Origin of the sequence: Legionella birminghamensis (assembly GCF_900452515.1) — a bacterium.
Taxonomy (GTDB): Bacteria; Pseudomonadota; Gammaproteobacteria; order Legionellales; family Legionellaceae; genus Legionella_C; species Legionella_C birminghamensis.
This window is the reverse complement of the sequence record NZ_UGNW01000001.1, coordinates 2,364,526-2,479,868: the sequence shown is the minus strand read 5'-3', so window position 1 is coordinate 2,479,868 and position 115,343 is coordinate 2,364,526. Positions and strand designations below refer to the sequence as shown.

The following is a 115,343-nucleotide window of genomic DNA, read 5'->3' as shown; positions in this document are numbered from 1 at the left end:
TAATCCGTTTCCCCAAAACTTCCAACTGCTTAACTGTGGCAACTGTCTCCTTGTCATCTGCATTGACCAAAGCGCGCAATTCCTGCACCAGCAAACTAATCTGCCGATGTGTCTGCAAGCAATCATAGCGAGTTTGTAATTTCAGCAAGGCACTGGCTGAGAAAAGATTGCGGATTTTTTCTTTAATTTCATTGGCTGCTTTGGCCGCTTCAGCATCACTTATAGCAATATCATTAAGCGTTTTGTTGAAAAACTGGACCAGCGCTTTTTCTTTAAAATAACTAGCCTGTTTTTTAAAAAGTTTTTCAAATGCAATGATTTCTTTTAATGTTGCCTCGTCTCTTTTATTTTCATTTTTTGATTTTTGGATGAGATCATCAATAAATTCAGATGCTGGTTTATCCTTGGTTTTTTCAGATTTAATGCGTGTTTCAAATAAGCGTGACCCCGACCATAATTTTGGATAATTCAATATGCTGTATTGAGCGGTTTTAAGCGTATCGGTATTTGCAATGCTTTGAGGCACATGAGTCTTGATCCAATTTTCAAATTCTTTTTGAATGGATTGGTCAATCAGATCAAGATTTTTGAGAGTAATTGCCATTGCCCCTCAGCAGCTCATTTCATAAGGCCTTTACTCATTATAAGCCTGTAATGCTTAATATATGCTTAAGTGGCCTTATAAAGCTGCTGAAAGACAATTAGTAAATGTCAGAAATGCCGCGCACAGACAACCCGATAGAGGCTTGATTTATCATCGCCGCGCTGGCCCCCAACGACATTGGCATTTTCAGTCCAGGCAAACCCTGCTTCACCTGCAGAAACTTCCGTAGAACTCCAGGCGATAAATGGAATGCCGATATTCCCATAAATATTCTGCATTAATGGTAATACTGCTGAACCACAGCCGCTGCCCTGGTTAATTCCGTCGTAACCTACCTCGCAAATTGCGGGTAAAAACCAGTCGGTGAAACCGTTAATATTCACGTTATAACATTGTGCTGCAGCAACTGGCGGTGTTAAATTAGCAGCAATAATACGAGCGGTATTACACTGGCCATCCTTATTACCATCGCAGGAATTGATTCCCGCAGTAGAAGTCTCGCTAATACCAGTAACTGCTACGCCAAAGGGACCCCATTGAGTAAGGGGGGGAAATGCCAGGATTTGCTGCGACACTTTCCCGGCGACGCTCATTGTGGCAGGCGGCGTATCATCTAGGGCAAACACAAGGCCACCTTGATAGAGGCATCTGTAATTTAATATCACTACATCGGTAGAGACGGCAGCGGCATTATCCGCGCTGACCTGGATAGTGCCAGGAATAGGGGCGCCCCCAGAAGAACAGGGAGTGATGCCGTTAGAAGTGGCGGTATTTCCTGGAGTAATCGTAATCGTACAACTACTGCCGATGCTTAAAGTACTACCGCAGGTTGTGGAATCTGTGGTTCCTGCAGGCCAGTTTGGCAGTGACAGGGATAAATTAGCTGCGGGGCTATTTCCGGTATTTCTGATAGTAATTATGCGCGGAAGCCCGGAAGAAGGGTTGCCAGGGACTCCAAATTCTGTAAGCCCGGTCACGCTTAATGCCAATGTACTGACGCTTGTTTCTAAAGTAGTAACACCTGTAGTAGTGCAATTGACAAGGATGTTGCTGACATCAGCGTTTCCTATAGTGCCAATCCCATTGGAGACAAGACAGGTTTGACCCGAAGGCTGTGTCTTTACGGTGACAGAGTAAGAACTGCCAGAGGTCAATGCTTTCGAAAAAACAAATGTCCCATCTCCACTGATTGTCAATGCGTCGCCGCCATTATTTTGTAATACCAGGGTTTCTAACAGACCCGTAACAGACCCTCCCACGGAATAATCCGCTGCGGACTCTTTCGTAATTCTCAAGATATCAGCAATGCCAGGCTGATAGCATTGATTGGGGTTATATTGACTGCATACCTGTGGACCCCCAATGACATTGGCGCTTAAAGCACTCCCGCTAATCGCCAGATTTAAAATACAGGATTGTTGATAACCCAGGCTAAAAAGCCTCGGGCAATCGCTTGCCGAAGTGATTACTTGCGTAATACCTGGAACAGGCTTCATTGTTAGGGTATGGGTTCTTCTGGATTGATTGGTAATCTGGTATTTAACAATAGCCGAGCTATTTGGAGAAACTGTCAGAGAGGTTGCCGTTAGCGGAGTGAATGTCCATAAAGGTATTCCCGCGAAAGCCAAAGAAAATGAAAAATAGTTTATTATTAAAATAAAAGCTTTGATAGCAGTTTTCCTCACTGGAAGATCTCCTGTTCTTTATAGCTATTAAAAAGCTGGGAATTACTTTACTAGCAAATGGATTACTCTTCAATACTGTGCATCCGGGGCTGCACATGCCAGTAATATACTCTGTAACCAGAAATTTTCATTTGTTTTCATAGCTCTTTTTTGTGATACTGGGTCGAAAGCCAGCTGAGTTAGGGATGACAGTGTATGGAAAAAGAGTTTGAACCTTTCCATGAAAACACAAAACAAAATGAGTTCCACCCCTGGGATTTAACCTCTCCTGTGCCGGAACCAGTATTAGCACCCCCAGACTCTCAGGAGCTATTCCAGGCCGAGTGTCAACGTCTGCGGGAAGAGGCTAAATTGGCGGGGTATCAAGAGGGTTTAGCGAAGGCAGCTTCCGAAGTCGAATTGCTTAAATCGAATCTGTCGGAGTGGATAGACTTTTTTAGAAACCCTATCCGCCTGCTGGATAAAAAGGTTTCTGATGAGATTGTTCAAACCATATTCTGGATTTGTGAGGCTTGTATTGGACTTGAGCTGAGCTGTGATCCGCAAAAACTGTTACTTTTAGTTGAGGATATCAAAAAAGAATTGCCTTCTATTAAAGGAAGCAAGCAGTTGGCAATGAATCCTCTGGATGTAGAATGGTTAAAAAATCATCTTGATAAACAAAAAGTTGGAGCGATCACGGATATTCTGTTTGAAGATGCTGGATTAATGCGCGGGGATTTTTATCTTAAAGGTGAACATACTGAGCTCGATGGCCGTCTTAAAGCCCGTTTTACGCAATTGTTTTCCGAACAATTCAGTATGGAAATGACTATTTCGTCCGACGCGGATAATTCCATGGATGATTTTTATGATTCATTATGAATCCCGCTTGATACCCCTTTTAAAACAATTAAGAGCACACCCCGCAAACGGTTTGCTCCGTCGCGGCAGGATTAGCCGAGCTGTTGGGCTGACATTGGAGGCACGCGGTTTTCAACAGCCTGTGGGCGCTCTCTGCTGGGTTAAACTCTCTGCATCCGAGCGCGTTGAGGCTGAAATAGTAGGCTTTGATGATGATGCCTCGTACTTAATGTCTATCAGCCATACTCAGGGTATTGGGCCGGGAATGCTGATTACACCAAGCGGACGAATAGCCCAGGTCAGAATAGGGACGCAGCTACTGGGCCGAATTTTAAATGGCGTGGGTGAGGCGATTGACGGTGGGGAAAGTCTGGAAATACTTGAGAATTATCCGCTGATCAGCCAGCCCATTAATCCTTTGAAAAGAGCGGCAATTGATACCGTTCTCGATGTAGGCATCCGCGCAATCAATGGCTTGCTGACGATTGGCCGCGGTCAGCGGATAGGCCTTTTTGCCGGCAGCGGCGTGGGTAAATCCGTTTTACTCGGTATGATGAGCCGGTTCACCGGCGCAGATTTGGTTGTGGTGGGTTTGATTGGCGAGCGAGGGCGCGAAGTCAAAGAATTCATTGAAAGCAATCTGGGTGAAGCGGGCTTAAAACGGGCAGTTGTAGTGGCAGCCCCTGCAGATGAAAGTCCCTTGATGCGATTGCATGGGGCGATGGTGGCAACCAGTATTGCCGAATATTATCGCGATCAGGGGAAACATGTCTTGCTATTGATGGATTCCTTAACCCGTTTTGCCCAGGCGCAAAGAGAAATAGCTTTGTCGATTGGGGAACCACCCGCTACGAAAGGTTATCCTCCCTCTGTATTTGCGAAAATTCCCCAGTTGATAGAAAGGGCTGGCAATGGCATGCCCGGAGGGGGCTCGATTACTGCCTTTTATACGGTGCTGACAGAAGGGGATGATCAACAGGATCCGATTGCCGATGCAGCAAGGGCTATATTGGACGGCCATATTGTCCTTAATCGAAGTCTGGCGGAATCAGGCCAATACCCGGCAATTGATTTGGAGGCATCTATTAGTCGGGTTATGCCCAGTATTGTGGCGCAAAGCCAAATGAAAGCTATGCTGACTTTAAAAAAATACCTGTCCATTTATGAAAAAAATAAAGATATGGTTCTGCTTGGGGCTTATACGAAAGGCACCGACAAACAATTGGATAAAGCCATACTGTGCCGTGAGCAAATCAGGGATTATATTTCCCAGGACATGAATCACTGTGTGAAACAAGAGGAAAGTCTATCAAAGCTAAGGGAGTTAGCAGCAATTTTGGAAGCATAATATGAGTCAGGCACAGATCGATCAACTCCTGCAAATTCTTAAAATCAGAGAGCAAGCTGTTCTCGATACGCTTAAAAACTGGCAATTAGCCCAGGATCAGTTTCACGCTGGAAAGGCAAAACATGATCAGCTGCTGATTTATCGCCAGGATTATGTCGAACAACTGCAGCACTTAGGCAGTGCCGGCTGTGAGCTGGGGCGTATGCGTAATCGCATCGATTTTATTACACAACTTGATCAGGCATTGGGGCAGATGAGCCAGCATCTGGCTTCTCTTGCGAAACAGCGCTCTCATCTTGAAAAAATGTATTTACAATCCAAAGCAGAGCAGGATGTTGTGCTGGCGCTGCTTAAAAAGCTTTACAATGAGCAAAAAATCGCAGAAGAAAAGCTGAATCAGAAAGAAAGTGATGAGTACGCGCTCAAGCAATGGTATAGTAGAGGTTCAATAACCAATTCCAAAAAACCTGGTGATTAAACTTTTAAAACGCTGCCGTATACCTCTGGCAATACTGATTATTGTCGCGGCAGTGATATCCAGCCTCTTTCGTGCCCTGACGCCCTGGGCTTCTCAGTATAAAGCGGAAGTCGAAGCGCATCTGTCTACTCTGATCGGCGAACCAGTTCATATCCAGACTATGGAAACTGGATGGTATTGGTTTGAGCCAGTTATCAAATTAAAACAGGTAAGCGTTTCAGACGGCAAAGACGCTGGAATTCATTTAAAAAAACTGTTAGTGGGAATTAATGTCCTTGGATCTTTGTGGCACTGGCAAATACAGCCTGGCGTGCTTTATGTTGATGATCTCAATCTGGATATTCGCCAAAAAGATAATCAATGGCAGATAGAGGGCTTGAATCTGGGTAATGGCGAATTCAAGCTTGATCCGGCAGTTTATACCCCGGTGTTAGCCTGGGTGCTCAATCAGCAGAAAATTATTATTAAGCATCTCTCAACCCAGATTCATTTGCAAAATGGCACTGTGATTCCGGTCAAGCGTTTTAATCTGGTGGTTTCACGAAAAGCGGATCGATACCGCATACAGGGTGAGGCTGCACTGGAGCAGCACATACCGACGGCGTTTCAGTTAGTAGCAGACCTCGCAATTGATCCCTATCAGCTTTCCAAAACTGAAGGGGAGGTTTATTTTTCGTCGGATGATTTGAATTTTGAACAATGGAGTAGTTTGCTGCCGCAGAATTTCCAACAAAACCTGAAGGGGCATGGCGATTTTAAATCCTGGATTGATATTAAAAAGGGCCAGCTCCAGACATTGCAGTCCCAGTTCAATTTGCAGCAGATTCAATGGCAGGAAATGCTGGATAAAAAAATAAATACCATTCAAAAACTGAAAGCAAATGTTGCCTGGTCGCTGACGGAAGCCGGATGGAAGTTAACAGCCGATGATCTGGTGCTTCGTTTAAATGGGACTAAATGGCCAAAGAACAGTTTTGAACTCGATTATAATCGGCAAAATAATGCTTATCATGCTTACATTAAGAACCTGAATATTGCTTCAGTTTTTGAAAGCTTCCCTCATCAATTTGCAGCCCGGCTTTCAAGTCTGAGACCCTACAATCCGATTGGTTTCCTGACGAATACCCAGCTGGAAATAAAAGAGGGTCAAGCTCAATCTTTACTGACCCGCTTCAGTAAATTGGGCTGGCAAAATACGGAAACGGTACCTGGTGTTGATAATTTCTCCGGTGTTATCCAGTGGAGGCCAACAGAGGGCCGTCTTGAACTGGATAGTGAAGATGCGATAATCCGGGTGGAGGATAAACCGCCTGTTAAATTATTATTAGCCAATGCCGCGATGAGCTGGAAGACAGCTAATCAGTCGACCAGCTTTGATATCGAGCGGCTGGTTTTACAAAGTCCTGACTTACTGCTGAAAGCCAAAGGGCAATTGTCTGGTCTAAGTAAGGAGTCCAAAGGACAACTTGATTTTACCGGTGAGTTTGAAGGCAGCAAGGCGGAGCAATGGATTAAGTATATTCCTTCAGGAAAATTAAAGCCTAAACTGGAGTCGTGGCTAAAACAGAATATCAAACAAATTGATCATCTGATGGGGGAGGTTCACATTCATGGCCCGCTCTCCGAGTTCCCTTTTGACAATAATAATGGCGAGTTTTTAATTAAAAGCCATTTGCAGGGAATTGATTTGTATTATGCCAGGCATTGGCCGATAACCCGCAACATTGAAGCCTATCTGACAGTGGACAGGCGTTCGCTTAATGCTGATATTGTGCATGCCAATCTGCGCGGTATCATATTAGACAAGGCTAACCTGCGCGTGGATGATATCGGCCATGATCGGGAAACCTTACTTCTGCACGCCAAAGTAAATTCAAATTCTAAGAAGGGATTGGCGTATGTACTCGAATCCCCCCTGAAAAATAAACTTTCCGCCCTCAAAATGCTGAAGATGAGCGGCGATCTGAGTATGGATTTTCGCCTGGAAGCGCCCTTGTATCCTGACAATGATGAGATTCTTGTTTTGGGAGATATGGATCTCGAAAATAATGAGGTAACCGTACACCATAGCCTGGACGATTTGCAGTTAACCGGGGTGACTGGTAGTTTGCAATTTGATCAGGAAGGTGTTCTTGACAGCAATTTAAAGGCTTCGCTTTTACACAATCCGGTAAGTATTCTGATCAAGTCAGTTCGCCAGGAGAAACCTTATACAGAAGTTAAAGTGAAAGGAAAAACCAGCATTGATCTTTTGAAAGACAAGCTTGATCTACCCCTGTTTTCCCTTATGCAGGGTGAGCTTTGGATTGAAAGCACCCTGATTTTGACGGCGGAGCCAAGTGATTTGGACCATTTGCAGATTAAAACCAATCTCCAGGGTGTGAATGTCAATTTGCCAGCGCCTTTTGGCAAAACGTCAATGAGCAAAGCACCGTTATCACTGGATATTCAATTCAATCCGGACAAAGCCGTAAAATTAAAAATGGATTATGACAAACGTTTATCGGCTAATCTGATTTTTGCAGGTAAGAAAAAAGAGTTTCAGCTTGAGAAGGGCAGTATCCTGTTTGGAAATGGACGGGCTGACGACAAAGTGAAGGGATTGCAGATTGCAGGCTCACTTCCTGCTTTTAATTTACAGGAATGGCAGCAGATATTCTCGCAGTCCACTTCCAATAATAAGGGGATTTCAGGTCTCATCAGTTTTATTAATATCAATCTGAAAAAAGCCATTGCCGGCAGTTATGAATATGATAATTTGACTATCAAAGCCAGGAAAACACCCGAAGAAACCTGGGCTATTCGTATCAATCAAAAAACGATGGATGCCAATTTAAATTATGATCCCAAGTTCAATCTGCTAAAAGGGCATTTTGATCGATTGATACTTGGTCAAAATAAAAGAGTCAATGCTGCCAAGGCCACTCATTTGAACATCGCGGATATGCCCAATCTGGAGCTGGATATTAAGGATTTACGGTTTATTGACTGGCGCTTGGGTAAGATGTCGTTGAAAGCAATCTCCACGCGCGCTGGATGGAAGATTGATTCCTGCTCCCTGAAATCCCCCGCGTATCAGATAAACGCAAAAGGATTATGGGCCTCTGATCAAAACGGAAGTAAAACGGATATTCAGAGCCGGATTGAAATCACTGATATAGCTAAAGGCCTTGAGCAATTTAATATAAGCCCCGCCGTCGAGGGACATGAGGGATTGATTCGGCTTTCTGGAAGTTGGCCAGGCGGTTTTCAGGATTTCTCGCTGGACAATTTGACCGGTAACATGTCAATTGAGCTTAAAAACGGGCGTATCACGCATTTGAGTTCTGACACCGAAGAAAAACTGGGGCTAGGTAAATTATTAAGCATATTAAGTCTGCAGACTATTCCCCGGCGCCTTAAGCTTGATTTTAGCGATTTATCTAACGATGGATACAGTTTTGATATCTTTGAAGGAAATTTCGCTATCGCCCAGGGAATGATGACCACGCAGGACAGTTATATAGACGGTCCGATTGCCTATGCCAGTATGAAAGGAAATCTCGATATTTCCCGTCAGCTTTATAATCTGAATCTCAGAGTGACCCCTCATATCACTGCCAGCCTGCCGATTGTGGCAACTATTGCCGGAGGCCCTGTTGTCGGCCTCGCTACCTGGGTAGCCAGCAAGATTATCAATCAGGGAATGCAGAAAGTAAGCGGCTACACTTACAAGATATCAGGACCATGGAAGCAACCCGAGGTTGCACAGGATAAAATTTTCAGGAAAAAGAAGAAGCAGGCGTAGGATTTTCAAAACCCGCCACGGGGAGCCTTGGATTACCCGTCTTTGCGAGCCTTGGCGAAGCAATCCAGATCAGAGCTTGAATGAGGCACCGGACTGGATTGCTTCACTTTGTTCGCAAAGACAGGTGGCTTCCTTCGTAAATACGGGTTGTTAATGGCAAATTAAAAAACTAAATGGATGACTATGTGGAAACATATTTTGAAGCATTACTGGAAGGTAACCACTTTAAAGGAATCTCCCGCAGATACCCCTTATTCTATTCATTTATTGCTTACCATCTCCTTTCTTTTTTTTATTGTAGTCAGCGTGCAGTGGTCGCTGGTTGCTCCTAAAAAACAAAGTTTTCAAGTACCATTCGTGGCGGCGGCAGTCCTTCTGGCAACCTATTTTATTTACAGTTGGCTGCTTCTACATCTTGCCGGAAAATCAGAGCGATTAATCCAGACCGTTAGTTCGCTCTATGCAAGCTATCTGATTATACATCTGCTGGCATTTCCCCTTATTTTTTTCTCGCAGATAATGCTGAGTGAGCAGATTGAAGGCTTGCTGATGCTGCTTTTGTTATTAATCTATCTCGTAGCAGCTCTTTTTTTGACAGGTTGGCAGTTTCTGGTGACTGCTAATATCTTCAGGCATGCTTTGGATTTGCGCTTTGTTAATGGTATTCTTGCCTGCCTGGGCTTAATGGCATTTAGCCTTTTAACTCTTTCTTTTATCCGGTGAAAAAATGCATCTACACATATTAGGCGTTAGCGGTACTTTTATGAGTGCTTTGGCGTTATTGGCCAGAGAGTCAGGATTTACAGTGACAGGAAGTGATGCCAATTGCTATCCTCCTATTAGTGATTTATTGCAAGCCAAAGGCATCGAATGGGTTGAAGGCTATGACGATGCAACTTTAGCATTGAAAGCGGATTTGATTATTGTCGGTAATGCGATTAAACGAGGTATGCCGGTGCTTGAGGCAATTCTAAATGCAGGTAAACCCTATACCTCCGGGCCACAATGGCTGGCGGAAAATATTCTACCGCGGTATCGGGTTATGGCTGTCGCTGGTACGCATGGTAAAACCACAACAACATCGATGTTAGCCCATATTCTGCATCAGGCGGGTATGGAGCCAGGTTTTTTAATTGGCGGTGTAGCGCCCAATTTCAATACCAGCAACTGCCTCGGCAAGGGTAAATGGTTCGTTATTGAAGCGGATGAATATGATAGTGCCTATTTCGATAAACGCCCTAAACTGATGCATTATCGTCCCGAAGTGGCTATTCTGAATAATCTCGAATTCGACCACGCGGACATCTATGCCAATCTTGAAGCGATTCAACAGCAATTCCATTATTACCTTAAAACAATCCCCGGCAAGGGGGTAGTGCTTAAGCCCCGGGATGACGCCGCTTTGAATACCGTTGTCGCGAAGGGGGTATTTTCGCAACTGGAAGAGCTGGCTTTACAGGGTGAAGCAAGCTGGCGAGCAGAAATATTAGATCCCACTGGACGCGCATTTCGTGTCTGGCATTATGGAAAAACCGTGGCAGAGGTTAACTGGCCATTGATTGGCCGCTTTAATGTGGAAAATGGTTTGGCAGCTATTGCTGCAAGTTCTCATGCGGGTGTCAGTCCTGCGGATGCAGCTAAGGCGCTTGGGTCATTCCGTCCAGTGAAAAGGCGTCTGGAGGTTAAATCAGAACAGCATGGAATAACCGTCTATGATGATTTTGCCCACCATCCGACCGCAATCAGTAAAACGATTCAGGCGTTGAAACAAAGCCAACGTCATCAGCGCATCACTGTAGTGTTGGAGTTCGCATCCTATACCATGAAAATGGGTGTGCATGGCGATAAGATGCGCGATGCATTAAAAGAAGCAAATAATGTAATCATTTTAAAACCGGAACATTTTAGTCTGGACGACTTGGTAAAAAACTGGGATTTTTCCTACAAAATCCTTCCATCCAGCCTGGATATTGTCCATGAAGTGGCTGAAAACAGCCAGCCTGGCGACGCTATTCTGGTTATGAGTAACCGAGGCTTTGACAATATTCATCAGCAATTAACCACTGCGATTGAAAAACATCACCAGTCGGCTACTGTTTAAAGCGTAGGCTGGGCTGTAAAGCCCAGCAAATACAAATGCTGAACTCTACAGCCCAGCTGGCGAAAAAATTTTACCTGGCTTATTTTTTGCAGCTATAAAAGCTTTTTATAGCGTTCATTTATATTGCAAAATCTTTATCAGATTGTTATAAAAAAAGAAGGTTCCCAAGGAAGAGGTTGATTGGGATTAGCAACGTCGCTGATTTTTAGCTGCGAGTGGATGCTTGTGGAGGATGCCATGTCAGATTTTAAAGTTCTGCAGCAGAAAGCAATTGATCTCCCTGCAAATTTAACTCAAAGCAAGACCAGTTTATTCGGCACTTTTTTTTGCTCCTGTCTACCCTTAAATCAAATCAATACCCAACTCCTGCGTGATGCAAGGCTAATTAAAATGGTGGCCGAAAGTTTGAATTTCTATAAAAAAGAGAAAGCCGATAGCGATAAATTCAAATCTGATGTATTGGTTGGAATGTATATATTTATTTGGGGACGCCATGATACGCCTATTCAATGGATATGGGATAAGCCATTGCTTGATTCGATTCGCAGCCACCTGCAGGTGCAGGATATTCATGATTTAGACAATGAATCTTATCGGCGCTCGCTGCTAGCCTTGCAAGAATACTATGCCTGGCTTATGGATAACCAATATACTGCAGAATTAAATTATACCTGGCATTCATTCCCGCTTGAAACGCAAAACATTATCCACGATCTCTTGTGGCCTGATGAGCCGGAAACCGAATATGACCCTGAAATTAACACCGAGTATGACCCCGATGTGGAGAACAGCTGGAGTTGCGGCATTTTTAATTATTGCTGAATTGAATTAATTCAAAAGGAGCTACCATGGGATATACACCGCCAAGCCTAGAATATTTGATAGAAAATACAGCTTCTTTAATGAAAGAATTTGTACAGAAAGCCGGAAAATATATTTCGCCTTCCTACAAGGTTTTATACGAGAATCTGGAAAAATTAGAAAATGCCTATTCTCTTGCAGCAGCAAGTGACAAAAAAAACAGAAGCCACACCGCTATGGTCCAAGCGCTTGCCAAATTACGCGGATTATTGCATGAACCCGCTAAAATTGAAGAGGTCGCCAAAAAGCGGGGGGTTTCACCTGCGGTTCTGGAAACACAATGCCGGGATATTCTGCTTGGCGCTATGTTCGATCGTTTTTTTCGTTTGTGCTCAGAATTTGATAACTGGAATCGGCTCTATGTGTTCTGGAAGCCTGATAACAGTATTTTATACAGCAGCCTGCGTCAATATTTGTTGATCGGTGCGGAAGAGATTACCCCCAACACAGTGAAGGATTATTTTACCAGGCATTCCTATGTGATTGAGTCCTATTTAAAGGCATATCGTCAATATTTAGATCAGCCCCATGAAGAGGGATTTGTGTGGCAATCCATACCCCATATCGCCACACAAAAAACAGAATATTTTGCCAAGCTTAATAAATATATTGCTGATGCTGAAGGATTGAATGCCCGCTTCAAAAGGCAAGAACCTTTCATTTATTTTATTTTATCAATGAATGATTTTCTTTCTGAATCCAGGGAAAAATTTTTTAAGCAACTGGCGGAGTTAGATAAAGACTATAAAGCGCTTGGCGATAACCCGATCAATGAACTTACAGCCAAACTGGCGTGGGCTAAAGCCAGGTTACCACAAGAGTGGAGCAGCATATTTGCATACTGTGCGGAGCGGTTTGAACAAGACTGTGAAAGAAACCAGTACAAATTTAATAATGACGCAGAGTGCTGGTCCACTTTTCTGGGTTATCTCCGATACCGTTATAAAGGCCTCCAGACTCACTCCCTGCTAGGTACTTATATTTTTTGTCTCGAGGAGTCAAAACAATGCGGGGAACAATATAAAGACCAGAAGAGAATGAAAGAGAATGTCCTGGAATATTACCTCCATAAGGCTATTCATCCGGGAACCGAATTAATAGATGCCAAATCAGCCTGTGATATTATTGAAATATTTTTAAATTTTAAAAATAAACTGGGTGCGGCATTTACTCCCGATTTGAAAAATACACCCTGGGAAAAACTGGGGATGGAGGCACTCAGTACCAAACTAAACGAATTGCTGGAGACATACAAAAGACAACTTCAGGGAGAAAGGATGCCTGATCAGCGTTTCGTTATGGTGTAGGGAGGGTAATGGCCCAGTTATAACCTAATAACCGGGCCTTAGGCTTATTCGGTATTTCCCAGGTGAAATTGCAAACCACCATCTTCCCAACTTGCCTTAATTGTATCGCCTGATTTGAATTCTCCGGTCAATAATGCCTGTGCCAGAGGATTTTCCAGCTTTTGCTGTATTACTCTTTTCAGCGGCCTTGCACCATACACCGGGTCAAAGCCTGCTGCAGCAAGATGGGCAAGGGCATCAGGGCTTACTGAAAGCTGAATGTCCTGCTGTTGCAAACGTTGCTGGAGATAGCTGATCTGAATGGCAGCAATGGTGGCAATCTGCTCTTTACTTAAAGGATGAAAGACAACCGTATCATCAATTCGGTTAATGAATTCAGGGCGGAAATGCTGAGTGACGATTTCCATCACCGCTGCTTTTAATTGCTCATAGGTTAATTTTTTAGCCATGTCCTGGATGAGATGGGAGCCCAGGTTCGAAGTCATAACGATTACCGCATTGCGAAAATCAACAGTCCGTCCCTGGCCATCGGTTAAGCGCCCATCATCCATAACCTGCAGAAGGATATTAAACACATCGGCATGTGCCTTTTCTATTTCATCCAGAAGAATAACAGAATAGGGGCGTCGCCGAATCGCTTCGGTTAAATAACCGCCTTCTTCATAACCGACATAGCCGGGAGGGGCTCCAATAAGTCTGGCGACAGAGTGTTTTTCCATGAACTCAGACATATCAATACGCACCATCGCATCGCTGGTATCGAAAAGAAAAGTCGCAAGCGCTTTGCATAATTCAGTTTTACCCACTCCGGTTGGTCCCAAAAAGAGAAAGGAACCAATAGGTCGGTTTGGATCGGACAGGCCGGCGCGTGAGCGGCGAATCGCATTGGCTACAGCATCAACGGCCTCATTTTGCCCAATGAGTCGTTTGTGGAGAGCATCTTCCATATGCAGTAATTTTTCGCGCTCACCTTCGAGCATTTTGGCCACAGGGATGCCAGTCCATTTGGAAACAACATCGGCAATCTCTTCTTCAGTCACCTTATTGCGAACCAAACGGTTTTCTGTTTTTTCAGCCTCATTGACCTTGCTTAATTGTTTTTCCAGTTCCGGGATACGGCCATATTGAAGTTCAGACATCCGGGTTAAATCGCCTGCCCTTCGAGCGGTTTCCAATTCGACTTTCGCCTGCTCCAGAGATTCCTTAATATGCGTAGCGCCTTGCAGTGAGGCTTTTTCTGATTTCCAGACCTCTTCCAGATCAGCATAGTTTTTTTCCAGCTCATCAATATTGGTTTGCAGGTCCTGCAGGCGTTTTTTAGATGCTTCATCATGTTCTTTTTTCAAAGCTTCGCGTTCAATTTTAAACTGAATCAGGCGGCGCTCGAGTTTATCCAGACTTTCTGGTTTGGAATCAATTTCCATGCGGATTTGGCTGGCAGCCTCATCGATTAAATCAATTGCTTTATCAGGGAGTTGGCGATCTGTAATGTAACGATAGGATAGGGTAGCTGCTGCGACAATAGCCGGATCAGTAATTTCGACGCCATGATGCACTTCATAGCGCTCTTTTAAACCGCGTAAAATGGCAATGGTATCCTCTACTGAGGGTTCATCGACCAGCACTTTCTGGAAGCGCCGTTCAAGCGCTGCGTCTTTTTCAATGTACTGGCGATACTCATCAAGGGTTGTGGCGCCAATGCAATGCAGTTCGCCGCGCGCGAGAGCCGGTTTTAGCATATTACCGGCATCCATTGCACCTTCTGCCTTCCCTGCGCCGACCATGGTATGTAGTTCATCTATAAAGAGGATGATTTGTCCTTCCTGCTTCGAAAGATCATTCAATACGGCCTTTAAACGTTCTTCAAACTCCCCCCGGTATTTTGCGCCGGCAATCAAAGCGCCCATATCGAGCGATAAAAGCCGTTTGCTTTTTAAGCCTTCAGGTACTTCGCCATTGACAATACGCTGAGCCAGGCCTTCCACGATCGCTGTTTTACCCACACCAGGCTCGCCGATTAACACGGGATTGTTTTTTGTACGCCGTTGCAGAACCTGGATGGTGCGTCGTATCTCATCGTCGCGTCCAATGACTGGATCAAGTTTACCCTGTTCTGCCCTGGTGGTTAAATCAATCGTGTATTTTTCTAAAGCTTGTCGTTGTTCTTCTGCGTTGGGATCATTCACCGCTTCTCCTCCTCGGAGTTCATTTATCGCTTTTTCAATCGATTGAATTGTTGCACCGGTCTGTTTCAGCATTTTACTTAAGTTAGTTTCATCGCTGATTGCAGCCAGAATAAATAGTTCACTGGAGATATAGCTGTCTTTTTTTTGTTGTGCCAGTTTGTCAGTCAGATTGAGCAGGCGATTCAGTGCATTGGAAATATGAATTTCGCCCCCGGTTCCGCTGACTTTGGGCAAGCGATCAAGTGCCTGATCCAACAGGTTTTTAAATTCAGAAATATTGACCCCGGCTTTAGCCAATAACGCACGGCAACTGCCTCCCTGTTGATCGAGCAAGGCTTTCATCACGTGCTCGGGCTCGATGAAGCCATTATCCTTTCCCAAGGCCAAAGATTGTGCATCAGCGAGTGCCATTTGAAACTTGGATGTTAATTTATCCATGCGCATAGAGGAACCTCTTCGTTGGTTATTTAATTTACCTTCTATCTGCCGTAAAATGTGGGTTCATTTTATAAAATCAAGTAGCTGCAACAATGAATAATCCTTCAGTAGAGAACTCTGCGGATTCTCAAGTCCTGCTTAATCAGATTGTAATTGAATTTATGAAAGAACAAAAACGCAAACGGCGCTGGCGTTGGGTCTGGCGTATTTTGTTTTTACTGTTCATTGCCTGGATTGTTTATGAAGCCGCCTGGGATACGGACGAGAAGGGGGCTGGCAGCAAACCTCATGTGGGTTTGATCGATATTAATGGAAGTATTTTTGATACACAGAACAACAATGCAGAAAATTTTGTTAAAGGCCTGGATGCTGCTTATAAAAACAAGGGATTGCAGGCATTGATACTGCGGATTAATAGTCCCGGCGGCAGCCCTGTGCAGGCCAGTTATATGTATAATTCCCTGAAATACTATCGGGCAAAATATCCACAGATTAAGATATATGCGGTTTGCGTTGATATTTGTGCATCTGCTGCCTACTATGTGGCAGTTGGTGCTGATGAAATCTATGCAGATGAATCCAGTCTGGTTGGCTCGATTGGGGTTTTATATAACGGCTTTGGTTTTGTTGATGCGATGCAAAAACTCGGTATTACCAGACGCCTGCAAACTGCCGGCAACAACAAGGGAATAATGGATCCGTTTTCACCAGTAACGCCTGAGCAGACACAATTTTTGCAAGTCATGCTGAATGATATCCATCAGCAATTTATCAGCAGGGTCAAAGAGGGCAGAGGCGCCCGGCTCAAAATTGATGATCAAACCTTCTCTGGTCTCTTCTGGACAGGAGGCCAGGCCAAGGATCGCGGTTTGATTGACGGTTTTGCCAGCAGCGGTCAGTTAGCAAGAGAAATCATTAAAATTGACACGGTAACGGATTATACCTACAAGCAAAGTGTGTTTGAAAAAGTCAGCAAGAATATTGGAACTGCAATGGCTGATCAATTGCCCCTGGCATTGGGAATCAATCCAGGCGTTCAATAACCCGAAGTATAAACCCGGTTGATATACAACCGGGTTTATATGGCTCGGCTGATAAGCGATTTCAGATTCAGCAGAAAGTTTCTTTTCATACTGCCGATAGCCGCTACCATGGCAAATTTAACTGCCTCTTTAAGAAAAGAAAAAATCCCGGATGCTCGAACCATTTTGAATCCCAGAAAAACCAGAGGCAGGGCTGCTACGGCGACCATTCGTTTATCGCCCATGCTATTGTCAAGATTCCGCTTATAATAACGAACCTTACTCAACTCGAGCTTTAATTGTCTGTCGGTCTGCATCAGCTCGTTGTAGATTTGTTGTCTCTGCTTCATCATGGATGTCTTCCGGATGGTGAGAAAAGTATTCTCGGGTTTTTTCAAAACTCATCTTTTTGAGATTGGAAACCGCCAGTCGATAGATGGTGTACATTATTCCAAGGTTTAGAACGACAGTCAGCAATAACGATAAAGCAATGCTGCCGAGGATATAAAATAGACCATAGCCAATCAGTGACATAATGAGCAGCCATACCGTCATGCTCATTATTAACAGCATGACGGTATGAATAATGAGGGGTAAAACCCCCATTGCTGCCAGTTTTGTTTCCAGCTGAACTATTTTTGTAAACAGTTTATAGCTTTCCAGCTTACTGGAAACAAGACCGCTTATCGATTCGAACAGGTTACTCATTTGGATGACATCATTTTAGCCAGTACAAATCCAATACCGCCAGCGATTAATAAAGCACTCAGTGGATTGGTTTTAACTTTTTCGGTCAATTCATCAGAATATTGTTTCACCGTTTCCTGTGCTTCAGTAACTTTCTGGGCAATATTTTCCTGATACAATTCATTCGCCAGTTTTTTACCTTCTTCAAGAAGCTGGCTAGCTGCCTCACCGACGTGAGATTGGGACTTAATCCCAGATTGATTGCTCATTTGTGGTCCATTTGATCGTGGTTGATTAAAGTTTGAATTTTCCATTTCCTATTTCCTTAATTAGTAGTCAGTTCTTAATTAAAGTATCTTGACTAATTAAGTATAGTATATAGATAAAATAATTGAGGAATTTTTGCTGTAGGAAATATGGTACTACGGGATTCAGTGGCTCGAACTCCCGCATCTTCAGTTTCTCGAACTCCCGCGTCTTGGGCTTCTCGAGTTCCCGCGTCTTGAGCTTCTCGAACTCCCGCGGCTTGAGCTTCTCGAACTCCCGCGTCTTGGGCTTCTCGAATTCCCGCGGCTTTGACCGCGGGATCCATGTCTGGTGGCCAAGCGTGCTCTTTGAATTTGCAAATGTGCCAAAAAAGTAGAAAGGGCACAAGACTGATACCCAGGATAGGCCTCATGTGGGCCCCGCGGTCTGACTGATCCCCACAAAATTACCATTTTCTAGCCAACTCCTGTTCAATAAGATTTGGTAAGTTTTCATGGTCAATAACGAGCTCATGTATCTTGTCAAATTCAACCATCAATTGTCCTAAATAGAAGTAAGAGAATACCTTTTTATCCCTGACGGTATTAGCCTGAAAAACCCTTTGATAATTTTGGCTATGGGCAATCACGCCTATTATCCAAAACATCAGCTGAACAATAGCAGCCAATAACATTTTGACCCCCCAGCGATAAATGCTTTTAGTGCTTGCATAGCGAGCTGACAAACCAAATTGATGGCTTTTAACGTCACGAAATGATTGTTCTATTTGCATTCTTTTAGAATAATAGTTCACTACTTTGGTGGCGTTAAAAGTCTCTTTAGGTAAATTCGTTGCCAATATCCATGGCTCTCGTGCCAAACGTCGGTAATGATTAGAGCCGGCTTTATCATTCCTTGGAACTCGACTCAGACTTCTTTTTTCCCCAGGACTACGTTGTGTGGTAATAACGCGACATGCACGATTATGGTCTTTCATGATAAAGGCTTGATTGTAACTTTTCGTTTTCTCCGATATTTGGGGGACGAAGTCTTTTACTGTAGTCCATTCTTCATCAGCGCCAAGTTTTAGCATTTTTCCTTGTCTAATCCGAGTTAACCAGAACCAGCCCAATGACTCTATTGCTTTAAGCCAGTCTTCACCAAATCCTGCGTCCATAATAAAAATGACGGTTTTGTTCTTTGGAATACAGGGCATTAATCCCTGTAAAAAAGAGTGCGCTCGTCCAGATAATCCCCCGGAGCGAAACACTTCTCGATACAGGGGAATGCTTCTGCCTTTAAGCGCAATTTCTGCACTTAACATTTGAATATCATGATCATCTTTTAAATAACAAAGATCGATTAACACAGGAACATCTTCTTGAAAAGCAAGGTATTGAAATAGAAAGCTGGAAAGACCTGTATAAATTGCGCCGATTTCTTCATAAAGGTGCTTGTTCCCCTCAAGGCGATCCACTTTTTTAATTTTATGCTTTAATGAAACGTCGCCAGATAATCCTTTTCCTATCGCTGTTAGAGATAGGTTTTGCTTCTTCTGAAGAGAGCAAGCCACATCCATGACCGCCTGTAAACGTTTACCATGGATAAAAGGGCACTCTTCCATCAAATGAGTATGTAAAATATCAATAGCTTCCATCATTCATCCCAATCTGTTTTATTGGGAGGAATTAGATCATTACTCGAATTTAACTGCAATTATTTTTATCAAATTTGTGGGGATATATCAGCCCGCGGTCGTTGCCGCGGGGATTCGAAAAAAGGAGCCGGGGGGATTTGATGGTAATAACAGCAGGGAATTCCATGCGGAAATCGATCATGGAACTCCGCGGTGTTAAGTTTATATTTTTAAAGATTCCCTGGTGCTGCAGTCTGGCAAATCAATGGCATCATCCCTTTTGCCCGTTTTCGGCGAAGAAAATTTACCCATACGCGATAAAAGTGCGGCTATCCCGGGTTTCATCGGAGGTGATGTCTCAACAGCATGCTCTTCTACGGGCTTAAGCACAAAGGCTTTAGTGGATATTAAATCAGGTGTATAGATTTTAGTGCTGAATTCCCGGACTTTTAGATAATGAATGCCCAAAGACTGATTAAATACAATGTCAATACGTCCATTAATCTCGCAAATTGGAACGATATTGCCCTCGGTTTTTCGATTAACTTCATCCGATGCGCGGGGAATTACCTTTTCAATATCCTTCATATCAAGGGTGATAAGTGAAGAGCCGTCACTGCCGATGGAGAAAAACGTTTGCGGCACATCTTTATTAACCGGATCTGCACTGGTACAAGTGAAGATTTTCAAATTGATGTTGCCGGAAATTACCTGGTTAACGGGATTTCTTACCCAGTCAATATGGCCTTTAACCATTCCTCTCTCCAGAATAAAATCCGGACGACTGGCCAGCTGCATGCTATGGCTGAATTCCTGCAGCAAAATGGCTTCGAGAAATTGTCCTCCAAAGTGAAAGAGTCTATTCGCACGTGAGTGGGATGCATCGAGTCTATCCCGGGTAAACGCTTCAATAGCCTGATGCTCATCAGAACTGATTACCCTTCCGTTCAAAGTAACACCCTTACGTTTAAGGTCGTTAATTATTGTGGAGGAGTCCGGTAGTTTTTCCGCCATACTCGTCGTTTCCAAATCAAAAAACGACTGCGTTGCCTGCAATTGTTCCTCGCTGTATTTGACTTCACTGATTGGAATCTGGCCTGCTGCATGAGCTCGAGATAACTCATAGTAATTAAGAAGCGTTTGATGCAGTTTCACCAGAAGCCCGCTTAACTGCAAATCGCTTTCAGGTATCATAATTGACATCTTTTTTTCAGGGAGACTAAGGTCGGACTGAATATCATCAAAGGTTCTGTAATGCTTATTTTCCAGAAACTCCCTGAAGTTGATGGGTTTGCTAGCCTCTAGCGGCCTGATCTGCAAATCTTCAATGGTAGATATTGCAGAAGCAAGCTCTCTGATACTCATTGTATTGTTAAGGGACAAAGCCCCATTCAATTCTTCCAAAAATGTTGCCTTATTATTTTTTGTGAAAAATCCATGCTTTTCTTGCTGAACGAGTTGCTTAAATTGTTCCAGGATGTCGCATTCTAGGGTGACGACTGTTTGCTTGGTTTTCATATAATATTAAAGCTTAATGTACACACTGGGTATATTATGGTATAAATATTAAGGCCGTATTAAGTACAGAAAGAGAATTAAAGTGACAGGTTTTTTTAGCAGCAGAGTACAACCATCACCGGAAAATCAGCAGGAAGTCCAGAACTGGTACTTTATTCCAGTGTTCGAGCAGTTTACCAATCCAAGTGCGGAAAATCAGCGGATGTGGCATTTTGCCAGTCAGGGCAATATTGTACGTCAGTTTTTTACCTCCACTGAGGCTTTGAAAAAAGCAATGTCTCCGCGCCTCAGAGCGCATCAGGCTGTGAGCTGCTATAAAGTGCTACTCTCCAGTGAGCAAGAAGCCGCACTGACAAAAGCAAATAATAATACAGCACTTTTTACTGGTCCGGTAAATATCGGTGCTGCCAATATCCGATCCCTAATCATTTTGCGCGAACAGATAAGTGAGATATTAAACCCTTATTTTTTAGAGCCCATTTCGGCTGCAGCGACTTGCGCTGCTTAAATGAATAACCAAGAGAATCACATGCCTAAAAAGACATACAGCATCAGCGAATTACAGCAATATAACACTATTGAAACCTGCCTCAATTCTCCGCCAGATATCCCCAAAGAAATACAAGTGGCGCCAGAAGCCCACATTAGCCGTATATTTAGCGAAAGAAAAATATCCTGCGCCCCATTTTTCAGTAATCACTGTTTACCGAAAAAACCGGATGATTCCGATGCGCCCACCGCTGTTTTAGTCTGCTAAACCCGACTTGGCGGGTTAAGCTACTGCATTTGCTTCCAGGATTGGCGGCCATAAATTTGCGGGCCGGGATTTTCACCTACTTTTTGGATACCCCCGCTGGTTCCTGGCAGGTATTTGTATTCCTTACTGCCGGCATTCAGTATCGAAGGGCTGGCAATTAAGCCAACCTCGGATTTGAGGCCGCTTGGGGGAACTGTCACAGTATTGCCGCCATCGCTGGATGTTACCGAATCAGCGGTGGTGAAGGCGCCGTCATTATTCAAATCGAATACATTATAATTCAACCGGCTGCCGGTTAGGGCATTCAATTCCATTAACCAGCTTTCGCCGCCAAAATCGCAGGGATCCGAAGTAGGGATGACTGTGGCGAATATGATTTTTCCATTCAAATAAGTTAAGTTGGATATAACCCGCTCACCGCGCGCCTGCCCGTTGACAGTTAAATCGATATACCAGCCGCGATCATTATTAGCCAGAAGATTGGAGCTGGTCACACGCGTATTATTCTGCTCGGATAATATAGTTTGTTGGCGAAGCTGCGTGCGCCCATTAATAATAGACGTATTATCATCCCTTAATGCATACACTGTCTGGACGCTTAAATCTGTTTTATCGCCTGGCTCAAGGTATTTTCCGGTACCAATGTATACCTGCAGGGCAGATGCGCTAAAACGGACTCTCGACACTTCAGGCCGGGTGGTAATAGGCTGTCGCTTACCGGTACTGTCCTGGGCTACAAACAGCGGTAAGGGCTTGTTTCCCTGTTTATACCAGAAATCCCACTGGGATGGGTTGGGATCGGAAATGTCAATTTTCCACAGGTTACCGAACAAGTCTCCCGCATAGATAATATTTGCAATCGAATTACCATCAGTATCAACGACGGCAGGGGATGCCATGCCATTGGGACGGCCAAGGGCTAAGGGATCCTGGCTCATGCCTACGCCCGTGTCGAGTTTTTTGATGAGTTCGCCCGTATCAATATTAACAATATAAATGACGGCATTCCCGGTAGCACTGGCAAAGCCATCACTCAAGGTATTATTGTATCCATTGCCAAAAATCGCTGCCCACTGGCCATTAGCCAGTCTGACAATAGAGGCCTGACCATAAGTAAATCCCAGATCGGCATCATCACTGTCATTAAATTCCCATTTCACAATATTGGCCGCGTTATTTTCATTAAATTGCGTGGGATTAGTGACATCAAGCGCATACACACCCTGGCCGCCGCCGCTCAATGTGCCCACGAGGACCGTTCGCCATTGTGAATTAATGAAAACATCAATCACTGTGGGGGAACCGTCTACATAGTATTGATGGGTGTAGTTCGGATCGGTCAATAAATTTAATTTGGGAAACACTTTGGATGGCACATAAGCAAAAATCTCAGTACCCACTTTTGCATCAAAGGCATGCAGCATGCCGTCATTGGCGCCAACATAAATAATGCTTTGCCGATTGATATTATTTTGACGAAAGCTGCTGTAAGACACATTATTTTCAGGGGCATTGTCAGACCAGAAAGAAGGATAGGCCTGGTTGGGGGCGCCAACCACAATGGGGGCGGAATTAATTATATCGCCAAGCAAGGTAGAGCGGTTACGAAATGTGCCGCCATTTTTCTGTTCCAGGGACTGATCACCGCGTAAATAATTCAAACGGCTGCCGCCCAGATTATCAATGCTGGCATTTTGAGGGTTGGTATTCAGGGCAGTGACTTGCGCCAGATCCAGATCATTAAGACCCGGTGAAGCAGGAAGGGATGGCCATCTGAATTTTATCCCTTTCTGAGTTGAAGGTTTATAAGTGAGTATCTTTCTGCTGCTATTGAAATTCTGTAGAGACAATTGTTGAGCAGCATCCCAGAGAGAACCGCGCGGGCCGCTGCCCGTGGTCACTATATTGCCTGTATTCTGATCGATTGGAAATGCCAGTAATTGCCCGCTCCAGTCCTTGGTTTGAAATATCGCCTGATAAATAAAGGTATCAGATGAAAGAAAGCCGCTGCTTAACGCTGCTGAAGAAAAGGAGCCCGCCCGGTCAACTATAAGCGAAAAGGCTTTTGCCAGTTGTGTGCGCAAAGTATTGGCATTCGTAACCAGAAAATAGTTATCCGGATCGCCGCTACTGGAGGTAATCGATTCCTGTGGGATGTCAGGAATATCATTGTTATTGGAATCATTAAAACCACCCCATTTGCCTGCATACCAAAGGGGCGAATTAAAAATAATCGCCGAAGGCGTATTGCTGGGGGTGAATGTGCGGGTTGCAGAGGTTGGCAATGCGGCTTTATCTTCCCAGGCTTGGCCGGGAAGTTTACCCGGGGGGGTATCCAGGAAGTAATCTTTATCATTAATTGCTGGTGTATCACTGTCTCTGACTTCCAGAAAAACCCCGTCGGTCGTGGTGCCCGAAATCACGTATCCAAGATGCTGGTTAATACCACCTGCTGCATAGATTGTTTCAGTTTTAATAGTCAGGGTGTTATTAGGATTCACTGTGATCGTATACTTCACTATGGCATCCATATCAAAATCAGCCCCTTGCTGCAAATCGGCAAAGTTAACCCGAAAGACACCGCCGGTACTTGAAAGAGATTCAATATAGAAATCAACGATTTCATTTGTTGGCTGGTATTGACCTTGCGTGGCATCAATATTCAATCCCGCAACCGATTTTGCGAAGGGAACGATGGTAACAAGGTTATTTCCCACCTTGAATTTTATTTCAGGCTGCGGAGACGAAAGGGCAATAATGTATGATTTTACATTTTGCTCCCCTTTGGCAGCATTTAAATCATTTATCCAGCCGTAATAGGCCACACTTGCTGCATAATAACTGCCTTCCGAATTGGTTTCCTGAGGGGCCAGACCACGGATATTGCCAAAACTGGTGACTGTTTTCGGTGTGGGGGCGCCGTTTGCGATGCCGGCGGATTGACCAATAAAAGCAGACACGCTGCTGTAGCCTTCGGTATTGAAAATAGTCTGGCCAATTGAGGAGGCATTCAGAGGCGGGTTCAAATCGCTGCTTGCGGTGTTGAAATAACTGCCTGGTACCTGATCGCTATCGTAGGAAGGGTAAAGATCGCTGATGACCAGTAAATTAGCTTGTGCGCAGTAGGGATTACTGCTGTATGGATTTTGCCAGCCCGGTTTTGGCAAACCCAGATTAACATCCGGGCCGCTCGAATAGTCAAAGCTTGGTGTCGGCGAGCCTTTACCGCCAAGATAGCGGAGGGCTTCATACATAATTTCAGCAATTGGATTCCCCCCACATTTCACATTCGCCATTGACAATATTACGAGTGCTGATAAAGCCGCAGCTGTAATTATAATTACTGTCAAAACCAGTTACTGTTAATTTGTTAAGTGTGGAGATAATGCCGTTAAATGCGGTAAACTGGCCGGTATTTAAATTGATTTCATTAGTAATACTGGAAATATTCTTCCGCAGTACACCGCCGGCAAGATTGTTTTTATAAGAACCGGTCATCAGGCCGAATAACATCGAGTTATTTTCACCAAATTCCTGCAGAAGCCCAATTGGTTTATATTGGCCATTGGGGTAGGCGCGGCAATTGGCTTCGAGGCCAATACTCGAGTCACAGACTTTTACCCTGACTGTATAATCGCTAATACCCAGTATAAGCGGGCCGGTGCTGCCATTCACTGCGCGGCTACCTGCGACGGGCACCTCAATGCTTACCCATTCCCATATGCGATAGGGCTGATTGACTGCCACGCGCAGTAAAGGCGCGCTGCTCCCATTTCGAAGAGTGGTGTTAACAAATAAATGGCGCGTACCCAATATCGGGGGGAGCAAAGGGGTGTAGTCGCTGATGTTGTATCCATCCACTGCAAAGCTGGTGTATTCTTTCCCCCAGCTATGCCCATCCTGGGGAATATAGGTCCGTTCAAGTATAGTCTGGTTGGTTGCATCATTGGAACGATAACCGCCATAAAGGACTTTCCGTATCGCATCGAGCCTTGCCGTAGTGACGTAATTTAAAAAATTACCACTCCAGGCGCCAAAACATTTCTTTGTGGGAGTGACCGAAATGGGGTAATAATATTGCAGAAAACTGCTATATCCATAGCATTTGTAGCTGTCAAAATAGCCATAATAATCAATCGCCGGATTAAAGCGTATATCAATAATATCATCGCCATTAACATCCGAAGCATCATTGTAGGCTTCAAAATAGAGCTTATGATCGCGCTCCACAATTAACATGGTCAAGGGGGCAACTGCGGATGAAATAAATAAAGGAAGCTGCGAGAGATTGAGCGTGCCTGCAAGGCTCACTGAGCCTGTGCAGAGAAAAAAGCAGATCATAAGCAGGAGACGTTTCATTAAAATCGCCTCCCTACGGTTGTTTGGAGCACGGTAACGGCCTCATCGGAAAATCCATAGCCTTTAGCTGTAACCTGATAATAGAAAACACCAGTACTTTTGGATGAAGAGCTGCCAATCACGGGGGAGTCCGGCACAAATTGCAGGAACTCAATGATATAACGGGGTTTTGAGCTCACTTGCTTGAGGTTGGAGTTGTATTGCGCCGAATTGGTTTTCCACCAGCTATCCGGTTGACTGGCAAAGTCAATGTTTTCATAAAGTTCCTGAGCACAGGGAAAGTTGGTGCACAATGTGTATACCTGAGGCTGCCGGCTTTGGGTAAGCACCCAGTTTTCTCCGGCGATTAACGCGGTTTCCGCTGCTAAAAACGATAATTCTTTATTTTGCAGGTTAGCTGACATTTTTTCCTGCATTTGGGTCACCTGAACCGCGCTGATTGCCAGTAATGTGATTATCAAAAGTAAAAGCAGGCTCACTGCGAGGACTGCCCCCCTCTGTCCTTTTCTCCAATCTTGATTCATATCGGCAACCCCCGGTTACGCAGCGTAACGAAAATATTCCATTCGCGCCGTAGTTTGCGATCGGTCGGAGTAAGCGATGTACCATTAAACAGGTAGGAGGTTGCTTTATCAGCTACATTTTCAACGGTAGACATCAGCAGATTTATCTGTACTGCAATGACATTATTCCAGTTATTACTGTTTTCCACCTGAGTTGCGGTCTGATAGGTGTCAGCAGCATTATCGCCATTGGTATCAATGCCGTAAGTAATACGCATCTGTTCGACGCCATCGGCAATTTCCTCTTCATTTCCATTTCTATCCATCCTGACCAAGGCCAGGATCGGTTGATTTTGGGCATTGACTCGTCCTGTGTTTTTTATATAAAAGGCATAATAATCGAGGACCGCCAATTGCGCATTATGCAAATAGGCAATGCTCAAATCATTGGAGATGTTTTGATTCGAGGAGTGGGTGATGGCGGTGGCATTGCTGTTAGCACCCGCTATGAAAAGATCGCCAACGGAGCAGTTAGTAATCATCAGAGGTGTTCCTGCCTCGATTCCCATGCGATCATAGACCAGGATGGGATTGTTGGGACGATTCATATCATCGCGAAGTCGTATGCCCAGACTGGAAGCCTTTCTTATCTCAATGATATCACTGCCAGCAACCGACTTACCTTGTAAATTCGCGGGTAAACTGGGGCTGAAGCTCGAGCCATTACCGTCAAAACCACGCAGGGGTTTGTCATAATCTAACATGGTTGAGACATTTTTGATTAAGTTGGTCACCTGCATTTGCTTTTGGTTCGCACAACCCTGATAGCCTGCCATCCGTAAATCATAACTCATCATGTAATTGGCATAGCGTCCGTTTTCCTGCAGGCGCGCCAGTGCATCCTGAATAACAAAGGTGGTTTTGTTACTAAGATAGACAACAGAGATGGCTGCTACAAGAAATGTACCCAGACTGATAGCAATCATAAATTCAATTATTGAAAATCCATTTTCTTTTCTCTGTAAAGCGTTCATAGCTCAACATCCATGGTGAGACAGGCTAAATCAACCTGATAATTCCCGCTGCAATTCATGCCGGTAGCGCCGCTGCGATCATTATCCCAGCGGATAGTGAGAGTAAAAACATTTCCGTTACGGCTGATGCTGCCTTGGCCGCTTGGGAGAAGCTGGCTATTGGTCTGATTCCACTGATATAAATCACGCTGGGCGATTTGTGAGATGCTGCAGGTGGAGCAGTTCGGATTGGATGAAAGGCCGGACATATTATTATAGGAACCTGCTTGAACGCCCGCTGGATTAGCCAGCATCCGGTCAAACATGTTGCCCATTTGAGCAATAGCGATAGAACGAAGATACGCGGAGTGATTATAACGAACAGCATTCGCCTGCAGGGAAGCAATTCCCAGTAAGCCAATCGCGAGGACCAGGGTGCTGATAAGAATCTCAAGCAAACTGAATCCTTCCTGTTTGCTTTTAAGCGCATGCATAAGAGTACGCGGTGGTAAGTGATTAATTAATCATGCAAAAAGCGTACCAGCGGTTATGAAAATCCGGGGCTTCGACCGTCCGAATCCCCGCGGCTGCGACCGCGGGGCCCACACGAAGCCAATTTAATGTTAAGAAGCCTTGTTTATGACTAGCTGTTAAATCCTATTTTTTGGCAACATTGAAACTTGTCTGAGGCCCATGCTACTCCAACAGGCATGGGCCCCGCGGTCGGAGCCGCGGGGATTCGGTGTCGGAGCCGCGGGGATTCGGTGTCGGTGCCGCGGGGATTCGAAAATTAATTCCCTTTAATAACAGGCATCAAAGTTTGTAACAATGCCTTGAATATCTTGGGATTCCCTGCGGATATGTCCCCTTTTTTAAGATAGTCCTCGCCGCCATGCAAATCACCCACGAGGCCGCCTGCTTCCTTAATAATCAAGGCTGCAGCTGCCATATCCCAGGGTCTTAATCCCATTTCCCAGAAACCATCCAGCCGACCGCAAGCAACATAGGATAAATCCAGTGCCGCAGATCCAGTTCGTCGAATACCTGAACATTTACCAATCAAGGCTTCAAAGGTAGGTAGATAACGTTGCGCCAGCGCCACATCACGGAAAGGGAAACCTGTTCCCAGCAAGGAAGAGTCTAATTGAGTTTGCTTGGAAACCCGGATACGGCGATCGTTCATTTGAGCCCCGCAGCCTCTGCTTGCGGTGAAAAACTCATGGCGAATGGGATCGTAAACTACTGCATGCTCTATGCGATTTTTGATTTTACAAGCAATTGAAACGGAGAAAAAAGGAAAACCATGGAGATAATTGGTTGTGCCATCCAATGGATCAATCAGCCAAGTCACTTCTGAGTCAATATTATGTGTACCGCTTTCTTCAGCCAGAAAACCATGATCAGGATAGGCTTTATGGATGGTATGCATAATGGCCTGTTCCGCTTTAATATCCACTTCGCTGAAATAATCGTGAGTACTTTTGGCGGTGACTTTGATCCGGTCAATTTGTTCCAGATGACGCACAATAATATCACCCGCATGCTTTGCGGCGGTCACTGCAATATTTAATAAAGGCTGCATATTTACGCTCATGAAAAAACAAAGGGGCGATTCTATCACATTTTTTTTGTACAGAGAGAAGACATTGCTGGTATAGTTACTTTTTTTTGAATTGAATTGGTTAAGATGAATTTTTCTGCAATACGAATAGTGCTCGTTGGGACTACTCACCCTGGGAATATTGGCTCTGCTGCACGCGCCATGAAAACGATGGGGCTAAGCCGTCTTTATCTGGTCAATCCCAAGTCTTTTCCCGATTTAAAAGCCTGTGAAATGGCAGCCGGTGCTGATGATATTCTCGACAATGCCATTGTCTGCCAGGATTTGGAGGACGCTTTGCGGGGCTGTCAGTTGGTTTTAGCAACCAGCGCGAGGCCGCGCGGAATCGCATTACCGGGTTTAATTCCGGGAGAAGCTGCTGAATTGGTGGCTGGTAAACCCGACGAAACAGAGGTGGCCATCTTATTTGGCCGCGAACATGCAGGATTAACTAATGAGGAGCTCTTGCGCAGCCAGTTTCACATTAATATCCCCAGCAACTCCGAATACAGCTCCTTGAATCTCGCCCAGGCTGTGCAGATTATTGCCTATGAACTGCGAATGAAATTACTGTCTTCTCCTAAAGCAGAAGTGGCACTACGTGAAGATCGTGAGGCAACAGTGGAGGAGGTCGAGCAGTTCTATGGACATTTGACTGAGGTAATGCTTGCTATTGATTTTCTAAGACCTGATAATCCTGGCCGCCTGCAGCAACGCCTTCGCCGTCTTTTTAATCGCGTAGGTCTGGAACACATGGAAGTCAATATTTTACGGGGCATATTAAGTCACATGCAGAATGCTTTGAAATGGGCGAAAATCAATAGAGGGAGTTAATGATGAATAAAATGCCTCTTTATTTTGATTATATGGCGACTACGCCTGTCGATCCGCGCGTGATAGAAAAGATGCTGCATTACCTGGGAAAAGACGGGATTTTTGGCAATCCAGCCTCAACTACGCATATTTACGGCCAGCAGGCACAGTTAGCGGTGGAAACAGCCCGGGCTCAAATTGCCGAGTCAGTCCACGCAGAGCCAAGAGAAATTGTTTTTACCTCAGGGGCAACAGAAGCTGACAACCTGGCCATTATAGGCGCGGCAAGGTTTTATCAGCGAAAGGGGAAGCATTTAATCACCTCCGTTACCGAACACAAAGCAGTGCTCGACAGTTTCCATCAGTTGGAGCAGGAGGGCTTTCAGGTAACTTATCTTACTCCCCAGCCGGATGGTTTGCTTTCCTTGCAGGATTTGGAGCAGGCGATTACAGGCCAAACCATTCTTGTATCTATCATGCATGTCAACAACGAAATCGGCGTAGTGCAGGATATTGCTGCAATTGGGGCATTATTAAAGAACAGAGGCATTATTTTTCACGTCGATGCTGCGCAAAGCGCAGGCAAAATTGCGATTAATCTCAGCGAGCTCCCGATTGATCTCATGTCGTTTTCCGCCCATAAGAATTATGGTCCCAAAGGAATCGGGGCATTATTCGTGCGTCAGAAACCCAGAGTACGGCTTCAGCCGCAAAGTTTTGGCGGCGGACATGAGGGTGGTTTACGTTCAGGGACATTGGCGACGCATCAGATTGTCGGCATGGGTGAAGCATTTGCCCTGGCTGAAGCCAGCCGCCAGTGGGAACAGGAACGAATACTTATGTTGCGCGAGCAATTATGGGACAATATAAAAATGTTGCCTGGTATACGTCTTAATGGCCATTCCACACAAAGAGTCGCTGGTAATTTAAATATAAGCTTTCCCGGGATTGAGGGTGACTCCTTACTTTATGCCTTGAAGGACTTGGCTATTTCCAGTACATCTGCCTGTGCATCCTCCAGCATGCAACCTTCCTACGTATTGAAAGCGATTGGCTTGGATAATGAAAGCGCATTCAGCTCGATTCGCTTATCGATAGGGCGATTTACAACAGAGACTGAAATTGCTGAAGCTTCGCAGATCATCTATCAACAAATTTCGCGCTTACATGAAATATCGCCATGATCATTTATAATGAATTAGTAGAACGTTGTTTTTTTCAGCCGCAGCATGCGGGTATCCTGGATTGTAATGAAGCCTATACCGTACACGCCCGGGCTGGTTATCCGGGGCGGCAAGGCTATTTTGATGTTTATCTGCAATGTGATAATGCTGGTTTAGTTAAAAAGGCAAGGTTTAGGGCATTTGGCAATCCTTATCTGATTGCGGGTCTTGAACTGCTCTGCGGGCAATTGGAAAATAGTTACCTGAACGAGCATCCCTGCTTTAATCACCGCGAATTGGCAGACAGGCTGGAGCTGCCAAAAAAACAGCAGCAGCTTGTCTTTTTGATTGAAACAGGTTATCTCAATGTCATAGTTCAAATGAAAGAGAAATTAGGGGTAGAAAAATGAGTGTGGTACAACAACAGGTTAACGATTCAATAGATATAGCCCTGAGTGAGGCAGCCATTAATCATTTATTAATGTATTTAAAGGGGCAAACGGAAAGCAAAGGGGTGCGTTTCTCTGTAAAAAAAACGGGTTGCTCTGGTTTATCTTATGTTGTGGATTACGTCAGGGACGCTTCCGCAGATGACATCTGTTTTCCCCTTAACACTGATTATCAGGTTTATATTGATCGAAAAAGTTATCCCTTTTTAAAAGGCATGCGAATTGATTATGTGAAGCAGGGGCTCAACGCCAGGTTTGTTTTTGATAATCCGAATCAAACTGGTCAGTGTGGTTGCGGTGAAAGTTTTACGGTTGACTAAAAATTTATCCCGGTTGCTACAGCCCATAACTATCTACACAAATGCATCGAATCCCCGCGGCTGCGACCCATAACTATCTACACAAACGCGTCGAATCCCCGCGGCTGCGACCCATAACTATTTACACAAATGCGTCGAATCCCCGCGGCTGCGACCGCGGGGCCCATGTCTGGTGCCGAAAATGCTCTCAGAGGAATCCAATATTGCCGAAAATAGCAATTAAAAGCAGTTTGGAATAAGTCTTTCAAACATTATCCTTAAGTAGCCAACCGATATTCTAAATAAGCTTCGTGTAGGCCCCGCGGTCGTTGCCGCGGGGATTCGAAGTGGGAAAATATTTTGTAGCTAGCTATCTGCTACAGCCGGGAATACCTCCTTGTTTTATCTTCTAGCTGCTAAAGTCTTCCTTTAACCCAATTTTACACTCAATGACAATAAATAATTATTAATGTCTAAATATTGATGATTATTATTCTTAAGCTTTTTCTAACTAAATTATGCAAAATTTGCTCCAAATAAAAATAATTAGAATAAATTTGCATCAAAATATGCAAAAATACTTGATTAAAACTTAATTTTTTCTTAATATTTCCTTAATAAATGAGTATCTATAAAACAATGTTTACATAGTTTGTAATATTTGGTAGTATTGCGATCATGATGCTCAAAATGGGTTAACTTTTTTATAATGATTCTAGTGAATCTTTGGAGAGATAGATGAGTGCAGTAATGCAAGATGTGACACAAATTAATGATGCGTTGATTCAGCAAGTCATCGGAACCGTCAAAGGTTATTTGAATGCTGTCAGCAATAAAGATAATAATCTCAACCTTTATCAATTAATCGTTGAAGAAGTAGAAGCCCCCTTATTCCGTACAGTGATGGAACTGACTCGTTACAATCAATCTAAAGCTGCCCGTGTATTAGGTGTTAGCCGCGGCACACTGCGTACCAAACTGAAGCGTTATTTTGATGATGAGTTCATTGGTACTCGTGGTTAATCACTACCTGTAAGTCAATCTGTGCTTCTGCGATATCTGCAGATCTGTAGGCCTGGTCAATGATCAGGCGCATAAACAGCATAGTATCTACACAAATGTTTTCTTGCCCCTAATCCCCTGCTGCGTAGCCCCTTCGAATCCCCGCTGCGTAGCCCCTTCGAATCCCCTGCTGCATAGCCCCCTTCGAATCCCCGCGGCTGCGACCGCGGGGCCCATGCCTGAGTGATCCTCACCAATTTAGACAGCTAAACTTCAGCTTACGGTGCTAATACAATTTAGGTTAGACTGTTTCTATTCGATAGCTAATGTATTTGTGTAGATACCCATGGCATTAAACATGCTGGGTAGCCCACCCTTCGCTAAAGATGAAATATACTCTCGAAACTTGTGGTTTTCTAAAATTCAGTTTGCTATGATCATAGTCAAAGTCGGTTAGACAATCGCTCTTTGCCATGCAAGGGGAGGAAAGTCCGGGCTCCATAGGATAAAGTGCCAGGTAACGCCTGGGAGACGTGAGTTTACGGAAAGTGCCACAGAAAATATACCGCCATAGATTTCATCTATGGTAAGGGTGAAATGGTGCGGTAAGAGCGCACCGCGCAACTGGCAACAGTTGTGGCAGGGTAAACCCCACTTGGAGCAAGACCAAATAGGAATCCAGCCGGTGAATGCCGGAACGTATGATCCGTACGGGATTCGGGTAGGTCGCTTGAGGCATTCGGTGACGAATGTCCCAGATGAATGATTGTCCTTGACAGAACCCGGCTTATCGACCGACTTTTTCTTAATCCATCCGTCATTGCGAACGAATGTGAAGCAATCCAGATCCTGCATCTGAGCTTCTTCTTGATTATGTCCCACCTAAGCTTTACTATCGCATAACTAATTTTCTGAAGAATGGAAGATAATGATCCTCTGTCTCGATGTGGGCAACTCCCATATATATGGTGGTGTATTTGAAGGGGAAGAAATCCTTTTACGTTTTCGGCATACCTCTAAAGCATCAACCTCTGATGAGTTTGGCATTTTTTTAAAAACCGTTTTACGCGAAAATCAATGCTCGCCAGAAGCGATTAAGCATATTGCGATTTGCTCTGTTGTGCCGCAACTGGATTATTCTTTACGCTCAGCCTGTTTGAAATATTTTTCGGTCGATCCTTTTTTTCTACAGGCAGGTGTAAAAACTGGTCTGAATATCAAGTATAGAAATCCGCTGGAGGTAGGTGCTGATCGGATTGCTAATGCAATTTCTGCAGCGCAGATGTATCCCGGTAAAAATATCATTGTAATTGATTTTGGTACAGCGACCACATTCTGTGTAATCACTGCTAACAAATTCTATTTAGGCGGGGCTATTCTTCCGGGAATGCGTTTATCAGTCGATGCGCTTTCGAACAATACGGCTAAACTTCCTGCAGTCGAAATTGTCAAAATGAACCAGACTGTCGGTCGTTCAACCATTGAGAGTATACAATCAGGGGTTTATTTTGGCGCAATCGGAGCCTGTCGTGAGTTAATAACCCGAATAAAGGCTGAATCTTTTCAGGATGAGGATGCAATCGTGCTTGCTACCGGCGGCTTTGCTTCCTTATTTGAAAAGCAAGGTCTCTATGATTATCTGGTACCCGACCTGGTGTTACAAGGAATCCGCCTTGCTTCATTGATGAATCAATAATTCCCTATTATTACACAGCCCCGCTTTTGATGGTACAATTCGCGTCCACTAAGTGCAGTATAAAAGCATTATCTGAGGAGTGAATTGACAATGAAAAGTCTGGGCTTGCGTATCAAAGAAAGTCTCCGTTCTCTAGTGGCATGGCGAAAAAGTGAGTCGGACAACGACTATGATCTCGATGATGATATCGAAAATAATCTCGATAAATCAGGTTCGGAAGCCTTGGAACAAGCCGGAGAAGTCAATCCTATCCTCGATGATGCGAAAGCGAAAACTGGATTAGCCCCGGAAGACAGAGTAAGGGGATGGAGCGCATTTGTTTATTTCGTCTCATTTATCTGTATTAGAAAAAATATACCTGCCATAAGCACAGCGCAAGTGCTGAACCTCGCCCAGGTCAGCGCCAATGCCTTAAGCTCCCTTCTTTTTGCAAAAACAGCAGAGGCTGCTTTTAATGAGGAAAAATCAGCCTTGATATTGGGAGAACAGTTGTCGCTGGAGTTCCTGCTGGTGTTGTTAACAGCCAGTTATTCTTTTGGGAGCCTTGCTAAAACCCAGGCGCAGAAAGTGCTTAGCCATACCAGGGCAGATACCTACACTCGGGCTGTTTCTGAAGCCACCAGAATGCAATTATTGCTTACACAGGAGGCGAGCATCCGCTTAGGGTCTTACGGACTGATCCAACCCATTCAAAAAAGTATGGGCATAGAGGATTTGGCTGATTCTTTGTTCTCGGATACGTCAAGCGGTTTGTACGCTACGGTGGTAGGCAGCGGAATTATGACTGCTCTGACTTATTCTCCTGTTTTGGGAGTGAGTTCCTTTCTGATTTTGGCTACATGTGCTGCTTTTGCTGCTTTAAATGTCGAAGATGTCGTCAGAATCAAATACGAACTGATCGAAAAAAATAATGAAGTATGGAAAACATTCATGGCTTTACTGGCTAACAAGGAAAACATAGACAATTTCGGCAAGTCAAAAGAAGCGATGGATATGGCGACTGAAGTCGATAGAATCTACGGCGAGGCGCTGATCGAAGCGGAGCGTGTAAAACTCAATACAAGCCAGGGACATATTTTAATCTCGCGTATTGGAATGTTGCTTAGCTCCATGTATGCAGTTTACCAACTAAGGCAAGGAAAGCTGAGTGCACAAAGCTGTATCATTATGGCAGGCTATTTAAACCAGTTGTGTCAATTGGCGCCTGATTTTGGTGCAGCGTTTGTCCGTGTTTTATCGGTTGTTTCTGACCTTAAATATGTTTACAGCCGGCTAATTGATAAAAGTAATCAGATCATCGACAGACATCCGGATGTTCCATTGGATCTCAGTGAGAGAGGGCAGCCGGCTATCGAATTTAAGGATGTGAGCTTCAAATACCCTGCCATACCCGGCCAGACAAGGGAACGTGTAACCCTCCCGTAAAATAGCACCATTCAAAAATAGAGTTTCTCCGGCATAATAGGCAAGAGGAGGAGAAACGATGAAACGCAGCCGATTTACAGAGCATCAAATATTAAATATTTTAAAATATGTAGAGAATGGCCGTCTGGTAAAGGATGTCTGCCGTGAGCATGGAATATCCGATGCCACGTATTACAACTGGAAAGCTAAATATGGCGGGATGGAGGCCTCAGATATTAAACGAATGAAGCAACTTGAGGAAGAAAATGCAAAGCTGAAACGGATGTTCGCTGATTTGTCGCTGGAAAACCGTGCGTTGAAGGATGTGATAGAAAAAAAGCTTTAAAGCCGGCAGAGAAAAGGGAAATGGCTGATTATCTGGTAAATGAATACGGCATGAGTCTTAGACAGAGCTGTGCCGCCTTAAGCCTGAGTCGCACAGGTTACTATTATCAGCCGGCAGTAAATAAGGATGAGACGGTGATTAAAGAGCTGATGGAAGTTACCGAACGCTATCCGCGTTATGGCTTCAGGAAAGTGTTTGTCAAACTGAGGCAGGCGGGGTTTACATGGAATCACAAAAGGGTTTACCGGGTTTACTGTGAATTGCAGTTGAATATCCGCCGTAAAGGAAAGCGGAGATTGCCTACACGCAACCCAGAGCCTCTTGCGGTTCCCGCTACAGTTAACCATACTTGGTCTGCTGATTTTATGAGCGACGCATTGAACTGTGGCAGACGATTCAGGACATTTAATGTGGTTGATGATTTCAACCGGGAAGCACTGGCCATTGAAGTGGATCTGAGCCTGCCTGCCCGACGGGTTACCCGGGTGCTTGACAGCATTGCTGCCAGTCGAGGATATCCGGCAAAACTGCGTCTTGATAATGGGCCTGAGTTTATCTCTCTGGTATTGGCTGACTGGGCTGAAAAACACGGAGTTACTCTTGAGTTTATTCAACCCGGAAAACCTACTCAAAATTCATTTATTGAACGGTTTAATCGAACTTATCGCAATGAAATACTGGATTTTTATTTGTTCAGAAATCTCAATGAAGTTCGGGAAATAACCGGGAAATGGATGAAAGAATATAACGAAGAAAGACCGCATGAATCACTGGGAGATCTGTCACCATTTGATTATAGATTGATTAAAAATAAGTCGGAAAACTCTAGTTTCGGTTGGCACTAATAAGGGGAGGTTTACAAACGCACAATATTAAGAGGCTTGTCCGGTAAAATTGAAAAAGGGAAATGCTACGCTTTGGTCAGCGCGAGCGGCGGAGGTAAAAGTACTATTTTCAATTTGCTGTTTGGCCATACCTCGCCCAATAGCGGAACTATTTTGATCAATGGTCAGGATGTCGACAAAGTGAGTCTGCATTCCCGTCAGGCGCATATTACCCTGTTTACGCAAAGGCCAGGTTTATTCAAGGGCTCGGTCAGGGATAATATCCTGTTTGGTGTGCAGGGTATTGTTGAGGATGGCGATACGAAAATATTAAAAAAGGCAGAGTGTTTTGGTATTGATGAATTATTAAACCGCTTGTCCGATAAATTGGATACTGATGTGGGCGATCAGGGCCATGCTTTATCTGGCGGTGAGCAACAGAAAGTCGCAATTCTCCGGGCATTAATGAAAAATGAGGATAGTATTTTCCTGCTGGATGAGATCACCTCAGCACTCGATGCCTCCTCAGCAAGAAGGGTTATGGAAGGATTTAAACAGTTCACCAACCCTTATGCAACACTGATGATTACCCATGAATTAAGTGAAGCAAAGGAGTTTGCGGATCAAATCCTCGTTATAGACGGCGGTCAGATCATTGCCCAGGGAACACACGATGAGCTAATGGAAACCTGCGGCTATTACAGGCAGTTATGGCATGCGGCCAAAAAAGAAAAAGCATTGGAGTTATCAGTTTCTTCAAGTTCTTATAGCACTATGTCGGCTATGATGGGTACAGGTGCTCCAGATACATCCGATGATGAGGATATCGAGATGGTAAATTTTGAGACGAGCTCAGAAACGCTTTTACCAGCCATAGCGGAAAATGGTTTTCCAGATCAGCAGTTGGAGCATACCTACTCAAAATTCGAGCCCTGATATTCCAGCTTGCGCCTCCTTTATCCATAACCTGAGAGCTGGGTGCAGAGAAGCGTATTTTCCTGCACATCTCGCTCATTTCCTGGTCATAAATCAAACACGCTAATAAAAATTACTCAGAAATGGTTGACGAAGGGGAATTTGTGTTTCTATAGTGTAAGAAAGTGGTGTAAAATAATAAAAAAGTGGAGAATTGTGGGATAGCCTGCAAAACTAATCATGTTCCGTGGCATAACGTCTTTAACCATCGATGCAAAAGGCCGTATAGCGGTTCCAACCCGCTACCGTGAAGCATTGGAAGACGCCGGTAAAGCTTCGTTGGTCATTACAATCGATACGGAAGAAACCTGTCTTTTGCTGTACCCAGCTGTTCAGTGGCAAGTTATTGAAGACAAGTTGCAGAGTTTGCCAAGCTTTAATGCAGCAGCAAGACGTATTCAGCGTTTGCTTATTGGCCATGCAACCGATGTTGAAGTAGATAGCAATGGACGATTATTGCTCCCCCCTTTGCTAAGGGAGTACGCAGGGCTTGACAAGCATGCGGTAATGATTGGCCAGGGGAATAAGTTTGAGATTTGGAATGATAAGACCTGGGAAGAAAAACGTGAAAGCTGGTTAGCTGAAGAAGCCTCTCAACAGGGCGCTTTACCAGATGAAATGAAAACATTTTCATTATAGTGAAAAAAATGCATCAGTCAGTCTTATTACAAGAATCGATAGAGGGTTTGGCAATTGATCCAGAGGGGATTTATATCGATGCGACCTTTGGCCGTGGCGGCCATAGCCGGGCGATCCTTGAGCGCCTGTCGGAACGTGGCCGATTAATCGCTATTGATAAGGATCCAGAGGCGATAGCCTTTGCAAACCAGGTATTTAGCCAGGAAAAACGCTTTGAAATTTTTCATGGCTCATTTGCTGATATCGGTGTTTATACCGAGAAGGCAGGCGTTAGCGGGGCAGTAAGCGGTGTTTTAATGGATTTAGGGGTATCGTCTCCGCAGTTAGACGATGCTGAAAGAGGGTTCAGCTTTCTAAAAGAGGGTCCTCTGGATATGCGTATGAATCTGCTTCAGAAACTGGATGCAGCAACATTTGTAAATCGTACCGACGAGCAGGAAATGGTGGAGGTATTCAGGAAGTACGGTGAAGAGCGTTTTGCAGGAAGGATTGCGCGGGCAATAGTGGCGGCCCGCCAGCAATCTCCGATTCTGACTACGCAGGCACTCGCCGAGATTGTCAAGGCAGCAAATCCTAAATGGGAAAAACACAAGCATCCCGCAACCCGAGTGTTCCAGGCGATTCGTATTTACATTAATGAGGAACTAAGTGATTTGGAGAAGGCGCTTAAATCCGCAGTTGATATCTTGAAGATTGGGGGGCGTTTAGTAGTGATTAGCTTCCATTCCCTGGAAGATCGAATAGTAAAACAATTTATGAAATCGATGGAGGAGGGGAACAAACCGCCTCCCGGTGTTCCAGTTAAATACAATGATATTGCAAAAAAATTCAAACGTGTAGGTAAGGCGATAAAGCCTGATGAAAGTGAAATTAAAGAAAATATCAGATCCCGTAGTGCGGTCCTGAGAATAGGAGAAAAGTTGTCATGAATGCCGCAGCCAGAGCAATAAATCAAAGCAATTTATTTACTGGACAATTATCTGAAATGCGCCTATCCAAGCAGATGAGTTTAATTATGACACTGCTAATCACTGTACTTCTCAGTGCACTTGCAGTGGTCTATATTACCAATGAACATCGATTACGCTTTGATTATTTGCAGCAATTAGAGCAAAATAACCACCAATTGCAATTACAGTGGGGACAATTACTTTTGGAACAGGCAAGCTTGGCTACTCCGGCACGCGTTGAGCAATTGGCAATTGAGAAATTACATATGCGCTTACCGGCAGACAAACAAACATTCGTCCTTAAGCCGCGATGAAAAAAAACGGACACCGTTTGCGGTTGATCACCGTTTCAGGTTTTTTTGTTCTTATACTCAGTATTCTCGTCTGGCGCATGCTGGATTTAACAGTTTTGCACAGGCAATTTCTTAAAGGTCAGGGGGATGCAAGGAGTTTAAGAGTCCAGGATATACCGGCTTACCGCGGAATGATTACCGATCGAAACGGTACCCCGCTTGCCGTTAGCACCCCTGTCCAATCCGTTTGGGTAAATCCCAAAGAGTTTTCGCCTAGCAGCCAACAGTTGAGCGCTTTATCCAAATTAATCGGGATGCCAGTCAAAACTTTACAGGCAAGAGTTAATGCAGCCAAAAACAGAGAGTTTCTATACCTTCAGCGTCAGTTGCCGCCCATGCTCGCCAAGGAAATTGAGGTTCTCAAAATTCCCGGCGTCAATTTTCAGCAGGAATTCAAGCGCTATTATCCAGAAGGGGATAGTACAGCCCAGTTGATTGGTTTTACCAATATTGATGATGCCGGAATTGAAGGCATGGAGCTGGCCTATCAGGATTGGCTCATGGGTGTCCCAGGGAAAAAACGCGTAGTGAAGGATCGGAGAGGCCATATCATAGAGGAGCTGGGTATTATTAAAGATCCGAAGCCCGGGCATGATCTGGTTTTAAGTATTGATCGGCGTATTCAATATCTGGCACACCACGAATTAAAAAACACAATGGAAAAATTTGCTGCCCGCAATGGTTCTGTGGTAGTGCTTGATACGCAGACGGGAGAAATTTTGGCCACTGCTAATTATCCTTCCTTTAATCCCAACGCCAGAGGCAATTATTCTCGCGACAGCTACCGTAATAAAGCAATTACCGATACTTTCGAACCGGGATCGGTCATAAAACCTTTCAGTATCGCCAGCGCACTGGGCAGCGGCCTCATAACTCCCTCAACCATTATTGATACGCGCCCAAGCTGGATGATCGTTCACGGGCATACTATTCGCGATGTCCATAATTATGGGGTGCTTGATGTAACCGGGGTTCTGGAACATTCCAGTAATGTCGGTGTCACCAAGATGGTGCTTTTAAGCCCGCCGGAGCAGTTGCTTGGACTGCTGCAGCGCAGTGGCTTTGGGCAGAGAACCGAAAGCGGATATCCTGGCGAGAGCGATGGTGCAATCGTCAAACCTAAAGATGCCAACCCCTTTGTGCTAGCCACCGTCAGTTTTGGCTACGGCCTTTCAGTTACTCCTTTGCAACTCGCCAAAGCCTATCTCATATTCGCGAACCATGGCAATTTGCTGCCTGTTACCTTACTTCATAATCCCGATTATCACCCTGCTATGGAAAAAGTGATTGACGAGAAAACTGCCAATGACGTGCTGGCTATGATGGAAGCAGTAATGGTCGAAGGAACAGGCAAAGCAGCGCAGATCCCCGGTTATCGCGTGGCTGGAAAAACGGGAACGGCCAGAATAGCGGGAAAAAACGGTTATGAAGCGAATCGCCACATCGCCAGTTTCATTGGTATTGCGCCAGCGTCACGGCCTCGGCTGATTGTAGTAGTAGTCATTCATGAGCCAACAAAAAACGGCTATTATGGTGCTGCAGTTGCAGCTCCCTTATTTGCAAAAGTAATGTCAGGCGCCTTGCGTACACTGGATATTCCGCCCGATATAACCACAGGCTGATATATTATGAAATTAAACGAACTGCTTCATCCCTGGATTAATTCTGGCGTGGCTGATCTCGAAATAAATGATATTAGCAATGACAGCAGGGCTATACAGAAGGGCAACTTATTTATTGCCTACCCAGGCCATGCATCGGATGGCAGGCAATTTATTCCGTTGGCCGTAGAGAAGGGGGCAGCAGCAGTTCTTTATGATCCGCAAAATTGGTTAATTTCAGAGCCTGAGAAATCAGTAGTGTATGTCCCTTTTCCTAATCTTTCTGCCAGACTGGCTGAATTATCTGCCCGGTTTTATCAACACCCCTCCGAAAATCTTTATATAACCGGTGTGACAGGTACAAATGGTAAAACAACCATTGCTTACCAATTGGCACAGGCACATGAGGCGCTTGCCTCAAAGTCGGCTTATATCGGCACCCTGGGCTTTGGAAAAGCAGACCAGCTTCAGGCCTTGGCTAATACGACTCCTGATGCGCTTTGTTTACAAAAAATAATAAATCAGTTTCAAAAAGCGCAGACGACTCAAATCTGTATGGAAGTCTCCTCGCATGCACTTGATCAGGGACGTGTTGAATGTATTAAATTTTCACAGGGTATTTTCACTAATTTAACCCATGATCATTTGGATTATCATCATTCAATGGATGAATATGCCAACGCCAAAGCCAGGCTTTTTGCCTTCCCGGATTTGGAATGGGCAATTGTTAATCAGGATGATGCTTATACGCCGCATATGCTGCGGTTCAAATCTGCAGCGTGCCAGGTTTTAAGCTACGGAATTCATGAGCATTCCGATGTAAAATCAATCGAACATGCGATAAGCCTCGAGGGAACCCGCATCAAGTTGACTTCTCCCTGGGGAACTCATGAATTACGCATTAAAGCCTTAGGTTATTTTAATATTTACAATGCACTGGCTGTTTTCTCCAGTCTTGTTGCAGCAGGTTATCCAGTGGGAAAAGTGGTTGAAAAAATGGCAGATCTGCGTGCTGCCCCAGGCCGTATGGAGATTGTAACTCAGGAACCCTATACAATTGTCGATTATGCGCACACACCTGACGCGCTAAAAAATGTACTTGAAACCTTAAAGGGCGTTAAAAAAGGGAAAATTATTGCAGTTTTCGGTTGTGGAGGTGACAGGGATAAAACTAAACGCCCCATTATGGGACGGATCGCCAGCGCAAATGCAGACGTCCTTATCATGACCAGCGACAACCCCCGCACAGAAGATCCTGAGCAAATCCTTAATGATATTGAGCAGGGAGTTGGCGAAAGACCAAATTTATACAAGATTGCCAACAGGGAAGAGGCGATTGCCAAGGCAGTTAGCCTGGCTTCATCCGAAGATATTATATTGGTAGCCGGTAAAGGGCATGAGTCTTACCAGCAAATCGGCACTGCACGTCATCATTTTTCTGATCAGGAAGTTTTAGAACGCTACGTGCTCAAATAAAACGAATGCCCGGGTCGCAGACATCCGAATCCCCGCGGAATGACCATCCGAATCCCCGCGGCACCGACCGCGGGGCCCATACCTGTTGAAGGAACGTGCTCCCAAAATGAATTTTCAATTTTCGAAAGAATAGCGATGGAAGCAGTAAAAATAGTTCGTTTTAAAATCATTCTTTAATTAGCAAGACTGATACTCTAAAAATAGCTTCGGTGGGCCCCGCGGTCATGCCGCGGGGATTCGGATGGTCGTGCCGCGGGGATTCGGATGGTCGTGCCGCGGGGATTCGGATGATTATGCCGAGGGGGGGCGGATGGTCATGCCTCGGGGGTTCGGATGGTCATGCCGCGGGGATTCGGATGGTCATGCCCCAGGGATTCGGATGGTCCTGCCCCGGGGATTCAGATGCGATAACAGCTATTGGAAAAGTCTTTTATTTCTCATGATACTAAATGATTTAGCGTCCATTTCTGCTGTATCAGCGTCAAGGAAATAAGCAATATCATCTCGTGCGCCAGTTTTTTCAAAGTCACCGCCCCATTCGAGCACTGCCCATTTGATTAAGGGATTAAAGATATTATGATCCCATTCAAATGCTGCATGCCGTTTTGCATCTGATAGGTTTATCTTTACAAACTGTTCTTGTTCAGTCGAATCGGCTTTATTTTTGTATTCCGCAAAACTCTTGGCATCCATTTCGGCAGTTTCGGGATTCACAAAATAAGCAATATCTTTTCGTGGTGGTAAAGCTTGTGGGCCGCCAAATTTTTGTCCGACACTGGCGCATTTGACTACTAGCCAGCCAATTGCAAATTTGCCAATTTTGTGGTCCCATTCCAAGGCTACATAAGTCATATCATTTTTCCTTATCTAATTTTCCTGATCAGTTTGAAAAAGAGACATCCTGCTTTCTCTTGATCAAACTATTATAAATGTAGTCAAGGAGTTATGAGTTGTCGACTTTTACATCACCCATCAATACCAGCGAGTTGCAGCAGTTCTTTGTGACTGTTATCAGGAAATTGATAGTAGTTGAAATCATGGCGCGCAGGATGTGATTTGCGCAGCTCAAGAAAAGCTGTCTGCTTATTGAATGCTTTTTTAAAAGCAGAAGTTTCAAGCTCAGGATTGTACAAAGATAAAACCAGTTGCTCCCAGGTTTCTGCGTGGAGGTTATTAAGCGGTATATGACTTTCAGGGTTGGGTTGGAAGGGGAGCGCATAAAGAGCGTGCAATTTTTGGCTAATGATCTGTACTGCCCTTTGCTTGGCTTCAATACTATGGCCTGCAATGTGCGGGGTACAAATGGCTGCCAGTTCGATAATTTTTGAATTTATTTCCGGTTCATTGCTATAAACATCGGTGCAATAGCAAATTTCCGGGTGGTTTAAAAGCGTTTGCTCATTAACAATATGGCCCCTGGCCGCGTTAATAATAACCCCTTTGCTATTGAATGAACTGAAAAACTGCCTGTCCAGCAAATGAAAACTTGGATAAGGATCAAGGGCATGCAAATTGGCATGGAGGGATACAAGATCAGCATCAAATAAGTCATTAAAATGACAACTTTTAAAGCTTGAGTCCCATTCTTCGCGCAAAGGATCATAGCTTAATACATTAAGACCGAGTTTTTTGAGGCGCAGGTACACTCTCGAACCTACTGCTCCTGCGCCAATCACAACCGCATTTTTCCCTGTAAAATTTCGCCGCTCTCTCAGCCAGGCGAGGGTACAAACCACATAATCGGCCACCGCCTGCGCGTTACAGCCTTTGGCATCCAATAGCCCAATTCCTAGACCCTCCAGAAGCTCACTATCGATGTGATCAATACCGCTGCTGGCAGTCGCTACATATTTCACTGTATGCTCTGTGAAAAGGGATTTGCCAACTTTGAGGGTTGCCCGGCAAAGCAGTATTTCCTGCCCCGCGAGCAAACCGGGAATATCATTCTGATTGTCGTAGACAGTCAGATTAAAAGGGGGGGGAAATGCTTCTTTTAAACCGGGAAGCGATGCATCGGCGAGAATATTCATAAATTTAAAATGCTGACCAGTAAACGAAGAGAATAATTCATAAGCGGGTTAAGGATCCAGGCTAGCGCGCCGGTGATAAGCAAAAGTAAAACAATAAAAAAACCGTAGGGTTCCAGTTTTTGATATTTCATTGCTGCGCGCGGCGACATGAGGCTCATCACTACCTTGCTTCCATCCATGGGGGGAATTGGCAGAAGGTTAAAGAAGCAAAGCAGCAGATTGATAATCATGCCTGCCCTGGCTGACAATAATAGAAAAAGCGCGTAACTTGAGCGCTGCGGATCAAGGTAAGTTGAAAGCTTGAAACAGAGAGCCCAGCATATGGCCATTATCAGGTTGGAAAGGGGGCCTGCAAGAGTCACCAGGGCTACATCACGACGAGGATTACGCATACGTGAGGGTGTAATCGGCACAGGTTTTGCCCAGCCGAAAACAAAGCTAAACTTGCTCAGAATTAATACCATTAGAGGGACAATTATCGTTCCAAACAAATCAATGTGTTTTATGGGATTGAAACTAAGTCGTCCCTCCTGCTCAGCAGTGCGATCGCCGCATAATGAAGCTACCCAGGCATGTGATGCTTCATGGATGGTAATGGCAAGCAGGACTGGAATAATCCAGATGGCAATTTGTTGTATAGTTGATAATTCTGGCATGGGAAGGGCTGAGAAAAAGGGAAGGGAAAGTGTAACCCGCAAAATGGGCAGGATCAACAGATTGGCAATTTTGAAGCTGCTTAAGTATAATCAGCCCAGCATTATTATCCGCTGATTTGGGAGTATAAGGATTTGCGCAAGCTAGCAATGTGGTCGAGCGTTGTTATTTTATCGCTGCTTTTTTTTGCTTCAGGCATTCAAAAATTACCTGTAATTGATCGAGATGAAGCGCATTTTGCACAAGCAAGCCGTCAGATGCTTCAATCAGGTAATTTTTTTCAGATTCGTTTTCAGGATCGAACACGTTTCCAGAAACCGCCCGGCATTAATTGGCTGCAAGCGGGAAGTGTTAAATTATTTAGCGGCGCTGACTCGAATCATATCTGGCCGTATCGCATTCCTTCACTTCTAGGCGCATTATTTGCGGTTCTGGCAACCTTGTATCTCGGTACCCGCTTATTAACCGAGCGCATCGGCTTCATTGCTTCACTGTTTCTGGCATCATCGCTTTTACTGGTAGCAGAAGCCCATATGGGAGTTATTGACGCCGCTCTTCTCGCTTCCGTGGTATTGATGCAGGCTGCCTTATGGATTGTTTACCAGGCAAGCGCTAATAAAGTCAGAGTTAATTATTTATGGCCTTTGTGTTTCTGGCTGGCAATGGCAGCCGGACTAGTATTAAAAGGGGTTACACCTTTGGTGGGGCTTTTGTCGATTACTGCACTTTGCATTATAGACCGCGATCTGCGATGGCTTCGCAATTTATGGCCTTTCACCGGATTAGCCTTGCTTCTTAGCCTCAGCCTGATTTGGGTCATTCTGGTCAATGAGGCAGAGCATAGTAACTACTTAATGCAAATGATTCACAAGGATTTATTGCCCAAGCTAAAGGGCGGGCATGAATCACATGGAAAACCGCCCTTGTTCCATCTGGCTATTTTACCCTTAACTTTCTGGCCTGCATCCCTCTTTTTGTGGCCTGCGGGGGTTTATGCTTTCAGGCATCGCAAGGAAACGGCAGTAAAATTTCTACTGGCGTGGATAATTCCTACCTGGGCATTTTTCGAGTTAATGCCAACCAAATTGCCCCAGTATATCCTCCCTGTTTTCCCGGCCCTGGCTCTTTTGTCAGCCATGGCAGTTGAGTCCTTGTTGAATGGTGAATTCCTTAGAGGAAGTAGATGGCTGAAGTTTTTACAAGGGATGTGGGGGGTATTATCCCTTGGGTTTGCAGTGTTTATTCTTGTAATTTCTTATGTTCTCTTAAATCGGCCCAGCTGGTCTGCGACATTTTTACTATCTGCTGTATTTATTCTGACTGCTATCACGCTGTTCTTCGTTTTCAGATACTCTTATTACCGCGCTGTCGCTGCATTGATGGTCATGGCAACAGTGGTTTACTGCCTCAGCTTTAATCAAATTCTGCCAAGGCTTGATCCATTGTGGATCACTCCAAAAATTGCTGCTTTAGCATCAGAGTACTCCTTGAGTGCAGAAAATCCGCTGGTTGCAGTAGGTTTTGATGAGCCCAGTCTTGTTTTTAACCTAAATACTGATTGGGTCAGATTCGCAGATAGCAATGAAGCACTTGCATTTATGCAGCGAAATGCACAGCAATTAGTCTTGATTGATGATAAAACTTTTGCCGGTTGGCAGATTCCGTATGATCGTTTTGCTGTTATTGCAAGAGTTCATGGTTTTAACTATAGTAAGGGCCGTTGGCTCAATCTTTTTCTTGTTGGTCCAAAAAATAATGAGAGTAATTAATGTCTCCCTGTAACAAATTGATATCTTTTTTTACTAAACCCTGGGTTATGTTGCTGGCAATTATCTTGGTTGCATTTTGCTTTCTGTTTGTAGACAGGCCCTTGGCTGAATATCTGTTCGCTGTTGATTTGCGCCATAATTTTAAATTATTGGGATTGTTTACCAAGTTGGGCGCAGGGTTTTTCTATTTTACAGTCTTTGGACTGGGGGTATTGATTTTCAGGTATATCCGTATTAACGCAGAATTGGAAGCCAAGTTTAGATTCTTGCTCTTATGCGTTCTGATACCGAGTACTCTATGTGGTTTTCTCAAAGTTTTACTGGGACGTGCAAGACCTAGCATGTTACTTGAAGGGCAATTTTACGGCTTCTATGGTTTGCAGACCCATGCTCCTTTCTGGTCATTTCCTTCCGGTCATACCACTACCATTATGGCGGTTGCCGTTGGCATTAGCCTTTTATATCCTCGCTCCAGCTACTTTGTGCTGATATTGGGATTTTTAGTGGCTGTATCGAGAATTCTATTAAACCATCATTATTTAAGCGACGTATTAGCGGCTACTTATTTGGTATTTATTGAAATTGCCGCATTGCTTTGGGTTTTGCGCCGGCAGCAATGGTTAGAACTTGCGTGGAAAAAATCAAATGCTCAATGCAGCAATTACGGATGCGAAAGGACGATCAGTCAATAATTCATTAAGGGAGTGTTTTTTTGAAACAACCTATAAATTTATCAGTCATTATCCCCGTCTTTAATGAAGAGGATAATGTTGAAGTGCTTTTCCATGAAGTGGTGAACGTTCTGGAAAAGAATGATTATACTTTTGAAGTCATTTTTGTTGATGATGGCAGCAAAGATGAAACAGTAAGCCGTTTATTGACGCTTGCTGCCCAGGACGAGCGCCTGCATTTAGTGCGGCACAAGTTTAATTGTGGGCAAAGCGCCGCCCTGGTCAGTGGCGCGAGGGCGGCCCGTTATGAGTTTCTGGTGACTCTTGACGGTGATGGACAGAATGACCCAAATGATATCCCAGCCTTATGCGGTTTTATTGAAGACAATAAGACAATTGTTCTAGGCAACCGCAAACGTCGGGATGATAATCTGGTTCGTCGGATCTCTTCCAGAATAGGGAATGGCGTGCGTCAAAGTATTTTACGCGACAGCTGTCCTGATACAGGCTGCAGTTTAAAGCTTTTCCCTAAGACTGCGTTTTTAAATTTACCCCATTTTAACCACTTGCATCGCTACTTGCCGGCGCTTTTTTTAAGAGCGGGATTCAGGTTGGTTAATGTACCTGTTAACCATCGCCCCAGAAGGCACGGCGTGTCAAAATATGGAGTGATGAATAGATTATTTGTTGGCGTTTATGATCTGATTGGTGTTCGCTGGTTATTAAAAAGACCCTGTTCTCCGGAGGTTATTAACAATGAACTCTGAATATATTTGGTTAACTGTGGGACTGATTGGCCAGGGTATTTTTTCGGCCAGATTTTTTGTTCAGTGGCTGATTAGCGAGAGAGAAAAGCGAAGTGTGATTCCAGTCGCTTTTTGGTATCTGAGCCTGCTCGGCGGTATCACTTTATTGATGTACTCCATTTATAAAAAAGATCCAGTGTTTATTCTTGGTCAATCCACTGGAGTCTTTATCTATCTGCGTAATCTTTATTTGATTCAGCGGGAGAGAATCGCCAGGCAGTTAAAAACGGCAGCTTCTTAACCTGATCCTCCTAAGTAAACTAAATCCCCTATAGCGGCAAAGATTATAACACCCTAAGCCGCTACGTACCGCGACTTGTTCGCGGTATCCAGGGAATGCTCGCTAAAGCCCGGTAATTATTTACCCTCAGTAATTTCAATCATCTTCCGCAATGCTTTCTTGGCATTATCAATGACCCACTGCTGATCATTGATTGGCAGCCGTTGACGTGAACCGGTGAACTCATTAACGACATCTCCAGCTTTCACTTCATTGTATGCCATGATTTTGCCCTGTCTTAGCGAATCAACCAGCCCAATTAGATGAGGGGGATCATTTCTTGACATAGTCGCGCAGCCACAGCCGATTCCTTTTTCATCATTTGGTTTAGGGGCTTCAGCCAGATTAACAACCTCAATGCCCAGGTTTTTACAATGCTGTTTAACATTCTCAACCATGTGATTTTCTGTACCAATCGCATAACGTCTGGTTCCTGCGCGATCATTTACCACATAATCCCATATAAATGCAGTTGAGCCAGAATGCTGTGCGGCGCGAATCACTTCATTTGTGCATTCAGGATGTACTACAGTTGTAAAATTCTTCGAATGCCAGTAATCACACATATAGGCCTTATAATGCGTATGAACAGCACACTGGCTAGAAAACAATATCAACTCCGCCTTGTCAAATGTCTCAAGTGTTTTGTTATCCTGAGCATTTAGAGAATACTGGGCGCCAGCAGTTCCACCGGGCCAGTAAGCCAGATGTTGAATTCCCATCCACCAGGCCACATTTTCACCCATGTGTTGATCGGGAATAAAAAGAATTTTCTTGTTCTGGGCACGTGCCCATTCAAAAATTTTTCTGACATTGGAGCTGGTGCATACGGCACCGCCCTGGGCTCCCGTCATTGCCTTAACCCGGCCTGAAGTATTCATATAGCAAACAGGCAAAATATTTTCAGCTCCGTAACGCTCATTCAAATCCAGAAAAGCAGGCTCAACCATAAAATCTTTGGCAAGCATTTCCATCGTGCAGCCTGATTTTGGATTAGTAATATAAACATGCTGATTTTCATTAGCGAGAATACTAATTGATTCAGCCATGAAATGAACGGCCGACTCAATAATAACTGACTTCTGCGGGTTCTGTGCTGCCATTAATGCCAGTTGGTAGGAATCGCCAATCTGGCCGCCAAATTGCTCAACCAGCCTGACAATATCCCCGCCCATATAATAATGGGCTAAAAGCAATAAACGTTCGCCAAAATGAGCCTGTGCCTTTTGCATATAGGGCTTCATCCAGGCAAGCACTGTCGTGAGTTTGCGATCAGGTAATGCCTGATACTCCTCAGCATAGGGAATAAAGTCTTCCTGATACCAGTCGAGTGGATAATCACTTTGACAGATGCTCATGTCATTGGTGATTTGCATAATACTTTTTTCAGGTTGATAAATAGATGAATGACCGAACATTAATACCTCATAAAAAAAGGTCTCATTAATAGAAAGGGTTTTGCGGGGAAGTTAACCGGGCAATACTCTCCTGTGCATGCAGGTTTTTATCAGGAAAATCTTCCCGATAATGACCGCCGCGAGACTCTCGGCGAGACAGTGCTGCCCTGACAATGAGCTCAGCATTAAGGACAATATTCCTTAGCTCGATGAAATCTCTGGTGATACAGTGTTTCCAATAATATTCCTCAATAATTTTCTTGCGCTTTAGTATTAATTGTAGCAAATCTTCAAGACCCGCTTCGGTTCTGACAATGCCGGCATAAGAGGTCATCTCGCCCCGTAATCCCCGCCAGTGTGCATTAATTTGACTTGCCCTGCGCGGATTGACGGCGCCGGGCGAACTCCAGTTGGGAATGGACTGCGACAATTTAACAGGTGTGGAAATATCTTTTAAAGTACAGCGGGCAGCATTACTCGCCATGGCCAGGGCTTCCAGCAAAGAGTTACTGGCCAGACGATTGGCGCCATGCAAACCAGTAAAAGCGACCTCTCCAACCGCATAAAGGCGTTTCAGATCTGTTCTTCCATCAACATCCGTCAAGACCCCCCCGCATTGATAATGGGCGGCGGGAACGACAGGGATCATATCCTGGCTCATATCGATGCCAATAGACTGCAGTGTGGAGTAAATTTGGGGAAAACGTTTTTTTAGGAAAGCACCTGATTCATGAGTAATATCCAGATAGACAAACCCTTGCTGGCCTTGTTCAATTTCACTGAAGATTGCGCGGGCTACAACATCGCGGGTAGCAAGTTCCAGGGCATCCGGTGCGTATTTTCTCATAAAGCGCTCGCCAGTTTCCGGATTTTTTAGAATGGCCCCTTCCCCCCGTACAGCCTCTGAAATGAGAAAGTTATTAAGGCTATGATGATGCAGAAGGGTAGGGTGAAACTGGTAGAATTCCATATTCCCTACGCGCGCGCCTGCCCTGTATGCCATTGCCACGCCATCGCCTGTTGCTACCATTGGATTAGTTGTATAACGGTAGGTTTTTCCGGCGCCGCCTGTTGCGAGAATGACGCAGGGGGCAAGAAAGGTATGGATGAGGTTTTTCTGGCAATCAAGGATGTAGGCGCCCATTACTTCGCCCTGGATATCAGTGCGATGAGGATGATAATGGGTAATTAGATTCACTGCGATATGGTGCTCGAAAACAGTAATCTGCTGATGCTGGGCAATATGACCAAGCAGTGCCTGAATAATCACCAAGCCAGTCTGATCGCCTGCATTAAAGATACGGCGAAAAGAGTGGCCGCCTTCCTGAGCGAGAGAATACCCATTTTCCGTACGCGTAAATGGAACAGAGTAGTCTAAAAGTTCCTCAATAATGGAGGGCGCCTGTCGAATAATAAACTCAACAGCAGGCTCATAACAAAGCCCGTCACCCGCTAGAATCGTATCGGCTACATGAGCCTCCAGCGAGTCCTCCCCGGTAGAGGCGGCGGCAATACCGCCCTGGGCATAACGGCTGTTACATTCGCCCAGCTCTGCTTTGCTGATTAAAGCAATCCGCAGGCGGGGTTGTAACTTAAGCAGCTGCAGGCAGTAATGCAAACCGGCTATTCCTGTTCCAATGACAATAACATCAAACTCCTGGGATGTTCCTTGCTGTGATAATGATTGTTCGATCATGAAAATGCTTTCACCAGTTGGGCAGCCAGACCAATATAACTTTCAGGGGACATCGCCAGCAGTCTGGATTTCGCTGTCTCCGGGATATCTAGTTTTCGTATAAACTGCTTCAGACTATCGCCGTCAATTCCCTGGCCGCGGGTTAAGTCTTTCAATTGTTCATAGGCATCAGAAATCTGATAGCGTTTCATGACGGTCTGCACTGCTTCGGCAAGTACTTCCCAGTTATTTTGTAAATCTTCTTTTAATGCAGTTTTATTAATTTGCAGCTTATCGTTGCCTTTGGCAATGGCCTGATAGGCAATTAATGTATAGGCAAAGGCAGCACCCAGATTCCTAAGTACCGTGGAGTCCGAAAGATCGCGCTGCAGGCGCGATTTGGTGAGTTTGTCAGCGAAATGCTCAAAAAGGGCGTTTGCCAATCCCAGATTACCTTCAGCATTTTCGAAATCGATGGGATTAACCTTATGCGGCATCGTAGAGGAGCCAACTTCATCGGCAATGGTTTTCTGGGTAAAATAATTCAGGGAAATATAAGTCCAGATATCCTGAGTGTAATCCAGAAGGATATTATTAATGCGCACCATAATATGACAGACTTCTGCAATGCCATCATGCGGCTCTATTTGGGTAGTGTAAGCACTAAAAGATAAGCCCAGTGAGCTGACAAAAGAAGCACAGTGCTTACGCCAGTCAACTTCTGGATAGGCAGCGACATGCGCATTGTAGTTGCCGACGGCACCGTTGCATTTGGCAGGTATCAACACTTCGGCAAGCTGCTGTTGCGGTCTTTTAAGACGAGCCACAAAATTAACCAGCTCCTTACCCAGGGTCGTAGGAGTGGCTGGTTGCCCGTGTGTTCGTGACAGCATGGCCGCGTCCCCATGTTGCTTGCCCAGAAGGGTAATGCCGCCAATTATCTCAGCCAGGGTAGGCTGGATAACCTGGGCTAATGCTTCTTTTATCATTAATGCGTAGGAAAGATTATTTATATCTTCCGATGTGCAGGCGAAATGAACAAATCCGGCGGTTTCCTTTAGCCTGGAATGACCGGCCAGTTTTTCCTTAAGGTAATATTCAATGGCTTTTACGTCGTGATTGGTTTTCTTTTCAATCGTTTTAACTTTTTCTGCTTCTTCTTCATTAAAATTATTGAGAATCTGCGCCAAATAATCTTTGTCGTCTTCTGTCAAAGGCTGGACTTCTGGAATATCGGGGTTAGCTGCCAGCGCCTCTAGCCAGCGAACCTCAACTATCAGACGGTAATAAATTAGCGCAAACTCGCTAAAATAGGGGCTCAGTATACTGGTTTTTTTTTGGTAGCGGCCGTCCAGCGGAGAGACGGCAGTTAAAGAAGTTAAGCTCATGAATATTTTCACCACAGTCATAAAGCACATATAATATTAGAAGCTAGACCATATGTGAATAAAACAATAGAAATATGCGCTTTATTTTTGGTTTACTTCGCCCTCAGACCAGTAAAAAGTTGCGTTTGTTCCGGCAAGTTTACCCGCAAACATTTCCATTAATGAGCATTTTGAGTAGAATGACCGATATTTTAAGGATTAGCAAAAGGTGGCGTTATGGCATTAGGGCAGCACACGATTAATTTTACGCAGTTAGGTATGCACAGTCTGGAGCAGGTGGGCGGAAAAAATGCATCCCTTGGAGAAATGATTAGCCACTTATCTTCTGCCGGTGTTCACGTACCTACCGGGTTTGCTACTACCGCAACGGCGTTCCGGGAGTTTTTGCAGCAGGATAAACTGGATGAGCGAATCCATCAGATGCTGCTTACACTTAATACCGAGAATATTAATGATCTGGTTTCTACGGGCAAGGCAATCCGTGAATTAATTGTCAAAACGCCCTTCACCCCTCAGTTTATTGAGGCAGTCACTGATTCCTACAATGCCCTGATTAAAGAAATTGGGCATAATGATTTCAGTGTCGCGGTACGCTCCTCTGCGACTGCCGAAGATCTTCCAGATGCCTCGTTCGCCGGCCAGCAGGAAACTTTTCTGAATGTGAAAGGAATTGATGCAATCCTGCAATCGATTAAGCTCGTATTTGCTTCCTTGTACAACGACCGGGCAATTGCCTATCGCGTTCATCACGGGTTTGCACATAACGAAGTTGCCTTATCTGTAGGTATTCAGCAAATGATTCGCAGTGATCTGGCAGTGAGCGGGGTCATATTTACGATTGATACTGAATCAGGTTTTGATCAGGTGGTATTTGTTACTTCCTCTTTTGGGCTCGGGGAGATGGTGGTTCAAGGGGCTGTTAACCCTGATGAGTTTTATGTTCACAAGCCCGCTTTAAAAGCAGGCCGTCCTGCTGTCATTCGCAAAACACTGGGAAGTAAAGCGCTCAAGATGATTTATGCGCAAAATAATGATGCAGATAAAACCGTGGAAACCATAAATGTTCCCGAATCCGAGCGCCTGCGCTTTTCATTAACGCCAGCAGAGGTTGAAGAATTAGCCAGGTATGCAGTTATTATTGAAGAGCATTATGGCCGGCCTATGGATATTGAATGGGCGAAGGACGGGGTGAATGGTCAACTCTATATTCTGCAAGCGCGACCTGAAACGGTAAGAAGCCGTGATCAGCAGCAGAAAAGAGAGCGTTATCAGCTCACGAAAAAAAGCGAGGTGCTGAGCGAAGGGCGCAGTATAGGACAGAAAATTGGCCAGGGCCGCGCCAGAATTATCCATGATATTAATGAGATGGATAAAATGAAGCCCGGGGATGTGCTGGTTTCAGACATGACTGATCCGGACTGGGAGCCGATCATGAAACGTGCTGCTGCTATTGTGACCAATCGCGGGGGACGTACTTGCCATGCCGCCATTATCGCCCGCGAGCTGGGGATTCCGGCTGTCGTTGGTTGCGGCGATGCCACCAAAACGATTCGTGACGGTGAAGAAATTACTGTCAGCTGCGCGGAAGGGGACAACGGTTATGTGTATAAAGGCATTTTGCCCTTCGAATATGCGACCCTTGATGTAGAGTCCATGCCTGAGCTGCCGATGAAAATTATGTTGAATGTTGGCAATCCCGAACGGGCATTTGCGTTTCAATCCATCCCCAATTCGGGAGTAGGTCTGGCCCGTCTTGAATTTTTGATCTCCAATTCAATCGGCGTGCATCCGAAAGCGCTTTTGCAATTTGATCAGTTGCAGGACGAAAATCTGAAGGAACACATTAGTAGAAAAACAGCAGCCTATGAGTCACCGGTTGAATTTTATATTGAGCGGCTTAAGGAAGGGATTGCTACAATTGCGGCGGCTTTTTATCCCAAACCGGTTATTGTTCGCTTATCCGATTTCAAATCCAATGAATATGCCAATTTAATTGGCGGTGACTTGTTCGAACCGCATGAAGAAAATCCCATGCTTGGTTTCCGCGGTGCCTCCCGTTATGTTTCCCCTGCATTTGCAGATTGCTTTGCCCTGGAATGTGAGGCGGTAAAACGAGTGCGGGAAGTGATGGGCTTTACCAATGTGGAAGTGATGATACCTTTTGTAAGGACTGTCCAGGAAGCGCATGATGTTATTGAAGTATTAAAGCAGCAGGGGCTTGAGCGCGGTAAGCATGGGCTTCGCATTATTATGATGTGCGAGCTGCCATCCAATGCCTTGCTGGCCAACGAGTTTTTGGAATATTTTGATGGATTTTCAATTGGCTCAAATGACTTGACTCAATTAACACTAGGGCTGGATCGTGATTCCGGCCTGGTCGCTGCGCAGTTTGACGAGCGGAATGCGGCGATTAAAGCCTTGCTGCACATGGCTATTTCAACCTGCAAAAAAGCCGGGAAGTACGTAGGGATTTGTGGACAAGGGCCATCTGATCATAAAGACTTTGCGGAGTGGTTAATGGCAGAGGGAATTGACAGTGTCTCCTTAAACCCCGATTCTGTTCTGGATACCTGTCTGTTTCTTGCCAAACGCTCATCATGAGGTTTATGGGAGTGAGTAAATTGCTGTCAGCCATGGCTTTTTCTTTGCTGAAGAAGCTCTGGTCATCAGCAAAGCACTGCCTTCTTATGCTTTTAGTATTGCTGCCTTTGCCTGTTTTTGCACAGAATGTGCAGGAACAGGAGCATGATCCAGTGGCCAGTATTATTTTTTGGGTCACTTTAATTTTTACACTCTCCATTATCGGTCGCTGCATTGCCAGAGCGCTTCGCCAGCCAGGCGTTCTGGGCGAGCTTTTAATTGGGGTTCTGCTGGGGAATATTTGCTACTATTTTGGTTCCGATCTCATTGTGGTGTTACGCGAAGGGTCGGCAATTTTTAACATTATGAGGGATATGCTGGGGAATGTTACGCTTCAGCAGGCAGTCCAGAACAATATCTCTGATCCTGTCTATGCCCAGCAACTGATGGCTGCACTTGCAAGCCCCAAAGGGATTGACTATTTAAAAGTGGGCTATATTCTTGATATTTTCTCACGCTATGGGGTCATTTTTTTATTATTCATGGTTGGATTGGAAAGCTCCTTTCAGGAGTTAAAGCATACAGGCCGTGAAGCAATTAAAGTCGCCGTTATCGGGGTAATTGCGCCGATCGTTCTGGGATTTGCTATTGCTCACTGGCTCTTACCAATGGCCTCCTACCAATCCGATTTATTCGTGGCAGCGACTTTATCCGCCACCAGTATAGGCATCACCGCGCGGGTGCTTTCTGAATTAAAAAAATTGAAAACCCGAGAAGCCCATACAATCCTCGGAGCAGCCATGATCGATGATGTCCTGGGCTTGATGATACTCTCTATTGTCAGCAGTATTGTCATTAATGACAGTATTGATTTTGTATCGATAATGCGGGTCATTGTTTCAGCCTTTCTATTTTTTACAGCCACACTGACCATCGGTCCCTGGATATTAAAAAAATCGGTCAAAACCTTAGACTTTCTTGAGCTTTGGGAAGCCAAACTTTTCGTTGCTTTCATATTTGTAATGGCGCTGGCCTGGCTGGCTACATTTGTTGGACTGTCCTCCATAATTGGGGCATTTGCAGCGGGTCTGATTATCCATGATGGTTATTTTGAATCGAAATCACATTCTGCAGGAGTTCAACCTTATAACATCAGGCAATTAATCTTCCCCCTGGAGTTCATATTAGCCCCCTTGTTTTTTATATTAATCGGCATCCAGGTGAAATTGGAGACTTTCCTCGATTGGCATGTATTAATGACCTCGGCGGGTTTGATTGCAGCTGCGGTAATAGGAAAGCTGCTTAGCGGTTTTGGGGGAAATCGGGGCGATGATCGACTGCTGATTGGTATTGGTATGTTGCCGCGCGGCGAAGTGGGGCTTGTGTTTGCCTCCATTGGGCGAACGCTGGGGGTAATATCCGATCAATTATTTTTAGCGATTGTCTTAATGATAATTGTAACGACTTTTTTAGCGCCTCCGCTGTTAAAATCTCGTTATGCTGCTTATGACCGGAGAAAAAATGAAGCTAACTCCTGAGTTAATAGAAGCTGATGTGAGCAGGGCATTGGCAGAAGATCTGGGAACGGGGGATGTCAGTGCACAATTGCTACCCGATAATCTCAAAGTACGTGCGGAAATAATCAGCCGGGAAGCGATGCTGGTTTGCGGCCAGCCCTGGGTCGAAACGGTATTCGCAAGCTTAAGCCGCTCAATCGAGCTGGAGTGGAAAGTCACTGAGGGGCAATGGCTGGCAGAGCCGGCTTTGCTTTGCCAGATTGAAGGGCCGGCGCGCGAAATCTTGTCAGCTGAGCGGACGGCATTGAATTTTTTACAAACACTTTCTGGGACAGCAACCAAAACCTGGCATTATTTAAAAGCCCTGGAAAATACACATACTCGATTACTGGATACCAGAAAAACCTTACCCGGCTTAAGATTGGCGCAAAAATATGCCGTTGCCTGCGCCGGCGGGGTCAATCACAGGCTGGGACTGTATGATGCCTTTTTAATTAAAGAAAATCATATCAAAGCCTGCGGTTCAATTACCGGGGCGATTCAAAAGGCGCGGTTAATTCATCCTAAACTTCTGGTAGAAGTAGAAGTTGAAAATCTTGTTGAGTTAAAAGAGGCCCTTGAGGCAAAGCCCGATCGAATTTTGCTTGATAATTTCAGCACGGAATTACTGGCTGAAGCCGTACAACTTAACCAGGCCTATGGCTGTGAGTTGGAAGCCTCCGGGGGCGTTAATCTGAATACTATCAAGGCAATTGCTCAGACCGGGGTGGATTATATCTCCGTTGGTGGCCTAACCAAATGTGTGGAAGCCATCGATCTCAGCTTATTAATCAAGGAAATTCAATGAGCCAACGCATTGTTTTAACTGGGGGAGGAACGGCGGGGCACGTGACCCCGAATCTTGCCCTAATCGAAGTGCTTAAGGAAGAGAACTGGCAAATTGATTATATTGGTTCAAAAAATGGCGTTGAAGAAAAAATGATTAAGGCAGTCAATGTTCCTTTTCATGCCATAAGTTCAGGAAAACTACGCCGCTATTTTAGCTGGCAGAATTTTCTAGACCCTTTCCTGATTTTAAAGGGCATTGTTCAGTCCTTTTGCCTGCTTAAACGCCTGCAAACAGAGGTGGTATTTTCAAAAGGGGGATTTGTAGCATTTCCGGTTGTTTTTGCGGCCTGGCTGCGCGGGATCCCTGTTATTGCGCATGAATCGGATCTAACGCCTGGGCTTGCGAACCGGTTAAGCTTTCCCTTCGTTAATAAAATTGCTGTGAATTTTGATACAGCCAGTAAGCATTTTAAACAGAAAGAGAAAGTTGAAGTGACAGGAACGCCCATTCGCTCAGCGCTTTTTCGAGGTGATAAACAGAAAGGCTTGGCTCTTTGCGGTTTTAATATTGAAAAGCCATGTCTTCTGGTGATGGGGGGAAGTCTTGGGGCTGCCAAATTGAATGATGTTATCCGCAAATCATTACCCGCACTGACCAGGGAATTCCAGGTGATTCATTTATGCGGAAAAGGCAAGTTGGATTTGAGTCTGAATAATTCTTCCTACCATCAACTGGAATATGCGGATGAAGAATTACCTCATTTATTTGCGGCCAGCGATTTAATCATTTCCAGGGCAGGGGCTAATTCAATTTATGAAATCCTTGCTTTGCAAAAGCCACATATTCTAATTCCCCTCTCCGCCAGAGTAAGCCGGGGAGATCAGATTCAAAATGCTCGCTATTTCAAACAGCAGAACATCAGTGTTGTTCTTGATGATGATCTTTTTGATGAAACGGATTTGCTTAAGGCCATCGAAGAGGTCAAGGAGGGGCGCGAGCATATTCTTGATAATATCAGGCTTTTGGGGATTGAGTCTGCTACGGAGAAAGTATTGGCACTGATTAAGGAGTTATTACGTGTTGAATCACCAAAAGCTGTATGAGTTTATAGGGAATCAATGGCAGAAGAACATTTTGCCAAGCTTGATGGAATACATAAAAATCCCTAATAAATCACCGCATTTTGATCCCGATTGGGAAGCGCATGGTTACATGGATCAGGCAGTCAGCCATATTGCCGATTGGTGCAATCTGAACGCACCCCGCGATATGAGATTGGAGGTGATACGCCTAACAGGCCGAACACCGCTTATTTTTATGGAGGTTCCCGGGCAGGGCGATGAAACCGTGCTGCTGTATGGGCATCTGGATAAACAACCGGAAATGACAGGCTGGAAAGAAGGTTTAGGCCCCTGGTTGCCAGTGCTTAAAGAGGGCAAGTTGTATGGGCGAGGTGGAGCTGACGATGGGTATTCTGCCTATGCTTCCTTAATGGCGATAAATGCCTTGCAGGAGCAAGCTATCCCGCATGCCCGCTGCGTTATTTTAATTGAGGCCTGCGAGGAAAGTGGCAGTTATGATTTGCCTTATTACATCCAGGCGTTGGAAGAACGAATCGGAAAACCCTCGCTGGTGATTTGTCTTGACTCCGGCGCGGGAAATTATGAACAGCTATGGATGACCACTTCATTGCGCGGTAACATTGTTGGCGAACTATCCGTGGAAGTCCTGAAAGAAGGGGTCCATTCTGGCAGCGCCAGTGGTATCGTAGCTGATAGCTTCCGTATTGCCCGGCAATTACTAAGCAGGGTCGAGGATGAAAGCAATGGCCAAATCAAGCTGAAAGATCTTTACTGTGAAATTCCGCAAGAACGGGTGAAGCAGGCTGAAGCCTGTGCCGGCGTGCTTCAGGAAGCGGTTTATAATGCTTTCCCTTTTCAGGAAAAGGTTTTACCGGTCAGTATGGACAAAACACAGTTGATTTTAAACCGCACCTGGCGCCCCGCGATGACCATCACTGGTGCAGAGGGATTACCAGGTCTTGCTAACGCCGGTAACGTGCTCAGGCCGAAAACTGTTTTAAAAGTCTCTATGCGCATACCCCCGCTGGTAAATCCTCAACAAGCAGCGCAAACGTTGAAGGCCGCTTTGACAGATAACCCTCCCTATCAGGCGAAGGTTGATTTTCACATTGCCGACGGTGCTGAGGGTTGGCATGCTCCTATGCTAACGGAGTGGTTTTCAAACGCTGTGAATGAGGCGTCAATGGCCTTTTATCAAAAACCGGCAATCTATATGGGCGAGGGAGGAACTATTCCCTTTATGGGAATGTTGGGTAAGAAATTCCCACAGGCGCAATTCATGATAACAGGGGTGCTGGGGCCGCAGTCCAATGCGCATGGCCCCAATGAATTTCTCCACTTGGAAATGGTAGAGAAATTAACGGCTTGCGTATCCTTTGTCCTCGAAAAACATTTTAGGCATTTTAGCCTCGACAGCAAAATAAATAACTGAGATACTAGTGGCCGTTCTAATTATCGTAATAATGGAACGGTCAATAAAAAGTAGTCTGGAAAGGCTATTAGTCCAATCAATATGGAGAAAATTATGAAAAACAAATTCGTTTGTTTATTGTTATCTTTTGTTATGTTTAATCTTCCGCTTCATGCGTCTCAAGTTCCAATGACCCCCACAGAAAAACAGGCTCAGGCAGTTAACCTTAATCGCGCTGATGTAAAAGTCTTATCTAAATCCATCAAAGGGATTGGCAAGAAACGGGCTGAGGCCATCGTGAAATATCGCGGTGAACATGGGGATTTTAAAAGGGTTGAAGATTTGGCCTCTGTTCCGGGTATCGGGAAAACATTTGTAAATTCGCATCTACAGGAATTAAAAAATAAATTGATAGTGGAATAGCTTGACCTCTCTGCGAACGAAGCGAAGCAATCACTAACAGGTTAGAATTGGGTACCGAGACTGGAATTGCTTCACTTTGTTCGCAAAGACGAAAATACGAGGGGAGTTTTGCCAGCGACCCATCTTTACCAGCATGCATTTCCTTTAAACAAATATCTTCACAAAGATCTGTCGATTTTTATCCAAATATAAGGTAAAGTACAGGCCAAAAAAAGAACGAGGTAATGTTGCACATGTTCAGGAAACTCAGGGGCGTTTTTTCCAATGATTTATCGATCGATTTGGGAACCGCCAACACATTGATTTATGTCAGGGACAAAGGGATCGTTTTAAATGAACCCTCTGTTGTTGCCCTCAGAAATGAGTCAGGGCAGAAGCGAGTTGCGGCTGTAGGGCTTGAAGCCAAGCGGATGCTAGGCCGTACTCCTGGAAATATAAATGCGATCAGGCCCATGAAAGACGGTGTAATTGCCGATTTCTTTGTTACTGAAAAGATGTTGCAGCATTTTATCCATAAAGTTCATGAAAACAGATTCTTACGACCAAGCCCCCGTGTTCTGGTATGCGTTCCCTGTGGCTCCACCCAGGTAGAGCGAAGGGCCATCCGTGAGTCAGCAATGGGCGCTGGCGCTCGCGAAGTGTTTCTGATTGAAGAGCCAATGGCTGCTGCATTGGGATCAGGGATGCCGGTTGAAGAGGCCAGTGGTTCAATGGTTGTTGATATCGGCGGCGGTACAACCGAAGTCGCCATTATTTCGCTTAGCGGTATTGTCTATCATCAATCAGTTCGCATTGGCGGAGACAAGTTTGATGATGCTATTGTTTCCTATGTCCGCAGGAATTATGGAACGCTTATCGGCGAAACAACTGCTGAACGCATCAAGCATGAAATTGGTTCTGCCTTTCCCAGCCGCGACCTGTTTGAAATTGAAGTACGCGGAAGGAATCTGGCTGAGGGCGTGCCGCGAAGCTTTACATTAACCAGTGCTGAAATTCTGGAAGCCTTGCAGGAGCCGCTTTCTGGAATTGTTGGAGCAGTACGTGCTGCACTTGAGCTTGCGCCCCCTGAATTGGCGGCGGATATTGCTGAGCGTGGTATGGTATTAACAGGTGGCGGTGCGCTTTTGAAAAATATGGATACTCTGCTTATGGAAGAAACCGGACTTCCGGTTCTTGTTGCAGAAGATCCATTAACTTGCGTAGCACGCGGTGGCGGTAAGGCATTAGAAACCATGGACTTGCGTGGCGGTGATTTCCTCTCAACCGAATAACTCCAAAAGCAGATTATTTACAAAGGGCAGACACAATACTTCCGGTTTTGTGTTTGCTGTCGCTTTGTCTATTGGTTTGATGTTTTCCGACTACCATTACAACTATCTGGGCTCAGTGCGTAATGGTTTCTCCTTCCTTGTTTCTCCTTTACAGTATGCCGTCGATTACCCGGTGCGAATTATCGGCTGGATCCAATCACTGGTTGGTTCCAAAACCGCGCTAATTGACGAAAATATACAGCTTCGCTATCAGCAGACACTTCTTGAGGCGGAACTACAAAAATTAATGGCTATCAAAGAGGAGAACTCTCAATTGCGTGAGCTCCTGTTGACGTCCTCGAAAGCGCAGATGCGGGCAATGGCTGCCCAAATTCTGGCGGTGGACACCACCACGGCGCGCCAGTTCGTTGTCCTTAACAAGGGTAAGCGCGATGGCGCTTATGTGGGGCAGCCGGTTCTCGATGCAAAAGGGGTTATGGGCCAAATCATTGATGTAGGTTATATGACCAGTACGGTATTACTGATTTCAGACTCCAAGAGTGCTGTCCCGGTAAGAAACACCCGAACTGGCGAGCGGGCTATATTGGTCGGCAGCAACAATCTGGGGCAATTGTCATTAATCAATTTACCAAGAACCTCCAACATAACCAAAGGTGATTTATTGGTAACCTCCGGGCTAGGGCGCCTTTATCCTGAGGGTTATCCGGTAGGACGGGTGGAGTCGGTGCAAAGTATACCGGGAGATGCTTTTATCAAAGTCAATGTCAGCCCCGTCGCTTTGTTAAATCGCAATCGTTTAGTATTACTGATCTGGCCAGACAAGGAACAGGCCGAGCTAACCCGTCAGATTAATGAGCGAATTAAAGCTGCAGGAGCCGGCTCATGAGTTCATTGAATATTCGATTACTCGTTGCCTTTTTATTGGCTTTGGCATTAACTATTCTACCCTTACCCGAGCTCATCGTGGGGATCAGACCGCCATGGGTATTATTATTAATGCTCTATATCCAGTTTTATTTACCCGACAGATTTAGTCTGGTGGTGCTAATTCTTATGGGACTTGTGCTTGATAGTTTGCTTTCGACTATTATTGGCGAACATACATTTGCCTTATCGATTGTTACCTGGATTGCCAGTAGCAAGTCACGCCGCTTTTGCCTGTTTTCAATTGGCCAGCAAATGGCTTTAATCGGCATTGCGACGCTCGTTTATCAATTATGTATCTTTGGTATTGATATTATTCTTGGAGGCTATGCCAGCTTATTTGATGTGATCGGCAGTTCAGTAATTAGTATCTTGCTTTGGCCCTGGATTAGACTGCTAACTGAGGATACCTTGTTAACCAAAATACGGCCCCGCTCTTTGTAGAAGGCTCTGCAACTGTTGACAGGCTAGCTTTTTATGTGCCAAGGCTACTTTCTGATGTCGATGATCTGATATTCGCCAGGTTGCAAACTGCCCAATTTCCATTCTGCAATACGATGGCGTATGAGGCGCAGAGTGGGGAAGCCTATCGCAGCTGTCATCCGCCTAACCTGGTGGTTTTTCCCTTCGCACAAGATAATTTCCAACCATGAGGTGGGGATTGACTGGCGGAAACGAATAGGGGGATTTCTAGGCCAGAGAGATGCAGGCTCATCAATTATTTTTGCCTGGGCTGGAAGAAAGGCGTCTTTTCCTAAAACCAGACCCTTGCGCAGTTTATCCAGTTCATTATCGCTGGGAATGCCCTCTACCTGTACCCAGTAATATTTCTGCTTGCGTTTGCCGGGGTGGGTTAATGAATGCTGGAGCCTGCCGTCGCCTGTCAGCAGTAACAGGCCTTCACTATTTTTATCGAGCCTTCCTGCAGCATAAACGCCCGGTATGGAAATATAATCAGCCAGGGTTTTATCCTGCTCTTCGCCAGTAAACTGACAAAGAACTCCAAACGGTTTATTGAATAGAATAATTTGTTTCAAAATGAAGGGGTCTTATACAAGCCAAAAGTAGATAATTATGCCTTATTTTTGGTAACTATTCATTTCTTTTCAGAACTTGGTTCCTTCTTACTTGGGTTAAAGAGTTTTGGCATGCTATGATAGCGCGCATTGGAATATTGAACGTATTATTTGTGAGCATGGAAATGGCTTTTGTATAATTCCTGATTCATCTAACGGAGCAGTCGATGACATTTGAAAAAATTAAAGTACCCGCAAATGGGCAGGCAATTACTGTTGCCTCCGACCTATCATTACAGGTTCCCGATCATCCGATCATTCCTTTCATCGAAGGGGATGGTATTGGCGTGGACGTAACCCCGGCAATGCGTATGGTTGTTGATGCGGCTGTTGAAAAAGCCTATAGCGGAAAAAGAAAAATTGCCTGGATGGAAGTTTATGCCGGTGAAAAGGCAACTAAAGTTTATGGCGGAGATACCTGGCTTCCAAAAGAAACCCTGCAGGCTATCAGTGAATTTATTATTGGTATTAAAGGCCCTTTGACTACTCCCGTTGGCGGCGGTATTCGCTCGCTGAATGTGGCAATCCGGCAAGAGCTTGATCTTTATACTTGTCTGCGTCCGGTTCGCTATTTTCAGGGAACTCCAAGTCCTCTAAAAGAACCCTGGAAAACAGACATGGTAATCTTTAGGGAGAACTCTGAAGACATTTATGCAGGTATTGAATGGCAAGCTGATAGTGTTGAAGCAAAAAAAGTGATCCGCTTCCTGCAAGAAGATATGGGTGTTAAAAAAATCCGTTTTCCTGATCATTGCGGAATCGGTATTAAACCAGTATCCCAACAGGGAACAGCCCGTCTGGTCAAGGCAGCGATTCAATATGCCATTGACAACAATAGAGACTCGGTCACTCTGGTTCATAAAGGCAATATCATGAAGTTTACTGAGGGTGCCTTCAAAGACTGGGGTTATCAGGTTGCGCGTGAGAGTTTCGGGGCTACTGAATATCAGGGCGGACCCTGGTTGCATTTCAAAAATCCCAAGACTGGCAAGGACATTATTGTAAAAGACGTCATTGCAGATGCCTTTTTGCAACAGATCCTTTTACGACCAGATGAGTACAGCGTAATCGTTACATTAAACCTGAATGGTGATTATATTTCTGATGCATTGGCCGCTCAGGTAGGGGGAATTGGTATCGCTCCCGGTGCAAATATGGCAGATGCAATCGCTGTTTTCGAAGCGACCCATGGTACGGCTCCCAAATATGCCGGGCAGGATAAAGTTAATCCGGGTTCTCTCATTCTGTCAGCAGAGATGATGCTAAGGCATTTGGGTTGGACTGAAGCAGCAGACCTTATTATCAAAGGTACGGAAGGTGCAATTGAAGCCAAAACAGTCACCTATGATTTCGCACGCCTGATGACTGGTGCGACTGAAGTGAGCTGCTCAGGCTTTGCCAAGGAAATCATTAACCATATGTAAATATAATGATTATAAATTAATGCACACTGCCTTTGTCGACGTTTAGCTTGTCGTTGTCAACGTCCCGCGGCTGGCCCGCGGGATAGGGACTCAGTAGCAGTGGCTAGATTTATGATACCCTGCAGTTTGCGAATACAATTGCAAAGAGCCTTTGATTTTTGCCAGGATATTTTGCAAAATGAATTCAAGAATGCAGGTTTTATCAAATGCTTGAAATAAATTAATCTGTTTACTGCTACCCTTAGAACATCAATTTGAATCTTTAAGAGGCAGGATGCTGATGAGAACTACAAAATTAATTTTTTTCATGAATTAAATCACTTTTTTACTGGCCAAATGCTCGCGGTAAGTCTATAAAATTAGTAAAGGGTGTACGTGATGAGTGAGCGATTTTCAGGTGAAATAATTGAACGGAAGGTGACGGAGCTTGAGGTTCTCCCTGCGCTGAAGCTTCCCAAAAAGTATAAGGTTATTCTCCTGAACGATGATTACACCCCGATGGAGTTTGTAGTAGATGTGTTAAAGCGTTTTTTTCACTTCCGTGAAGAGGTTGCAACACAGATAATGTTACAAGTGCATATAGTTGGAAAGGCTGTATGCGGTGTTTTTACGCGGGATATAGCAGAGACGAAAGTTGCTCAAGTTAATGATTTTGCCAGAAGCAACGAACATCCGCTGTTATGTACCATGGAACCGGAATGAGTGCAGATGGGTGAAGAGGAGCAACGACAATGTTAAACAAAGAACTTGAATTCACCTTAAATCTTGCTTTTAAGGAAGCAAAGGAGAAACGTCATGAATTTATGACGGTAGAGCATTTGTTGCTATCATTGCTTGATAATCCAGCAGCAGGGAATGTTCTGCAGGCATGTGACGCCAACATTGACTCATTGCGACGTGATCTAATTGAGTTTATCGATGAGACAACTCCAAGAATTCCAGAAGATGAAGTTGACCGAGAAACACAGCCCACTTTGGGGTTTCAGCGGGTGTTGCAGCGAGCTGTTTTTCATGTTCAGTCTGCTGGCAAAACTGAAGTGACCGGCGCAAATGTACTGGCCGCTATTTTTAGCGAACAGGAAAGCCAGGCGGTTTATTTTCTCCGACGGGAGAATATCACGCGTCTTGATGTGATTAATTACATATCTCATGGTGTTTCAAAATATCAAAACAACGACATGAATGACAGTATGAATTCTTCAATGGATGAAGAGTCAATGTCAGGAGAAGGCAGTGAGTCTCCCTTAGAAAGCTACTGCATGAATCTCAACAAACGAGCCAGACTGGGTAAAATCGACCCGCTTATTGGACGACATGAAGAAATCCAACGCACAATTCAGGTGCTTTGCCGCCGTCGTAAAAACAATCCACTGCTGGTTGGCGAGGCCGGTGTAGGTAAAACAGCCATTGCCGAAGGATTGGCAAGGCGCATTGTTGACGGGGAAGTTCCTGAGGCAATCAGTAATTGTATTGTTTACTCGCTGGATTTGGGAGCCTTGTTGGCAGGAACTAAATACCGCGGTGATTTTGAAAAGCGTTTGAAAGCTGTGCTAAAACAGTTGGGCCAGCAGGATGGCGCAGTACTTTTCATTGATGAAATTCACACGATTATTGGTGCTGGAGCCGCTTCTGGCGGGGTAATGGATGCTTCCAATCTGATCAAGCCGCTGCTGGCTAATGGCGAGCTTAAATGCATTGGCTCTACTACTTATCAGGAATATCGAGGCATTTTTGAAAAGGATCGTGCTTTAGCAAGACGCTTCCAGAAAATCGATATTAAAGAACCCAGTATTGATGAGACGTTTGAAATCCTTAAAGGCCTGAAAGGCCGGTTGGAAGAGCATCACGGTGTAAAATTCTCAATCCCTGCCTTAAAAGCGGCTGCTGAGTTATCAGCAAAATACATTAATGACCGTTTCCTGCCGGATAAGGCGATTGACGTAGTAGACGAAGCGGGTGCTTACCAAAATCTGCTTACTGCCAATAAACGCAGGAAAATTATCAGCGTTACCGAGATCGAGAATGTGGTTGCTAAAATCGCAAGAATCCCTGTGAAAAAAGTGTCAGCTCGAGACAAGGATACCTTGCGTAATCTTGAGCGCGATCTGAAGTTACTGGTCTATGGACAGGATATTGCGATAACTGCCTTGGCTTCCGCAATTAAACTGGCGCGTTCCGGCTTAAGAGAACCACAGAAACCGGTTGGATGTTTCCTGTTTGCAGGACCTACTGGTGTAGGTAAAACCGAAGTGACCCGTCAATTAGCCAATGTGCTGGGTATAGAGCTATTACGCTTCGATATGTCTGAATACATGGAGAAACATACCGTATCCCGTTTAATTGGAGCACCTCCTGGATATGTCGGATATGATCAGGGCGGATTGTTGACCGAAGCGGTAACTAAAAATCCACATGCTGTCCTACTGCTTGATGAAATTGAAAAGGCTCATCCCGATGTTTTCAATTTACTTCTGCAGATTATGGATCATGGAACGCTGACTGATACGAATGGGCGGCAAGCTGATTTCCGTCATGTGATTTTGGTTATGACCAGCAATGCTGGCGCGATGGAAATCTCACGCAGCTCTATTGGTTTTGCCATGCAGGACAATAGCTTTGATGGGCTTGATGCCATTAAGCGTCAATTCAGTCCGGAGTTTAGAAACCGTCTGGATGCCATCATTAACTTTGCGCCATTAGATAATGCGACTATCGGCTTGGTAGTTGATAAGTTCCTGATGGAGCTTGATGAGCAGTTAAGCGCCAAGGGTGTAACGTTTAAAGTCGATAAAGCGGCCAGAGAATGGTTAGTTGAACATGGCTATGATAAGGCAATGGGTGCAAGACCAATGGCTCGCCTGATTCAGGAGAACGTCAAGAAACCGTTGGCTGATGAACTGCTCTTCGGCAAATTAACGAATGGCGGTCATGTCATCCTTAAGGTAAAAGAAGGCAAACTGCATTTCGAAAGCCATGACTATCGCGAAGGGGTTTTCTAGAGTTAGCCGAATCGCCTCAGCGCAGGCTCCTTCGAATCCCTGCGGCTGCGACTCCCTCGAATCCCCGCGGCTTCGACTCCCTCGAATCCCCGTGGCTTCGACTCCCTCGAATCCCCGTGGCTTCGACTCCTTCGACTCCCCGTGGCTTGACCACGGGGCCCATGTTTTGTGGCCGAACATGCTCTTCAGATGAATCCAACGTTGCCGTAAATCGCAAAAGCAGTTTGGAATAAGTCTTTCAAACTTATCCTAAATTAGCAAAAATCAATATTCTAGACAGGCTTCGTGTGGGCCCCGCGGTCGCAGCCGCGGGGATTCGGAGCGGGAAAAACATTTGTGTAGATAGCTATGGGTCGGTGCCGCGGGTATTCGTATGGCCGAATGCAGCCAGATTCGGATTGTGGTTGCTGCGCTCGAATCCCTGCGCCCCGGAATTCGAAAATCTCAATCGAACGTCTGCACTAGAAATGAATAGCTAAACGCACTACAGCTACTTTCGCTAGCGCTCTGTTTCGGGCATCCTGCTCAGAATAATAATTAATAAAAAGGAAATGGTTTTTTGTAATGTTATACAACAAACCTGGGCCAATTGCCCAGACCTTCTCCCGTCGACCTGGAACGTCAGTTCCGTTCAGTTTGGTATCTGTAAACTGGTTAAACCAATAGCCATTTACCCCTGCAAAAAACTTGTCTGTAAATTGGTAACTTCCTGCAAAGTTGGCATATACTGCCTGTCCCGCCTGCGTTGTTCTGGCAAAGGGACCAAAAGCAACGTTAGGATCATGATTCTTAGCATTCCATAAATAATGCAGACGGAAAGAACCGGACAACTTGGGCGTGATCCATAAAGTACCTGCCCAATAGGGGTTTAATGACCAGAAATTGCTTCCTGGGTTGATAGCATAGTTCCGATTGTATTCTCCAGTAGGTAAGATGATGTCCAGATCTAAACGCTGGACATACAATGGTCCCTGGCCATCTTTGCGCATAATGGGATCAAATTGCAGCGCTGGACCAATAAATACATCGCCTTGGCCAACCTGACCGTATAAGGCAGTATTGCCTAATCCGTCATCGACGCTGGTATTAACAACCCAGGGAAGCAGGGCAGACATTCCCAGGCTCGCGCCAAGAAACCTGATTTTGGAAAGATAAATCAACTGAGTAATATTGAGGGTGACGTCGACATCCGTTTTTGGCAAGGGTAATCGCCGTCCATTTTTATCATTTAATTGATCAGTAGTGAAATACTGGAAGTAATCCTGAAAATACAGTCCGGGACCTGCGGGAGGGCCTCCATCAAAAAAACTGGTAGATCCCAGATTCACATAGGGCTCATCATAAGCCTGTGCGGTTGAAAAATTTAAAAATGCTAATAAAGCAACAATCCAAATCCTTTTCATGCGATTCCTGAATATTGATTTTGGTATTCAAAACAATCTGCTATATTATGCTGTTTTGCTCACTCAGAAAAGAGCTAAGAAAATAAATCTGGAAACAAGCCGTTGCTGTCATCTGTCATTTTCAAAACTGTGCCATACTTAGTAAACAGGATGTAAGATCTGCTTAGCAATTCCCATAAGAGTAGTAGCCGAAAGGTTTTACATCGCGTGCATTCATATTTCTAGTGCTCATTTAAGTGACGGGGAATTGTTATGTTTATCTATACGGCGAAAATTTACGTTGGAGCACAGGAAGTTTTATCCAAAAATGATGACAATCTGGAACAGCTTTTTATCTGGATGCTAACTCAGGTACAAGGAAAAACAGGTGATTATCACGGACACATCGTTAACAACTCCACGAATGAAATTGTAAGAAACTTTCGTAAATGTCATGATGAATAATTAATACTGGCAAAATATGCAGTATGTTAATCCATTTATAACTATTGATAGTTACAAGCCTGGGCATTCTCGCTAAAATACTGCTAAGTTAATTTTCTGGCCGATCGCATGCTTAGTGTTATTATTATTACCAAAAATGAAGAAGCCAATATAAAAAGATGTCTAGAGTCCGTTGACTGGGCTGATGAAATAATTGTTCTGGACTCCGGCAGCACCGATAGAACTGTTGCTATTGCCCAGGAGTATACTGAACATGTTTATATTAGCGATGATTGGCAGGGTTATGGTATTCAAAAACAACGCGCCCTGGCACTGGCTTCTGGCGACTGGGTGTTGAATCTTGACGCAGATGAATCAGTAAGTGATGAATTAAAAGAAGAAATAGAAACCGCTGTACAGTCCGCTAAAGCAGAGGCCTATCGCGTCCCTATCCGTATGAACTTTTATGGCAAAATGCTGCGTTACTCAGCAAGCCCCAAACGTCATGTTCGCCTATTCAAGCGGGAAGGCGCCCAGTATAGTGATGATATCGTTCATGAAAAAATTCTTCTCCCCCAAAATCGCAGCATAGGGAAGATTAAAAACCCAATTATGCATCATTCATTTCTGGATGTGACTCATGCTCTGGCTAAAATCAACCGCTATTCGTCATACAGTGCCAGAGTGCGATTAAAACAGGGCAGGGCTCCTTCGTTTTTGTCCGTACTGATTAGCACAAGCTGGATGTTTTTCCGCTGTCTGATATTACAGCGGGGGATTTTAGATGGTAAAGCAGGGGTGTTAATGGCAGCTTTTAGCGCACAGGGAACGTTTTATCGAGGAGTGAAGCAGATTTATCCAGACAGGCAATTACATAAACTGCCTGAGAGTAAAAATATGGAATAACTAAGCCTCGCGGCTTAGAGTAAGCCTTATTCCCGCGGTTTTGACCCAAAATATAAGGATAAATAGATGAGTCATATGAAAAACGCTACGTACCGCGCTTTATGCGCGGTATCCATGCAATGTTTTCTGATGAATTAAAAGTATTACAATCCCACCTTCTATTATGGTTACCGCGCATAAAGCGCGGTACGTAGGCACTGTTAAGATGGTTAAATTTTGGGAGGATCTCTCAGACTTTGACTGCGGAACCCATAGAAGTTCGAGTAAAGGATAGTTTCTGCCAGTGCAGGACCCGGTGTGGGCCCCGCGGTCAAAGCCATAGGTAAATCTACACCAGTGCATGAGAATTAAAAGCTATCGAATCCCCGCGGCTGCGACCGCGGGCCCACACGAAGCCAATTTAATGTTAAGAACACTTGTTTTGACTACCTGATTGAAACTTGTCTGAGGACCATACTACTTCAACAGGCATGGGCCCCGCGGTCGCAGCCGCGGGGATTCGAACGGGGAAAATATTTGTGTAGATAGCTATGGGTCAAAGCCGCGGGGAGTTAAAACGCCAGTTTAAGTTGTTCCCAGTACTGGTTATATATCAATAAAGTTTCCTCTCCGACATCTCTTTGAAAATGCCCTCGCTGCAGAATATCTGCCGGCGGGTAAATCAGTGTATTTTGCTGTAGAGATTGAGGAAGTAGTTTCCGTCCTGCAAGATTAGTAATGGCATGACCTTCCTTCAGAGCAATTTGGCTTGAGATATCGGGCCGCAGGATGAAGTTGATGAAGGCATAGGCCTCTTCTGGATGCGGCGGATTTAAGGGCATGGCCAGACAATCGACCCAAATTACAAATCCGTCTTTTGGAAAAATAAATTGAATCGCTTTATTTTCAGATTGTGCTTTAAATGCGTCGCCATTCCAGGCTGTCCCCAACGAGGCGTCCTCATCAATCATTATTGCCTGGATACTGTCGCTGGCAAATAGTTTGATATTGGGAACGAGCTTTAACAAATGCTCATAAGCCAGGCGAATATGGTCAGCATCACTATCATTAGGGTCAAACCCCAAACTCATTAATGCAATGGCAAATACTTCACGGGAATCATCAAGAAGCATTAATTGCTTTTGCCATTGCTTCTCCCAAAGTTTCGCCCAACTGTCCGGTGGGCTTTTTATGGTACCGGCATTGTAAAAAATACCGGTTAAGCCCCAAATCATGGGTACGCTGAACTGATTGCCTCGATCGTAATCGTTATTGGTAAAAACAGGGTCAAGGTTTTTAAGATTGGGCAATTTTTGCGGATCAATAGGATGAAGCATGTTTTGTTTTTTCATGCGCTCAACAAAATAGCCAGACGGCAAAATAACATCATATATCGTATTACTGCTCGCCTTTAATTTGGCATACATGGTTTCGTTGCTGTCATAGGTAGAAAAATTGACTTTAATCCCTGTTTCATTCTCGAATTGCTGGACTACTGTTTTGGGGATTTCACCGCCCCAGACATAGACGTTAACGACTGCGGCACAGGCAGTCATTGAATAAAAGCAGAGCCCAAATGCGATGATTAATTTTTTCATAATGAGCGCCGCGATAATAAATGGGAAATGATAACCAGGATCATGGATAAGCCGAAAGTAATGGAGCATAACGCGTTTAATTCAGGGGTTACGCCGGCGCGAACCAGTGAGTAGATAGTCAAGGGTAAAATGTTAAAGTCAGGTCCCGCCACAAAGTAGCTAATGATCACATCGTCCAGAGAAAGCGTGAAGCAGAGCAAAAAGGCACTTAATACCGCAGGCCAAAGCAGGGGTAATAATATTTTCCTTAACGCAGTAGAACGGCTCGCGCCGAGATCAAGGGCGCTGAAATAGATATTGGGATTGAGTGTATTAATCCGTGCATTAATCGTTAGAATCACGAAGGGTAAACAAAAGGTTATGTGAGCGATTAACAGGCTGAAAAACCCCAAGGGCAGCCCGGTAATATTGAAAAATAGTAACAGGGATACGCCCAGAACCAAATCTGGAATAATAATTAACAATAATAGCATCACCGCCAGAACTTGACGGTGGCGCGTTTTAAATAGAAAAAGATGCACTGAGGTCAATAAGCCAATGACCGTAGCAATTAAAGCAGAACTAATCCCAAGGATTAACGAGTTGCTAAATGCGGACCACAAGCCTCGATCATGGAAAAGCTCGATATACCATTTGAGTGAAAATCCATGCCACTGTAAGGAAAATTTGGCATTATTAACGGAGTAGAGCACCAATATCAGGATAGGAAAATACAAAAGGGTATAGACGAAAAAAAGAAAAAATCGCTTTGCAATGTTTTTCATACGCCAACCTCACTGTTTTGGCGCCGATAAAACATAAGCAGTAAGAGTAATAAAAGGGTAAGCACGATGCTGGTTGCTGATCCCTGCGGCCAATTTTCAAGAACCAGAAACTGGTTTTGAATCAGGTTGCCCAGAAGAATGGAACGCGCTCCGCCTAATACATTAGGAATATAAAACAGAGTCATTGCTGGAAGCATCACCAGCAAGGAACCCGCCAGGATGCCAGGGGCAGTATTGGGCAGGAAAACGCGGCTGAACATCGCCCATTTGCTGGCGCCTAAATCCTTGGCTGCTTCGATTAATCGAAAATCGAATCGCTCCATATTGTTAAAAATAGGCAATACCATAAAAGGGAACAAATTATAAACGAGGCCAATGATAACTGCGAAATTGGAGTACAGGAGTGACAATGGGACATCGATGATATGCAGTTTTAGCAAGATAGCATTGATGATCCCTTTCGTTTTAAGCATCGCAATGAGGGAGTATGTACGTACCAGTGAGCTTGTCCAGAATGGAATTATAATCAATAAAATCAGGATAGACTGATGTCGGGATTTCACTAAAAGATAGCTAAAGGGGTATGCGATCAGCAGACACAACAGGGTGGTTATGGCTGCAATCAATAAAGAGCGAAAGAAAATTTTGGCAAATACCCAGTTCAGTAAGGCTGTGTAATTTTCCAGAGTGAAGGGGAGCGCCATCAGATTCACAGGATCTCTTGAAAGAAAGCTGGTAACCAGAACAAAGCAAAGCGGCAAAAAGCTAAAGACAATTAGCCAGCCGTAGAGAAAATAAAGTGAGTATGCCTTAGCTTTCATCGCGCAAAAGCACCTCCCATCCAGATAACCATTCTACCCAGACTGTTTCATTTGTCTTGTATTCCAGCTTATCGTCGTCCTCATCAAAGAACTCTGAGGCATTGATTATTTTTCCTGAGTTCAGGCTCACTTTCAGATCAACGGTAGAGCCTTTATAGACAATCTCACTGATTTTTCCTGGAAGCATCCCGTGGGTATCGCTTACTTCATGCAAATCCCAGACGCGTATGTCTTCAGGCCTTACAATTAAATGAACATTTTCTCCCGTTTGGAAATCAGCAGTATTCTTGCAAGTCAGTTCAACCCCTTCAATATCAACAATCAGATTTTGATCGTTCGCATTTTTGACAGTGGTTTGGAAGATGTTAGCTTCACCTATGAAGCTGGCCACATGCAAATTCACCGGCGTTTCATACACTTCCCGCGGTGTACCGATCTGCTCAATTTCTCCATGATTGAAAATGACGATGCGATCAGACATCGACAGCGCCTCTTCCTGATCATGCGTTACAAAAATAAAGGTCATATTCAGTTTTTGCTGCAATTGCTTTAACTCGGACTGCATGGCTTTTCTTAAGCGGTAGTCAAGTGAGCTCAGGGGCTCGTCAAGTAGTAATACCTGAGGGCGATTAATAATTGCCCGGGCAATCGCGACTCGTTGCTGCTGACCTCCGCTTAATTGCTTGATATTGCGCTCAGCAAAGGATTCCAGTTGAACCAGACGCAAGGCCTCCAGAACCCGCTCATGGATTTCGGCTTCCTTAACTTTTCGGCAGCGTAGCGCAAACGCTACATTTTCGAAAACACTCAGGTGAGGGAATAAGGCATAACTTTGAAAAACGGTATGTACATCGCGCTTTTGTGGCGGTAAATTATTAACGCAAAGGCCGTTAATATAAATCTCTCCGCCTGAGGGTTGCTCAAAACCGGAAATTAGACGAAGTAAAGTTGTTTTTCCACAGCCGGAAGGCCCCAGGAGCGTCAGAAACTCGCCGTCAAAAACAGATAGGGAAATATCGGTCAAAATTTCATTTTGGCCGTAAGATTTATATACATGTTTAATTTCAATCAGAGGTGTCGTCATTTATTTTTGCTGAGCAAAAACGTTAATTATGATTGTTGTGGGGAAAGTTGTCCAGCAATAGATCTGTTTTATTGAAAAGTGAGTGCTTGTGGCCTGCCAAGCCCCCCGTACCGCGCTTTATGCGCGGTATCGCATTACCAGGTCGCTATCGTTTCAGGGATCTGGAAACTGCAGGCTTCGGATACCTCGCCGCTATTGCAAATGACTGCGCCGGTATATTCATCCACTTTTAAAACGCCCCCTTGCCAAAGACAGCAGCCCTGGATTTTCTGCAGATCCATAATGGCATGGCGTGTACAATAGCATGCGGAATAATAGCCGTTGTTACATACATAGCGGCCTGCTGAGGAATCGCAGTATGAGATACCGCCCATATTTCCGCAACATTGATCGCAGCAAGTGGGGCAGGCAGCGGATGTATTTCCCAGACATCGGCCAGCATGGGCTAAAGACAGGCTGAATAATAAAAAAGTAAACAGGGCAAGACGAGAAACAATGTACATAAGTAGTTCCCTAAGAGCGGATTAAATCAGCATATCATAAGTGCGGGTTTGAAAAGAAGTTCTTTGAACTCAGTCACTTTCCTGGCCCAATAATAAATCCACCGACTCAATTTTCTGGAAGCGCTGCGTAATTTTTTTGGCAGATGTCGACACTTCATCAACATCCTGATGAGCCTGATCAATATGTTTTGACAGCTTATCCATCCGTTTTTCAAAGCGCTGAAAATCATCGGCAAGTGCATGTAAATGTTTTTGGATAATATGTACCTGCTTACGTGTTGCATCATCTTTGAGAACCGCTTTGGCTGTCGTTAAAACGGCCATTAAAGTTGAAGGCGAAACAAGCCATACTTTAAGTCGTTGCGACAAGGCAACCAGCTCAGGATAACTGGCATGGATTTCGGCAAAGATAGCTTCGGCGGGTATAAACATCATCGCCCCATCACTGGTTTCGCCCGGGATAATATATTTTTCTGCAATATCCTTTATGTGTTTGTTCACATCCTGGCGAAACTGTTGCTGGAGCAGTTTTTTGTCTCCTGGGGAACAATTACTGTTAATCAGCTTTTGATAAGTTTCCAGCGGAAATTTGGAATCTATGGCTACTTGCCCCGTGGGCTCCGGCAGGAAAAGAACACAGTCCGCGCGTTTTTGATTACTTAAGGTATATTGCATTTGATAATGCGTTGCCGGAAGCATATTGGCAATTAATGTATTTAACTGCACTTCACCAAATGCCCCCCGTGACCGCTTATCCTGGAGCACGTCCTGAAGACTGACTACATGGGTCGATAACTCGGTTATTTTCTTCTGGGCCTCATCAATAATGGTCAGGCGTCTTACTACATCGGTAAAAGTGGTCGACGTTTTCTCAAAACCCTCTGTCAGTTTAAGATTGACTTGCTGGGTAAGCTGCTGCAAATGGTTGCGTATTTCCTCAGTTAAGGTATGGAGATGAGAGGTAAGGGATTGAGCATGCTGGCCGAAGCTGAAATGTATTTGTTCCCGGATGTCTGCCATTTGCTGTTGAATGGTTTTGCTAATCAACTCCTGAGCACTTAATTGGTTCTGCATGATAATTTCATAGATGCGCTGCTGGCTATGCAAAAAGTTTTCGCTTATGTCCATCTCCAGTTGATGGCTCTGTTCAATCACTAACTCTCTCAGCTGGGTGACTTCATTAGTGAAGTGTTTCTGTAATTTTCCGTTTTTGCCCATGGACAGCAGCAGGAGCAGCAACTGCAGGAGATTGATAAAAACCAATCCCTGCAGAGAAAAAAAGAAGGAGAAATCAGGCATTAAAGCAACTTAAGAAATAAGGATGGGGGTATTGTACTCAAAAATCGATTTAATTTGACCATAATCAATCATTTGAATGCCTGCCAAATAAAAAGGCCCTGAGTAGCGATTAGCGAGCTCGGATGAAAAATTAAGCGTTAGCCTTGCTTTGCCTGCTTCAAGCCAGTTAGCTGACTGGGCCACTTCCACTGGAATTTTTTGGCCTTGTTTATCCGTAGCCAGCAATACGGCCTGTAAAGCATAGCGGCTGGCTGTCGCTACATTCAATTTGGCAGTATATTGAAAAGGCTGTTTGCCGCTGGGGTTTATCTCAAGCAGGGCAGCTGAGGGCAGCGAATAGGAGAATGCCGAGTGAGCCTGATATTTAAGTTGCTGACTGCCTAAAACAATGCATTCCTCTGCTTCCACATACCAATTTTCGCCCTGTGAATTGAACTCATCTGTCAGCCTGGTTTTGCCTTGGTAAACCCCTTCGCTGATTTCTTTCAGGGTAAGCGGGTATTGAGTTCCATCAGGGCTATTTAATTTAGCCTCAATGCTTTCTGCCAGTGAGTCGGTTGTGCGGATGGTCGCTATAAGTGTGTCGCCATAGCGATAAATGCTTTTATCGGTGCCGACGCTGAAATAGGCGCTGGAACCGATATCATTCACATGAATAATAAATTCATCTGCCGGCGAGTTGTTTCCCGAAGCAGTTAATAGAAACATTCCGCTTCCTAAATCGGCCTTAAGCTGTAATAAGATACCATTCTGGGGGAAAGGCGTGCCGGCAAGCGCTTCGTCCTGGGCCATCAAGCTCGCGGCTTCTTTTAATGTATAGGTTTGTTTGTCTTTTTGTATCGATAAGGCCGGTGTTAATGATTTCTTTTGTACAGGGTTTATCCTAATTACTGCACCGGCTGCCTTGGTTGGTAACTGGATTCCTTTCTGCAACTGGGCAAAACTGGCTTTAACTTGATAGGCTTTGGTTTGTTGCTCCCGCAAATCCCTTGTTTTTTCCAGGAAACGCTTATCGCTCACTGACCAGTGAGTATCCAGTGTCTGGTGAGACAATGAGGCGCAATTTTCACAGGCATAGGCACGCACCGCTTGCTCCGGAAAAGTGGCTGATATCGCCTGGGAAGCGCAGATTAATGATAGATAGAGACTGTATTTGGCTCGCATGGCTATACTCCTTGTTGCGCGAGATCGCTAATGAGAATTTGCTCCAGACCAAAACAGCTGTGCCTGCTTTGGCTATGGCTTAGCGGCGTCTGGTCTGATGTTTTTTCGGTATCAAAAAACCAGAGTGTCCCTGCAATAACCTGGGAGCTGCAATTAAGGAATCCATCTGAGCATCGCTCCAGGTAAAGCTTGGTTAATTTTAAACCAGTATTAAGCAGGTACCCATTACAATAGCTTGCACTGGAGAAGGGCGAGGCGGTGACGTCTGTACCAACAACTATTTTGAAGGGTACTGGTAAACTGGGACGGCCAGCTGCTCCCAGAAGCACTTCAGCGTTAAAGAGAGCCATATCGCCTACGCGCTGCTGCTTGACAGAATTATTACGATAACCCAATAACCATCCCACCGATCCTGTAAAGATACTTCCATCAATGACCTCATCAGCCAGCGGAGTGCCTCCGCTTGAGGGGGCTAGTGCGACAACACGGCTGATTAGCTTATGTAACTTAAGAAATCGTGCGTCATAGGTCGGGTGCGACAAGATCCACCGTATGACGTTGGCGCCATTTGAATGCGTGTAAACAACCAGTTTAGTGATTTTTCTGCTATCGATGAAACTCAGCATCTGATCCGCTGTGCAACCGGAAGCATCCTCTTCCCACATGTATTTACTGTAATCACAGGCAATCACCAGTGAATTATCAGGATTGGGCAGGCTTTGACTCATTTGACTCACAAAGTCCTTTTTCCAATAGCCGCCATCGGCATCATCGCGATGATCATTTGTACCATGTACAAAAACAATTCCCGGATTTGGAGCCGTTGTCAATGCTTGGGCAATTGTAGAGGTGATAACGAATAAAAGACCAAGTAATAAGCGGGGCAAGTCCATTTCTTTTAAGTCCTGTTTAAAAGTCTAGCAAGTATCTATATCACAGGTCATAATCAAACGACAAGCAGGTCTTGAAAAAATACAGCAATAATAATATCTAGGATAATAAGCAGGTTTTGATTATGATTAATCAAAAATTACGGTGGTTATTCAGGGTAGGAAATGAGTCTCGAAGAAGTCAGAAAAAGACTTTCATCTTTATGTGAAAAAATCAGGCTATATGATTATCAATACTATGTTTTGGATAATCCGACTGTCCCGGATATTGAATATGATCGCTGCTTCCGTGAATTGCAAGCGCTTGAAAGCGAATACCCGCAATTAATAACAGCCGATTCTCCTACCCAGAGGGTCTCTGGCAATGCCGCGCAGGTATTTGCGCCGGTTACCCATCGTAAGCCCATGCTTTCGCTCTCTAATGTGTTTAGCGCCGAGGAGCTGCAGGCATTTATTAAGCGTGTGGCTGATAATCTAGATTCCCCCGAGGAAAAGCTGGTGTTTAGCTGTGAGCCCAAGTTAGATGGCCTTGCTGTTAGCCTGACCTATGAAAACGGGATCTTGGCGACAGCTGCGACACGGGGTGATGGCGGTGTCGGTGAAAATATAACCGGCAATATTAAAACCATTGCAGCGGTTCCTTTAAGACTTATGCTGGAAAACCCGCCATCGCTGATTGAGATTCGCGGCGAAGTGTATATGCCGAAAGCAGGATTTGAAGCACTAAATCGTCGAGCCATGGAGTCTGGGGAAAAAACCTATGTCAATCCGCGCAATGCGGCGGCGGGGAGTTTAAGACAGCTCAATCCGCAAATTACCGCAAGCAGACCGTTAGCAATATTTTGCTATGGAATAGGCGCTTATGAGGGAATCGAACTGCCCGACAGCCATTATCAGCAATTACAGCTGCTTAGGGAGTGGGGGTTCAGAGTATCCTCCGAAAATCGCCAGGTGCAGGGCTTTGATGGCTGTTTTGCTTACTATCAGGAAATGCAGGCCCGGCGGGAAAGCCTTCCTTTTGAAATCGATGGGGTGGTTTACAAACTGGACAGCATCGCCTTGCAGAATGAATTGGGTTTTGTCGCAAGAGCCCCCCGTTTTGCCTGTGCGCATAAATACCCGGCCAGTGAGGAGATGACCGAAATTCTCGCCGTTGATTTCCAGGTTGGCCGCACCGGCGCTCTAACGCCCGTTGCCCGCTTGAAACCTGTTTTTGTGGGCGGGGTGACGGTCAGTAATGCCACTTTACATAATATGGATGAAATCAGGCGAAAGGGCATTTTAATTGGCGATACGGTTATTGTACGGCGTGCCGGCGATGTTATCCCTGAAGTAGTTGCCGTGGTATTGGAAAAACGGCCTGATTCTGCGCATGAAATCATTCTGCCTTCCAATTGTCCTGTTTGTGACGCTGAAGTCGTGCATGAGGAAGGGGAAGCCGTTGCCCGCTGTATGGGCGGATTATTCTGCCATGCCCAGTTAAAAGGGATGATTTGGCATTTTGCTTCACGTCGCGCCATGGCTATTGAAGGTCTGGGCGATGTCTTGATTGAGCAGCTGGTCAATCAAGAGTTAGTCAAAGATGTAGCTGATTTATACGGTTTAAGCCTGGAGCAGCTCATAGCTCTACCGCGTATGGGAAGAAAATCAGCAGAAAATCTGTTAAATGCAATCGATCGAAGTAAAAATACTACCTTCAAACGCTTTTTATATGCATTGGGAATTCGTGAAGTAGGGGAGGTCAGTGCGGGTGTACTGGCAAACCATTTTAAGGATTTACTGGAATTGAAAAATGCAAGCGCTGAGCAATTGATGGAGCTTAAAGACATAGGCCCCGTTGCTTCTCACTATATTGTTCATTTCTTCTCCCAGGATCATAATTGTGAGGTTATCAATAAACTGATTCTCTACGGTATCCATTGGCCCGAAGTTGAGAAAGAGCAGATCGATACGGATAATCCCTTTTACAATAAAACACTGGTGTTAACAGGTACTTTAAAGACAATGGGACGAGATGTGGCTAAAGCAAAACTCGAAGCGCTGGGAGCAAAGGTGGCTGGCAGTGTTTCCAGTAAAACCGATTTTCTGATTGCCGGCAGCGAAGCAGGTTCGAAACTTGAAAAAGCCCATAAACTCAAGGTCAAAGTTCTGGAAGAAGAGGAGTTTCTCCAGATGCTTAGCCAGTAACTTGTATGTTGCCCGGTTGCCCAACCGGGGTGGTCTTCAATCCGTTCCCGGTAGCAGGCAGCCGGGTTATCAGCCTGGGATATTATTTTGAGATTGTTCAGGACAATTCGACAATTAAGCTGTGCAATGATGGTATTTACCAGCAATACAGGCTATTGCCTGGTTTTAAATGATCCCTATCCTGAAACTGATTCTGGAAAGAAAATATATTATTCCTCATTCACTGAACAGCCTAAAACACTTGATCCGGCAAGATCCTATTCAAGCAATGAATATGTTTTCATTATGCAGATTTATGAACCTTTACTGCAATATAATTATTTCAAACGCCCTTATGAATTGGAGCCATTAATTGCAGTCAGCATGCCCCAACTCACTTATCTCGATAAATTCATGCAGCCTCTGCCGAATTCTGCTGCGGAAACTGCCGCATTCAGTTTGTATCGAATTGAAATAAAGCCGGGCATTTTGTTCCAGCCTCATCCGGCGTTCGCAGTCGACAAAGAGGGAAACCACCGCTATTTGTCCTTATCTGCCGATTATCTGGAAGACAATAACATCAGTCAGTTGTCTGATTTCCAATATACAGGCACACGTGAATTGATTGCCGATGATTTCATTTATCAAATCAAACGGCTTGCCAATCCTGATGTCAGTTCGCCAATCAGGGAACTGATGAGTGAACATATCGTGGGCTTTAGGGAGTTTGCCAATCAACTGCCGCCTGCAAAGGCGCATCAATTTGTTGATTTGCGAAATTATCCCCTTAGCGGTGTAAAAAAATTGAATGATTACAGTTTCGAGATTCTGGTAAAAGGATCCTATTCACAGTTTTTGTTCTGGCTGGCTATGCCGTTTTTTGCCCCAGTACCCTGGGAAGTGGATAAATTTTATTCACAACCGGATATGGATGACAAAAATCTTAGCTTTGACTGGTATCCGGTCGGCACAGGTGCTTTTATGCTAAGTGAGAATAATCCCAATCGCAAAATGATTCTGTTGAAAAACCCCAATTATCGTCCAGATTTTCACCCATCCTCTGCAAATCAGGAGGATGTGAAAAAAGGCTATACGATCAATGCTGGAAAGAAGCTCCCTCTAATAGATGCGGCTTATTTTACCCTGGAGAAAGAATCGATTCCCCGTTGGAACAAATTTCTGCAGGGCTATTATGATGCCTCGGCCATTAGTAATGAAAATTTTGATCAGACAATTCGGCTGGATACAAAAGGGAAGCCGCATTTGAGCGGGGAGATGAAAGCCCGACATTTACAGCTACAGCAAACTATCGATCCGTCCATCTATTATCTGGGATTTAACATGCTCGATCCCATTGTGGGAGGGAACAGCAAACGCGCTCGTAAACTACGGCAGGCTATTTCAATCGCTGTTAACTATGACGAATTTATTACCATTTTTTACAATGGCAGAGGCCGGGCGGCTCAGGGGCCAATACCTCCGGGAATATTTGGTTATAAAGACGGGAAAGCAGGCATTAATCCTGTTGTTTATCGCTGGGATGATAAAGAGAACAAAATGCTGAGACGGGATATCACTGATGCCAGAAAACTCATGATTGAGGCAGGATACCCCAATGGACGCGATCCTTCTACTGGCAAAGCATTGATATTACATTATGACAGCGCTGTTTCAGGCGGTCCCGATGATAAGGCACAGCTGGATTGGATGCGAAAACAATTCGCGCAAATAGGCATCGATTTGAATATCAGGGCAACCCAGTATAATCGTTTCCAGGAAAAAATAAGGGCTGGCAATACCCAAATCTTCTATTGGGGCTGGAATGCGGATTATCCTGATCCTGAGAATTTTCTCTTTCAATTATACGGTATCAACGGCAAAGTTCACTATGGCGGGGAAAATGCCGGGAATTACATGAATCCTGTCTATGATCAATTATTTGACGAAATGAAGAACCGCCCCAATGATACCAGACGTCAGGAGCTGATTGACAAGATGCTCGCCATAGTTAGGGAAGACGCTCCCTGGGTATGGGGAATTAATACGGAAAGTCTCATTCTGGCTCAGCAATGGGTGAGTCCGTGGAAGCCGAATACCATGAGTCTGGGCAACTTTAAATATGCCAGTATTGATGTGAAGTTACGCGAGAATCTGAGAACACTATGGAACCAGCCGGTGTTATGGCCAATAGGCCTTATCATTTTTGTGCTTCTGGTATTAACCCTGCCCTTGTTCTTTGCTTACTACCGTAAGGAAAAGAGTGCTGTCAGGAGATTAAAATCATGTTGATTTATCTGATTAAACGTGTTGCTTATGCACTGCCTATATTATTTGGAATCAATTTAATCACCTTTGCGTTATTTTTTATGGTCAACTCACCTGATGATATGGCGAGAATGCAATTAGGACAAAAACATGTCCGACCAGAAGCCATTGAGCATTGGAAGGCCAAACACGGCTATGATTTACCTCTGTTTTATAATACAGAGGCTTCAGGAACCCAAAAGCTCAGCCAAACCCTGTTTTATCAAAAGTCGATCAAACTATTTGCCTTTGATTTCGGTATGTCAGATGCCGGCCGCGATATCAGCTTTGATATTTCCCATCGCATGTGGCCGAGCCTTGCTATTGCAGTACCCATCCTTATATTCAGCATCTTTGTAAATATTGTTTTTGCCATGGCTATGGCTTTTTTTCGATCGACCTATCTGGATATAAGCGGTGCTGTCTTCTGTATTATCCTGATGTCTATATCCAGTTTGTTTTATATTATTGGCGGCCAATATTTATTTGGTAAATTGCTCAGGCTGGTTCCTATTTCGGGTTATGATGGCGGCTTCGAAAGCATTAAATTCATTATATTGCCCGTACTGGTTGCAGTGATTAGCGGTATCGGTTCGGGAGCGAGATGGTATCGTACCCTGTTTCTTGAAGAAATGAACCGTGATTATGTCAAAACAGCCCGCGCCAAAGGCGTTTCAGAAACAGGTATTTTATTTAAGCATGTACTGTGGAATGCCATGCTTCCCATTCTTACCGGCATTGTGGTTTTAATCCCTTCCTTATTCATGGGAAGCCTGGTTTTAGAGTCTTTTTTTGGCGTACCCGGTCTTGGGAGTTATATCATTGATGCGATTCAGCAGCAGGATTTTGCAATCGTAAGGGCAATGGTTTTTCTGGGATCGGTTTTATATATCATTGGCTTAATTTTAACGGATATTTCCTACACCTGGGCTGATCCGCGGGTAAGGTTGAGGTGAGTAAATGCTTTGGACGGATATTTTTTTTCTTGGCATGATTATCTTTGTATTTGCCGGCTTATTATGGAGTTTGAGAAAAGAGCCTGCCAGGCTGGTGTTGCGTAAGCTTTTTCAAAGGCCAATTGCCATAGCCTCAGGGATTATCCTCTTGTTTTTTTTATCCATAGCCATTCTGGACTCGATTCATGTTGAGATTACAAAAGGAAGCGAAGCGGCCAATGTGGAATCCAAAACGTTGCTCGACGCCATACTGGCTCCTCTGGATGAGGTATATGAGAATACTTATTCTGCACCAATGGCTTTGCATCTGTATACAACAGAAACCGCCATTATTGGGGATAAAATTGAGCAGATTTATCCCCGTCTTTCCTATCCGCCGGCGGCTATTCAAACGGAGCAAGAGAAAAGTAGTCTAATCTGGGGGCTAATTCTGATTGCTGGCGGCTATAGTTTATTATTCTGGGCTGGTTTCTCGTTATTATTTATTTTAGTTCGTTATCTTCAAGGTTACAGAGGGCTGCATTTTTCTCCGCGATTGGGAGTCGCTTTGGGAACGCTTTTCATCTGTATTTTTTTTAGCATTGCCAGCTATCAGTTATCGCGCCATTTTCATTTATTCGGCACGGGTAAAATTGGGCAGGATATTTTCTACTACACCATCAAAAGTATACGCACCGGACTGGTGATTGGGACGTTAACCACTTTGTTTATGCTGCCTTTAGGCATTGTACTGGGCATCGCTGCCGGTTATTTTGGTGGGATAGTCGATGATATAATTCAATATATTTATACGGTTCTAAGCTCCATACCCGGTGTTCTATTGATTACCGCTTCGGTTTTATCCATGCAAACCTATATTGCCAATCATCCCCAGGATTTTCCAACCTTGGAAAAAAGCGCTGATGCAAGACTGTTTGCCCTTTGCCTGATCCTTGGAATTACCAGTTGGACGAGTTTGTGCCGCTTATTGCGGGCGGAAGCTCTAAAGTTTCGAGAGATTGATTTTGTATTAGCGGCCAAAGTACTGGGTACCCGCACGTCAAGAATCATTTGGAAGCACCTGTTGCCCAATATGATGCCCATCGTATTGATTTCCCTGGTGCTTGATTTCAGCTTTCTGGTGCTGGCGGAAGCCGTATTGTCCTATGTAGGGGTAGGGGTTTCGCCAATGACAATCAGCTGGGGTAATATGATCAATGGCGCAAGGCTTGAGCTCGCCAGAGAGCCCTTGGTTTGGTGGCCTATCCTCGCAGCATTTGTATTTATGTTTTTACTGGTATTAGCAAGTAACCTCTTTGCTGATGCAGTCCGCGATGCCCTGGACCCGCACCAGGTGTAAACCCGGGGCAGGGTATTTGCCGGTGACGCTGGCTCGAATACCCACATTGGCGAACCGACCGAATCCCGGCGGCTGCGACCTGTCCTCTACACAATGTTTTTCCCATTTCGCATCCCCGCGGCAACGACCGCGGGGCCCATGTCTGGTGGCCGAAAATGCTCTATAAGTTTGCAATGTTGCCAAAAAATAGGGAGTAAAAAGGCACAAGACTGATACCCTCAATAGGCATCATGTGGGCCCCGCGGTCGTTGCCGCGGGGATGCGATAGCCTAATGCTTGTGTAGATAGCTATGGGGCGCAGGCGCGCGGATGCAAAGGGGCTGCGCAGCGGGAATTCGGGCCAAACAGTGCCCGGATTTAAAACAAATTATCGCCTTCTTTGCATCGAGATTTTATCCTGAAAATTAATGTATCCATTATTAAGAACACATTTTATATAATAATGAACAAGATAAGAAGAACCATGCCTTTAAAGAAAACAGTGTCCAAATGTCAAGACTGGTTCTTATCAAAAAAAGAGGTTACAATGCATTCCCGAAAATTTTATCCAAACCACTGTCTCCTGTGGATAAGTTTTCCTTACTTTCTCCATCCTGCCTCCCTTTAATGTCTAATTTCATCCATAATGCTTTGCCTGTAAAGGCATGGGGCTTAGGAATGCAGGGATTAGTTATCCACAAAATCTGTGGATAACAGTGTGAATAGACTGTTACAGCATTGATTCTAGAAGGAAAAAAGCCCATGCCCAGACTTTTCTCAATCTGCCTTAGGCTCCTTTAAAGAAACCTCAATGTCTCTGTCGTGGTTGTAATCGATTTGACAGTCAGTATGGTCTGACTATACTTAAAGTGTAGACAGAAGAAACGCGAAAGCGTGTTCTAAAGTCTGCATCAAAAACCACCCTAGGGTGGTTTTTGTTTTTCTGTCACAAGTATTGGAGAGGCCATGGACTTAGGTCAGTATCAACATAAAAAAATTAATAAGGATATTTGATGACAAAGAAAATTAACGAGTCAAAAAAAGGAAAAATTCAACTTCATGATGAAACCATGCTTATGGGGGAAGGCGGTGACTGCCATCAAGAGCTTGGTGATAGCGGAGCAGTGTTAACAACCCAAGCAGGTGTCCCTGTCTCAGATGATCAAAATACCCTAAGAGCGGGAGCTCGGGGGCCTTCACTTCTCGAAGATTTTATTTTTCGTGAGAAAATTTTCCATTTCGATCATGAACGAATCCCTGAGCGCGTCGTTCACGCAAGAGGATTCGGAGCGCATGGTTTTTTTGAGACTTATGAGTCCTTGTCCCATCTCACCATCGCCCATCTTTTTCAAAAGAAAGGTGAGATTACTCCGGCGTTTGTTCGTTTCTCAACAGTTGCTGGTAACAAAGGCTCTGTTGATCTGGCACGGGATGTTCGTGGATTTGCGGTGAAGCTCTACACTCAGCAGGGAAACTGGGATATCGTGGGAAATAATATTCCGGTATTTTTCATACAGGATCCTATTAAATTTCCAGATATAATTCATGCAGCGAAAGATGAACCGGATCGTGGTTTTCCTCAGGCACAAACAGCCCATGATAACTTCTGGGATTTTATTTCCTTAACGCCAGAAAGCATGCATATGGTCATGTGGATTATGTCCGATAGAACCATACCTCGCTCATTCCGTTTCATGGAGGGGTTTGGAGTCCACACCTTCAGGATGGTCAACCACAAGGGGCAATCTTCCTTCGTCAAGTTTCATTGGAAACCTAAATTGGGTATGCAATCAGTGACATGGGATGAAGCAGTTAAAATAAACGGCGCTGATCCAGACTACCATCGCCGTGATTTATGGAATGCTATCCAAAGTGGTAATTTTCCTGAATGGGAATTAGGATTACAGGTCTTTGATGAGCAATTAGCTGAGAAATTTCCATTTGATGTATTAGATGCGACAAAGCTCATACCAGAAGAAGAGGTTCCGGTGGTTATTGCTGGGCGTCTGGTACTCAATAAATGTGTTGACAATTTTTTCGCTGAAACTGAACAAGTGGCATTTTGCACCCAGAACATTGTACCAGGTATTGATTTCACCGATGATCCCTTATTACAGGGGCGAAATTTTTCCTATTTAGACACTCAATTGAAGCGTTTGGGAGGACCCAATTTCACCCATTTACCGATTAATGCGCCCAAATGTCCTTTTTCAAACTTTCAGCAAGATGGCCATATGGCTTTTTACAATCCAAAGGGTCGGGCAAATTATAATCCTAACTCCTGGCATGAAGGCCCACGTGAATCACCCGCAGGATTTCATTCCTATCCAGAAGAAATTCAGGCGACGAAGTTAAGGGCCCGCCCTGAAAAATTTGCTGATCATTATAGTCAGGCTCGGCAATTCTATATTAGTCAGGACAGTGTTGAGCAAAAGCATATTGCTGATGCTTTGATTTTTGAATTAAGTAAAGTAGAAAAAGAACCCATCCGAGTTCGAATGGTTGCCCATCTTTTAAATATTGATTCAAAGCTGGCACAGAACGTCAGCCTTGGACTTGGGCTCCCAACCTTACCCAAAGCTTGTGACGCTGCTAAGCCTACCCTGGATTTAGAGCCTTCTGCAAAATTAAGTATTCTGAAAAACAGTGTGAATACATTGGAGGGTAGACGAATCGGGATATTCGTTGGGAAAGGGGCTGATGGAAAAGTGCTGAATAAATTGATAACAATGATCGGCAAAGAGGGGGCGGACTACACAATAATTTGCTCAACTATCGGCGGCACTTTATTAAATGATAATACCCAGATCGTTGCTAATGAAAAATTAGGCGGAGCTCCCGCTGTTTTATTTGATGCCGTGGTTGTCATGCTTGGAAGCGAGGCTCCATTAAAGCAGAATCCTAAATTGCATGAGTTCCTTTTAGACGCCTACACTAATTTTAAATATATTGGTTTTGATTCGGAAACTGAAGCGCTTCTGAAAAATAATCCATTAATTAAATTGGATAAGGGATGCATCAAATTGGATTCAGCGTCTTCCATTGCCAGCTTTATTCAAAACGCTCGTTCAATACGTTTTTGGAACAGGTAATTATAATTCCCTTTAAAACCACGCAACTTTTAAGTTGCGTGGTTATCAGTGAAATTATGCTTCCAGAGCAAAAGCCGAGATAGATGAATTCTCTTTGTTTAGCAAATAATCTCTCGCTTCCGTTAATTTGAAAAACTGATTTTTTGCTAGAGAATTTGAGTTTTTATCTGGATGAACGGGTCTTGCCAATTTGCGATAGGCGCGTTCAATTTGTTTGGTGTTTGCATCTGTAGAAAGACCCAGTCGTTGAAAAAAAAGAATCTTCCTATCAATAGTGGAGAAAGCGTTGACTTCCTTTTCAGCAATCACAAGCGACCTATCCATCTCAATTAGCATGGAGTTCGAGCGGAGTTTAGTAATCAGCTGTTCGGTAAAACGATGTATTGCAGACTCATTTGTAAGCGCAAAGGCCTTGTCTAGCTGTTCTTTGAACTGATTGACATATCCTAGAGCCTCTTTGAAAGAGAGAGTCTCCAGATAAGCTTTTTTAGATAAAATCCAATGGCTAAAAACCTTAATTTTGCTTTCCATTAAACGATCGTTTTTTAGCTCATCAGCGGCTAATGCCTCTCGTGTCATTGGATGCGTATTCTCTTTATTGACCCAGTTTAACAATGCATTTCGATTAAACCGCTCGGGGCTTTTTTTGGCATAAACGGGTGTTCCATCTATTATCGTCATAGTAATGGGACAGGTATATTCTCGTGGAATCCATTCGCTGCGAATTCCTTCTGCCTCCAGAAAGTTGTGCAAATTAAAAGTAATGTCACGATCAGATGATAAAGGAATATCTCTGAGTTCAATAATACCAGGATGGTTGCTAGAATTGCGCTGATTCAGATGCTCTAATGCATACCATGCCAAGAAGAGCATATGCATCTGGATATCTGAAGAAAATCTAGAATTACGCTCTGGGTTGCTAAGAGGAGGCTCTTCGTGTCGATTGAGTTCCACGTTTCTTGGAGTACTTGGAAAAAGCCGCCGATCCAGCTGTACAATATACTGAGTCAATATATCAAATGGAAGTGGTGGGTATAAAAGAATAATTGATAAAACGTATAAAAAAATTCCTGTAAAACCGCTTGGTAAACCGATGTTTTTCAAAAATGTCTCAATTAAAAATAAGCTTAATACACCCATAAAAAAGCGAAATACAAATATTCGCTGCGATCTATGCTGTAGGATTGAGGCAAGATCATCCCAGAAGTTTTTTACAAAATTCAACCCCATCTACTTACCTTCATCTAAATGCTAAAGTTATTGTGATTATAAAATAAGTGGGCCTCTACACAAGTTACAAGCCGTCTTTGCGAGCATAGCGAAGCAATCCAGAACGGAACACCGAACACTGGATTGCTTCACTTCATTCGCAATGACAAATGCCTTCTCCCTCAGACTCAACTAATCTGATAAGGGGTGTAGGCATTTGTGTGGATACCTTTATGTCGGTGCCGCGTGAATTCGAATGGTTAACACCGCGGAGTGGATTCAAGTTGCCACAGGCAGCCAATTAATCAAGGCTTCGCGTTTAGAATAAATTATCCCCTTCTTCCTGCATTGATGAGGAGCCGCTGCCGGCCGTTATCGGTGCGCCTTCTTCTGTGGGCACATCCTGCTCTCGGAAATACTCAACGATGGCATTACCCTGGCTATCGTTTGCCAGTAAACCGGTTTTGGGATCAATGCGCACTGCCACAACATTTTCAGGTTTTGGCAGGCTTTGTTCTGGAACATTTTTGAGTGCCGTTTTCATGAATTCAATCCACATCGGCAGGGCGACTGTTGCCCCGTATTCATGCAGGGATTGCGGCGTATCATAACCCACCCAGGCGGTTGCTACCAGGTTGGGGGTAAAACCAGCAAACCAGCCATCGACCTGTTCATTGGTTGTCCCTGTTTTTCCGGCAAGGTCCTGGCGATTTAAAACACGGGCAGCACGGGCAGTTCCCTTTTGAACGACATCCCTTAATGCCGTATTCATTAAAAAGGCAATATCAGCCGGTATAACCCGCGGTGCAAAAGAGTCTGAATCGGATTTGGCTTGTGCGCAATTGTCACAGACCACAGCAGGTTTTGCACGCAGCAGCACATTTCCTTCTTCGTCAGTGATGTGGTCAATTAAATAAGGCTCGACTCGATAGCCGCCATTGGCAAATACTGCATAAGCGCTGGTAAGCTCAAGCGGGCTGACCGACAGACTTCCCAGAGCCAATGACAAGGCACGAGGTAATTGCTGTTTACGAAAGCCGAAGCGGGACACAAAGTCAATCGTATAATCAAATCCCAAATCGTCCAGAACCCGAATGGATACAAGATTACGTGAACGAATCAAGGCTTCCTTTAATCGCATAGGCCCGTTAAAGGTCTGGTTGTCATTATGCGGACGCCACAGAGTGGGTTGGCTGGGATCATCGACTACAATGGGGGAATCATTAACCAGCGTTGCCAGGGTATAGTCCTTATTCAGTGCGGCAGCGTACACAAAAGGCTTAAAGCTTGAACCCGGCTGTCTGCTGGATTGAGTCACCCGGTTAAACTTACTTTTTTCAAAATTAAAGCCGCCGACTAAGGCTTCCATTGCACCATTTTGCGGGTTCAGGGCAATAAATGCCGCTTCCGCCTGCGGTACCTGATTTAATAACCAGTTATTCTCTTTCTGGCTGACATAAACAATATCACCTAATTTAAAAATCTGCTGCGCATTGACTGGTGCCTTACCCATCCATCCCTTTCTCAATGCGGGTCTGGCCCAGGACATGCCTTCCCATTTTATAGTTATACTGGTTCCATCGCGCATCAGTGCCGAAGCTTCTTTGTCTTTAAGCCCGGTAATCACCACCGGCTGCAAATCGTTCACGGTAGGGTAGGGCATCAGTAGTTTGCGGGCAGCAGCAGGCGACTGATCGCTAATCGCACCGATATTTGCTACAGCGCCGCGATAGCCGTGGCGGTGATCGTAAGCCATCAGCTGACTAAATACCGCCTGATTGGCGGCGAGCTGCAAATTGCTGTTAATAGTGGTATAGACTTTATAGCCTTTGGTATAAGCGTTTTCACCATAGTGATCATAAAGTGATTGACGAATCATTTCAGCAACATAAGGGGCGCTGACTTCAATATTCGGCCCGTGGTATTTAGCCGTTATTGGCTGCTGGATGGCCTCGTTGTATTGCTCCTGGGTAATGTATTTCTCTTCGAGCAGGCGTTCGAGTACGTGATCGCGACGCTTTTTGGCAGCAGCCGGATTAACAATCGGGTTCTGAGTGGACGGTGCTTGGGGTAAGCCGGCAATGGTGGCCAGTTCTGCGAGATTTAAGTCCTTTAATTGCTTCCCATAATAGACTTTAGCGGCAGCTCCAACGCCATAAGCACGGTTTCCCAGATAAATCTTGTTTAAATAAAGCTCCAGGATTTTTTCTTTGCTTAATTCACGATCGATTTTGATGGCTAACAAAATTTCATTAAATTTTCTTAAAAAAGTTTTTTTGCGGCTTAGAAAAAAGTTACGGGCAACCTGCATGGTAATAGTACTTCCGCCCTGTGATTTTGAGCCGGTCTGAATCATATTGACCATTGCACGCCCTAGTCCCATTACATCGACACCGGGGTGCTCGAAAAAGCGCTGATCTTCTGTAGCCAGGAGTGCGTAGACCAGTGTTTTTGGAATTTCCTCATAAGTCAGCGGGATACGTCGTTTCTCACCGTATTCCTGAATCAACTTACCATCTTGGGTGTAAACCCGCAGCGGTACTTGAAAATGGACTGTTTTTAATGAATCGACATTCGGAAGCTGGCTTTCCAAATAAAGATAAAGAAAACTGACTCCAACGACCCCAACAAAGAAAAGGCTTAAAAGCGCCCAGAGCCCTTTACGCCAAAAGGAAAACGATTTTTTCATGTGAGTGTGGAGCTTGATAAAATGGAAATGCGATGATTATAACGCGATTTTGCGCTTTATTGCGAATAATAAAGCGCATAAAGAGGGATTAAATACTAATCAGGATTAAAAGAAGCGCCGCCCAGGTTCAAAGTGGGAAGCTCATCGCTATCGTTCATTGACTTTTTCTTTTCAACCAGTCCCCGACTCTGCAGATTGTTCATAAAAAGGCTATATGGACTATTGCCGGGAGTGCCGTACAGAAATCCCATAGGGGGAAATGTCCGGGCTATTGGAGTCTCGAGTTTCATGGCTGAAATATCTTCATGCAGTTTTTCATTCTCTTTACCAAGCTTTTCGCATTCTTTTTTGCTTTCAGCAAGTGCTTTCTTTAAATGCGCTATTTCTTCCTGCTGGGCTGTAATGATCTGATCTTTCTCAGAGTTTTCAGCCTGAATCTGCCTGGACTGCTCCAGGTGGCGTTCTGCCAGGGCTTCGCTTTCAGCTAACTTTTTTAAAGCATCTTCTTTTTCGCTCACCAGCATGTCCCTTTGCGAGCGCAGCTTGTCAGCTTGCTGACTAATCGACCCCTTATCATTCAGTGTTGATGATAATTGACCATTCAGATTTTCTATCCTTGTTTCAAGCGCCTTAATATTTTTACTTAAAACACGGTTTTCCAATGGGCTAAAACAGAATGCAGCTTCCTCGCAGAGTCGTACTTGCGAAACGGTTTTCTCATCCACTTTAAGGGCAGAGAATAACTGATTGGCAAAAAGCTGCCCTGAGTAACAATAGGAATCCGCAAAAAAGGTCCCTCCTTTGACAAGTAAACCCAGCATAGCAATTTCTTTGCCGCCGGTGTTAATTGTGACTTCAGATTCCTGAGGTGCTTTTAAAAGGGTACGAATGTTAAGAAGGAAATTCTGCAGGGCATTCTGTGCTTCTTTCAAGCTCTCGCCTGTCGGTTCAGATTGGCTCGCAATTGCGCTCAGGAGTGAAATAACCTGCAATGTATACTCATATAAGGATTGCCGTTCACTGTGTTGAGGCTTAATTGCTAATTTTATAAGCTCTTGCAGTTGTTTTTCTTTGCTGGGCTGAGGCAAGTCCTTAAAGGCTGGATTAATAGAGGCACCTTGCCGTGTGCAATAGGCTAAAATGATATTTTCCAGTGTACTAATCATTTCACTTATAATCATTGAAACTCCTTGTACTGTATGTGAAACCGCTACCAGATTATTCACTATATTTTATGCGAACGAAGAGTGCAAGCGTTGAACAGGTGGTTAGTAAAAAATAAATACGAACAGTTTTAGGTCGAATAGCAATCAATAAATAAAAGTTTCCTTTTTTTATGGTCTTACGTTAGGATATGGGAGGAAACCGCCTCATTATCCGGAAGTTACACGTCCAGTTTTCATTGCATGGTAGATACCTGAAGGGAGATTACGCGTGCTTAAATTGTTTAAACCAAGACGTCAGTCCTTGCTTGGCATTGATATCAGCTCGACCTCCATTAAAATTGTGGAAATCAGCGGTTCAGCCCAGCAGCACTGTGTTAATGGCTACGCGTCCCAATTGCTGCCTTTGAATGCGGTGGAGGGAAATACAGTTAAGGATATCGATGCAATTGCTTATTCCATCAAACAAATGATTCTTGCGGAAAGTCTTAACAGTAAAAATGCTGTGTTGGCTGTTCCCGACTCTGCCGTAATCAGTAAAACCATTCAGATTAATGAGGGGTTGACCGAGTCTGAAATGGAAGAATTTATTATTATGGAAGCTGAAAAATATATTCCATATCCGGTTAATGAAGTTAACCTTGATTTTGAAGTGATCGGGGCTTCCCCAAAAAATGCCGCTTTACTGGATGTCCTCATCGTTGCTTCACGAAGTGAAAATGTAAATAGCCGTGTAGAGGCAGTAAAAAGAGCCGGTCTTGAGACTCTGGTTGTGGATGTGGAATCCTTTGCAGTAGAAAGGGCTGCGCAGTGTCTCAGTCAATCATTACCAGCCCAGGGGCGGGATAAAGTGATTGCGATTATTGATATTGGCGCACTTTATTCGCATTTTTTTGTCCTTCATGGCTTAAAAATGATTTTTACCCGCGAGGAGGAGTTTGGCGGGAAGCAGCTTGTCGATGCCATTGCCATGCATTATGGGATGTCATATCAGGAAGCAATGAAAATGAATTCAACCAATAGCATGCCCGAAGATTATGAGGAACATATCCTCAACCCATTCCGGGAAATGCTGCAGGTTCAGATCAAAAGGGCGCTGCAGTTTTTCTTTTCCACCAGTCATTATGGTTTTATTGATCACATTTTGCTCGCCGGCGGTGTTGCGAAACTACCAGGTCTCGCCGAAAAAATTCAGGAAAGCACAGGCATTCCCGTTTCCATCGCAAATCCTTTTGAGCAGCTCGATATAGCCAAATCAGTAAATCGCGAGCAATTAACTGCTGATGCACCTTCCTTGATGATTGCCTGCGGATTGGCATTAAGAGAGGTTGATTAACGATGACAACTATTAATCTTTTGCCATGGCGCGAGATTAAACGCGAACGTGAAAAAAATGAATTCATCCGTTTATTACTGACGGCCTTGATTCTAGGGGGAACGATTGTTTTTGCCCTGTTTTACTATGCTTCGGATCTGGTGAGTGCACAAAGGCACCGAAATCAGCTCCTTCAAAATGAAATTAATATTTTGAATGGGCAAATTGCGGAAATAAAAAAACTGAAAGATTTAAGGGCAAGTCTTATTTCCCGAATGACCATTGTGCAGAATTTGCAGGCAACACGCGGACTGACTGTTCATTTATTTGATGAACTTATTAAAGTACTCCCTGATGGCGTTTATCTGACCCAGATGAAACGGGAGGGAAATCGCATCACCTTGCTGGGTTATTCCGAGTCTAACAGTAATGTATCGATTTTAATGAGAAACATTGAAGCAAATCCGTGGATTCAAGAGCCTGAGTTAACGGAAATTAAAAAAAGCAAGGATCAACAGGATGCGAATGCTGCAGTGAACCCTACACCTGAGACCGGTGAAAATGAGTTCAAATTAAGCTTCGTACTTAAACCCAAAAGCAGCGCATTACTGACATTATGACTAATTTAAACTTAAGTGAATTAACGCTGGAAAATGCCGGACAATGGCCTCCAATGGTCAAATATATTGTTGCGGGCATCCTGGCAATGTTGGTAATCGGGCTTGGTTATTGGCTGATTATCAAATCTTATTTTGAAGAATATGACAGCTTGAAAACAACCCAAACCGCTTTGAAAACTGAGTTTGAGCAAAAACAAAGGCAGGCAGCCAATTTACAGGCCTACCGCACACAGATGCAGGTAATGACCGCGCGATTTGGTAAAATGCTAAAGCAGTTGCCGGCGCAAAACGAAATGCCCGGTTTACTGGAAGATATCTCCAAAACGGGTATCAGTAGCGGCCTGACATTTGAGTTGTTTGCCCCTGCTCCAGAGGTTGTACATGATTTTTATATTGAAGTGCCTATTAACATTGTTGTGATTGGCAATTATCACCAGCTGGCTGTTTTTCTAAGCCGGGTGGCCCAGATGAGCCGCATTGTGACTTTACATGATTTTGAAATCAATACTGTTAAGGAAGAAAAACAAAAAACCGCGTCCGGCGATTTGCTGGAAATGAAGTTAACCGCAAAAATTTACCGATATAAATCATGAGAAAGTTCCCGGCAATTATTGTTAGATGTTTAATACTGATTCTGCCAGGCAGTCTACTATGCGGCTGCGATACATCCGAGGATCTCGAACTATCCCGTTATATTAATGAGGTGAAGTCCCGCAAGGCACAACCTATTGAACCAATTCCCACTATCAAGCCATTGGCCAAGTTTACTTATCCGGAAAATGAAAGCCGCCGCAGCCCCTTTAAGCCTAAAACCGTAAAAAAGTTTGAAGATAAATTAGCCCCAAATACTAAAAGACCCAGGCAACCGTTGGAGCAATATCCTCTCGATTCATTAAGATTTGTAGGCATTCTAAAAGAGGGTAATGTGGTGTGGGGACTAATTAGCCTACCTAATGGCGAAATAGTCAGGGTCAGGCCAGGGGATTATATGGGGCAAAATTACGGCAAGATCATGCAAATCACTAATACGACATTGAAGCTGGAAGAAACGGTTCAGATTTCCGGGAAATGGGAAAAAAAGATGACTAATTTTGACTTAAATGCAAAAGAGGAATAGGAATTAATGTTGCGCAAGCTAATTGTAATATTTTTATTTTTGTTTGTAGCGCTAGGCCAGGGAATAGCGAATACCAATACCTTAACCGGGATTAAGGTAATTCCCTTACCCGACGAGCGGGTAAGGGTTGATTTTTGTTTTTCCAGCCCTTTGGATAACTTACCAGCCAGCTTTATGACCCCTAAACCGCCGCGGCTGGTTCTAGATTTTATCAATACGAAAATGGTTCTCGATGAAAATCAAAAAGCCAGAAAAATAGAAATAGGCTCATTAACGAACTATAATATCGTAGCAGTAGGCGATCGGGTAAGGGCCATCCTCGATTTGACTGACTCCATTTCTTTTTCCGGTCAAATTGCCGGGAATACTTATTCCCTGACATTAAGCGGAAAGGGTCATCAGATATTCCAGCAGCGCAGAGAAATTTTTGTAAGCAACCGGCCTGTTAATGCCCGTCACGCAATAACCAATCTTGATTTTCGAGGTACAGGTACGCAAGGCGGCCGCGTAATTATTGAAGTAAGCGATGCCAGTATACCCATTGACGTCACTCAAACTGGAAAGGAGGTTGTGGTTAACTTCATGAGTACCAAAATCCCGACGCGTTTAATGAAACGCTTTGACGTTGCCGACTTTCAAAGCCCCGCCCAATTCCTTCGTTTACAACAGGAAGGTAAGGACGCGCGTTTGACTATTGTTAACCAGGGGGACTATGGCCATTTTGCTTATCAGGTCAACAAACAATTTATTGTGGAGATTTATCCGCTAAGCGCAGAAGAGATCAAGCAGGCCAAACTCAAGAAGATGGTGTTTACCGGTAAGCGGATATCCCTAAACTTCCAGAACATTCAAATCCGCGCTGTTTTACAGTTATTGGCCGAGTTTACAGGCATCAATATTGTCGTGAGCGATCAGGTGCAGGGAAATATAACCTTGCGCTTAAATGATATCCCCTGGGATCAGGCATTGGATATTATTCTTAAGACCAATGCACTGGATAAAAGAAAAGCTGGCAATGTACTATTGATTGACAAGGCTTCTAACCTGCTGGCACAGGAAAAAGCAGAGTTGAAAGCGCGAACCGAAGTCACTAACCTTGCTCCACTACGCTCTGAACTGATTCAAATCAATTATGCGAAAGCAGCAGATATTGCAGTTCTATTAAAAGATAAAAATAATTCACTGCTTTCCAAACGCGGAACCTTAAGTGTGGATGCCCGTACCAACACAATATGGATTCAGGACACCGGAACTCAGATTGAAGAAATCAGAGACTTGGTGAAGCAGCTTGATGTGCCGGTGAAGCAGGTATTAATTGAGGCGAGAATTGTCAATGTGACGAAAGATTTTGCCCGTGACTTGGGTATTCGTTTTGGAATTTCAAGGCCTACCCATCTTAGCGGGACATTAAGCGGGGCAAACCAGCTGGCGCAAAACGTCGCACCGGCAGATGTGGTTCCGCTTTCCGATAGGCTTAATGTGGATCTTGCGGCAACACCTGTTTCTGCGTCACCTGCCTCCGTCGGTTTGGCCCTTGCCAAACTGGGAGACGGCATCCTCTTGGATTTGGAGTTGTCGGCACTGGAAAGCGAAGGCCGGGGAGAGGTGATTTCAAGTCCGCGTTTGATAACCACCAATCAGCAATCAGCGGTTATTGAGTCGGGTGAGGAAATTCCTTATCAGGAGGCGACCTCAAGCGGTGCGACTGCAGTTGCGTTTAAAAAAGCGGTATTGAGTTTGAAAGTGACGCCGCAGATTACGCCTGATAACAAAATTATGATGGATCTGCAGATTAATCAGGATACTCCTTCGCCGCAAACCTTCAATGGGGTTCCTGCGATTCTGACCAAAGAAATTCAAACCAATGTGTTAGTCAACAATGGACAGACCATTGTTTTAGGGGGAATTTATAAGCAAGATAAAAACAACTCGATTAATCGAGTGCCATTTCTTGGAAACCTGCCAGTAGTTGGCGTATTATTCAGAAATCAATCCACAGAAATTAAAAATGAGGAGTTGCTCATTTTCATTACTCCTAGGATAATAACCAATACGCTTTCAATTACCACTGTTGAAGGTAAAGGGGTTGAGCTGAATAAATTCGGAAGGCCTGCGGCTCCCTGGAAATAGGGAATGCGGGCATCTCGTTAAACAACAGGAGGAACTCTCCTGTTCAGATGAAGAGGTATGTAATAAAAAATGAGCATAGTTAAAGTACGCAATATTTTTCTAATTGGGCCAATGGGAGCAGGAAAAAGCACGATAGGCCGTACTTTGGCAAAGGAGCTCAAACTTGAGTTCTATGATTCAGATGAAGTAATCGAAGAACGTGCCGGTGCTGACATTTCCTGGATTTTTGATATTGAGGGGGAAGAGGGTTTTCGCAAGCGTGAACAAAAAGTCATTGATGAGTTAACTCAAAAAACCAATATCGTGCTGGCAACTGGCGGTGGTGTGGTGATGACCCCGGAGAATCGAAATGCACTGGCTGGTCGAGGTACAGTGATTTATCTGAAAACTTCACTGCAACAGCAGTTTGAGCGTACCAAACGAGACACTAAGCGTCCGCTATTACAGACAGAAGATTTGGAAAGCCGATTGGAAATGCTGCGCGATGAACGAGAGCCCTTCTATGATGAACTGGCAGATATCAGTTTTGAAACTGACAAGCTAACCGTAAAAGCAGTCGCTAACAATATTATCAAATATATTTATGGCGAAGTCTGAGTTATATAAAACGATTTTCGTGAGCTTACCCGGCCAGGAGTATCCAATTTATATTGGTGAAAATCTTCTGGCTGATACTGCTTTTTTAAAATCTGTCGTTGATTCAAGGCAGGTTTTAATTGTTAGTAATGAAACAGTTGCCCCCTTGTATCTGGAGCAACTAAAATCTGCATTTTCTGAGCAGCAATGTGATGTCGCCATTCTGAAAGATGGCGAGGAATACAAAAATCAGAAAAGTCTCAGTCAGATTTATGACTGTTTGATTGCTGCTTCCCATCATCGGGACACTACCATAATCGGCTTGGGCGGCGGGGTGGTTGGCGATATTGCCGGCTTTGCTGCTGCGACTTACCAACGCGGCGTCCGCTTTGTTTTAATTCCCACCAGCTTACTGGCGCAGGTCGATGCTTCGGTCGGAGGCAAAACAGCCATCAATCATCCGCTTGGAAAAAATATGATAGGAAGTTTTTATCAGCCCAGTGCGGTTGTGATCGATGTAACAACACTTGCCAGCCTGCCGCTACGCGAGAAACAGGCAGGCTATGCCGAAGTCATTAAATATGCCATTCTGGAAGATAAAGGTTTAATGGCAGAAGTTAAAAACCTGTTGATCGGATTGCCGTCACCTGCTGATTTACTCCCCATTATCAGCCAATGCTGTGAAATTAAAGTGGATTATGTGCAGAAGGATGAAAAGGAAAAGGGCTGTCGAGCGCTGCTCAATCTTGGGCATACAATCGGTCATGCATTGGAAGCGGATACCCGCTATGAACGCTGGCTTCATGGCGAGGCGGTTGCAATTGGCTTATACTGCATTGCATTACTCTCCCGAGAAATGGGACTTATTTCGCATTTACAAGTGGAGGAAATCGATAGACTTCTGGAATTGGCGGGATTGCCGCGCCGTATTCCACAGGATATCAATCTGGATAGTTTAACGCTCTCAATGGCGAAGGATAAAAAAATTAAGAATAATAAATTGCGCTTTATACTGATAAAACAAATAGGTGAATGTTATATCGAGGATAATGTTCCTGCTGATTTGCTACAAAAAGTATTAAAGCTCGCAGTCGAAGGAGTGTAATTCGTGCTAAATGATTCCATTGAAAAGGGCCCTGGCGAATCAACGATGGAGACGCCCCCTTTTAAACCGGCAGCCTGGCTAAACAAGATTGATTTTATCAATCATCTGGTTTTGCTCAACAATGTATTAATCACTGTACTGGCTGAGAAAGGGGGGGGCAAAAGCACCTTCGCCCGAATCCTGAACTCTTCGCTGGATTCCAGCATCCGAACAGGTATTGTTAATGCTGATGCGCCATTTTCAGCGCAGCAGGTTCTTTCTCAGTTGTACCAGACATTCCATTTGCGAATTGATGCAGAACAGAGTTTGCAGAATTTTGTTCAGCAAGTGAATGAACGGAAGGTACATGTGCTCGTTATTATCGATAATGCCCAGCTTCTGCCTGATCTTTTTATCAAGGAAGCTTTGCTGGAAATTAAAAAGCAGGGTAGTGCCGGTTTTTTCCATTTATGCCTTGTATCTGATTACAGCCTGGCAGCCAGCCTGAATAGTTTGGATAAGGATTTATTTGATAATTTAATCCACAGTATTGAACTGGGCGGCCTGTCTGAAAGCGAGACAAAGACTTATCTGCTAAAGTTTCTCCCTTCACCGCGTCGTCTTGATAAAACCATGACTGATAAACGTTTAGCGCAGTTCTATCAGCTGACTGGCGGATATATTGGCCGAATCAATAACCAGATGCAGGATTTCTTTAATCCTGACACCTTAAAAGGTAGCCGTCCAAGACGCTCGGGGGCTAAAGCATACGGACTTTTGGGCGCAGCGCTTGTTGGTTTGGGATATGCTTATGTGAGCACTCAGAATCAGCCCCTACCTGTGGTTCAAGCGCAGATAACCCCTGAAGCCCAGCCTGAATTTAATGGAGTGGTTTCTTTAATGGAGTTGCCCCTGCCTGCTGCCTTTTTATCTGTTCCGAAAGAGAAGCTTGTTTCAAGCCTGCCTAATCTGGCCAGCAACTCCATAAAACTCCTACGCTCTCATATCGAGCCGGCATTGGTTACCGAAATCCCTGAACTCACTGTTGCCGCTTCTTCCCAGGAATTGCAACCGCCGCCCATGAGAAGGGTAATCGAGTTTAATACCGACGAGGAAGATCAACTGGGCAACCTTGTGGTTATGGACAAGGTCGTAGTTATTCCAAAGACCGTTAAAAAAGACAATTTACCTGTCGCGTCTACTGTCAAAGCAGTGATTGCGACTAATAAAACCAAAGCCTTGCCAGCGCCTGCAGCAGCTGTCAAACCAGCGATTCAATCAGCAAAAGCCGCAAAAACGACTAATCCGGCTCAGTTTACCATCCAAATTCTTGCCAGTCGTAATGCAGATGATTTAAGACGCTATGTCAGTAAACATATTGAAGCAAAGAACGGAAGGATTTACCGCACGCTTCGGGAAGGCAGTGAATGGTTTGTTTTAACACTAGGCAATTTCTCTGATTTGGCCAAAGCGCAAACGGCAATAAAGACATTGCCCAATGAGCTGGCTCAACGTAAACCCTGGGTGCGTTCGACAGGTAATTTGCAGGCAGTGGGGTAAGTGTTTCATACCCCGTGGTGCAGCTCTCGAGTCGCGCGACGCAGTTTTTGAATCCCGCGGCGAAGCGTTTGAACCCCGCGGCGAAGCGTTTGAACCCGCGGCGAAGCGTTTGAACCCCGGGCGAAGCGTTTGAACCCCGCGGCGAAGCGTTTGAACCCGCGACGCAAGCCTCGAATCCCGCGGCGCAAGCCTCGAATCCCCGCGGCCTTTCGACTATCCGACTCCCCGCGGCTTCGACCGCGGGGTCCACACGAAGCCTACTTAGAATATCAGTCTTGCTAATCAAGCATAGTTTTAAAAAGACTAGCTTTTTACTTCAGTGTTCGGCCACCCAGGCATGGGCCCCGCGGTCGTTGCCGCGGAGATACGGTTTGCACCGCGGGGATTCGAGAGCAACGCTACGAGGCTAATTGGCTTTGTCCTGCAGCACTGCTCCAAGGGTCATTGCGAAAGGGATGTCTGACTCTCTGGCTTATCCGCTAACCCATAGGTATTTTCCATCACCTCTTCTAATTGCTCGCGCATCATGATTACCAGATCAAACCGTTTACTGGTTTTAGCATTCTTTCCTTCCAGCCAGGTGTTAAGAGCATCCAATAATTTTTGATCACTTTCCCGGGAAGGCGTCTCAAAACTATGGTCTTCTATCGCTTTTTCAAGAGCAGTTGTTGCTGGTGTTCTAAAATAGGACGCGGGATTGATGTATTTTGTCCATTCATTATGAAAATATTGATTGTTATATAAATTTTTCCTGTTCATCTGGGCGATTTCCTGTTTGGTAACCCCCAGCTTTTCCTCAAGCATAACACCAAGATGATAGCGCAGGGACTCTACCTGGGCATAGCGGGAAGAAGCGGAGTTTGCTTTAATGATGAGCCAGGTATCTGCCTCTGTATACAGTTTTTTGACTTCATCCGCCTTGCTAAAATCAGTGCTGTTAAGCGTTGCAACTAAACTTTTAGTTAATTCAGTGGAGTAGCGTGAGGCTTTTTTATCCTGCCTTTTCCACCAGTCTTTAAGATTCTCATCTTTCTCAAGGCCATAGCCTGAACGGAGACCCGCCTGGGGATGTAATTTATCAAGATAACGGTATACATGCTGCTTTTTAATACCAAAAAAACCTTGCAATTGCTTGGCCGGTGGAAATGGGGCGGGTGGCAGCTCCTTATGGGCTGCATAGGTGTTTTTCGCTTGCTCTGTCTTTCGGGCAAGTTCCTCCGGAGACAAGTAGTTCCGCGCTGCAAGTGATTTCGCTATTGCCATATGCAAGTGTTCTTCACCGTCCGCTGCGTTTACCCTAACCTGGTGGTGAGATTCGCGTGGAATAACAATCAGATTCCGTTTAGCAGTAGGAGGAAGGCTGGGTACAAGCTGTGAGAAGAAACTGCGATGTATATTCGATGTATTCTCATGGAAAACTTCTGGATGGATAAACTCAGGTCTCACTAAATCAGCAAGCGTTGTGACATTCAGAGTATGGACCCCCTCTTTTATCTTGTTCAGTAGACTCTTACGTGCTCCTTCTGACACCAATGTTTCCTTCCCGTCCTTATCTACAAAGAAAATATCGCATTTGTCAGGCGTATTTTCGTCAAGTTTTTCTTTTTTTATTGCAACATATTGGTTCTTATACGATTTATAATCTTTGGGCGCTTTGGCCAGCACACGCAAGTCAACATTCTGCCTGGTTCCTGTATAAGCGCCAAGAATAACGGTGGCATTTTTAATATTCGTACAATCACTGCAATCTGCAACACTGGCCGCATTACTTCCCGGGATTTGATAGGCGTTACCTGGAACCGGCTGATCAGCCACTACATCGACTTCAACATGAGGTGCAATTTTTTTGAGTACCTTAGCCATCTCAAAGGCTGCTATACCTCCCCGGCTAAAGCCGGCCAAGGTGACAGAGGTAATTTCTTTTTCTTCATCAAGAGCTGTAACTGTGGTGGTTTGAGGAAATTTAAGCTTGTTTTTTTCATTTTCATAAGGGCCTGTTTGAATACCAACACGCTTACTCTCCAAGTCAGAAGTTGAAAGCTTAAACTTTCCCTCCTCCAATTCGAACACTTCCCTGCCGAATCGCTCAGCAAATCCTTTTAAATCCGGAAATTTCGCGGAATTACAGACTTCGGGATTATGGCAACCTTGCACAAAAATGGTTTTTACATCAGGATGATTAGCATAATCGTAGCCTTTTAAAAAATCTTCCCCCGGATTTCCCGTACCACAAAAATAGATAACCAGATGCATAAAATTTCCTTAATAGAGTTTATGCTGGTAAGTATAGCCAAGATAACTTAATGGAATCTTAACCCAGAGTGGTGCAGCTGCATTGCGGATAGCAATTATCTGTTAATAACAGTGAATGAATGATTTTCTTCCGCCGAAGGCCCATACGTGAGGTTGACCGCTTCCTGTAATTGTTCACGTATCAGGACTACCAGGTCAAAGCGCATATCCGATTGCGCATCTTCCTGTTCCAACCAGCCATCCAGAATTGCCAGCAGCTTCTCTGCATTTTCTTTAGTAGGAGCCTGGCCGGCATAATCCTGAATAGCTTCCTGCAGATCACGGGTTTGTTTGTTGCGGGCATAATTACTATATTTAACTGTTTTGTTCCATTCAGAAAGAAAATAGTTGGTTTCATGTAAATTTTCCCAAATGATTTCAGCTAATTCTTGCGGTGCTACCCCTAATGCTATTAATTTTGTTCCTAAATGATGGCGAAGGGCTTCTACCATTGCATAGCGTGAAGAGGCAAAATTCGTTTTCAATATTAACCAGGTATCTGCTTCTTTATATAGGTCTTTAAGATCTTCGGGATTGGATAAATCTTTTGAATTAAGATTTTTAACTAATAATTGAGTCAGAAGGGTTGAGTATCTGGATACTTTTTTGTCTTGCCGGTTCCACCATGCCGACAGACTTTCTTCTAGCAGTAATTCATAACCTCGTCTCAATCCGGTGTGGTGCTGTAGTTTTTGCTGCAAAACATCTTTTTGTACGCCCCAGAACGATGGGGGATCTGAGATGATAAGGGGAGGGAGGCTTGGGTTTAGCTGCTGGTAAAGAAAAGAGGAGGTTCTGCAGGTCAGGGTTTTTCTGACAACCGCCTCCTGGCTTAGAAATCCTCTCTTTTTTAAGGATTTGGCCAACTCCATATTTAAATGTTCCTCGCCATCGGCTGATGTTTCCCTTACCTGATGGTTTTCTCTCGGAATGACAATCAGTGTCCTGATCGCTGTGCTGGGTAAATGGGGTATAATTTGAGTGAAGAAAACACGATGGAAGGGTTCTTCAGCATCAGGTATGGCAAGTGATTCGGCGTAGGCTTCAACAATGACACTGACGTGGCGTATACTGCTGCATTTGCTGCAATCAGGGATATTGGTCACAGCACTGCCCGGAATCTGATAGGCATTTCCCGCTACCGGTTGATTTGCAATAATATCAATCTCGAGTTTGGTGGACAACTTTGTCATCTGAATGGCTACTTCAAAGGCCATCATAGCGCCACGGTTAAACCCGGTAAGCGTAACGGAGTTAATGTCATCCCGAATATCTTTCTGGGTTACCGACGTCTTTTTTCTAGTAACCGTTTCCCCATTGTGCATATAGGAATAATAATCACTGGTATTGATACCCAACTCGGCTAGATCGGTGGTTTTTAGTCTGGGAAACTCGTCGCGCTTCTCAAAGAGATTTTCCACAAATCGCTCGGCAAACGCTTTCAAATCAGGAAATAGAATGGAGTTACAGACTTTGGAGTGATGACAGCCTTCAACGACTATTGTTTTAACGCTGGGGTCATTAATGTAATTATAACCATTTAAGAAATCATTTCCGGAATTACGCGCTCCACAAAAATAAATCACCAAATGCATATTGCACCACAACTTTACTAATTCTTAGTATAGTGATTATAGTGGTCAAATATTGTTCTTACAAAAAAATAAAGATATTTATCTATACTAAAGAAAGGCGGGTACCCTCAAGTGCTAGACTTCTTCGAGGGCTTCTTCTGGCATTGTGACATTAAGCTCCAGAACAGCACTATCACCCATACGCTCTAAATTAACACTTACTTTATCACGGGTAATGGGTATATATTTTGCAATTACCGCCAGAATTTCTTCCTGAAGTTTAGGTAAATAATCAGGGGTATTTCGCTGGGTGCGCTCATGCGAAATGATTATCTGCAATCGCTCTTTGGCTACGGAGGCAGTGCTGGTTCGTCTTCTTAGATAATTGAATATACTCATGCTGTAACATCCTCTCTGTTCTTACCAAATAATCTGCGCAGAATTCCTTTCCGTTCACTTTGGATAAAACGCATGGGTCTGCTTTCACCAAGAAAGCGGGCTATAGCATCCTGATAGGCTAGCCCTGCATCGCTTTGCTCATCCAATATAACAGGAGTGCCTGTATTGGATGCTTTAAGAACCGCTTTGGACTCAGGAATTACACCAATCAAAGGTATAGCTAAAATCTCTTTAACATCTTCTACGGAGAGCATCTCACCTTTTTGAACACGCTCTGGATCATAGCGGGTGAGCAGTAAGTGCTCTTGTACAGGGGCATTATTATCAATCGCTCTTTTAGTTTTACTGGCCAGAATCCCCAAAATGCGATCAGAATCCCTCACTGAGGAAACTTCAGGATTAGTGACAACAATGGCATGATCAGCAAAATGCATGGCCATTAAAGCACCGGTTTCAATTCCAGCTGGAGAGTCACAGACAATATAATCAAATTCGGCTGACAAGTCTTTTAAAACGCGTTCAACACCCTCAAGTGTCAGCGCATCTTTGTCCCTGGTTTGTGAAGCAGGTAAAATATAAAGCTGAGGTATTCGCTTGTCTTTTATTAAAGCCTGATTGAGGCTGGCTTCGCCATTGATAACATTAACGAAATCATAGACAACACGCCGCTCACAGCCCATAATTATATCCAGATTTCGCAGTCCTATGTCGAAATCCACCACAACAGTCTTGTGACCTTGTAATGCAAGACCAGAAGATATGGCTGCAGAAGTAGTGGTTTTACCTACACCGCCTTTACCTGAAGTGACGACAATTATTTTAGCCAAAACGATACCCTTCCCGTAACACAAAATTTTTGACCAGTTTACACGGGTTTCCTTGTATTATTCAAGCTCAAGGTTTTATGAAAATGAAATAATTTCTAGTCTCTCCAGGAATAGGCAATCAGATGTCTTATTCAAAGCAGTATTTTGTTGTCTCAATCCCCAACTAGCTCTAAAATAACGCGCTATTATTAAGCAAAAGGCAGTTGAATTAAGAGGAAAAAATGAATCAGAGAAGAATGTTAAAATCAAAAATTCACCGGGCTACTGTAACGCATGCCGATTTGGATTATGAAGGAAGTATTACCATTTCCCCTGAGTTGCTCAAAGCTGCGGATATTTTACCCTTTGAAGCAGTGCACATCTGGAATGTAACTGCTGGAACGCGATTTGAGACTTATGCGATTACTGGCGAAGCGAATTCCACGGCTATCTGCGTCAATGGGGCGGCTGCGCATTTAGTTACGCCGGGTGATATTATCATCATTGCTTCCTTTGTAATGATGGATGAGCCTTTGGGTCAAAATTATCAGCCCACGGTTGTATTTGTTGATGAACGTAATCAATATAAGGAAGTAAGGGCAGAGATTGCCGCATTATTGGATTAAAAAATGAAAAAAAAACTACTGCTTTGCCTGGCATTATTTTTAGGTAATTCTTCCCTTATGGCCGCGGACTGCAAAACAAGCCGGGATAGTTATTTTGAAAATGAAGATGCAAAGGCCTGGTTAACAACGCTCTGTCCACAGGATATTCTCGCCTATCATAGCCATCAGTTCCCCAGAGTGATTATTCCCCAGGAAGACGGCCGTCTTCAGGTAGTTTATCAATCCGGAGAAAAAAGAGTAATTGATTTGAAAAAATCAATGCCAATGTTTCTTGATACAGCACAGGGACAAGCGCTGCATCAGGATATAAATATCGGCCAGTCGCCTTTGCATATTCTGGTGATTGAGTTGCGGAAGAAGTAGGCCAGCATTTCATATAACAAAATACAGAAACAGGGGGAACATGGATCCCGCGGCCTAGCCCCAGGTAATTGCAAACGTTTTACCGCTCCGAATCCCCGCGGTCTGCACCCCGTCCGAATCCCTGGGGTCTGCGCCCCGTCCGAATCCCCGCGGCTTCGACCGCGGGGCCCATGCTTGTTGGAGTAGTATGCTCCTCAGACAAGTTTCTATGTTGCCAAAAATAGGATTTAACAGATAGTCATAAACATGTGTTCTTAACATTAAATTGGCTTCGTGTGGGCCCCGCGGTCGAAGCCGCGGGGATTCGGTAGCTTTTAATGCTTATGCACTTGTGTAACTAGCTACGGGCTTCGACCGCGGGTTCCGCATGAAGCTATTCTGCAATATCAGTACTTGCTAATTAAGGATAATTTTAAAAAATTAAAAACCTGTTTTGACTGCGTTGAGGAGCATTGTTTGGCCATCAGGCATGAGCCCCGCGGTCGTTGCCGCGGGGATGCGGATGGTCGATGCTGGTACTACGTTTGAGTGCTTTCGCTTTTACCAGCTGCCAGTGGTACAACAGCTTGTTGTATAGCCGCAACAGCCCGAAGTAGTAGTATATTGAACAGCAGTATAATTGGCACATCCGCCGCCGCAATTATTAAAACCACAACCAGAAACCAGAACAGCGGCAGTAGCGATGATTACAGCAGATACTATTTTTTTCATGATAGCGTCCTTGCAGGATTAGTTAGTTTAACTATATACCATAAATTCATTGTGTACAAATATTGGCTAATTATTTTCAATATTTTCTTGAAATATCAAAAGGCCTCTATTAGGCTAACTTCTACAACCAATAAAAAGGATATTTATGAAACTCTATTATAGCAAGGGAGCTTGCTCTCTCGGTGTCCGCATTGCAATTAATGAGCTGGGTCTGGATGTTGACTACGAGTCAGTTAATTTAAAAACCAAAACGACTGCGGGTGGAGATGATTTTCTTGCCATAAATCCCAAGGGGGCAGTGCCTGTGCTTGCGATTACTCCCGATAAAGTATTGACAGAGAACGTCGTGATTCTCCAGTATCTTGCGGACACTCATAATGCAACGAACCTGCTGCCTGCTGTCGGCGACTTAAAAAGATATCGCATACTTGAAGTCTGTAACTATCTTTCGTCAGAGGCACATAAAACGATCGGCATACTGTTCAATCCTGCAGTGACTGATGAGATGAGAGATAAAATCATCATGCCGGCTATCCATCAGAAATTAAATTATCTGAACTCCATCGTAAAGGATAAGGGTTTTGCTGCGGGTTCCCATTTTACCATTGCCGATGGTTATTTTTATGTCATTCTGAGCTGGTTACCGCATTTTAAAATTGATTTAAACCACTGGCCTGCCTTGTACACGTATTTTCACAGGATGAGTGAATATCCCTCCGTGGTTAAATCATTAAAAGAAGAACAATAATCTTCAAAAAGCCTGTCACTTGCAGCTCCAGTTCTTTGAAAACGGGCTGCAATTCGTTTATCATCGCTACTCATTAATTTCTGTCTGCCGGAGATTATCAATGCTGATAAAAAAACTTTTTTCCATTGCAGTTGTATCTGCTGCACTTGCTGTGTCTGCGTGCACCAAAGAACTGGAGCCAGGTGATTACGATGCGGCTGAAGTCGGTAAAATCAAGAAAGTCGTACCTGGAACAATTATTTCCATGCGTCCCGTACGATTGCATAACAAAAACGCAGAAGCGGGCATTGTAACGCCAGCTAATGAAAATGCAGACAGTGTTGATACCGGCACCAATCGCTCGCATGGCTATGAGTATGTCATCAGGCTAAACAGCGGCAGCATCATCTCCGTTGTCCAGGCTGAAAACATCAAGTTGAAAACCAAGCAGCATATCCTCGTTATTTATGGCCGAAATACCCGCGTAGTCCCTGATAATGGCAGTGATGATTATTAAAAATTTCAGCCCGGTTGCAGGCAATCGGGCTACAGAGAATTATTCCGCAAACTCCCGGATTGCTTTCAGAAAATGCAGACCGTAATGGTTTAGTTTATGCTGTCCCACACCGGTAACATCCAGTAGTTCTTCAGCAGTCTGCGGTCTTTTCCTTACCATATCGTGAAGCGTATTATCGCTAAAAATCATAAAGGGTGGTTTATTTTCCTGTTCGGCGAGTTTTCTTCGCAATGCCCGTAGGGCAGCAAAGAGAGGATCGTCTTCCTTAGTGAAATACTGTTCTTTAATTCTTGCCACAATCCCCTTGGGTTTTTCATTAGGCAGTACCAGCATAACGTTCTCTTCACCTTTTAAAACAGCCTTGGCTTTGGCGGACAGGCGCAATACATTAAAATGATGTGCATCCTGATAACAGTAGTCTCTATGAATTAATTGCCAGGTTAGCAGTTTCCAGAATTTGGCTGAGCGGTCTTTCCCTATTCCAAAGGTGGATAATTTTTCATGACCGTTTTGTGAAATTTTTTCGGCGTTGCTGCCGCGAAGTACATCAATTACATAGGACATGCCGTAGCTTTGTTTCAAGCGGTATATACAGGAAAGTATCTTTTGCGCTTCGAGGGTTGCATCTTGCGTGACCGGAGGGGAGTCGCAGATGTCACAATACTGGCATTGGGTTGTGCTGGTTTCATCAAAATAATTCAACAGAATATGGCGGCGGCAGTGACTCGCTTCGGCAAAGGCCATCATGTGATTTAATTTGTTGAGTTCTACCCGATGCTTTTGCTCATCTTCAATTTCTGCTATCCAGCCCCGCAAGCGTGCACTGTCTGCGGGATCATAGAGCAGAAATGCCTGAGAGGGCAGGCCATCCCGCCCGGCCCGGCCTGTTTCCTGATAATAACTTTCAATGGTTTTGGGCAAATCGTAATGAACTACATAGCGCACATTGGGTTTATCAATCCCCATTCCAAAGGCCAGTGTGGCAACGACAATATCAATGTGATCATGGCGAAACAATGATTGAACTTCGCGGCGCTCGGCATGGGAAAGCCCGGCATGATAGGCTCTTGCTTTATGCCCTTGTGCCTGTAGCTTTTCGGCCAACTGGGCGACTGCATTGCGCGTGCCGCAGTAAATAATTCCGGCCTGGGAGGTCTGCTCCTTTAAAAAATGGATAAGCTGTTTTCCAGGATTATCTTTATACTCAACCCGGTAATGAATATTAGGCCGGTTAAAAGAAGCCACATAGGACGTGGGTTGGTAATTTAATTTGTCGATAATATCCTGACGTGTCTGTTTATCGGCTGTTGCAGTTAGGGCAATCACAGGCACATCGGGAAAATGGGCTTTTAGTTTTCCAAGCTCTGCATATTCAGGACGGAAATCGTGGCCCCACTGGGAAATGCAATGGGCTTCATCAATGGCAAATAAAGACAACTCGCAATCCTGAAGGCGCTGCAGAAAAGCGGGGCTCACCAGGCGTTCAGGTGCAATATAAAGTAAATCCAGTTCCTGAAAATGCAATTGGGCAAGTACCTGGCGTGACTCTTCACTATTTAAGGAGGAATTATAATAAGCCGCACGAATCCCTTGTAATTTCAAAGCTGCAACCTGATCTTCCATTAAAGCGATTAAAGGGGAAACCACAATGGCAACGCCAGGACGAATCAATGCAGGGATTTGATAACAGAGGGATTTGCCTCCACCGGTAGGCATTAGCACCAGTAAATCCTTGCCTTCCAGCAAGTCATCGATGACTTGCTGCTGCAAACCGCGAAAAGAGTCATAGCCAAAATAATCCTTTAAGATTTTGACTGCTTGATTGGAGGTGCGCTCTAGGACTTGTTCCATGATTTTTCTTTTTTTTATTTCATAGACAGCAAAAATTGGCAATAATATCATTTTATTGCTTCAATAAGAATGTCAGATTTAGCATGTTGTACAAATAAAATGATTACAACCTAAGGACAAACAATGGATTTCACTTATAGTGAAGAGCATCAGGCTTTTCGGGAGATGGCTGCTGATTTTGCACGTACGAAGCTAATGCCTCATGCTGAAAAGTGGGATGAAGAGCATTATTTTCCAATTGAGGTGCTGCAAGAAGCTGCAGCATTAGGAATGGCCGGTCTGGTGGTGTCTGAAGAGATTGGTGGAACCGGGATGACACGCCTTGATGCCTCGCTTATATTTGAGCAGTTGGCGTCTGGTTGTGTGAGTACAAGTGCCTTTTTGTCTATTCATAACATGGTTGCTTCCCTGATTGATCGCTACGGCTCAGAACCACTGCGCCAGCAATGGGGGCCTCTACTAACGCAAATGCAGAAGGTAGGCAGTTATTGCCTGACCGAACCCAATTCGGGTTCAGATGCAGCTTCTTTAAAAACCCGGGCTATCAAAGAAGGGGATTTCTACCGCTTAAACGGCGCCAAATCCTTTATTTCAGGGGGAAGTATAAGCGATGTCTATTTATGCATGGTTCGCACCGGCGACGAATCGCATCACGGCATTTCCTGTTTGTTAGTGGAGAAAGATACGCCGGGATTAAGTTTCGGCAAGCTGGAAAGAAAAATGGGATGGCATAGCCAACCCACGGCGATGCTCTTTTTTGAGGACTGTAAGGTTCCAGTCAGTAATCGTGTGGGTGAAGAAGGCATGGGCTTTAAAATTGCGCTGAATGCTTTAAATGGCGGGAGGGTCAATATCGCATCCTGTTCCTTGGGAGGCGCCCTTGCCTGTTTGCGGCTGGCACAATCCTATCTCCATGAGCGTAAGCAGTTTGGTAAATCCTTATCACAGATGCAGGCCCTCCGTTTTTATTTCGCTGATATGCTAACCGATTTTGAAGCGGCAAGGCTGATGGTTTATCGCGCCGCTGATGCGCTTGATAAGGGTGATCCCAAGGCCCCCATGTATTGTGCTATGGCAAAACGTCTGGCAACCGATGTGGCTTTTCGTATTAGCGATCGCGCCATGCAAATGCATGGAGGCTATGGGTATTTGCAGGATTACCAGATTGAAAGAATATTTCGCGATTTACGTGTGCATCAGATTCTGGAAGGTACGAATGAGATAATGCGCGAGATTGTCGCCAAATCGGTGCTTGATGAAGAATATTTTATTGATTAATAAGAGGAGTTAATTGGAATGGATGTTATTGAACAGGAATTAAACCGGGAAGGTATTCTCAGCATCACTTTAAACCGGCCTGAAAAGCTTAATTCCTTAAGTACAGAGGTATTACAAACCCTTTCTGAATTATTTACCCATGCTAAACATAATGAAAAAGTAAAAGCTTTGCTAATTACTGGGGCAGGCAAGGCTTTTTGTGCGGGCGCGGACATTGCCCGACTGGCAGAATGCAATGCGCAGACTGGTTATCAGTTTGCCTGCGAAGGACAGGATATATTTCGTCAACTGGAAACGCTGGGAAAACCTTCCCTGGCGGCTGTCAATGGCTTTGCTTTTGGCGGCGGTTGTGAATTGGCAATGGCAGCTACTTTGCGAATCGCCTCTACAAAAGCCCAATTTGGACAACCCGAAGTCAAACTGGGTGTTATACCTGGCTACGGTGGAACCCAGCGTCTTGCCAGACTGGTTGGAAAGGGCAGGGCAATGGATCTTTGTTTGACGGGTCGTTTTATTAATGCTGAAACTGCTTACAACTGGGGGCTGGTTACCGAGCTGGCAGAACCGGAAATGTTGCTGGAGCAGGCCCATAAAACCTTAAATACGATCCTGTCCATGGCTCCATTGGCTATTCGGGGTGTTATGGAAGTGATTGATCATGGATTTGATCTGTCATTAACGGATGCCTTACATCTTGAGGCGGTCCATTTCGCGAAAGTTTGTGCTTCCGATGATAAGCAAGAAGGCGTGCAGGCATTCCTGGGCAAACGACAGGCTGCGTTTAAAGGAGAATAAGATGACCGAGGAGATTCTCTTTGAAAAGCAGGGGTACTTGGGAGTCGCAACCCTGAATCGGCCCAATGCCTTAAATGCTTTAACCTTGCCAATGAT

101 protein-coding genes and 1 other RNA gene (2 of these 102 only partly in view) are annotated in these 115,343 nt (G+C 44.5%); 63 read left to right on the top strand and 39 right to left on the bottom strand.

What is annotated here, in order from left to right; genetic code table 11:
• Window positions 1-604, bottom strand: partial view of a hypothetical protein gene (locus DYH42_RS10530; RefSeq protein WP_058523225.1) — the start only. It extends 1,388 nt beyond the left edge of the window; 604 of the gene's 1,992 nt are visible here — the first part of the coding sequence; it begins with the start codon at window positions 602-604; the stop codon falls past the left edge of the window.
• A 107-nt stretch (window positions 605-711) separates the two neighbouring features.
• Window positions 712-2,289, bottom strand: coding sequence for a hypothetical protein (locus tag DYH42_RS10525; RefSeq protein ID WP_058523226.1), 1,578 nt, complete (start codon window positions 2,287-2,289; stop codon window positions 712-714).
• Between the two features lie 195 nt (window positions 2,290-2,484).
• Between DYH42_RS10525 and DYH42_RS10520 the strand changes: the two genes are divergently transcribed.
• The 8 genes from DYH42_RS10520 to DYH42_RS10485 all read left to right on the top strand — a co-directional run bounded on the left by DYH42_RS10520 (window position 2,485) and on the right by DYH42_RS10485 (window position 13,014).
• Complete coding sequence (locus DYH42_RS10520; protein ID WP_058523227.1) at window positions 2,485-3,153, top strand: flagellar assembly protein FliH; 669 nt, start codon at window positions 2,485-2,487, stop codon at window positions 3,151-3,153.
• Window positions 3,140-4,480, top strand: a complete 1,341-nt coding sequence (fliI, locus tag DYH42_RS10515; protein WP_058523242.1) for a flagellar protein export ATPase FliI — start codon at window positions 3,140-3,142, stop codon at window positions 4,478-4,480. The genes DYH42_RS10520 and fliI overlap by 14 nt, the downstream gene beginning before the upstream one ends.
• Before the next feature lies 1 nt (window position 4,481).
• Window positions 4,482-4,958: a flagellar export protein FliJ gene (locus DYH42_RS10510; protein WP_058523228.1), complete on the top strand. Its 477-nt coding sequence runs from the start codon at window positions 4,482-4,484 to the stop codon at window positions 4,956-4,958.
• Complete coding sequence (locus tag DYH42_RS10505; protein ID WP_162263088.1) at window positions 4,951-8,745, top strand: YhdP family protein; 3,795 nt, start codon at window positions 4,951-4,953, stop codon at window positions 8,743-8,745. Before DYH42_RS10510 ends, DYH42_RS10505 begins: the two co-directional genes overlap by 8 nt.
• A gap of 183 nt (window positions 8,746-8,928) precedes the next feature.
• Window positions 8,929-9,468, top strand: coding sequence for a hypothetical protein (locus tag DYH42_RS10500; protein WP_058523229.1), 540 nt, complete (start codon window positions 8,929-8,931; stop codon window positions 9,466-9,468).
• A gap of 4 nt (window positions 9,469-9,472) precedes the next feature.
• Window positions 9,473-10,846: a UDP-N-acetylmuramate:L-alanyl-gamma-D-glutamyl-meso-diaminopimelate ligase gene (gene mpl / locus DYH42_RS10495; protein ID WP_058523230.1), complete on the top strand. Its 1,374-nt coding sequence runs from the start codon at window positions 9,473-9,475 to the stop codon at window positions 10,844-10,846.
• A 237-nt stretch (window positions 10,847-11,083) separates the two neighbouring features.
• Window positions 11,084-11,668, top strand: coding sequence for a hypothetical protein (locus tag DYH42_RS10490; protein ID WP_131793052.1), 585 nt, complete (start codon window positions 11,084-11,086; stop codon window positions 11,666-11,668).
• Window positions 11,669-11,694: 26 nt separating this feature from the next.
• On the top strand, window positions 11,695-13,014 hold the full coding sequence (locus tag DYH42_RS10485; RefSeq protein WP_058523232.1) for a hypothetical protein: 1,320 nt from the start codon (window positions 11,695-11,697) through the stop codon (window positions 13,012-13,014).
• 44 nt (window positions 13,015-13,058) lie between these two features.
• Here DYH42_RS10485 and clpB read toward each other — a convergent pair whose 3' ends face one another.
• Complete coding sequence (clpB, locus tag DYH42_RS10480) at window positions 13,059-15,644, bottom strand: ATP-dependent chaperone ClpB (protein ID WP_058523233.1); 2,586 nt, start codon at window positions 15,642-15,644, stop codon at window positions 13,059-13,061.
• 86 nt (window positions 15,645-15,730) lie between these two features.
• Here clpB and DYH42_RS10475 point away from each other — a divergent pair, with 86 nt between their 5' ends.
• Window positions 15,731-16,681 (top strand): S49 family peptidase, encoded by a 951-nt coding sequence (locus DYH42_RS10475; RefSeq protein ID WP_058523234.1) that lies wholly within the window; start codon window positions 15,731-15,733, stop codon window positions 16,679-16,681.
• Window positions 16,682-16,716: 35 nt separating this feature from the next.
• Here DYH42_RS10475 and DYH42_RS10470 read toward each other — a convergent pair whose 3' ends face one another.
• The 5 genes from DYH42_RS10470 to DYH42_RS10445 all read right to left on the bottom strand — a co-directional run bounded on the left by DYH42_RS10470 (window position 16,717) and on the right by DYH42_RS10445 (window position 20,747).
• Window positions 16,717-16,905, bottom strand: a complete 189-nt coding sequence (locus DYH42_RS10470; RefSeq protein ID WP_058523235.1) for a hypothetical protein — start codon at window positions 16,903-16,905, stop codon at window positions 16,717-16,719.
• Window positions 16,906-16,939: 34 nt separating this feature from the next.
• Complete coding sequence (locus DYH42_RS10465) at window positions 16,940-17,368, bottom strand: hypothetical protein (protein ID WP_058523236.1); 429 nt, start codon at window positions 17,366-17,368, stop codon at window positions 16,940-16,942.
• A complete protein-coding gene (locus tag DYH42_RS10460; protein WP_083503092.1) occupies window positions 17,365-17,616 on the bottom strand; it encodes a hypothetical protein in 252 nt (83 codons plus the stop codon). Before DYH42_RS10460 ends, DYH42_RS10465 begins: the two co-directional genes overlap by 4 nt.
• A gap of 443 nt (window positions 17,617-18,059) precedes the next feature.
• Entirely contained in the window at window positions 18,060-19,253 is a 1,194-nt protein-coding gene (locus DYH42_RS10450; protein ID WP_058524076.1) for an IS4 family transposase, read from the bottom strand.
• Between the two features lie 198 nt (window positions 19,254-19,451).
• Window positions 19,452-20,747 (bottom strand): hypothetical protein, encoded by a 1,296-nt coding sequence (locus DYH42_RS10445; RefSeq protein ID WP_058524006.1) that lies wholly within the window; start codon window positions 20,745-20,747, stop codon window positions 19,452-19,454.
• Window positions 20,748-20,829: 82 nt separating this feature from the next.
• On the opposite strand from DYH42_RS10445, the gene DYH42_RS10440 reads away from it, so the two are divergent.
• Together DYH42_RS10440 and DYH42_RS10435 are read left to right on the top strand one after the other, a co-directional pair.
• A complete protein-coding gene (locus DYH42_RS10440; protein ID WP_058524007.1) occupies window positions 20,830-21,255 on the top strand; it encodes a hypothetical protein in 426 nt (141 codons plus the stop codon).
• Between the two features lie 21 nt (window positions 21,256-21,276).
• On the top strand, window positions 21,277-21,504 hold the full coding sequence (locus DYH42_RS10435) for a hypothetical protein (protein ID WP_058524008.1): 228 nt from the start codon (window positions 21,277-21,279) through the stop codon (window positions 21,502-21,504).
• A gap of 20 nt (window positions 21,505-21,524) precedes the next feature.
• Here DYH42_RS10435 and DYH42_RS10430 read toward each other — a convergent pair whose 3' ends face one another.
• The 6 genes from DYH42_RS10430 to DYH42_RS10405 all read right to left on the bottom strand — a co-directional run bounded on the left by DYH42_RS10430 (window position 21,525) and on the right by DYH42_RS10405 (window position 28,961).
• A complete protein-coding gene (locus tag DYH42_RS10430; RefSeq protein ID WP_058524009.1) occupies window positions 21,525-24,758 on the bottom strand; it encodes a pilus assembly protein in 3,234 nt (1,077 codons plus the stop codon).
• Between the two features lie 4 nt (window positions 24,759-24,762).
• The gene (locus tag DYH42_RS10425) at window positions 24,763-25,863 is read right to left on the bottom strand and encodes a hypothetical protein (RefSeq protein ID WP_058524010.1); all 1,101 of its coding nucleotides are present in this window, start codon (window positions 25,861-25,863) and stop codon (window positions 24,763-24,765) included.
• Window positions 25,863-26,387: a pilus assembly PilX family protein gene (locus DYH42_RS10420; protein WP_058524011.1), complete on the bottom strand. Its 525-nt coding sequence runs from the start codon at window positions 26,385-26,387 to the stop codon at window positions 25,863-25,865. The genes DYH42_RS10425 and DYH42_RS10420 overlap by 1 nt, the downstream gene beginning before the upstream one ends.
• Window positions 26,384-27,400 carry a PilW family protein gene (locus DYH42_RS10415; RefSeq protein WP_058524012.1) on the bottom strand — a complete coding sequence of 339 codons (1,017 nt, stop codon included), beginning with the start codon at window positions 27,398-27,400 and terminating at the stop codon, window positions 26,384-26,386. Before DYH42_RS10415 ends, DYH42_RS10420 begins: the two co-directional genes overlap by 4 nt.
• Window positions 27,397-27,873, bottom strand: coding sequence for a type IV pilus modification protein PilV (pilV, locus tag DYH42_RS10410; RefSeq protein ID WP_058524013.1), 477 nt, complete (start codon window positions 27,871-27,873; stop codon window positions 27,397-27,399). Before pilV ends, DYH42_RS10415 begins: the two co-directional genes overlap by 4 nt.
• Before the next feature lie 296 nt (window positions 27,874-28,169).
• Entirely contained in the window at window positions 28,170-28,961 is a 792-nt protein-coding gene (locus DYH42_RS10405) for an inositol monophosphatase family protein (RefSeq protein ID WP_058524014.1), read from the bottom strand.
• Between the two features lie 105 nt (window positions 28,962-29,066).
• Between DYH42_RS10405 and DYH42_RS10400 the strand changes: the two genes are divergently transcribed.
• The 15 genes from DYH42_RS10400 (at window position 29,067) to DYH42_RS10330 (ending at window position 42,969) form a co-directional block, all read left to right on the top strand.
• Complete coding sequence (locus tag DYH42_RS10400; protein ID WP_058524015.1) at window positions 29,067-29,813, top strand: RNA methyltransferase; 747 nt, start codon at window positions 29,067-29,069, stop codon at window positions 29,811-29,813.
• A 2-nt stretch (window positions 29,814-29,815) separates the two neighbouring features.
• Window positions 29,816-30,976, top strand: coding sequence for an IscS subfamily cysteine desulfurase (locus DYH42_RS10395; protein WP_058524016.1), 1,161 nt, complete (start codon window positions 29,816-29,818; stop codon window positions 30,974-30,976).
• A complete protein-coding gene (locus DYH42_RS10390; protein ID WP_058524017.1) occupies window positions 30,973-31,365 on the top strand; it encodes an iron-sulfur cluster assembly scaffold protein in 393 nt (130 codons plus the stop codon). Before DYH42_RS10395 ends, DYH42_RS10390 begins: the two co-directional genes overlap by 4 nt.
• Window positions 31,362-31,724 carry a HesB/IscA family protein gene (locus DYH42_RS10385; RefSeq protein ID WP_058524018.1) on the top strand — a complete coding sequence of 121 codons (363 nt, stop codon included), beginning with the start codon at window positions 31,362-31,364 and terminating at the stop codon, window positions 31,722-31,724. Before DYH42_RS10390 ends, DYH42_RS10385 begins: the two co-directional genes overlap by 4 nt.
• Window positions 31,725-32,441: 717 nt before the next feature.
• The gene (locus DYH42_RS10380; protein ID WP_058508063.1) at window positions 32,442-32,726 is read left to right on the top strand and encodes a helix-turn-helix domain-containing protein; all 285 of its coding nucleotides are present in this window, start codon (window positions 32,442-32,444) and stop codon (window positions 32,724-32,726) included.
• 424 nt (window positions 32,727-33,150) lie between these two features.
• An RNA gene (gene rnpB / locus DYH42_RS10375) (RNase P RNA component class A) lies at window positions 33,151-33,511 on the top strand.
• Between the two features lie 122 nt (window positions 33,512-33,633).
• Window positions 33,634-34,401: a type III pantothenate kinase gene (locus DYH42_RS10370; protein ID WP_058524019.1), complete on the top strand. Its 768-nt coding sequence runs from the start codon at window positions 33,634-33,636 to the stop codon at window positions 34,399-34,401.
• 90 nt (window positions 34,402-34,491) lie between these two features.
• The gene (locus DYH42_RS10365) at window positions 34,492-35,826 is read left to right on the top strand and encodes an ABC transporter ATP-binding protein (RefSeq protein ID WP_058524020.1); all 1,335 of its coding nucleotides are present in this window, start codon (window positions 34,492-34,494) and stop codon (window positions 35,824-35,826) included.
• A gap of 58 nt (window positions 35,827-35,884) precedes the next feature.
• Window positions 35,885-36,996 (top strand): IS3 family transposase gene (locus DYH42_RS10360; protein ID WP_115316899.1). Its coding sequence is split into 2 segments (ribosomal slippage): window positions 35,885-36,137 and window positions 36,137-36,996, totalling 1,113 coding nucleotides; the frame shifts between segments, so codons are not numbered across the junction.
• Between the two features lie 36 nt (window positions 36,997-37,032).
• Window positions 37,033-37,911, top strand: coding sequence for an ATP-binding cassette domain-containing protein (locus DYH42_RS10355; protein ID WP_162263078.1), 879 nt, complete (start codon window positions 37,033-37,035; stop codon window positions 37,909-37,911).
• A 219-nt stretch (window positions 37,912-38,130) separates the two neighbouring features.
• The gene (gene mraZ, locus DYH42_RS10350; protein WP_058522260.1) at window positions 38,131-38,589 is read left to right on the top strand and encodes a division/cell wall cluster transcriptional repressor MraZ; all 459 of its coding nucleotides are present in this window, start codon (window positions 38,131-38,133) and stop codon (window positions 38,587-38,589) included.
• A gap of 8 nt (window positions 38,590-38,597) precedes the next feature.
• A complete protein-coding gene (rsmH, locus tag DYH42_RS10345; RefSeq protein WP_058522390.1) occupies window positions 38,598-39,518 on the top strand; it encodes a 16S rRNA (cytosine(1402)-N(4))-methyltransferase RsmH in 921 nt (306 codons plus the stop codon).
• Window positions 39,515-39,853: a cell division protein FtsL gene (ftsL, locus tag DYH42_RS10340; protein ID WP_058522261.1), complete on the top strand. Its 339-nt coding sequence runs from the start codon at window positions 39,515-39,517 to the stop codon at window positions 39,851-39,853. The genes rsmH and ftsL overlap by 4 nt, the downstream gene beginning before the upstream one ends.
• The gene (locus DYH42_RS10335; protein ID WP_058522262.1) at window positions 39,850-41,514 is read left to right on the top strand and encodes a peptidoglycan D,D-transpeptidase FtsI family protein; all 1,665 of its coding nucleotides are present in this window, start codon (window positions 39,850-39,852) and stop codon (window positions 41,512-41,514) included. The genes ftsL and DYH42_RS10335 overlap by 4 nt, the downstream gene beginning before the upstream one ends.
• Before the next feature lie 6 nt (window positions 41,515-41,520).
• Window positions 41,521-42,969 carry a UDP-N-acetylmuramoyl-L-alanyl-D-glutamate--2,6-diaminopimelate ligase gene (locus DYH42_RS10330; protein ID WP_058522263.1) on the top strand — a complete coding sequence of 483 codons (1,449 nt, stop codon included), beginning with the start codon at window positions 41,521-41,523 and terminating at the stop codon, window positions 42,967-42,969.
• A 414-nt stretch (window positions 42,970-43,383) separates the two neighbouring features.
• Here the strand turns inward: DYH42_RS10330 and DYH42_RS10325 are convergent, their stop codons facing one another.
• The 3 genes from DYH42_RS10325 to DYH42_RS10315 form a co-directional block, all read right to left on the bottom strand.
• Complete coding sequence (locus DYH42_RS10325; RefSeq protein ID WP_058522264.1) at window positions 43,384-43,821, bottom strand: hypothetical protein; 438 nt, start codon at window positions 43,819-43,821, stop codon at window positions 43,384-43,386.
• A gap of 113 nt (window positions 43,822-43,934) precedes the next feature.
• The gene (locus DYH42_RS10320; RefSeq protein WP_058522265.1) at window positions 43,935-44,999 is read right to left on the bottom strand and encodes an NAD(P)-dependent oxidoreductase; all 1,065 of its coding nucleotides are present in this window, start codon (window positions 44,997-44,999) and stop codon (window positions 43,935-43,937) included.
• Entirely contained in the window at window positions 44,996-45,655 is a 660-nt protein-coding gene (locus DYH42_RS10315; RefSeq protein WP_058522266.1) for a site-2 protease family protein, read from the bottom strand. The genes DYH42_RS10320 and DYH42_RS10315 overlap by 4 nt, the downstream gene beginning before the upstream one ends.
• 147 nt (window positions 45,656-45,802) lie before the next feature.
• Between DYH42_RS10315 and DYH42_RS10310 the strand changes: the two genes are divergently transcribed.
• Genes DYH42_RS10310 through DYH42_RS10295 form a run of 4 tightly spaced genes read left to right on the top strand, consistent with a single transcriptional unit; the run spans window position 45,803 to window position 49,140 of the window.
• A complete protein-coding gene (locus tag DYH42_RS10310; RefSeq protein ID WP_058522267.1) occupies window positions 45,803-47,422 on the top strand; it encodes an ArnT family glycosyltransferase in 1,620 nt (539 codons plus the stop codon).
• On the top strand, window positions 47,422-48,114 hold the full coding sequence (locus DYH42_RS10305; RefSeq protein ID WP_058522268.1) for a phosphatase PAP2 family protein: 693 nt from the start codon (window positions 47,422-47,424) through the stop codon (window positions 48,112-48,114). The genes DYH42_RS10310 and DYH42_RS10305 overlap by 1 nt, the downstream gene beginning before the upstream one ends.
• A 20-nt stretch (window positions 48,115-48,134) precedes the next feature.
• Window positions 48,135-48,860, top strand: a complete 726-nt coding sequence (locus DYH42_RS10300; RefSeq protein WP_058522269.1) for a glycosyltransferase family 2 protein — start codon at window positions 48,135-48,137, stop codon at window positions 48,858-48,860.
• A complete protein-coding gene (locus DYH42_RS10295; protein WP_058522270.1) occupies window positions 48,850-49,140 on the top strand; it encodes a lipid-A-disaccharide synthase N-terminal domain-containing protein in 291 nt (96 codons plus the stop codon). Before DYH42_RS10300 ends, DYH42_RS10295 begins: the two co-directional genes overlap by 11 nt.
• Before the next feature lie 116 nt (window positions 49,141-49,256).
• Here the strand turns inward: DYH42_RS10295 and nadA are convergent, their stop codons facing one another.
• From nadA to purB, 3 genes are read right to left on the bottom strand one after another with little or no spacing between them, the layout of a single operon-like run.
• Window positions 49,257-50,597 (bottom strand): quinolinate synthase NadA, encoded by a 1,341-nt coding sequence (nadA, locus tag DYH42_RS10290; RefSeq protein WP_058522271.1) that lies wholly within the window; start codon window positions 50,595-50,597, stop codon window positions 49,257-49,259.
• A gap of 25 nt (window positions 50,598-50,622) precedes the next feature.
• Entirely contained in the window at window positions 50,623-52,269 is a 1,647-nt protein-coding gene (gene nadB / locus DYH42_RS10285; protein WP_115317157.1) for an L-aspartate oxidase, read from the bottom strand.
• Window positions 52,269-53,639 carry an adenylosuccinate lyase gene (purB, locus tag DYH42_RS10280; protein ID WP_058522273.1) on the bottom strand — a complete coding sequence of 457 codons (1,371 nt, stop codon included), beginning with the start codon at window positions 53,637-53,639 and terminating at the stop codon, window positions 52,269-52,271. The genes nadB and purB overlap by 1 nt, the downstream gene beginning before the upstream one ends.
• Before the next feature lie 216 nt (window positions 53,640-53,855).
• On the opposite strand from purB, the gene ppsA reads away from it, so the two are divergent.
• The 9 genes from ppsA (at window position 53,856) to mreD (ending at window position 64,120) form a co-directional block, all read left to right on the top strand.
• Window positions 53,856-56,240: a phosphoenolpyruvate synthase gene (gene ppsA / locus DYH42_RS10275; RefSeq protein WP_058522274.1), complete on the top strand. Its 2,385-nt coding sequence runs from the start codon at window positions 53,856-53,858 to the stop codon at window positions 56,238-56,240.
• 11 nt (window positions 56,241-56,251) lie between these two features.
• On the top strand, window positions 56,252-57,757 hold the full coding sequence (locus DYH42_RS10270) for a cation:proton antiporter (protein ID WP_237758941.1): 1,506 nt from the start codon (window positions 56,252-56,254) through the stop codon (window positions 57,755-57,757).
• Complete coding sequence (gene nadC / locus DYH42_RS10265) at window positions 57,741-58,583, top strand: carboxylating nicotinate-nucleotide diphosphorylase (protein WP_058522275.1); 843 nt, start codon at window positions 57,741-57,743, stop codon at window positions 58,581-58,583. The genes DYH42_RS10270 and nadC overlap by 17 nt, the downstream gene beginning before the upstream one ends.
• Entirely contained in the window at window positions 58,580-59,668 is a 1,089-nt protein-coding gene (locus DYH42_RS10260; RefSeq protein ID WP_058522276.1) for an undecaprenyldiphospho-muramoylpentapeptide beta-N-acetylglucosaminyltransferase, read from the top strand. The genes nadC and DYH42_RS10260 overlap by 4 nt, the downstream gene beginning before the upstream one ends.
• Window positions 59,643-61,079 carry a M20 family metallopeptidase gene (locus tag DYH42_RS10255; RefSeq protein ID WP_058522277.1) on the top strand — a complete coding sequence of 479 codons (1,437 nt, stop codon included), beginning with the start codon at window positions 59,643-59,645 and terminating at the stop codon, window positions 61,077-61,079. The genes DYH42_RS10260 and DYH42_RS10255 overlap by 26 nt, the downstream gene beginning before the upstream one ends.
• Before the next feature lie 93 nt (window positions 61,080-61,172).
• Entirely contained in the window at window positions 61,173-61,481 is a 309-nt protein-coding gene (locus tag DYH42_RS10250; RefSeq protein ID WP_065232775.1) for a ComEA family DNA-binding protein, read from the top strand.
• Between the two features lie 233 nt (window positions 61,482-61,714).
• Window positions 61,715-62,752 (top strand): rod shape-determining protein, encoded by a 1,038-nt coding sequence (locus tag DYH42_RS10245; RefSeq protein WP_025385468.1) that lies wholly within the window; start codon window positions 61,715-61,717, stop codon window positions 62,750-62,752.
• Window positions 62,730-63,638 (top strand): rod shape-determining protein MreC, encoded by a 909-nt coding sequence (mreC, locus tag DYH42_RS10240; protein WP_058522278.1) that lies wholly within the window; start codon window positions 62,730-62,732, stop codon window positions 63,636-63,638. Before DYH42_RS10245 ends, mreC begins: the two co-directional genes overlap by 23 nt.
• Window positions 63,635-64,120, top strand: a complete 486-nt coding sequence (mreD, locus tag DYH42_RS10235) for a rod shape-determining protein MreD (RefSeq protein ID WP_058522279.1) — start codon at window positions 63,635-63,637, stop codon at window positions 64,118-64,120. Before mreC ends, mreD begins: the two co-directional genes overlap by 4 nt.
• A gap of 44 nt (window positions 64,121-64,164) precedes the next feature.
• Here the strand turns inward: mreD and DYH42_RS10230 are convergent, their stop codons facing one another.
• Window positions 64,165-64,713: a pseudouridine synthase gene (locus tag DYH42_RS10230; RefSeq protein WP_058522280.1), complete on the bottom strand. Its 549-nt coding sequence runs from the start codon at window positions 64,711-64,713 to the stop codon at window positions 64,165-64,167.
• 206 nt (window positions 64,714-64,919) lie between these two features.
• Here DYH42_RS10230 and icd point away from each other — a divergent pair, with 206 nt between their 5' ends.
• The 3 genes from icd to clpA all read left to right on the top strand — a co-directional run bounded on the left by icd (window position 64,920) and on the right by clpA (window position 69,175).
• A complete protein-coding gene (gene icd, locus DYH42_RS10225) occupies window positions 64,920-66,176 on the top strand; it encodes an NADP-dependent isocitrate dehydrogenase (RefSeq protein ID WP_058522281.1) in 1,257 nt (418 codons plus the stop codon).
• Between the two features lie 378 nt (window positions 66,177-66,554).
• On the top strand, window positions 66,555-66,878 hold the full coding sequence (gene clpS / locus DYH42_RS10220) for an ATP-dependent Clp protease adapter ClpS (protein ID WP_058522282.1): 324 nt from the start codon (window positions 66,555-66,557) through the stop codon (window positions 66,876-66,878).
• 29 nt (window positions 66,879-66,907) lie between these two features.
• Entirely contained in the window at window positions 66,908-69,175 is a 2,268-nt protein-coding gene (gene clpA, locus DYH42_RS10215) for an ATP-dependent Clp protease ATP-binding subunit ClpA (protein WP_058522283.1), read from the top strand.
• A gap of 461 nt (window positions 69,176-69,636) precedes the next feature.
• Here the strand turns inward: clpA and DYH42_RS10210 are convergent, their stop codons facing one another.
• Window positions 69,637-70,578, bottom strand: a complete 942-nt coding sequence (locus DYH42_RS10210) for a SphA family protein (RefSeq protein WP_058522284.1) — start codon at window positions 70,576-70,578, stop codon at window positions 69,637-69,639.
• 552 nt (window positions 70,579-71,130) lie between these two features.
• Here DYH42_RS10210 and DYH42_RS10200 point away from each other — a divergent pair.
• Window positions 71,131-71,907, top strand: a complete 777-nt coding sequence (locus tag DYH42_RS10200) for a glycosyltransferase family 2 protein (protein ID WP_058522286.1) — start codon at window positions 71,131-71,133, stop codon at window positions 71,905-71,907.
• 551 nt (window positions 71,908-72,458) lie between these two features.
• On the opposite strand, the gene DYH42_RS10195 is transcribed toward DYH42_RS10200, so the two are convergent.
• From DYH42_RS10195 to DYH42_RS10160, 8 genes are all read right to left on the bottom strand, one after another.
• Window positions 72,459-73,484: an ABC transporter substrate-binding protein gene (locus DYH42_RS10195; RefSeq protein WP_058522287.1), complete on the bottom strand. Its 1,026-nt coding sequence runs from the start codon at window positions 73,482-73,484 to the stop codon at window positions 72,459-72,461.
• Window positions 73,481-74,248, bottom strand: coding sequence for an ABC transporter permease subunit (locus tag DYH42_RS10190; RefSeq protein WP_058522288.1), 768 nt, complete (start codon window positions 74,246-74,248; stop codon window positions 73,481-73,483). The genes DYH42_RS10195 and DYH42_RS10190 overlap by 4 nt, the downstream gene beginning before the upstream one ends.
• Complete coding sequence (locus tag DYH42_RS10185) at window positions 74,245-75,069, bottom strand: ABC transporter permease (protein ID WP_058522289.1); 825 nt, start codon at window positions 75,067-75,069, stop codon at window positions 74,245-74,247. Before DYH42_RS10185 ends, DYH42_RS10190 begins: the two co-directional genes overlap by 4 nt.
• Complete coding sequence (gene potA, locus DYH42_RS10180; protein ID WP_058522290.1) at window positions 75,059-76,153, bottom strand: spermidine/putrescine ABC transporter ATP-binding protein PotA; 1,095 nt, start codon at window positions 76,151-76,153, stop codon at window positions 75,059-75,061. The genes DYH42_RS10185 and potA overlap by 11 nt, the downstream gene beginning before the upstream one ends.
• A gap of 134 nt (window positions 76,154-76,287) precedes the next feature.
• A complete protein-coding gene (locus tag DYH42_RS10175) occupies window positions 76,288-76,656 on the bottom strand; it encodes a hypothetical protein (protein WP_058522291.1) in 369 nt (122 codons plus the stop codon).
• Between the two features lie 69 nt (window positions 76,657-76,725).
• On the bottom strand, window positions 76,726-77,955 hold the full coding sequence (locus DYH42_RS10170) for a DNA recombination protein RmuC (RefSeq protein ID WP_058522292.1): 1,230 nt from the start codon (window positions 77,953-77,955) through the stop codon (window positions 76,726-76,728).
• 9 nt (window positions 77,956-77,964) lie between these two features.
• Window positions 77,965-79,119, bottom strand: a complete 1,155-nt coding sequence (locus DYH42_RS10165) for a DUF4785 domain-containing protein (protein WP_058522293.1) — start codon at window positions 79,117-79,119, stop codon at window positions 77,965-77,967.
• Window positions 79,120-79,121: 2 nt separating this feature from the next.
• A complete protein-coding gene (locus DYH42_RS10160; protein WP_058522294.1) occupies window positions 79,122-80,012 on the bottom strand; it encodes a lipase family protein in 891 nt (296 codons plus the stop codon).
• 162 nt (window positions 80,013-80,174) lie between these two features.
• On the opposite strand from DYH42_RS10160, the gene ligA reads away from it, so the two are divergent.
• The 5 genes from ligA (at window position 80,175) to DYH42_RS10130 (ending at window position 89,845) form a co-directional block, all read left to right on the top strand.
• The gene (gene ligA / locus DYH42_RS10155) at window positions 80,175-82,196 is read left to right on the top strand and encodes an NAD-dependent DNA ligase LigA (RefSeq protein WP_058522295.1); all 2,022 of its coding nucleotides are present in this window, start codon (window positions 80,175-80,177) and stop codon (window positions 82,194-82,196) included.
• 126 nt (window positions 82,197-82,322) lie between these two features.
• On the top strand, window positions 82,323-84,464 hold the full coding sequence (locus DYH42_RS10150; RefSeq protein ID WP_058522296.1) for an ABC transporter substrate-binding protein: 2,142 nt from the start codon (window positions 82,323-82,325) through the stop codon (window positions 84,462-84,464).
• Window positions 84,458-85,435 (top strand): ABC transporter permease, encoded by a 978-nt coding sequence (locus DYH42_RS10145; protein WP_058522297.1) that lies wholly within the window; start codon window positions 84,458-84,460, stop codon window positions 85,433-85,435. Before DYH42_RS10150 ends, DYH42_RS10145 begins: the two co-directional genes overlap by 7 nt.
• A gap of 4 nt (window positions 85,436-85,439) precedes the next feature.
• Entirely contained in the window at window positions 85,440-86,774 is a 1,335-nt protein-coding gene (locus tag DYH42_RS10140; protein ID WP_058522298.1) for an ABC transporter permease, read from the top strand.
• A 992-nt stretch (window positions 86,775-87,766) separates the two neighbouring features.
• Window positions 87,767-89,845, top strand: coding sequence for a catalase (locus DYH42_RS10130; RefSeq protein WP_058522300.1), 2,079 nt, complete (start codon window positions 87,767-87,769; stop codon window positions 89,843-89,845).
• 54 nt (window positions 89,846-89,899) lie between these two features.
• Here the strand turns inward: DYH42_RS10130 and DYH42_RS10125 are convergent, their stop codons facing one another.
• From DYH42_RS10125 to DYH42_RS10115, 3 genes are all read right to left on the bottom strand, one after another.
• Window positions 89,900-91,075 carry a DnaJ domain-containing protein gene (locus DYH42_RS10125; protein WP_058522301.1) on the bottom strand — a complete coding sequence of 392 codons (1,176 nt, stop codon included), beginning with the start codon at window positions 91,073-91,075 and terminating at the stop codon, window positions 89,900-89,902.
• A gap of 298 nt (window positions 91,076-91,373) precedes the next feature.
• Complete coding sequence (locus DYH42_RS10120) at window positions 91,374-93,743, bottom strand: penicillin-binding protein 1A (RefSeq protein WP_058522302.1); 2,370 nt, start codon at window positions 93,741-93,743, stop codon at window positions 91,374-91,376.
• 95 nt (window positions 93,744-93,838) lie between these two features.
• Window positions 93,839-94,924 carry a hypothetical protein gene (locus DYH42_RS10115; RefSeq protein WP_058522303.1) on the bottom strand — a complete coding sequence of 362 codons (1,086 nt, stop codon included), beginning with the start codon at window positions 94,922-94,924 and terminating at the stop codon, window positions 93,839-93,841.
• Between the two features lie 253 nt (window positions 94,925-95,177).
• On the opposite strand from DYH42_RS10115, the gene pilM reads away from it, so the two are divergent.
• From pilM to DYH42_RS10075, 8 genes are all read left to right on the top strand, one after another.
• Window positions 95,178-96,242 carry a type IV pilus assembly protein PilM gene (gene pilM / locus DYH42_RS10110; RefSeq protein WP_058522304.1) on the top strand — a complete coding sequence of 355 codons (1,065 nt, stop codon included), beginning with the start codon at window positions 95,178-95,180 and terminating at the stop codon, window positions 96,240-96,242.
• A 2-nt stretch (window positions 96,243-96,244) separates the two neighbouring features.
• Window positions 96,245-96,841 carry a PilN domain-containing protein gene (locus tag DYH42_RS10105; RefSeq protein ID WP_058522305.1) on the top strand — a complete coding sequence of 199 codons (597 nt, stop codon included), beginning with the start codon at window positions 96,245-96,247 and terminating at the stop codon, window positions 96,839-96,841.
• Window positions 96,838-97,434 carry a type IV pilus inner membrane component PilO gene (locus tag DYH42_RS10100; RefSeq protein WP_058522306.1) on the top strand — a complete coding sequence of 199 codons (597 nt, stop codon included), beginning with the start codon at window positions 96,838-96,840 and terminating at the stop codon, window positions 97,432-97,434. The genes DYH42_RS10105 and DYH42_RS10100 overlap by 4 nt, the downstream gene beginning before the upstream one ends.
• The gene (locus DYH42_RS10095) at window positions 97,431-97,958 is read left to right on the top strand and encodes a pilus assembly protein PilP (protein ID WP_058522307.1); all 528 of its coding nucleotides are present in this window, start codon (window positions 97,431-97,433) and stop codon (window positions 97,956-97,958) included. The genes DYH42_RS10100 and DYH42_RS10095 overlap by 4 nt, the downstream gene beginning before the upstream one ends.
• A 9-nt stretch (window positions 97,959-97,967) precedes the next feature.
• Window positions 97,968-100,088, top strand: a complete 2,121-nt coding sequence (locus DYH42_RS10090) for a type IV pilus secretin PilQ (protein ID WP_058522393.1) — start codon at window positions 97,968-97,970, stop codon at window positions 100,086-100,088.
• A 69-nt stretch (window positions 100,089-100,157) separates the two neighbouring features.
• Window positions 100,158-100,685, top strand: coding sequence for a shikimate kinase AroK (gene aroK, locus DYH42_RS10085; protein WP_058507330.1), 528 nt, complete (start codon window positions 100,158-100,160; stop codon window positions 100,683-100,685).
• On the top strand, window positions 100,672-101,769 hold the full coding sequence (aroB, locus tag DYH42_RS10080) for a 3-dehydroquinate synthase (RefSeq protein WP_058522308.1): 1,098 nt from the start codon (window positions 100,672-100,674) through the stop codon (window positions 101,767-101,769). The genes aroK and aroB overlap by 14 nt, the downstream gene beginning before the upstream one ends.
• Window positions 101,770-101,772: 3 nt before the next feature.
• Window positions 101,773-103,308 carry an SPOR domain-containing protein gene (locus tag DYH42_RS10075; RefSeq protein WP_058522309.1) on the top strand — a complete coding sequence of 512 codons (1,536 nt, stop codon included), beginning with the start codon at window positions 101,773-101,775 and terminating at the stop codon, window positions 103,306-103,308.
• Between the two features lie 441 nt (window positions 103,309-103,749).
• Here the strand turns inward: DYH42_RS10075 and DYH42_RS10070 are convergent, their stop codons facing one another.
• From DYH42_RS10070 to minD, 4 genes are all read right to left on the bottom strand, one after another.
• Window positions 103,750-105,561: a hypothetical protein gene (locus DYH42_RS10070; RefSeq protein WP_058522310.1), complete on the bottom strand. Its 1,812-nt coding sequence runs from the start codon at window positions 105,559-105,561 to the stop codon at window positions 103,750-103,752.
• A 95-nt stretch (window positions 105,562-105,656) separates the two neighbouring features.
• On the bottom strand, window positions 105,657-107,195 hold the full coding sequence (locus DYH42_RS10065) for a hypothetical protein (protein ID WP_058522311.1): 1,539 nt from the start codon (window positions 107,193-107,195) through the stop codon (window positions 105,657-105,659).
• A gap of 114 nt (window positions 107,196-107,309) precedes the next feature.
• Window positions 107,310-107,573 carry a cell division topological specificity factor MinE gene (minE, locus tag DYH42_RS10060; RefSeq protein WP_058522312.1) on the bottom strand — a complete coding sequence of 88 codons (264 nt, stop codon included), beginning with the start codon at window positions 107,571-107,573 and terminating at the stop codon, window positions 107,310-107,312.
• On the bottom strand, window positions 107,570-108,400 hold the full coding sequence (gene minD, locus DYH42_RS10055) for a septum site-determining protein MinD (protein WP_058522313.1): 831 nt from the start codon (window positions 108,398-108,400) through the stop codon (window positions 107,570-107,572). Before minD ends, minE begins: the two co-directional genes overlap by 4 nt.
• A gap of 221 nt (window positions 108,401-108,621) precedes the next feature.
• Here minD and panD point away from each other — a divergent pair, with 221 nt between their 5' ends.
• Together panD and DYH42_RS10045 are read left to right on the top strand one after the other, a co-directional pair.
• Window positions 108,622-109,005 (top strand): aspartate 1-decarboxylase, encoded by a 384-nt coding sequence (gene panD / locus DYH42_RS10050; RefSeq protein WP_058522314.1) that lies wholly within the window; start codon window positions 108,622-108,624, stop codon window positions 109,003-109,005.
• A 3-nt stretch (window positions 109,006-109,008) separates the two neighbouring features.
• Window positions 109,009-109,368 carry a cupin domain-containing protein gene (locus DYH42_RS10045; RefSeq protein ID WP_058522315.1) on the top strand — a complete coding sequence of 120 codons (360 nt, stop codon included), beginning with the start codon at window positions 109,009-109,011 and terminating at the stop codon, window positions 109,366-109,368.
• A gap of 540 nt (window positions 109,369-109,908) precedes the next feature.
• Here the strand turns inward: DYH42_RS10045 and DYH42_RS16605 are convergent.
• Window positions 109,909-110,079, bottom strand: a complete 171-nt coding sequence (locus DYH42_RS16605; RefSeq protein ID WP_157062377.1) for a hypothetical protein — start codon at window positions 110,077-110,079, stop codon at window positions 109,909-109,911.
• Window positions 110,080-110,224: 145 nt separating this feature from the next.
• Here DYH42_RS16605 and DYH42_RS10035 point away from each other — a divergent pair, with 145 nt between their 5' ends.
• Window positions 110,225-110,827, top strand: coding sequence for a glutathione S-transferase N-terminal domain-containing protein (locus tag DYH42_RS10035; protein ID WP_058522316.1), 603 nt, complete (start codon window positions 110,225-110,227; stop codon window positions 110,825-110,827).
• Between the two features lie 100 nt (window positions 110,828-110,927).
• Window positions 110,928-111,323, top strand: coding sequence for an outer membrane lipoprotein (locus DYH42_RS10030; RefSeq protein WP_058522317.1), 396 nt, complete (start codon window positions 110,928-110,930; stop codon window positions 111,321-111,323).
• Between the two features lie 39 nt (window positions 111,324-111,362).
• On the opposite strand, the gene recQ is transcribed toward DYH42_RS10030, so the two are convergent.
• Window positions 111,363-113,174 carry a DNA helicase RecQ gene (recQ, locus tag DYH42_RS10025; protein ID WP_058522394.1) on the bottom strand — a complete coding sequence of 604 codons (1,812 nt, stop codon included), beginning with the start codon at window positions 113,172-113,174 and terminating at the stop codon, window positions 111,363-111,365.
• Window positions 113,175-113,297: 123 nt separating this feature from the next.
• Here recQ and DYH42_RS10020 point away from each other — a divergent pair, with 123 nt between their 5' ends.
• The 3 genes in view from DYH42_RS10020 to DYH42_RS10010 are tightly spaced (at most 18 nt apart) and all read left to right on the top strand, a layout consistent with a single transcriptional unit that may run on beyond the window.
• On the top strand, window positions 113,298-114,452 hold the full coding sequence (locus DYH42_RS10020; RefSeq protein ID WP_058522318.1) for an acyl-CoA dehydrogenase family protein: 1,155 nt from the start codon (window positions 113,298-113,300) through the stop codon (window positions 114,450-114,452).
• Between the two features lie 18 nt (window positions 114,453-114,470).
• Window positions 114,471-115,247, top strand: coding sequence for an enoyl-CoA hydratase/isomerase family protein (locus DYH42_RS10015; RefSeq protein ID WP_058522319.1), 777 nt, complete (start codon window positions 114,471-114,473; stop codon window positions 115,245-115,247).
• Window position 115,248: 1 nt separating this feature from the next.
• Window positions 115,249-115,343, top strand: the 5' portion of a protein-coding gene (locus DYH42_RS10010) for an enoyl-CoA hydratase/isomerase family protein (protein ID WP_058522320.1). 955 nt of this gene lie beyond the right edge of the window; 95 of the gene's 1,050 nt are visible here — the first part of the coding sequence; its start codon is at window positions 115,249-115,251; its stop codon lies beyond the right edge, outside the window.

What these genes read in the sequence shown, in the direction of transcription:
- DYH42_RS10490 (WP_131793052.1), top strand. Translation starts at nt 11,084, where the DNA reads ATGTCAGATTTTAAAGTTCTGCAGCAGAAAGCAATTGATCTCCCTGCA.
- DYH42_RS10365 (WP_058524020.1), top strand. Translation starts at nt 34,492, where the DNA reads ATGAAAAGTCTGGGCTTGCGTATCAAAGAAAGTCTCCGTTCTCTAGTG.
- DYH42_RS10195 (WP_058522287.1), bottom strand. Translation starts at nt 73,484, where the DNA reads ATGAAAAAATTAATCATCGCATTTGGGCTCTGCTTTTATTCAATGACT.
- DYH42_RS10520 (WP_058523227.1), top strand. Translation starts at nt 2,485, where the DNA reads ATGGAAAAAGAGTTTGAACCTTTCCATGAAAACACAAAACAAAATGAG.
- DYH42_RS10120 (WP_058522302.1), bottom strand. Translation starts at nt 93,743, where the DNA reads ATGAAAAAATCGTTTTCCTTTTGGCGTAAAGGGCTCTGGGCGCTTTTA.
- clpA (WP_058522283.1), top strand. Translation starts at nt 66,908, where the DNA reads ATGTTAAACAAAGAACTTGAATTCACCTTAAATCTTGCTTTTAAGGAA.
- ftsL (WP_058522261.1), top strand. Translation starts at nt 39,515, where the DNA reads ATGAATGCCGCAGCCAGAGCAATAAATCAAAGCAATTTATTTACTGGA.
- DYH42_RS10045 (WP_058522315.1), top strand. Translation starts at nt 109,009, where the DNA reads ATGAAAAAAAAACTACTGCTTTGCCTGGCATTATTTTTAGGTAATTCT.
- aroB (WP_058522308.1), top strand. Translation starts at nt 100,672, where the DNA reads ATGGCGAAGTCTGAGTTATATAAAACGATTTTCGTGAGCTTACCCGGC.
- DYH42_RS10100 (WP_058522306.1), top strand. Translation starts at nt 96,838, where the DNA reads ATGACTAATTTAAACTTAAGTGAATTAACGCTGGAAAATGCCGGACAA.
- DYH42_RS10140 (WP_058522298.1), top strand. Translation starts at nt 85,440, where the DNA reads ATGCTTTGGACGGATATTTTTTTTCTTGGCATGATTATCTTTGTATTT.
- DYH42_RS10510 (WP_058523228.1), top strand. Translation starts at nt 4,482, where the DNA reads ATGAGTCAGGCACAGATCGATCAACTCCTGCAAATTCTTAAAATCAGA.
- DYH42_RS10380 (WP_058508063.1), top strand. Translation starts at nt 32,442, where the DNA reads ATGAGTGCAGTAATGCAAGATGTGACACAAATTAATGATGCGTTGATT.
- DYH42_RS10185 (WP_058522289.1), bottom strand. Translation starts at nt 75,069, where the DNA reads ATGAAAGCTAAGGCATACTCACTTTATTTTCTCTACGGCTGGCTAATT.
- DYH42_RS10385 (WP_058524018.1), top strand. Translation starts at nt 31,362, where the DNA reads ATGAGTGTGGTACAACAACAGGTTAACGATTCAATAGATATAGCCCTG.
- DYH42_RS10150 (WP_058522296.1), top strand. Translation starts at nt 82,323, where the DNA reads ATGATGGTATTTACCAGCAATACAGGCTATTGCCTGGTTTTAAATGAT.
- DYH42_RS10260 (WP_058522276.1), top strand. Translation starts at nt 58,580, where the DNA reads ATGAGCCAACGCATTGTTTTAACTGGGGGAGGAACGGCGGGGCACGTG.
- DYH42_RS10425 (WP_058524010.1), bottom strand. Translation starts at nt 25,863, where the DNA reads ATGAAACGTCTCCTGCTTATGATCTGCTTTTTTCTCTGCACAGGCTCA.
- DYH42_RS10160 (WP_058522294.1), bottom strand. Translation starts at nt 80,012, where the DNA reads ATGGACTTGCCCCGCTTATTACTTGGTCTTTTATTCGTTATCACCTCT.
- DYH42_RS10465 (WP_058523236.1), bottom strand. Translation starts at nt 17,368, where the DNA reads ATGAGTAACCTGTTCGAATCGATAAGCGGTCTTGTTTCCAGTAAGCTG.
- DYH42_RS10035 (WP_058522316.1), top strand. Translation starts at nt 110,225, where the DNA reads ATGAAACTCTATTATAGCAAGGGAGCTTGCTCTCTCGGTGTCCGCATT.
- nadA (WP_058522271.1), bottom strand. Translation starts at nt 50,597, where the DNA reads ATGTTCGGTCATTCATCTATTTATCAACCTGAAAAAAGTATTATGCAA.
- DYH42_RS10405 (WP_058524014.1), bottom strand. Translation starts at nt 28,961, where the DNA reads ATGCAGCCTTTATTAAATATTGCAGTGACCGCCGCAAAGCATGCGGGT.
- DYH42_RS10400 (WP_058524015.1), top strand. Translation starts at nt 29,067, where the DNA reads ATGAATTTTTCTGCAATACGAATAGTGCTCGTTGGGACTACTCACCCT.
- DYH42_RS10500 (WP_058523229.1), top strand. Translation starts at nt 8,929, where the DNA reads ATGTGGAAACATATTTTGAAGCATTACTGGAAGGTAACCACTTTAAAG.
- DYH42_RS10390 (WP_058524017.1), top strand. Translation starts at nt 30,973, where the DNA reads ATGATCATTTATAATGAATTAGTAGAACGTTGTTTTTTTCAGCCGCAG.
- DYH42_RS10130 (WP_058522300.1), top strand. Translation starts at nt 87,767, where the DNA reads ATGACAAAGAAAATTAACGAGTCAAAAAAAGGAAAAATTCAACTTCAT.
- DYH42_RS10115 (WP_058522303.1), bottom strand. Translation starts at nt 94,924, where the DNA reads ATGATTATAAGTGAAATGATTAGTACACTGGAAAATATCATTTTAGCC.
- DYH42_RS10335 (WP_058522262.1), top strand. Translation starts at nt 39,850, where the DNA reads ATGAAAAAAAACGGACACCGTTTGCGGTTGATCACCGTTTCAGGTTTT.
- purB (WP_058522273.1), bottom strand. Translation starts at nt 53,639, where the DNA reads ATGAGCTTAACTTCTTTAACTGCCGTCTCTCCGCTGGACGGCCGCTAC.
- DYH42_RS10030 (WP_058522317.1), top strand. Translation starts at nt 110,928, where the DNA reads ATGCTGATAAAAAAACTTTTTTCCATTGCAGTTGTATCTGCTGCACTT.
- DYH42_RS10145 (WP_058522297.1), top strand. Translation starts at nt 84,458, where the DNA reads ATGTTGATTTATCTGATTAAACGTGTTGCTTATGCACTGCCTATATTA.
- DYH42_RS10105 (WP_058522305.1), top strand. Translation starts at nt 96,245, where the DNA reads ATGACAACTATTAATCTTTTGCCATGGCGCGAGATTAAACGCGAACGT.
- potA (WP_058522290.1), bottom strand. Translation starts at nt 76,153, where the DNA reads ATGACGACACCTCTGATTGAAATTAAACATGTATATAAATCTTACGGC.
- DYH42_RS10395 (WP_058524016.1), top strand. Translation starts at nt 29,816, where the DNA reads ATGAATAAAATGCCTCTTTATTTTGATTATATGGCGACTACGCCTGTC.
- DYH42_RS16605 (WP_157062377.1), bottom strand. Translation starts at nt 110,079, where the DNA reads ATGAAAAAAATAGTATCTGCTGTAATCATCGCTACTGCCGCTGTTCTG.
- aroK (WP_058507330.1), top strand. Translation starts at nt 100,158, where the DNA reads ATGAGCATAGTTAAAGTACGCAATATTTTTCTAATTGGGCCAATGGGA.
- DYH42_RS10320 (WP_058522265.1), bottom strand. Translation starts at nt 44,999, where the DNA reads ATGAATATTCTCGCCGATGCATCGCTTCCCGGTTTAAAAGAAGCATTT.
- DYH42_RS10315 (WP_058522266.1), bottom strand. Translation starts at nt 45,655, where the DNA reads ATGCCAGAATTATCAACTATACAACAAATTGCCATCTGGATTATTCCA.
- DYH42_RS10125 (WP_058522301.1), bottom strand. Translation starts at nt 91,075, where the DNA reads ATGGGGTTGAATTTTGTAAAAAACTTCTGGGATGATCTTGCCTCAATC.
- minE (WP_058522312.1), bottom strand. Translation starts at nt 107,573, where the DNA reads ATGAGTATATTCAATTATCTAAGAAGACGAACCAGCACTGCCTCCGTA.
- ppsA (WP_058522274.1), top strand. Translation starts at nt 53,856, where the DNA reads ATGGCATTAGGGCAGCACACGATTAATTTTACGCAGTTAGGTATGCAC.
- DYH42_RS10450 (WP_058524076.1), bottom strand. Translation starts at nt 19,253, where the DNA reads ATGATGGAAGCTATTGATATTTTACATACTCATTTGATGGAAGAGTGC.
- DYH42_RS10415 (WP_058524012.1), bottom strand. Translation starts at nt 27,400, where the DNA reads ATGAACGCTTTACAGAGAAAAGAAAATGGATTTTCAATAATTGAATTT.
- DYH42_RS10190 (WP_058522288.1), bottom strand. Translation starts at nt 74,248, where the DNA reads ATGAAAAACATTGCAAAGCGATTTTTTCTTTTTTTCGTCTATACCCTT.
- clpS (WP_058522282.1), top strand. Translation starts at nt 66,555, where the DNA reads ATGAGTGAGCGATTTTCAGGTGAAATAATTGAACGGAAGGTGACGGAG.
- DYH42_RS10245 (WP_025385468.1), top strand. Translation starts at nt 61,715, where the DNA reads ATGTTCAGGAAACTCAGGGGCGTTTTTTCCAATGATTTATCGATCGAT.
- DYH42_RS10295 (WP_058522270.1), top strand. Translation starts at nt 48,850, where the DNA reads ATGAACTCTGAATATATTTGGTTAACTGTGGGACTGATTGGCCAGGGT.
- DYH42_RS10020 (WP_058522318.1), top strand. Translation starts at nt 113,298, where the DNA reads ATGGATTTCACTTATAGTGAAGAGCATCAGGCTTTTCGGGAGATGGCT.
- DYH42_RS10445 (WP_058524006.1), bottom strand. Translation starts at nt 20,747, where the DNA reads ATGAAAACCAAGCAAACAGTCGTCACCCTAGAATGCGACATCCTGGAA.
- DYH42_RS10370 (WP_058524019.1), top strand. Translation starts at nt 33,634, where the DNA reads ATGATCCTCTGTCTCGATGTGGGCAACTCCCATATATATGGTGGTGTA.
- DYH42_RS10330 (WP_058522263.1), top strand. Translation starts at nt 41,521, where the DNA reads ATGAAATTAAACGAACTGCTTCATCCCTGGATTAATTCTGGCGTGGCT.
- DYH42_RS10430 (WP_058524009.1), bottom strand. Translation starts at nt 24,758, where the DNA reads ATGTATGAAGCCCTCCGCTATCTTGGCGGTAAAGGCTCGCCGACACCA.
- DYH42_RS10305 (WP_058522268.1), top strand. Translation starts at nt 47,422, where the DNA reads ATGTCTCCCTGTAACAAATTGATATCTTTTTTTACTAAACCCTGGGTT.
- DYH42_RS10250 (WP_065232775.1), top strand. Translation starts at nt 61,173, where the DNA reads ATGAAAAACAAATTCGTTTGTTTATTGTTATCTTTTGTTATGTTTAAT.
- mpl (WP_058523230.1), top strand. Translation starts at nt 9,473, where the DNA reads ATGCATCTACACATATTAGGCGTTAGCGGTACTTTTATGAGTGCTTTG.
- nadC (WP_058522275.1), top strand. Translation starts at nt 57,741, where the DNA reads ATGAAGCTAACTCCTGAGTTAATAGAAGCTGATGTGAGCAGGGCATTG.
- DYH42_RS10170 (WP_058522292.1), bottom strand. Translation starts at nt 77,955, where the DNA reads ATGCCTGATTTCTCCTTCTTTTTTTCTCTGCAGGGATTGGTTTTTATC.
- DYH42_RS10210 (WP_058522284.1), bottom strand. Translation starts at nt 70,578, where the DNA reads ATGAAAAGGATTTGGATTGTTGCTTTATTAGCATTTTTAAATTTTTCA.
- DYH42_RS10475 (WP_058523234.1), top strand. Translation starts at nt 15,731, where the DNA reads ATGAATAATCCTTCAGTAGAGAACTCTGCGGATTCTCAAGTCCTGCTT.
- DYH42_RS10065 (WP_058522311.1), bottom strand. Translation starts at nt 107,195, where the DNA reads ATGCATTTGGTGATTTATTTTTGTGGAGCGCGTAATTCCGGAAATGAT.
- clpB (WP_058523233.1), bottom strand. Translation starts at nt 15,644, where the DNA reads ATGCGCATGGATAAATTAACATCCAAGTTTCAAATGGCACTCGCTGAT.
- DYH42_RS10200 (WP_058522286.1), top strand. Translation starts at nt 71,131, where the DNA reads ATGCTTAGTGTTATTATTATTACCAAAAATGAAGAAGCCAATATAAAA.
- DYH42_RS10420 (WP_058524011.1), bottom strand. Translation starts at nt 26,387, where the DNA reads ATGAATCAAGATTGGAGAAAAGGACAGAGGGGGGCAGTCCTCGCAGTG.
- ligA (WP_058522295.1), top strand. Translation starts at nt 80,175, where the DNA reads ATGAGTCTCGAAGAAGTCAGAAAAAGACTTTCATCTTTATGTGAAAAA.
- DYH42_RS10435 (WP_058524008.1), top strand. Translation starts at nt 21,277, where the DNA reads ATGCCTAAAAAGACATACAGCATCAGCGAATTACAGCAATATAACACT.
- DYH42_RS10070 (WP_058522310.1), bottom strand. Translation starts at nt 105,561, where the DNA reads ATGCATCTGGTTATCTATTTTTGTGGTACGGGAAATCCGGGGGAAGAT.
- rsmH (WP_058522390.1), top strand. Translation starts at nt 38,598, where the DNA reads ATGCATCAGTCAGTCTTATTACAAGAATCGATAGAGGGTTTGGCAATT.
- DYH42_RS10175 (WP_058522291.1), bottom strand. Translation starts at nt 76,656, where the DNA reads ATGTACATTGTTTCTCGTCTTGCCCTGTTTACTTTTTTATTATTCAGC.
- fliI (WP_058523242.1), top strand. Translation starts at nt 3,140, where the DNA reads ATGATTCATTATGAATCCCGCTTGATACCCCTTTTAAAACAATTAAGA.
- mraZ (WP_058522260.1), top strand. Translation starts at nt 38,131, where the DNA reads ATGTTCCGTGGCATAACGTCTTTAACCATCGATGCAAAAGGCCGTATA.
- icd (WP_058522281.1), top strand. Translation starts at nt 64,920, where the DNA reads ATGACATTTGAAAAAATTAAAGTACCCGCAAATGGGCAGGCAATTACT.
- panD (WP_058522314.1), top strand. Translation starts at nt 108,622, where the DNA reads ATGAATCAGAGAAGAATGTTAAAATCAAAAATTCACCGGGCTACTGTA.
- mreD (WP_058522279.1), top strand. Translation starts at nt 63,635, where the DNA reads ATGAGTTCATTGAATATTCGATTACTCGTTGCCTTTTTATTGGCTTTG.
- DYH42_RS10310 (WP_058522267.1), top strand. Translation starts at nt 45,803, where the DNA reads ATGTGGTCGAGCGTTGTTATTTTATCGCTGCTTTTTTTTGCTTCAGGC.
- recQ (WP_058522394.1), bottom strand. Translation starts at nt 113,174, where the DNA reads ATGGAACAAGTCCTAGAGCGCACCTCCAATCAAGCAGTCAAAATCTTA.
- DYH42_RS10460 (WP_083503092.1), bottom strand. Translation starts at nt 17,616, where the DNA reads ATGAGCAATCAATCTGGGATTAAGTCCCAATCTCACGTCGGTGAGGCA.
- DYH42_RS10325 (WP_058522264.1), bottom strand. Translation starts at nt 43,821, where the DNA reads ATGACTTATGTAGCCTTGGAATGGGACCACAAAATTGGCAAATTTGCA.
- DYH42_RS10165 (WP_058522293.1), bottom strand. Translation starts at nt 79,119, where the DNA reads ATGCGAGCCAAATACAGTCTCTATCTATCATTAATCTGCGCTTCCCAG.
- DYH42_RS10095 (WP_058522307.1), top strand. Translation starts at nt 97,431, where the DNA reads ATGAGAAAGTTCCCGGCAATTATTGTTAGATGTTTAATACTGATTCTG.
- DYH42_RS10015 (WP_058522319.1), top strand. Translation starts at nt 114,471, where the DNA reads ATGGATGTTATTGAACAGGAATTAAACCGGGAAGGTATTCTCAGCATC.
- DYH42_RS10470 (WP_058523235.1), bottom strand. Translation starts at nt 16,905, where the DNA reads ATGGGCGATAAACGAATGGTCGCCGTAGCAGCCCTGCCTCTGGTTTTT.
- pilV (WP_058524013.1), bottom strand. Translation starts at nt 27,873, where the DNA reads ATGCATGCGCTTAAAAGCAAACAGGAAGGATTCAGTTTGCTTGAGATT.
- DYH42_RS10485 (WP_058523232.1), top strand. Translation starts at nt 11,695, where the DNA reads ATGGGATATACACCGCCAAGCCTAGAATATTTGATAGAAAATACAGCT.